108 protein-coding genes and 2 tRNA genes (2 of these 110 running past the window's edge) are annotated in these 114016 nt (G+C 61.8%); 71 read left to right on the forward strand and 39 right to left on the reverse strand.

Annotated elements, in window-relative coordinates; genetic code table 11:
* Positions 1-1273 carry the 5' portion of an aminopeptidase N gene (pepN, locus tag AK829_RS00320; RefSeq protein WP_052206274.1) on the reverse strand. The gene continues 1145 nt to the left of window position 1, outside the view, so only the first 1273 of its 2418 coding nucleotides appear in the window; the start codon lies at positions 1271-1273; its stop codon lies beyond the left edge, outside the window.
* 37 nt (positions 1274-1310) lie between these two features.
* Between pepN and AK829_RS00325 the strand changes: the two genes are divergently transcribed.
* The 4 genes from AK829_RS00325 (at position 1311) to AK829_RS00340 (ending at position 5154) form a co-directional block, all read left to right on the forward strand.
* Positions 1311-1934 carry a mycothiol-dependent nitroreductase Rv2466c family protein gene (locus AK829_RS00325; protein ID WP_052203251.1) on the forward strand — a complete coding sequence of 208 codons (624 nt, stop codon included), beginning with the start codon at positions 1311-1313 and terminating at the stop codon, positions 1932-1934.
* An 86-nt stretch (positions 1935-2020) separates the two neighbouring features.
* Positions 2021-2494, forward strand: a complete 474-nt coding sequence (locus AK829_RS00330) for a ribose-5-phosphate isomerase (RefSeq protein WP_052206275.1) — start codon at positions 2021-2023, stop codon at positions 2492-2494.
* A gap of 206 nt (positions 2495-2700) precedes the next feature.
* Positions 2701-3324 (forward strand): DUF3558 family protein, encoded by a 624-nt coding sequence (locus AK829_RS00335; RefSeq protein WP_052203252.1) that lies wholly within the window; start codon positions 2701-2703, stop codon positions 3322-3324.
* A 339-nt stretch (positions 3325-3663) separates the two neighbouring features.
* Positions 3664-5154 (forward strand): hypothetical protein, encoded by a 1491-nt coding sequence (locus AK829_RS00340; protein WP_157045261.1) that lies wholly within the window; start codon positions 3664-3666, stop codon positions 5152-5154.
* A gap of 13 nt (positions 5155-5167) precedes the next feature.
* On the opposite strand, the gene AK829_RS00345 is transcribed toward AK829_RS00340, so the two are convergent.
* Together AK829_RS00345 and AK829_RS00350 are read right to left on the reverse strand one after the other, a co-directional pair.
* Positions 5168-5830 (reverse strand): DUF1707 SHOCT-like domain-containing protein, encoded by a 663-nt coding sequence (locus AK829_RS00345; RefSeq protein ID WP_052203261.1) that lies wholly within the window; start codon positions 5828-5830, stop codon positions 5168-5170.
* 29 nt (positions 5831-5859) lie between these two features.
* The gene (locus tag AK829_RS00350; RefSeq protein WP_052203263.1) at positions 5860-6651 is read right to left on the reverse strand and encodes a hypothetical protein; all 792 of its coding nucleotides are present in this window, start codon (positions 6649-6651) and stop codon (positions 5860-5862) included.
* 90 nt (positions 6652-6741) lie between these two features.
* On the opposite strand from AK829_RS00350, the gene AK829_RS00355 reads away from it, so the two are divergent.
* From AK829_RS00355 to AK829_RS00375, 5 genes are all read left to right on the forward strand, one after another.
* Positions 6742-6816: transfer RNA gene (locus AK829_RS00355), tRNA-Gly, on the forward strand.
* Positions 6817-6921: 105 nt separating this feature from the next.
* Positions 6922-6995, forward strand: a tRNA-Pro gene (locus AK829_RS00360).
* Positions 6996-7040: 45 nt separating this feature from the next.
* Positions 7041-8396: a trigger factor gene (tig, locus tag AK829_RS00365; RefSeq protein WP_052203267.1), complete on the forward strand. Its 1356-nt coding sequence runs from the start codon at positions 7041-7043 to the stop codon at positions 8394-8396.
* A 489-nt stretch (positions 8397-8885) separates the two neighbouring features.
* Positions 8886-9476 (forward strand): ATP-dependent Clp protease proteolytic subunit, encoded by a 591-nt coding sequence (locus AK829_RS00370; RefSeq protein ID WP_052203269.1) that lies wholly within the window; start codon positions 8886-8888, stop codon positions 9474-9476.
* A 48-nt stretch (positions 9477-9524) separates the two neighbouring features.
* Entirely contained in the window at positions 9525-10145 is a 621-nt protein-coding gene (locus AK829_RS00375; RefSeq protein ID WP_052203270.1) for an ATP-dependent Clp protease proteolytic subunit, read from the forward strand.
* A gap of 76 nt (positions 10146-10221) precedes the next feature.
* Here AK829_RS00375 and AK829_RS00380 read toward each other — a convergent pair whose 3' ends face one another.
* From AK829_RS00380 to AK829_RS00390, 3 genes are read right to left on the reverse strand one after another with little or no spacing between them, the layout of a single operon-like run.
* On the reverse strand, positions 10222-10782 hold the full coding sequence (locus AK829_RS00380) for a hypothetical protein (RefSeq protein WP_052203273.1): 561 nt from the start codon (positions 10780-10782) through the stop codon (positions 10222-10224).
* Positions 10783-10834: 52 nt separating this feature from the next.
* Positions 10835-11611, reverse strand: a complete 777-nt coding sequence (locus tag AK829_RS00385; protein ID WP_052203274.1) for an alpha/beta fold hydrolase — start codon at positions 11609-11611, stop codon at positions 10835-10837.
* Between the two features lie 24 nt (positions 11612-11635).
* Complete coding sequence (locus tag AK829_RS00390) at positions 11636-13051, reverse strand: MFS transporter (RefSeq protein ID WP_052203276.1); 1416 nt, start codon at positions 13049-13051, stop codon at positions 11636-11638.
* A 218-nt stretch (positions 13052-13269) separates the two neighbouring features.
* Between AK829_RS00390 and clpX the strand changes: the two genes are divergently transcribed.
* The 5 genes from clpX to AK829_RS00415 all read left to right on the forward strand — a co-directional run bounded on the left by clpX (position 13270) and on the right by AK829_RS00415 (position 20307).
* Complete coding sequence (gene clpX, locus AK829_RS00395) at positions 13270-14547, forward strand: ATP-dependent Clp protease ATP-binding subunit ClpX (RefSeq protein WP_052203278.1); 1278 nt, start codon at positions 13270-13272, stop codon at positions 14545-14547.
* Positions 14548-14630: 83 nt separating this feature from the next.
* On the forward strand, positions 14631-15626 hold the full coding sequence (locus AK829_RS00400) for a malate dehydrogenase (protein WP_052203280.1): 996 nt from the start codon (positions 14631-14633) through the stop codon (positions 15624-15626).
* A 19-nt stretch (positions 15627-15645) separates the two neighbouring features.
* Positions 15646-18351: a valine--tRNA ligase gene (locus AK829_RS00405; RefSeq protein ID WP_052203282.1), complete on the forward strand. Its 2706-nt coding sequence runs from the start codon at positions 15646-15648 to the stop codon at positions 18349-18351.
* Positions 18344-19867 carry a bifunctional tetrahydrofolate synthase/dihydrofolate synthase gene (gene folC, locus AK829_RS00410; protein WP_052203283.1) on the forward strand — a complete coding sequence of 508 codons (1524 nt, stop codon included), beginning with the start codon at positions 18344-18346 and terminating at the stop codon, positions 19865-19867. Before AK829_RS00405 ends, folC begins: the two co-directional genes overlap by 8 nt.
* The gene (locus AK829_RS00415) at positions 19864-20307 is read left to right on the forward strand and encodes a DUF4233 domain-containing protein (RefSeq protein ID WP_052203285.1); all 444 of its coding nucleotides are present in this window, start codon (positions 19864-19866) and stop codon (positions 20305-20307) included. Before folC ends, AK829_RS00415 begins: the two co-directional genes overlap by 4 nt.
* Here AK829_RS00415 and AK829_RS00420 read toward each other — a convergent pair.
* On the reverse strand, positions 20296-21723 hold the full coding sequence (locus AK829_RS00420; protein ID WP_052206278.1) for an AMP-binding protein: 1428 nt from the start codon (positions 21721-21723) through the stop codon (positions 20296-20298). The two genes, AK829_RS00415 and AK829_RS00420, sit on opposite strands and share 12 nt — an antisense overlap.
* 33 nt (positions 21724-21756) lie before the next feature.
* On the opposite strand from AK829_RS00420, the gene AK829_RS00425 reads away from it, so the two are divergent.
* The 18 genes from AK829_RS00425 (at position 21757) to holA (ending at position 40295) form a co-directional block, all read left to right on the forward strand.
* Positions 21757-22062 carry a hypothetical protein gene (locus AK829_RS00425; protein WP_052203287.1) on the forward strand — a complete coding sequence of 102 codons (306 nt, stop codon included), beginning with the start codon at positions 21757-21759 and terminating at the stop codon, positions 22060-22062.
* Positions 22063-22077: 15 nt separating this feature from the next.
* Positions 22078-22488, forward strand: coding sequence for a nucleoside-diphosphate kinase (gene ndk / locus AK829_RS00430; RefSeq protein ID WP_052203289.1), 411 nt, complete (start codon positions 22078-22080; stop codon positions 22486-22488).
* A gap of 464 nt (positions 22489-22952) precedes the next feature.
* Entirely contained in the window at positions 22953-26138 is a 3186-nt protein-coding gene (locus AK829_RS00435) for a translation initiation factor IF-2 N-terminal domain-containing protein (protein ID WP_052203291.1), read from the forward strand.
* 214 nt (positions 26139-26352) lie between these two features.
* The gene (gene rplU / locus AK829_RS00440) at positions 26353-26655 is read left to right on the forward strand and encodes a 50S ribosomal protein L21 (protein WP_052203292.1); all 303 of its coding nucleotides are present in this window, start codon (positions 26353-26355) and stop codon (positions 26653-26655) included.
* Between the two features lie 32 nt (positions 26656-26687).
* The gene (gene rpmA, locus AK829_RS00445) at positions 26688-27008 is read left to right on the forward strand and encodes a 50S ribosomal protein L27 (RefSeq protein WP_052203294.1); all 321 of its coding nucleotides are present in this window, start codon (positions 26688-26690) and stop codon (positions 27006-27008) included.
* Between the two features lie 174 nt (positions 27009-27182).
* Positions 27183-29021, forward strand: coding sequence for a hypothetical protein (locus AK829_RS00450; protein WP_052203296.1), 1839 nt, complete (start codon positions 27183-27185; stop codon positions 29019-29021).
* A gap of 10 nt (positions 29022-29031) precedes the next feature.
* Positions 29032-30537, forward strand: coding sequence for a GTPase ObgE (obgE, locus tag AK829_RS00455; protein ID WP_052203298.1), 1506 nt, complete (start codon positions 29032-29034; stop codon positions 30535-30537).
* 2 nt (positions 30538-30539) lie between these two features.
* Positions 30540-31655, forward strand: coding sequence for a glutamate 5-kinase (gene proB / locus AK829_RS00460; RefSeq protein WP_232305753.1), 1116 nt, complete (start codon positions 30540-30542; stop codon positions 31653-31655).
* 18 nt (positions 31656-31673) lie between these two features.
* Positions 31674-32582: a D-isomer specific 2-hydroxyacid dehydrogenase family protein gene (locus AK829_RS00465; RefSeq protein WP_052203303.1), complete on the forward strand. Its 909-nt coding sequence runs from the start codon at positions 31674-31676 to the stop codon at positions 32580-32582.
* A gap of 62 nt (positions 32583-32644) precedes the next feature.
* Positions 32645-33910 carry a glutamate-5-semialdehyde dehydrogenase gene (locus tag AK829_RS00470; RefSeq protein WP_052203305.1) on the forward strand — a complete coding sequence of 422 codons (1266 nt, stop codon included), beginning with the start codon at positions 32645-32647 and terminating at the stop codon, positions 33908-33910.
* Between the two features lie 62 nt (positions 33911-33972).
* Positions 33973-34368 carry a hypothetical protein gene (locus AK829_RS00475; protein WP_052203307.1) on the forward strand — a complete coding sequence of 132 codons (396 nt, stop codon included), beginning with the start codon at positions 33973-33975 and terminating at the stop codon, positions 34366-34368.
* 31 nt (positions 34369-34399) lie between these two features.
* Entirely contained in the window at positions 34400-34984 is a 585-nt protein-coding gene (gene nadD, locus AK829_RS00480) for a nicotinate-nucleotide adenylyltransferase (protein ID WP_052206280.1), read from the forward strand.
* 45 nt (positions 34985-35029) lie between these two features.
* On the forward strand, positions 35030-35497 hold the full coding sequence (gene rsfS, locus AK829_RS00485; RefSeq protein WP_052203309.1) for a ribosome silencing factor: 468 nt from the start codon (positions 35030-35032) through the stop codon (positions 35495-35497).
* Between the two features lie 15 nt (positions 35498-35512).
* The gene (locus AK829_RS00490; RefSeq protein WP_083439687.1) at positions 35513-36157 is read left to right on the forward strand and encodes a histidine phosphatase family protein; all 645 of its coding nucleotides are present in this window, start codon (positions 35513-35515) and stop codon (positions 36155-36157) included.
* Positions 36154-36945, forward strand: coding sequence for a DegV family protein (locus tag AK829_RS00495; protein ID WP_052203311.1), 792 nt, complete (start codon positions 36154-36156; stop codon positions 36943-36945). Before AK829_RS00490 ends, AK829_RS00495 begins: the two co-directional genes overlap by 4 nt.
* A 166-nt stretch (positions 36946-37111) precedes the next feature.
* Positions 37112-37729: a ComEA family DNA-binding protein gene (locus AK829_RS00500; RefSeq protein WP_052203313.1), complete on the forward strand. Its 618-nt coding sequence runs from the start codon at positions 37112-37114 to the stop codon at positions 37727-37729.
* On the forward strand, positions 37726-39345 hold the full coding sequence (locus AK829_RS00505; RefSeq protein ID WP_052203316.1) for a ComEC/Rec2 family competence protein: 1620 nt from the start codon (positions 37726-37728) through the stop codon (positions 39343-39345). Before AK829_RS00500 ends, AK829_RS00505 begins: the two co-directional genes overlap by 4 nt.
* Before the next feature lie 23 nt (positions 39346-39368).
* A complete protein-coding gene (gene holA / locus AK829_RS00510) occupies positions 39369-40295 on the forward strand; it encodes a DNA polymerase III subunit delta (RefSeq protein WP_052203318.1) in 927 nt (308 codons plus the stop codon).
* 86 nt (positions 40296-40381) lie between these two features.
* Here holA and rpsT read toward each other — a convergent pair whose 3' ends face one another.
* Together rpsT and AK829_RS00520 are read right to left on the reverse strand one after the other, a co-directional pair.
* Complete coding sequence (gene rpsT, locus AK829_RS00515; RefSeq protein ID WP_052203319.1) at positions 40382-40648, reverse strand: 30S ribosomal protein S20; 267 nt, start codon at positions 40646-40648, stop codon at positions 40382-40384.
* A gap of 131 nt (positions 40649-40779) precedes the next feature.
* Complete coding sequence (locus tag AK829_RS00520) at positions 40780-41274, reverse strand: type II toxin-antitoxin system PemK/MazF family toxin (protein WP_052203324.1); 495 nt, start codon at positions 41272-41274, stop codon at positions 40780-40782.
* A 106-nt stretch (positions 41275-41380) separates the two neighbouring features.
* Here AK829_RS00520 and lepA point away from each other — a divergent pair, with 106 nt between their 5' ends.
* Positions 41381-43243, forward strand: a complete 1863-nt coding sequence (lepA, locus tag AK829_RS00525) for a translation elongation factor 4 (RefSeq protein ID WP_052203325.1) — start codon at positions 41381-41383, stop codon at positions 43241-43243.
* A 45-nt stretch (positions 43244-43288) separates the two neighbouring features.
* On the opposite strand, the gene AK829_RS00530 is transcribed toward lepA, so the two are convergent.
* Complete coding sequence (locus AK829_RS00530) at positions 43289-45259, reverse strand: hypothetical protein (RefSeq protein ID WP_052203326.1); 1971 nt, start codon at positions 45257-45259, stop codon at positions 43289-43291.
* A 16-nt stretch (positions 45260-45275) separates the two neighbouring features.
* Between AK829_RS00530 and AK829_RS00535 the strand changes: the two genes are divergently transcribed.
* Complete coding sequence (locus tag AK829_RS00535; RefSeq protein WP_052203327.1) at positions 45276-46493, forward strand: alpha/beta fold hydrolase; 1218 nt, start codon at positions 45276-45278, stop codon at positions 46491-46493.
* Here the strand turns inward: AK829_RS00535 and AK829_RS00540 are convergent.
* A complete protein-coding gene (locus AK829_RS00540) occupies positions 46473-47327 on the reverse strand; it encodes a CPBP family intramembrane glutamic endopeptidase (RefSeq protein ID WP_052203328.1) in 855 nt (284 codons plus the stop codon). The genes AK829_RS00535 and AK829_RS00540 overlap by 21 nt on opposite strands.
* Positions 47324-47974, reverse strand: coding sequence for an aldose epimerase family protein (locus tag AK829_RS00545; protein WP_052203330.1), 651 nt, complete (start codon positions 47972-47974; stop codon positions 47324-47326). Before AK829_RS00545 ends, AK829_RS00540 begins: the two co-directional genes overlap by 4 nt.
* A gap of 30 nt (positions 47975-48004) precedes the next feature.
* Between AK829_RS00545 and AK829_RS12620 the strand changes: the two genes are divergently transcribed.
* A complete protein-coding gene (locus AK829_RS12620; protein WP_168156353.1) occupies positions 48005-48142 on the forward strand; it encodes a hypothetical protein in 138 nt (45 codons plus the stop codon).
* Here the strand turns inward: AK829_RS12620 and AK829_RS00550 are convergent.
* From AK829_RS00550 to AK829_RS00605, 12 genes are all read right to left on the reverse strand, one after another.
* Positions 48132-49040, reverse strand: coding sequence for a ribokinase (locus AK829_RS00550; protein ID WP_052203331.1), 909 nt, complete (start codon positions 49038-49040; stop codon positions 48132-48134). The two genes, AK829_RS12620 and AK829_RS00550, sit on opposite strands and share 11 nt — an antisense overlap.
* A 32-nt stretch (positions 49041-49072) precedes the next feature.
* The gene (locus AK829_RS00555; protein ID WP_052203332.1) at positions 49073-50410 is read right to left on the reverse strand and encodes an ATP-binding cassette domain-containing protein; all 1338 of its coding nucleotides are present in this window, start codon (positions 50408-50410) and stop codon (positions 49073-49075) included.
* On the reverse strand, positions 50397-51170 hold the full coding sequence (locus AK829_RS00560; RefSeq protein ID WP_052203333.1) for an ABC transporter permease: 774 nt from the start codon (positions 51168-51170) through the stop codon (positions 50397-50399). The genes AK829_RS00555 and AK829_RS00560 overlap by 14 nt, the downstream gene beginning before the upstream one ends.
* Positions 51167-52027 carry an ABC transporter permease gene (locus AK829_RS00565; protein ID WP_052203334.1) on the reverse strand — a complete coding sequence of 287 codons (861 nt, stop codon included), beginning with the start codon at positions 52025-52027 and terminating at the stop codon, positions 51167-51169. Before AK829_RS00565 ends, AK829_RS00560 begins: the two co-directional genes overlap by 4 nt.
* Positions 52028-52092: 65 nt before the next feature.
* Complete coding sequence (locus AK829_RS00570) at positions 52093-53523, reverse strand: ABC transporter substrate-binding protein (RefSeq protein WP_052203335.1); 1431 nt, start codon at positions 53521-53523, stop codon at positions 52093-52095.
* Positions 53523-54308, reverse strand: coding sequence for a GntR family transcriptional regulator (locus AK829_RS00575; protein ID WP_052203337.1), 786 nt, complete (start codon positions 54306-54308; stop codon positions 53523-53525). The genes AK829_RS00570 and AK829_RS00575 overlap by 1 nt, the downstream gene beginning before the upstream one ends.
* 45 nt (positions 54309-54353) lie before the next feature.
* Positions 54354-55337, reverse strand: a complete 984-nt coding sequence (locus tag AK829_RS00580) for an LLM class flavin-dependent oxidoreductase (RefSeq protein WP_052203339.1) — start codon at positions 55335-55337, stop codon at positions 54354-54356.
* A 10-nt stretch (positions 55338-55347) separates the two neighbouring features.
* A complete protein-coding gene (gene brnQ / locus AK829_RS00585; RefSeq protein WP_052203340.1) occupies positions 55348-56727 on the reverse strand; it encodes a branched-chain amino acid transport system II carrier protein in 1380 nt (459 codons plus the stop codon).
* An 82-nt stretch (positions 56728-56809) separates the two neighbouring features.
* Positions 56810-57898: a phosphotransferase gene (locus tag AK829_RS00590; RefSeq protein ID WP_052203342.1), complete on the reverse strand. Its 1089-nt coding sequence runs from the start codon at positions 57896-57898 to the stop codon at positions 56810-56812.
* Positions 57895-59616: a maltose alpha-D-glucosyltransferase gene (treS, locus tag AK829_RS00595; RefSeq protein WP_052203343.1), complete on the reverse strand. Its 1722-nt coding sequence runs from the start codon at positions 59614-59616 to the stop codon at positions 57895-57897. The genes AK829_RS00590 and treS overlap by 4 nt, the downstream gene beginning before the upstream one ends.
* Before the next feature lie 6 nt (positions 59617-59622).
* Positions 59623-60738 carry a MalY/PatB family protein gene (locus AK829_RS00600; RefSeq protein ID WP_052203344.1) on the reverse strand — a complete coding sequence of 372 codons (1116 nt, stop codon included), beginning with the start codon at positions 60736-60738 and terminating at the stop codon, positions 59623-59625.
* A 5-nt stretch (positions 60739-60743) separates the two neighbouring features.
* Entirely contained in the window at positions 60744-62615 is a 1872-nt protein-coding gene (locus AK829_RS00605) for an ABC transporter ATP-binding protein (protein ID WP_052203346.1), read from the reverse strand.
* A gap of 72 nt (positions 62616-62687) precedes the next feature.
* Between AK829_RS00605 and AK829_RS00610 the strand changes: the two genes are divergently transcribed.
* The 3 genes from AK829_RS00610 (at position 62688) to AK829_RS00620 (ending at position 64955) form a co-directional block, all read left to right on the forward strand.
* On the forward strand, positions 62688-63218 hold the full coding sequence (locus AK829_RS00610) for a hypothetical protein (RefSeq protein WP_052203348.1): 531 nt from the start codon (positions 62688-62690) through the stop codon (positions 63216-63218).
* Positions 63218-63763, forward strand: coding sequence for an isopentenyl-diphosphate Delta-isomerase (gene idi / locus AK829_RS00615; RefSeq protein WP_052203350.1), 546 nt, complete (start codon positions 63218-63220; stop codon positions 63761-63763). Before AK829_RS00610 ends, idi begins: the two co-directional genes overlap by 1 nt.
* A 109-nt stretch (positions 63764-63872) precedes the next feature.
* Complete coding sequence (locus AK829_RS00620) at positions 63873-64955, forward strand: HNH endonuclease signature motif containing protein (RefSeq protein ID WP_052203352.1); 1083 nt, start codon at positions 63873-63875, stop codon at positions 64953-64955.
* Here the strand turns inward: AK829_RS00620 and AK829_RS00625 are convergent.
* Entirely contained in the window at positions 64904-66154 is a 1251-nt protein-coding gene (locus tag AK829_RS00625) for an alpha/beta fold hydrolase (RefSeq protein WP_083439877.1), read from the reverse strand. The two genes, AK829_RS00620 and AK829_RS00625, sit on opposite strands and share 52 nt — an antisense overlap.
* Positions 66155-66181: 27 nt before the next feature.
* Here AK829_RS00625 and AK829_RS00630 point away from each other — a divergent pair, with 27 nt between their 5' ends.
* Positions 66182-68158 (forward strand): M3 family metallopeptidase, encoded by a 1977-nt coding sequence (locus AK829_RS00630; protein ID WP_052203356.1) that lies wholly within the window; start codon positions 66182-66184, stop codon positions 68156-68158.
* 10 nt (positions 68159-68168) lie between these two features.
* Positions 68169-68354, forward strand: coding sequence for a hypothetical protein (locus AK829_RS00635; protein WP_052203358.1), 186 nt, complete (start codon positions 68169-68171; stop codon positions 68352-68354).
* Positions 68355-68429: 75 nt separating this feature from the next.
* Here AK829_RS00635 and malQ read toward each other — a convergent pair whose 3' ends face one another.
* Positions 68430-70565 (reverse strand): 4-alpha-glucanotransferase, encoded by a 2136-nt coding sequence (malQ, locus tag AK829_RS00640; RefSeq protein ID WP_052206283.1) that lies wholly within the window; start codon positions 70563-70565, stop codon positions 68430-68432.
* Positions 70566-70608: 43 nt separating this feature from the next.
* Between malQ and AK829_RS00645 the strand changes: the two genes are divergently transcribed.
* The 10 genes from AK829_RS00645 (at position 70609) to pdxY (AK829_RS00690) (ending at position 81084) form a co-directional block, all read left to right on the forward strand.
* Positions 70609-72429 (forward strand): AMP-dependent synthetase/ligase, encoded by a 1821-nt coding sequence (locus tag AK829_RS00645; protein ID WP_052203359.1) that lies wholly within the window; start codon positions 70609-70611, stop codon positions 72427-72429.
* 85 nt (positions 72430-72514) lie between these two features.
* Positions 72515-73183, forward strand: a complete 669-nt coding sequence (locus AK829_RS00650) for a hypothetical protein (protein ID WP_052203360.1) — start codon at positions 72515-72517, stop codon at positions 73181-73183.
* Positions 73184-73315: 132 nt separating this feature from the next.
* A complete protein-coding gene (gene hemW / locus AK829_RS00655; RefSeq protein ID WP_052203363.1) occupies positions 73316-74422 on the forward strand; it encodes a radical SAM family heme chaperone HemW in 1107 nt (368 codons plus the stop codon).
* Between the two features lie 11 nt (positions 74423-74433).
* Complete coding sequence (hrcA, locus tag AK829_RS00660; protein WP_052203368.1) at positions 74434-75450, forward strand: heat-inducible transcriptional repressor HrcA; 1017 nt, start codon at positions 74434-74436, stop codon at positions 75448-75450.
* An 11-nt stretch (positions 75451-75461) separates the two neighbouring features.
* On the forward strand, positions 75462-76598 hold the full coding sequence (gene dnaJ, locus AK829_RS00665; protein WP_052203370.1) for a molecular chaperone DnaJ: 1137 nt from the start codon (positions 75462-75464) through the stop codon (positions 76596-76598).
* A complete protein-coding gene (locus tag AK829_RS00670; protein WP_052203372.1) occupies positions 76598-77290 on the forward strand; it encodes a 16S rRNA (uracil(1498)-N(3))-methyltransferase in 693 nt (230 codons plus the stop codon). The genes dnaJ and AK829_RS00670 overlap by 1 nt, the downstream gene beginning before the upstream one ends.
* A gap of 13 nt (positions 77291-77303) precedes the next feature.
* The gene (locus AK829_RS00675; protein ID WP_052203375.1) at positions 77304-78326 is read left to right on the forward strand and encodes a PhoH family protein; all 1023 of its coding nucleotides are present in this window, start codon (positions 77304-77306) and stop codon (positions 78324-78326) included.
* Complete coding sequence (gene ybeY / locus AK829_RS00680; RefSeq protein ID WP_052203377.1) at positions 78323-78907, forward strand: rRNA maturation RNase YbeY; 585 nt, start codon at positions 78323-78325, stop codon at positions 78905-78907. Before AK829_RS00675 ends, ybeY begins: the two co-directional genes overlap by 4 nt.
* Positions 78908-80236 carry a hemolysin family protein gene (locus AK829_RS00685; protein WP_052203379.1) on the forward strand — a complete coding sequence of 443 codons (1329 nt, stop codon included), beginning with the start codon at positions 78908-78910 and terminating at the stop codon, positions 80234-80236.
* A complete protein-coding gene (gene pdxY / locus AK829_RS00690; RefSeq protein WP_052203380.1) occupies positions 80233-81084 on the forward strand; it encodes a pyridoxal kinase PdxY in 852 nt (283 codons plus the stop codon). Before AK829_RS00685 ends, pdxY (AK829_RS00690) begins: the two co-directional genes overlap by 4 nt.
* Before the next feature lie 3 nt (positions 81085-81087).
* Here pdxY (AK829_RS00690) and fmdA read toward each other — a convergent pair whose 3' ends face one another.
* Together fmdA and AK829_RS12895 are read right to left on the reverse strand one after the other, a co-directional pair.
* Positions 81088-82338, reverse strand: a complete 1251-nt coding sequence (gene fmdA / locus AK829_RS00695) for a formamidase (RefSeq protein ID WP_052203382.1) — start codon at positions 82336-82338, stop codon at positions 81088-81090.
* A gap of 13 nt (positions 82339-82351) precedes the next feature.
* Positions 82352-82582, reverse strand: coding sequence for a zinc ribbon domain-containing protein (locus AK829_RS12895; protein ID WP_371441036.1), 231 nt, complete (start codon positions 82580-82582; stop codon positions 82352-82354).
* 130 nt (positions 82583-82712) lie between these two features.
* Here AK829_RS12895 and pdxY (AK829_RS00700) point away from each other — a divergent pair, with 130 nt between their 5' ends.
* From pdxY (AK829_RS00700) to AK829_RS00715, 4 genes are read left to right on the forward strand one after another with little or no spacing between them, the layout of a single operon-like run.
* Entirely contained in the window at positions 82713-83489 is a 777-nt protein-coding gene (gene pdxY / locus AK829_RS00700) for a pyridoxal kinase (protein WP_052203384.1), read from the forward strand.
* Positions 83490-83494: 5 nt separating this feature from the next.
* The gene (era, locus tag AK829_RS00705) at positions 83495-84415 is read left to right on the forward strand and encodes a GTPase Era (RefSeq protein ID WP_052203387.1); all 921 of its coding nucleotides are present in this window, start codon (positions 83495-83497) and stop codon (positions 84413-84415) included.
* Positions 84416-85138 carry a DNA repair protein RecO gene (gene recO / locus AK829_RS00710; RefSeq protein WP_052203388.1) on the forward strand — a complete coding sequence of 241 codons (723 nt, stop codon included), beginning with the start codon at positions 84416-84418 and terminating at the stop codon, positions 85136-85138.
* Between the two features lie 8 nt (positions 85139-85146).
* Positions 85147-85896, forward strand: a complete 750-nt coding sequence (locus tag AK829_RS00715; protein WP_052203390.1) for an isoprenyl transferase — start codon at positions 85147-85149, stop codon at positions 85894-85896.
* A gap of 60 nt (positions 85897-85956) precedes the next feature.
* On the opposite strand, the gene AK829_RS00720 is transcribed toward AK829_RS00715, so the two are convergent.
* On the reverse strand, positions 85957-86427 hold the full coding sequence (locus AK829_RS00720; RefSeq protein ID WP_052203392.1) for a Fur family transcriptional regulator: 471 nt from the start codon (positions 86425-86427) through the stop codon (positions 85957-85959).
* 22 nt (positions 86428-86449) lie between these two features.
* Complete coding sequence (locus tag AK829_RS00725) at positions 86450-86806, reverse strand: ArsR/SmtB family transcription factor (RefSeq protein ID WP_083439690.1); 357 nt, start codon at positions 86804-86806, stop codon at positions 86450-86452.
* 127 nt (positions 86807-86933) lie between these two features.
* On the opposite strand from AK829_RS00725, the gene AK829_RS00730 reads away from it, so the two are divergent.
* The 3 genes from AK829_RS00730 to AK829_RS00740 are packed head-to-tail and all read left to right on the forward strand — an operon-like array spanning position 86934 to position 89262.
* Positions 86934-88316, forward strand: a complete 1383-nt coding sequence (locus AK829_RS00730; RefSeq protein ID WP_052203394.1) for a glycine--tRNA ligase — start codon at positions 86934-86936, stop codon at positions 88314-88316.
* Complete coding sequence (locus AK829_RS12925; RefSeq protein WP_052203396.1) at positions 88316-88822, forward strand: hypothetical protein; 507 nt, start codon at positions 88316-88318, stop codon at positions 88820-88822. The genes AK829_RS00730 and AK829_RS12925 overlap by 1 nt, the downstream gene beginning before the upstream one ends.
* Complete coding sequence (locus AK829_RS00740; RefSeq protein WP_052203400.1) at positions 88819-89262, forward strand: hypothetical protein; 444 nt, start codon at positions 88819-88821, stop codon at positions 89260-89262. Before AK829_RS12925 ends, AK829_RS00740 begins: the two co-directional genes overlap by 4 nt.
* A 158-nt stretch (positions 89263-89420) precedes the next feature.
* On the opposite strand, the gene AK829_RS00745 is transcribed toward AK829_RS00740, so the two are convergent.
* Complete coding sequence (locus AK829_RS00745; RefSeq protein WP_052203402.1) at positions 89421-90722, reverse strand: HNH endonuclease signature motif containing protein; 1302 nt, start codon at positions 90720-90722, stop codon at positions 89421-89423.
* 130 nt (positions 90723-90852) lie between these two features.
* The gene (locus tag AK829_RS00750) at positions 90853-92859 is read right to left on the reverse strand and encodes a TPM domain-containing protein (protein ID WP_052203404.1); all 2007 of its coding nucleotides are present in this window, start codon (positions 92857-92859) and stop codon (positions 90853-90855) included.
* On the opposite strand from AK829_RS00750, the gene AK829_RS00755 reads away from it, so the two are divergent.
* A complete protein-coding gene (locus tag AK829_RS00755; protein ID WP_052203407.1) occupies positions 92858-94171 on the forward strand; it encodes a deoxyguanosinetriphosphate triphosphohydrolase in 1314 nt (437 codons plus the stop codon). The genes AK829_RS00750 and AK829_RS00755 overlap by 2 nt on opposite strands.
* A 19-nt stretch (positions 94172-94190) precedes the next feature.
* On the opposite strand, the gene AK829_RS00760 is transcribed toward AK829_RS00755, so the two are convergent.
* The 3 genes from AK829_RS00760 to AK829_RS00770 are packed head-to-tail and all read right to left on the reverse strand — an operon-like array spanning position 94191 to position 97082.
* Positions 94191-95138 (reverse strand): ArsA family ATPase, encoded by a 948-nt coding sequence (locus AK829_RS00760; protein WP_052203408.1) that lies wholly within the window; start codon positions 95136-95138, stop codon positions 94191-94193.
* Complete coding sequence (locus AK829_RS00765; RefSeq protein WP_052203409.1) at positions 95129-95386, reverse strand: cory-CC-star protein; 258 nt, start codon at positions 95384-95386, stop codon at positions 95129-95131. Before AK829_RS00765 ends, AK829_RS00760 begins: the two co-directional genes overlap by 10 nt.
* Positions 95370-97082, reverse strand: a complete 1713-nt coding sequence (locus AK829_RS00770) for a carbon starvation CstA family protein (RefSeq protein ID WP_052203410.1) — start codon at positions 97080-97082, stop codon at positions 95370-95372. The genes AK829_RS00765 and AK829_RS00770 overlap by 17 nt, the downstream gene beginning before the upstream one ends.
* Before the next feature lie 171 nt (positions 97083-97253).
* On the opposite strand from AK829_RS00770, the gene AK829_RS00775 reads away from it, so the two are divergent.
* A complete protein-coding gene (locus tag AK829_RS00775; protein WP_052203411.1) occupies positions 97254-97712 on the forward strand; it encodes a prevent-host-death protein in 459 nt (152 codons plus the stop codon).
* 315 nt (positions 97713-98027) lie between these two features.
* Here the strand turns inward: AK829_RS00775 and AK829_RS00785 are convergent, their stop codons facing one another.
* Positions 98028-98282 (reverse strand): hypothetical protein, encoded by a 255-nt coding sequence (locus AK829_RS00785; RefSeq protein WP_052203421.1) that lies wholly within the window; start codon positions 98280-98282, stop codon positions 98028-98030.
* The gene (locus AK829_RS00790; protein ID WP_052203423.1) at positions 98282-98674 is read right to left on the reverse strand and encodes a ribonuclease domain-containing protein; all 393 of its coding nucleotides are present in this window, start codon (positions 98672-98674) and stop codon (positions 98282-98284) included. Before AK829_RS00790 ends, AK829_RS00785 begins: the two co-directional genes overlap by 1 nt.
* Before the next feature lie 34 nt (positions 98675-98708).
* On the opposite strand from AK829_RS00790, the gene dnaG reads away from it, so the two are divergent.
* Positions 98709-100625: a DNA primase gene (gene dnaG / locus AK829_RS00795; RefSeq protein ID WP_052203425.1), complete on the forward strand. Its 1917-nt coding sequence runs from the start codon at positions 98709-98711 to the stop codon at positions 100623-100625.
* A gap of 66 nt (positions 100626-100691) precedes the next feature.
* Here dnaG and AK829_RS00800 read toward each other — a convergent pair whose 3' ends face one another.
* Positions 100692-101339, reverse strand: coding sequence for an 8-oxoguanine DNA glycosylase OGG fold protein (locus AK829_RS00800; protein ID WP_052203427.1), 648 nt, complete (start codon positions 101337-101339; stop codon positions 100692-100694).
* A gap of 19 nt (positions 101340-101358) precedes the next feature.
* Between AK829_RS00800 and AK829_RS00805 the strand changes: the two genes are divergently transcribed.
* Positions 101359-101913 carry a MazG nucleotide pyrophosphohydrolase domain-containing protein gene (locus tag AK829_RS00805; RefSeq protein ID WP_052206285.1) on the forward strand — a complete coding sequence of 185 codons (555 nt, stop codon included), beginning with the start codon at positions 101359-101361 and terminating at the stop codon, positions 101911-101913.
* 9 nt (positions 101914-101922) lie between these two features.
* On the opposite strand, the gene AK829_RS00810 is transcribed toward AK829_RS00805, so the two are convergent.
* A complete protein-coding gene (locus AK829_RS00810; RefSeq protein ID WP_052203429.1) occupies positions 101923-102321 on the reverse strand; it encodes a hypothetical protein in 399 nt (132 codons plus the stop codon).
* A 58-nt stretch (positions 102322-102379) separates the two neighbouring features.
* Between AK829_RS00810 and AK829_RS00815 the strand changes: the two genes are divergently transcribed.
* From AK829_RS00815 to AK829_RS00860, 10 genes are all read left to right on the forward strand, one after another.
* Positions 102380-103189, forward strand: coding sequence for a lytic transglycosylase domain-containing protein (locus AK829_RS00815; protein ID WP_052206287.1), 810 nt, complete (start codon positions 102380-102382; stop codon positions 103187-103189).
* Between the two features lie 107 nt (positions 103190-103296).
* On the forward strand, positions 103297-104571 hold the full coding sequence (eno, locus tag AK829_RS00820) for a phosphopyruvate hydratase (RefSeq protein ID WP_052203431.1): 1275 nt from the start codon (positions 103297-103299) through the stop codon (positions 104569-104571).
* A 140-nt stretch (positions 104572-104711) separates the two neighbouring features.
* Positions 104712-105857: an ImmA/IrrE family metallo-endopeptidase gene (locus tag AK829_RS00825; protein ID WP_052203433.1), complete on the forward strand. Its 1146-nt coding sequence runs from the start codon at positions 104712-104714 to the stop codon at positions 105855-105857.
* A gap of 3 nt (positions 105858-105860) precedes the next feature.
* Positions 105861-106346: a DUF4411 family protein gene (locus AK829_RS00830; protein WP_052203434.1), complete on the forward strand. Its 486-nt coding sequence runs from the start codon at positions 105861-105863 to the stop codon at positions 106344-106346.
* Between the two features lie 77 nt (positions 106347-106423).
* A complete protein-coding gene (locus tag AK829_RS00835; RefSeq protein ID WP_083439691.1) occupies positions 106424-107068 on the forward strand; it encodes a septum formation initiator family protein in 645 nt (214 codons plus the stop codon).
* Between the two features lie 221 nt (positions 107069-107289).
* A complete protein-coding gene (wecB, locus tag AK829_RS00840; RefSeq protein WP_052203436.1) occupies positions 107290-108453 on the forward strand; it encodes a non-hydrolyzing UDP-N-acetylglucosamine 2-epimerase in 1164 nt (387 codons plus the stop codon).
* A 113-nt stretch (positions 108454-108566) separates the two neighbouring features.
* Positions 108567-109832: a UDP-N-acetyl-D-mannosamine dehydrogenase gene (gene wecC, locus AK829_RS00845; RefSeq protein WP_052203437.1), complete on the forward strand. Its 1266-nt coding sequence runs from the start codon at positions 108567-108569 to the stop codon at positions 109830-109832.
* Positions 109833-110006: 174 nt separating this feature from the next.
* Positions 110007-111305, forward strand: a complete 1299-nt coding sequence (locus AK829_RS00850) for a glycosyltransferase family 4 protein (RefSeq protein WP_083439692.1) — start codon at positions 110007-110009, stop codon at positions 111303-111305.
* Complete coding sequence (locus AK829_RS00855; RefSeq protein ID WP_052203440.1) at positions 111286-112719, forward strand: glycosyltransferase; 1434 nt, start codon at positions 111286-111288, stop codon at positions 112717-112719. Before AK829_RS00850 ends, AK829_RS00855 begins: the two co-directional genes overlap by 20 nt.
* Before the next feature lie 46 nt (positions 112720-112765).
* On the forward strand, positions 112766-114016 hold the 5' portion of the coding sequence (locus AK829_RS00860; protein WP_083439693.1) for a glycosyltransferase family protein. It continues 648 nt past the right edge of the window; 1251 of the gene's 1899 nt are visible here — the first part of the coding sequence; its start codon is at positions 112766-112768; the stop codon falls past the right edge of the window.

Consider the following 114016-nt stretch of genomic DNA (forward strand, 5'->3'; position numbering starts at 1 on the left):
CCTGCTCAAGCGCGCCAAGCAGATCATCGAAGGTGGCGTTAGCAAACGCGTGGTTGTCAAAGTGCGTACGCACACCTGCGAAGAACTCCTCGTAGCCCACGTATGCCTGCAGCTGCTTTAACACGGACGCGCCCTTGGCGTAGGTAATGCCGTCGAAGTTCTGCTCCGCGGTCTCAATATCCGGGGCATCGGCGGCGATCGGGTGGGTAGTGGGCAGCTGATCCTGCTGGTACGCCCACGCCTTCTCCACAGCGGCAAACGTGGTCCACGCCTCCGAGTACTCGCCGATGCCCACCTGAGCGGTGGCGGCGGACCAGGTTGCGAAAGACTCATTGAGCCACAGGTCATCCCACCACTGCATAGTCACCAAATCGCCGAACCACATGTGCGCCATCTCGTGCAGGATCGTGTCGTTACGACGCTCAAGGCGGTACGGCGTCGGCTCCGAGGTGAAGATGTACTCATCGCGGTACGTCACAGCACCCACGTGCTCCATGGCGCCCATGTTGTACTCCGGGCAGAAAATCTGGTCGTACTTATCCCCAAACGGGTAGGTGCGGCCGAAATTGGCGTGGTAGAAATCGAAGCCGTCCTTCGTCTGACGGAACAGGCGCTCCGAATCCATGTGCGGGATCAGGCTGGCGCGCGCGTACAGCCCAAGCTCGATCGTGCGCTCCTCACCGTTGTCACCGGTGCACGTGTAGGTGTCCGTGACGCGCTCGTACTCGCCAGCCACAATCGCAATCAGGTAGGTGGACAGCGGGTAATCAATTGCGGTGGTCCACGTCTTGGTGCCGTCGCCGTTGTCGGTGACCTCAACCGCCTCGTTGAGCACCACGGTGTACGCCTCAGGTGCGGTCACCGCAATGTCGTAGGTGGCCTTCAGATCCGGCTGGTCAAAACCGGCGAACACCTTCATCGCCATCGCCGGCTCGAACTGGGTGTACAGGTAGTCCTTGCCATCCACCGGGTCGGTGAACTTGTGCAGGCCCTCACCGGTGCGGTTGTAGGTGATGGTGGCGTTGACGGTGAGCTCGTGCGCGCCGTCTACAAGCACAAGCTCATTACCGTTGGTAGGGGTGCCGTCGAGGGTTGCCTCGAACTCATCCGCCACCAGGTCAAAGTGGGTCTGACCTGCCTTGGAGTCAAACGTGACCACCGTGCGGGAGGTGAACTGCTCCTTGCCGGTCACATCCACGTGGATGTTGTAGTGGACGTTATCAATCAGTGCCTTACGTGTCTGCGCATCATCGCGCGTGAGATTTGTTTTCATAGGCGCCACGCTACTGAACATCGCTACAGTGGGCCGCATGAGCCTTACAAAAGTTACCTTTTATTTCGATGTTTCTTGCCCTTTTGCCTGGCTGACCTCCCGCTGGATGAAGGAAGTGGAAAAGGTCCGCGATGCTGAGGTGGAGTGGGTGCCCATGTCGCTCGCAGTTCTTAACGACGGTCGCGACCACCTCCCCGAAGCCTACAAAGAAGCGATGAAAGCGAACTGGGGTCCCGCGCGTGTCTTTGCCAAGGTGAAGAACGAAAAACCCGAGATGGTTGACGCGCTGTACACGGCGATGGGTACCAAGATTCACGTGGAAGGCCAAGACCACAAGCAGGGCTTCGGCGCCTATGACGAGATCATCCGCGCAGCCCTTGCGGAGGTTGGCCTGCCGGAAGACTTTGCGGAGGCAGCCAACGTTGACGGCGACGATGCCCTGCTGCGCGGCTACCACCAGCAAGCGATGGATGCCGTTGGGGACGACGTGGGCACTCCGGTGCTCCAGCTTGGCGACACCGCCTTCTTCGGCCCCGTCATCACCCGCGTACCCACCGGCGAAGACGCAGGCGAAATGCTCGACCACGCCGTCGGCCTGGCGAAGTTCCCGTACTTCTTTGAAATGAAGCGCTCCCGCACCGAACGGCCGCAGGTGCGCTAGTTTTTGGCCTGGCTAGCGCTAGGTTTGTGCTTGGTTTGCGCTGGATCGGCGCTTGTCCGGCGGGTGTCCGGGGTACGCTTGTGGGCATGCGTATTTACCTTGGAGCAGACCACGCCGGATTCGAGCGAAAGAACCAGATCAAAGCCCACCTTGAGGCCCAGGGCCACGAGGTAACCGACTGCGGCGCCCACGAATACGACGCCGCTGATGACTACCCGGCGTTTTGCATCGCCGCGGCTGAAGCCGTGGTGGCTGACCCGGGTTCCCTGGGCATCGTGCTTGGTGGTTCCGGCAACGGCGAGCAGATCGCCGCGAACAAGGTCAAGGGCGCACGATGCGCTCTGGCGTGGAGCGTGGAGACCGCCAAGCTGGCCCGCGAGCACAACAACGCCCAGCTCATCGGCATCGGCGGCCGCATGCATACCGAGGAAGAAGCGCTGGCTATTGTGGACGCCTTCGTGTCCCAGCCGTGGAGCGAAGAGGAGCGCCACCAGCGCCGCATTGACATCCTTGCCGAGTACGAGAAGACCGGTGTGGCGCCGGAGGTCCCGGGCGCCTAAGCGCTGCGGCGTTTGGCGCCTTGCGGTGGTTCGGCCGTGTTGCACCGCCGCTCGGGCGCCCGAAAACACGTTTGTAGCTACCTACACCCGGCTACCAATGCGAAAATCGGCTACTAGCTGCATGTAAGTAGCTGCAATCTTTGCTGGGGCATCCCTTAGACGGGGTGCGCCGGCGTTATCAAAGAGCGATCGAGGGGGGATTCACGATGCAGATAAAGATGACTGCGGTCAGCATGGCGTTGGCGGGGGCTGTGTTGTTGGTGGGCGGATGCGTTCCGTCCGAGAAGATCGGCAGCGTTGCTGCCTCGCAATCCGCCGCGGAGGAGAGTCCGCGGGCGTTCTACTTCGAATCGGGTGTGCTGGAGTTCGGTGACTTCGACCCCTATTCGCTTGGTAACTCCCTCTTTAACCCCTGCACCGAAATCACCCCCGAAGAATATGCGGCGGCTGGCTTCCTGGAGATCATCGTGAAAGACGAGGGTCGGACATTCCACGGGCTGAACACCTGCCACCTGCCAAGAACCGAGGAACAGCTCGACAAGTCGGTGACGGTCTCATTCGCCAACGGGAACACCACTAGAGAGATGATTGAGTTCCAGGGACTCCTATATCCCGAGTACCGCTCGGACCTCATTCCCGAACTCTTCACGTTCGCGGCGAATGATGCCTCCCCAGGCGTCTGCTATGTCCAGATCGATACTGCGCGCGGGGGTTTCGGCGCTTCAGCTGGTGGTGACCCGAGGGACGTAACCACCGAAGAGATGTGCAACGCCGCGATTGATATTGTTGAGCAACTCTATCGCGCGTTCGGCAGTCCCGATGTCCACTAAAGTGTACACGATTTCTGCTGGCACAATCCGTTTTTGGCTCTAAGATTATGTCCTACAAAAGGACAATCGAAACACAAATATTTCGGGGGATTTTTAATGAGCCAAGTAGTTCGTATAGATACAGAGGGTCTCAAACGGGGGATCTCACTCCTAAAAGAAGAAGCGGCAACAGTCGGGCTTTCCGGACGAGATGGGATCAGGAGCGCACTCGCTACTTTCTCGCAGTTGTCGGGGTTTCGTGAATCCGGGCAACTGCTGGGTGCAGTCTCGGCAGTCAATGCGCCGAAGTCGTCTTTTGCTCTAGCTTCACACCTGAAAGATGCCGCGCGTGTTTCCGAGGTGAATCTGAAGAACATGCAGCGTGCCGATGACTCGTTTTCGGGAGCCTTTTCCGCGATTAGGTTTGGAAATCTTGATTCGCTGGTGGCGGGGTTGGGGCAGATGGAGGCCTCGCTGGGCCTGGCGAATGCGAAGGCCCCAAGTTTCGCGCCTACGACACCCGTAGTCGTGCCGCCCATGAGCCTGCGCGTGCTGGAGCGGCTCCTCGCGGCGTCGAACGTGGCAGCTGTGGAGGCTGAGGCAGCGAACTGGACGATGGCAGCCCGCGCGTTGGATGAGTCCGTGATGGCACTGTTTGAGGTGAAGAACTCGTTTTCCACCTCGATGGAGACAGCGTGGGTCCAGCGTGGCGACGCGCACGTCAACAAAATCCAACGCGCCGGCAACGTCTACGCTCGCCGTGCAGACGCGATGTCCGCGCACACCACGGCGTTGGGGAGTCTGGCATCGGCAGAGACCGTCATGGCGGCGGTGGCCGCCACGGCAGCCATGGCGCTTCCTCCCGCGATGCGCCCGGCGTATGAGGCGCAATACCTCGCCGTCTTCGCACCTAGGGCAACCTCGCAGCTAGCGGCAACGGTGCCGTCGTTCGCCCAGCTGTTGCCAGACTTAGATCAGCTTTCGGGCAACCCCTTCGACATCCGGGAGGTCAACGCGCCGGACGCCCCATCATTCGAGCGCTCCCCGCTGCCAAAGATCATCCAAGAATCATTCAGGGCGCTCGGCCATGCGGACCTCGCCAGGGCGACCACGCCTAACGACGTCATCAACGCATACGGCAAGGTCAACCCAGATGTTGTTGAGGCGATTAAAGCGGGTGCGACGCAGACGCAGGCGGCGTCGTTGGCGGCGCCGTCGATACCCCCATCGTTAACCCCGGGAGCAGGGATGGCTGGTGGCACGCCGGGCAACCTTGCATCGGGTGGTGTTGGTTCAGGTGCTGGCCTGAGCACCATGGCGCCCGGCAGCGTCGGTAGTAGTGCCGCTTCCGCTTCCGCAGCCGGCGGAGGCGCTCCGGCAGGTGGCGTCGCGGGAGGGGCGGGGTCATTCGGCGGGGGCAGCAGCCGCGGGCAACAAAGCAACCGTGGAGCGTTGAGCGCTGGCCGGGCAGGCGGTGCCGCTAGTGGCCTTGCTGCAGGCATCGGCGCCGGTGGAATAGCTGGCGGGCAAGCCGGTGGCATCGGTGCTGGTGGGCTGGGCATGGGTGGCTTTGCTAGCGGCGCGCCACTTGCTGGTCCGGGAATGGGCGCTGGTGCAGGAGCAGCGCCAGGAACACAGGGAACACAGGGAACACAGGGACGTGGAACGGCGTTCGCCGGTGGACCCATGGGCGTAGCTGGCGCAGGTCAAAGCCCGCAAGGCAAGCAGCGTAAGGCCGCGAAGGTGCAAGCAGTGACCAGCGCCGTAGAGCGCGATGGAAACCTCAGGGCACTGCTAGGGGAGGCGCCGTTGGTGCTGCCGAGCGTTATCGGCAACAACGTGCGTGAATGAGGGGTAGCGGCGGTTATTTGGGGTCGGCATTCCGCGCCATACGGACAACCTCCACGCCACCCATCAAGGCAAGGCCGCCAATGGTGAGTGTGGGGGCGTTCGCAGGCAGATCGTGTTGGGAGATGGTGACGCTTTTGTCGTCGTGAATCTCGAAGCCACCCATGAGGGCGAAACCCTCGCTGAGCACGCGGACATCCTCGGGAACAATGATGCGAATCCCGCCCATCAAAGCAAGCGTGTTGATCCTGGTATGTGCCTCGGTGAAACGAGCTTTGAGCAGGTTCAGATCCGTTCCACCCATCAACGCAAGAGAGAAGTGACTTGGCGCAACAAGCCAGTCGCCGGAGCGTCCAACACCACTCATTACGGAAACAGAGATGGCACTACCCCCGGGCTCACCCGTGACCATGGACAACGCACGGCTGGTGTTCGCCTTCGGAGCCAACGGTGCGTAAGGCATGTTCTGGGGAAGCAAGTCGTCGTTGCTGGGAACATCCAAGTCTGCAGTGAGGTGTTCAACCTCGTCGGCATAGGTTGCACCCCACGCTTGCTTAGTACGCAGGTCAAACTCCTCAGTAGTGAGCTGACCGTCGGCATACGCCGCGGCTAGGGCATCGGTCGCTGCCTGGCGGGCAGCACTGGAAAGGCGTTTACGAGGTTCGTTTGCTGTGCTCACGCGCTCTAGCCTAAGTGAAAATGGTGGTTTTAGAAGTCGAAGCCGAAGTCAAAACCGCCGCCATCGAAGCCGCCGCCTTCGAAACCGCCCATGTCGCCCAGACCTTCAGCGCCACCGACGTCGGACATGCCGTCCATGCCACCCATGTCACCGCCCATATCACCGCCGAAGTCGCCGGCCTCAAAGGCCTCTGGCGACGGGGTGCCAGCCATGCCGGCGAACATCGCGGAGTAGAACATCATTGAGGACGCAGCCCACATACCCGTCATCATCGCCGGCGCCCACCACGCGGTGGAGTACCAGCCGGCAGGAACGGGCCGACCAGCGACAGCGCCGCCGGGGTAGTAGTGCGGAGTAGCCGCGGTAGCCACCGGGGAAGCAGTGACCACAGTGCCGTCCTCCTGGCGCACGGTGCGCTCTTCAGTCACGCGACCTGCCTGGCGCTGGCCCTCCAGCTCCGGCAGTGCGGGTCCTGCAGGCATACCCATGATTTCGCGGGCGGCGTTGACGTAATGCAAGCCCTCAAGCGCAGACTCGCGGGCGAGCATGGCCTGCTTCGGCGTGCGGGCATCTGCAAGACCGGCAGATGCTGCGTTAAAGCGCTCGGATGCGTCCGCCATCGCCTGCGTTGATGCTGCGTCAGTGCCGGAAATGTTGAGCACTTGGGATCCCAAACGGTCGGTCCAGCGTTTGGCGTCCGCCAATGCGTCGTCAAGCGAAATCTGCTCCTGCTGCCGCGACTGCAACTGCTTGCCGCCACCTGCAGGAAGCAGCCACACAAGCGCGCCGATGATGAGAACAATGAGCAAAAGGGTGAGCAAGGATCCTCCTAAAATTCGTTGTTGTTTGGTTCAACGGGGGAACCTGCGCTAAAGTTCCGAGCAGCTCGTCTGAGCAGCGTTTTGGCGCATGGGAATGTCGTATAGTGGCTAATACCTCAGCCTTCCAAGCTGAAGACGCGGGTTCGATTCCCGTCATTCCCTCCAAGAAAAAGCCCCTCTGAACGGGGCTTTTTTGTTTTTTCGCCACCCGTTGCTATCTCTTATAAACACGGGTACTACAATGACCCGACGTGAGTTTTTCACGACTCACGGGGCGTGGCGCAGTTTGGTAGCGCACCTGCTTTGGGAGCAGGGGGTCGCAGGTTCAAATCCTGTCGCCCCGACAAGGTTTTTATAACCGTTCAATCGATTTAGTACAGGAGTTATTCGTGAAGACAAACGTCGAGAAGCTCAGCGACACCCGAGTCAAGCTGGACGTCTCCGTCCCCTTCGACGAACTGGGTCGCGAGATTGACCAGGCGTACAAGGCAATTGCACAGCAGGTCAACATCCCGGGCTTCCGTCGTGGCAAGGCTCCTCGCCAGCTTATCGACGCTCGATTTGGCCGCGGCCCAATCCTGGAGCAGGTAGTCAATGACATGCTGCCGTCCCGTTACGACCGTGCGCTGTCCGAGAACGAGCTGAACCCGCTCGGCCAGCCGGACATCGAGATCACCAAGATCGAAGACAACGACGTTGTCGAGTTCACCGCTGAGTTCGACGTGCGCCCGGAAATCGAGGTTCCGGACTTCTCCAAGATCGACGTGACTGTCCCGACCCGCAAGGTTGATGACGAAGCTGTGGACAAGGAGCTCGACGAGCTGCGTGGCCGCTTCGGTGAGCTGAAGGACACCAAGCGCAAGCTGAAGACCGATGACTTCGCTGTGATCGACGTTGAGGCAAGCGTTGACGGCGAGAAGCTGGACGAGGCTTCCGCCGAGGGCCTGACCTACCAGGTTGGCTCCGATGACCTGATCAAGGGTCTTGACACCGCACTGCGCGGAATGAAGACCGGTGAGGACAACGAGTTCACCACCAAGATCGAGTACGGCGAGCACAAGGGCGAAGAGGCCACTGTGAAGGTGACCGTGCAGCAGACCAAGGAGCGTAAGCTGCCGGACCTGGATGACGAGTTTGCACAGCTTGCTTCCGAGTTCGACACCGTTGAAGAGCTGCGCGAATCCACCAAGTCCCAGCTTGAGGAGGGCCTGAAGGCCCAGCAGGCTGCCGACATCCGCGACGAGGTGCTCAAGGCTGCGCTGGAGCAGGTTGAGTTCCCGCTGCCGGAGTCCGTGGTTGATGAGCAGGTGCACAACCAGCTTCACCAGCTCCTGGGTCAGCTGGCACACGACGAGAATGCTCTCGCTCAGCTGCTTGAGGCACAGGGCACCACCCGCGAGGAGTTTGACAAGGACACCCGCAAGCAGGCTGAAGAGTCCGTGCGCACCCAGCTGTTCCTCGATGCTGTCGCAGAGGCTGAGGCCCCGGAGGTTACCCAGGAAGAGATCACCGATCACATCCTGTTCACCGCACAGTCTTACGGCATGGACCCGAACCAGTTCATTGCCACCCTGCAGCAGAACAACCAGATCGGCAACCTGTTTGCTGACGTTCGCCGTGGCAAGGCTCTGGCAGCTGCCATCTCGCGTACGTCTGTGAAGGATGAGGACGGCAACTCCATCGACCCGAACGAGTACTTCGGCGAGATCGAGGACGAGGCTGACGAGGCTTCCGACGACGAGTAGGGCTTTTTAGCGCAAGCGCCCCGTGCACCCGGTGAGGGTGGTGCGGGGCGTTTTTGTTGTTTGTGCGGTGGGGGGGTGGTCGCGGCCCTCCGGTGTTGAGCATGGCGCAGTTTGTAAACGACCCCGGGGCCATTTACAAAACCCCAGGTCGGGTTTGTCACATCCGTAACAAGGCGGCCTCGCTTACAAAAACTCGCGCCTAGAGGGCGGTTGGGGCCCTAGCTGCACCCGCCGGGCTGAAAACAAATGCGAAATCTTTCAGGGCCCTGGGGTTTTGTAGTCACATCCGTAACAAATCGAAATGTTTGCAATGGGGCTAGTGTGTCGAGCGGGACAAAAGAGGGCACAAGTGGGTAAAGGGGCCAAAGGGGTGGGAAGGGGGCGTACGCCGGTAGCGAACGTGGGCGTCGATAGTGAAATGCCCGAGTAAGGTAGTGGCGTTAATAACTAGTGAAAGCAGCGAAAGATTCTAGAAAGGACGCGGCAACAATGACGCAGCCGACTGGCATGAACCTGGGTGACTCGGTCTATGAGCGCCTGCTCCGTGAGCGCATTATTTTCCTGGGCCAGGAGGTGGATGATGAGATTGCGAACAAGCTGTGCGCACAGATTCTCCTTCTGTCCGCTGAGGACCCGACCCGTGACATCAACCTCTACATCAACTCCCCGGGCGGCTCTGTGACCGCGGGTATGGCGATTTATGACACGATGAAGTACTCCCCGTGTGACATCGCCACCTACGGCATGGGCTTGGCTGCTTCGATGGGCCAGTTCCTGCTCTCCGGCGGTACGAAGGGGAAGCGCTACGCGCTGCCGCACGCGCGCATCATGATGCACCAGCCATCTGCAGGCGTTGGCGGTACCGCAGCAGATATTGCGATCCAGGCTGAGCAGTTCGCGCAGACCAAGCGTGAGATGGCGAAGCTGATCGCGGAGCACACGGGCCAGACCTTCGAGCAGATCACGAAGGATTCTGACCGTGACCGTTGGTTTACTGCGCAGGAAGCCAAGGAATACGGCATTGTGGACCACGTTATTGAGCACGCCGCGCAGGCTGGTGTGCACTCCATCGGCGAGTAACTACCCGGCAAGCGACAACGCAAGCAAAATCACAGAGGAGAACTTTTCATGACTTTCCAGATGCCCACCTCGCGTTACGTGCTGCCGCAGTTCCTTGAGGAAACCAGCTTTGGCACGAAGCAGATTGACCCGTACGGCAAGCTGTTTGAAGAGCGCATTGTCTTCCTGGGTACGCAGGTGGATGATACGTCCGCAAACGACATCATGGCGCAGCTTTTGGTATTGGAGTCCCAGGACCCGGACCGTGACATCACGATGTACATCAACTCTCCGGGCGGCTCGTTCACCGCGCTGATGGCTATCTACGACACGATGCAGTACGTCCGCCCGGACGTCCAGACCGTGTGCCTGGGTCAGGCCGCTTCCGCTGCGGCTGTGATCTTGGCTGCAGGTGCTCCGGGTAAGCGTGCGGCTCTGCCGAACTCGCGTGTGCTGATCCACCAGCCGGCAACTGAAGGTACTCGTGGCCAGGTGTCGGACCTTGAGATCCAGGCAAACGAGATTGAGCGTATGCGTCGCTTGATGGAGGAGACGCTGGCGCACCACTCGGGCCGTACCCCGGAGCAGGTTCGCATTGACACGGACCGCGACAAGATCCTCACCGCCGCTGAGGCGAAGGAATACGGGATCATTGACCAGGTCTTTGATTACCGCAAGCTGAACGCGTAGCTAGCAACAACAAAAGCCGCCCGCACCCCCGAAACCGAATCGGAAGGGGAGAGGGCGGCTTTCGCGTTCTTTCGCGCTACTCCGCCGGGGTGCAGTACACTGCGGCGTTGCGGATGGCTTCTGGCGCGCCGGCGAAGTCATCGCGGGCCCAGCAGACGTCCTCACCAACCATGCCGTCTGGGTCGACGCTGGCCCAGCCGTTGCCGCGTGCCTTCCAGAAGTACTGCTGGCCGTCGAGCATCGTGCGGGCCCATTCGCGGTCACAGAAGGTGGAGAACTCGCGGCCGTTGGCCTCGTTTTGGCTTGGCCATGCGCACTCCGCGCCCGGCAGTGGTTCGGGTTCTGGTTCGCGCTCCGGCTCTGGCTCGGCTTGGCGCGAGGAGCTGGAGGTGGAGCTGCGGGTGGACGTCGTTGTGGCCGAAGACTTGCTGGAAGAAGTGGTGGTGGAGCTCGTGGTGGTCTCCTCCGGCTCTTCTTCCTCGGTTGTTTCTTCTGGCTCCGGCAGTTGCGAGGTGCTGGTGTAGGGGAAGTCCAACACTGGCTCGGCCAGGCGCCCCTCGTCACCCTCGCTGCCGCAACCGGCCAGCAGCATCGCTGAAGTGGCGACGATTGCGGCGGCGGTCTTGACACGGTTCACGCGAGTTTTTCCTTTCGGAGCTTTTTGCTTATCGACGTACCAATTTAACCCATCACGCCCCCAAAAATCCCTTCACCACCCGATTGAATGCTTCGGGGTTCTCAACGGCTACTTGATGGGAGCCGTCGATAACTGCGGATTGCACAGGGCCAGAGACCCCGGCGGCGATCTCGGCGAGCTGCTCGGGACCGGTCCCGGCGTCGTCCTTACCAGCAACGGTGAGCACCGGGCACGTGATTTTGCCAAGTTGGTCGGCGAAGTCCCAGCCGGCGAGGGCGTCGCCGTTTTGGGCGTAGCCTTCGGCGTCGATACGCAAGATCATCTCGCGCACCTCGTTGACCTTTTCTGGATGGCTGGCGCGGAAGCCTTCGGTGAACCAGGCCTTAATAAATGCGTCGGCGAGAGCGCCCATGCCTTGTTCGCGGGCGATGGTGGTGCGCTCGGTCCAGCGCTCTTCGCCGCCGAGGAAGGTTGCGGTTGCGCAGAACACTGCCTTTTCCACACGGCCGGAGTAAGCAGCCAGCCACTGCGCCAGCGCGCCGCCCAAAGATAGTCCGACGATGTGGAAGCGGTTGACGCCCACGGAGTCAAGCGCCTGCGTGATGTCCTGGCAGAGATCCTCCACGGTGGTGGAACCGGGGGCTACTGGCGCGGTCTCGGACTGGCCGTGGCCGCGGTGGTCCACGGTCACCACCCGGAAGCGCTTCGCAAGCTCTGGGATGAGCGCGTTCCAGGTTTCGTGCGTGGTGGCAATGGAGCTGAGCAGCACCACTGTTTGATCAGGAGTGCCTTCTGTGGGGCCGTGTTCGGTGACGTGTAGGTGAGTCATGGCCCCATTGTGATGAAGGCTGATCTAGCGGGCAACCGGCACAGGTTCCTTTTCGGGTGCAGCGGCGGGCACAGGGCCTTGATCAAGCACGCGATCAACCGGGGAACGCGGAATCAGCGCGGTGCACAGGGCGCCAACTGCGGCGACTGCGGCAAATTGGTAGAAGGCGGTGCTCGGGGTTGCGCCGGAGCCGATGATCAGCCCGCCGATCGCCGGGCCGAAGATGCCGCCGAGTCGGCCGAAGCCCGCGGTACATGCCACGCCGGCGGCACGCTGGGCGGTGCCGAAGTAGTTGGAGGTAAGGCCATAGACCAGCACCTGGGTGCCCAGCACGCCGATGCCGGCAAGTGCGATTGGCAGGTACATAGGGGCGACAGTGTTGAACTGCGGCAGGATCGCAAGCATGACTGCTGCTAGCAGGAAGGTGCAGGTGATGACGATCTTGGCGCCGATCTTGTCGGCCACCCAGGCGGCGAAGAGGCCGCCAATGACAGCGCCGCCGTTCAGTGCGAGCAGGGAGTACAGCGAATCGTGCGGGGATGCGCCGTTTGCCTGCATGATCTTCGGCAGCCAGGTGTTGAGGCCGTAGGTGGAAAGCAGGCCGATGAAGCTCATCGCGCCGATCAGCAGTGTGCCAATCAGGTAGGAGCGGGAGAAGATACCCGCAAAGCCGGTTTTCTCAATGTCGGACTTCGCCTGAGTGGCGGTTGCTGTGGTGGTGGAGGAAGCCGATGGGTCGAAAAGGAAGCTGTCCTTCGGAAGCCCGTACTTCTCACACACCGCGTTGGCCTGGGCGTGGCGGCCGCGGGTGATCAGCCAACGCGGCGACTCAGGAAGCGCCACGTACGCAAGCGGCAGCAGGAACAGCAGCGGGGAAGCGCCGAACAGGAATAGCCCGCGCCATCCCCAGGCATCTTGGAACCACAGGGCCATTAATGACGCCATAACGCCACCCGCCGGCACGCCCGAGTACACAATCGCGTTGAAGAGGTTTTTGCGGTTTGCCGGGGCGAACTCGGCGATGATGGCGCCGCCGGTGGCAACGATCACGCCGATGCCAAGGCCGGTCAGGAAACGCAGGAGGCCGAACATGACGATGGACTGCGCCATCGAGGTCACCGCCATGCCGATGGAGAACCAGACGATGGCGACCAGGAACACGTTGCGGCGCCCAAGCCTGTCGCCAACCGCGCCGGCGGCAAGCGCGCCGACCATAACGCCCACCATGGCCCAGGAGCCAAGGGTGCCGGCAATCTGTGGGCTCAGCGCGCCGATTTGGGTGGGGTCTTCCAGGAGGTTGGAGAGGACGGCGCCGTAGATGACGAGGTCGTAGCCGTCGAAAAGAATGGCAATTCCGACAACGGCGAGGATGAGATAGACGGACGCGCGATGCTTGGCCGATGCCCAGCCTTCGCGCTGGATTTTTGGTGTTGCTGGCATTTCAACTCCTTTACGTGTGAGGTTTCACACAGTTAATTAGAGTTGTGGCGTGGACTCTACTAGGGGATTCCCTCTAGCTTTCCCAGGGAGTCGGGCCTTGAGGGCCTCCCGCGTTAGAATCGTCGGAGTTTGACTGAGCAAGTATGATCAAGAGATCACCTGTCCGAGACGGACTCATACACCACGCTCACACACCACGCGGGAGTTTTTGAAAGTACATGGCAGTAACGCACGACAGCTCAGACCTGCTGAAATGCTCGTTCTGCGGAAAGACGCAGAAGCAGGTTCGCAAGTTGATCGCCGGGGGCGGCGTTTACATTTGTGACGAGTGCATTGAGCTATGTAACGAGATTATTGAAGAGGAGCTGTCGGGGGCGGGCACGCAGGCGTCGGCAAGCGAAGAGAAGCTCCCTCGCCCCTCGGAGATCACCGCATTCCTTGACCAGTATGTGATTGGCCAGGATGTGGCAAAGCGCACGCTGGCGGTTGCGGTGTACAACCACTACAAGCGCATTAAGGCGGAGCAGAAAGTGCTTGGCGCGCGCCGTCGTGATGAGGAAGTGGAGATTGCGAAATCCAACATCCTGCTGCTTGGTCCGACGGGCTCCGGTAAGACCTACCTTGCGCAGACACTGGCCCGCATGCTGAATGTGCCGTTTGCTATTGCGGACGCGACGAGTCTGACCGAAGCCGGCTACGTGGGCGAGGACGTGGAGAACATCCTGCTCAAGCTGCTGCAGGCGGCGGATTTTGATGTCAACCGTGCGCAGACCGGCATCATCTACGTTGATGAGGTGGACAAGATTTCGCGCAAGAGCGAAAACCCCTCCATCACCCGTGATGTCTCCGGCGAAGGCGTGCAGCAGGCGCTGCTGAAGATCCTGGAGGGCACCGTGGCCTCTGTGCCGCCGCAGGGCGGGCGCAAGCACCCGAACCAGGAGTTCATTCAGCTGGACACCACCAACATCCTGTTCATTGTGGCCGGTGCGTTTGCGGGCCTGGATAAGGTGATTGCGGAGCGTGTGGGGAAGAAGGGCATCGGCTTCGGTGCGGAGATTGATTCCAAGGCGCAGCGCGATGAGTCGGACCTGATGTCCAAGGTGCAGCCGGGGGACCTGGTGAAGTTCGGTCTGATCCCGGAGTTCATTGGCCGTCTGCCGATCCTGGCGCACGTGGAGGACCTGGACCGCGAGTCCATGGTTCGCGTGCTCACGGAGCCGAAGAACTCCCTGGTGAAGCAGTACCAGCGCCTGTTTGCCATGGATGGCGCGGAGCTGACCATTACTGAGGACGCGCTGGGCGAGATCGCCGATAGGGCCGCCGAGCGCAAGACAGGCGCCCGTGGCCTGCGCGCGATTATGGAAGAGCTGCTGGTGCCGGTGATGTATGACCTGCCTGACCGCGAGGACATTGCAGAGGTTGTGATCAACGGTGCAGTGGTGCGCGGTGAGGAAGAGCCGCGCTACGTGGCTGAGAACGAGGAGCAAAGCGCCTAACGCTCAAACGGGGTGTTGTGCCGGCCGCGCCTATACTCGAGGGTGTATCTGACCAGCTTCTGCATGGAAAGGCTTCGAGAGAAATGGCATCTGATTTGGCACAGACGAAACAGCCGGTAAAGGTCACTATCACTGGCGCTGCGGGCAACATCGCATACTCCCTGTTGTGGCGCGTGGCTTCGGGCGACGTGTTCGGACCGGATCAGCCGGTGGACCTGACGTTGCTGGAGATTGAGCCGGCGGCGAAGGCTGCTGAGGGCACTGCGATGGAGTTGTCTGACTCCGCGATGCCGCTGGTGCGTGGGATTACGGTGACCACGGATCAGCGTGCAGGTTTTGAGGGCGCGAACGCCGCCTTCTTGGTTGGCGCGAAGCCGCGTGGCAAGGGCGAGTCCCGCGCTGACATGCTGGCCGCCAACGGCAAGATCTTCATCGAGCAGGGCAAGGCAATCAACGCTGGTGCGGCGGATGACATCCGTGTGCTGGTTGTTGGCAACCCGGCGAACACGAATGCGTACATTGCTGCGAAGGCTGCCGGTGATGTCCCGGCTGATCGTTTCAACGCTTTGATGCGTCTGGACCACAACCGTGCGCTGTCCGTGTTGGGCCAGAAGCTTGATGCGCCGACGGATGCGTTTGAGCGCGTTGTGGTGTGGGGCAACCACGCTGATACGCAGTTCCCAGACCTGACCTACGCGCAGCTTGAAGGCGCTGACGTGATGCCGAAGATTGACCAGGCGTGGTACACCGATGAATTCATCCCGCGTGTGGCTAAGCGCGGCGCGGAGATCATTGAGGTGCGCGGTAAGTCTTCGGCAGCGTCGGCTGCGTCTGCTGCTGTGGATCACATGCGTGACTGGGTGCAGGGCACTGATGGTCGGTGGACCACGGTGGCGTTGCCGTCCACGGGCCAGTACGGCGTGGATGAGGGCCTGGTCTTCGGCTTCCCGGTGGTTGGCGCTAACGGCCAGTGGCAGGTAGTTGAGGGCCTTGAGATCAGCGATTTCCAGCGTCCGCGCATTGATGCGAACGTGGAGGCGCTGCGCTCTGAAGCGGAGGTAGCGGCGCAGCTTTTCTAAGAGACTAAGATGGTTCGTTGTGACTGAAGCGACGAACCTCCCTGCGACGAACCTTCCGAAGTCTTGGGACCCGAAGGAACAAGAAGAGCGACTCTACGAAGGCTGGGTTGAGGCGGGGTATTTCACCGCCGACCCGGCTTCGGAGAAACCGGCGTATTCCATTGTGCTGCCGCCGCCGAATGTGACTGGTCAGCTGCACATGGGGCATGCGCTTGACCACACCTTGATGGATTCCCTGGTGCGCCGTAAGCGCATGCAGGGCTATGAGGTGTTGTGGTTGCCGGGCATGGACCACGCCGGTATTGCCACCCAGACCAAGGTTGAAGCGAAGCTGAAGGCTGAGGAGGGCAAAGACCGTTACGACTATGGTCGTGACGAGTTTGTTGACCGTGTCTGGGAGTGGAAGCACGAGTTCGGCGGCACGATTACCACGCAGATGCGGGCGATCGGCGACTCAGTTGATTGGTCGCGTGAGCGCTTCACGCTTGATAGCGGATTGTCGCGCGCCGTCCAAACCATCTTCAAGCAGCTGTATGACGCTGGCATGATTTACCAGGATTATCGCCTGGTGAACTGGTCCCCGGTGTTAGAGACTGCGGTGTCTGACATTGAGGTGGTGTACAAGGACGTTGAGGGTGAGTTTGTCTCCATCCGCTACGGCTCGCTCAATGATGATGAGCCGCACCTGGTGGTTGCAACCACTCGTGTGGAGACGATGCTGGGTGACGTTGCTATTGCGGTTCACCCGGAGGATGAGCGCTACGCGCACCTAGTTGGCCAGGAGTTTGACCACCCGTTCCGCGATGACCTGAAGCTGAAGGTGATCGCTGATGATTACGTGGACCGTGAGCTGGGTACCGGCGCGGTGAAGATTACGCCTGCGCATGACCCGAATGACTATGAGATGGGTCTGCGCCACGATCTGGACATGCCGATCATCATGGATGAGAAGGGCCGCATTGCCAACACTGGCACCAAGTTTGATGGCATGAGCCGCGAAGAGGCCCGCGTGGCTGTGCGTGAGGCGTTGGCGGAGCAGGGGCGCATTGTGAAGGAAGTGCGCCCGTACGTGCACTCTGTTGGTCACTCGGAGCGCTCCGGTGAGCCGATTGAGCCGCGCCTGAGCTTGCAGTGGTTTGTCAAGGTGTCTGAGCTGGCACGCATGTCCGCTGAGGCTGTGCGTGAGGGCGATACTGAGATCCACCCAACATCCATGGAGAAGCGTTACTTCGACTGGGTGGACAACATGCATGACTGGACCATTTCGCGCCAGCTGTGGTGGGGCCACCGCATCCCGATTTGGTACGGCCCGGAGGATGCTGAGGGCAACCGTGACGTGGTGTGTGTTGGCCCGGATGAGGAGCCGCCGGCAGGCTACGAGCAGGACCCGGACGTGTTGGACACGTGGTTTTCTTCTGCACTGTGGCCGTTTTCCACGATGGGTTGGCCGGACAAGACCCCAGAGTTGGAGAAGTTCTACCCAACCACCGTGCTGGTTACGGCGTACGACATTTTGTTCTTCTGGGTTGCGCGCATGATGATGTTTGGCACTTTTGCCGCAACACAAACCCCGGATGTGCTGGGCCAGGGCAAGGATGGCCGCCCGCAGATCCCGTTCGAGCACCTGTACCTGCATGGCCTGGTGCGCGATGAGAAGGGCCGCAAGATGTCGAAGTCTCTGGGCAACGGCATCAACCCGATGGACTGGGTGGAGCAATACGGCGCGGATGCGCTGCGTTTCGCGCTGGCTCGTGGTGCGAACCCGGGTGTGGATTTGCCGATTGGTGAGGACAACGCCACCTCCGCACGCAACTTCACCACCAAGCTGTTCAACGCCGCGAAGTTCGCGCTGATGAACGGCGCCCGGGTGGATGAACTGCCGGCGCGTGAGGAGCTGACGGACGCTGACCGTTGGATCTTGGACCGCTGCGAAGAGGTCCGCGCCAAGGTGGACGCCTACCTGGATGATTACCAGTTTGCTAAGGCCAATGAGGAGCTCTATCACTTCGCGTGGGATGAACTCTGTGACTGGTACCTGGAGATTGCCAAGACGCAGATTCCGCGGGAGCGAGACATCGCCCAGGGTGAAAACACCCAGGTTGTGCTCGGTCGCGTCCTGGACGTGGTGCTGCGCCTGCTGCACCCGACCATGCCGTTTATCACTGAGGTGCTGTGGAAGGAACTCACCGGCGGCGAGACGGTCACGCTTACGCCGTGGCCGAGCGCGCAGGACACCAACGGTGGCGCCGAGACTGATCTCAACGCGCGCCGTCGTATTGAAGACTCCATCAAGTTGATCACGGAGCTGCGCCGCTTCCGCGCCGACCAGGGGGTCAAGCCCAGCCAGAAGGTGCCGGCGAAGCTGGACTTTGCCGCAGCTGACCTGGTGGCACAGGAGGACATGGTGCGCCAGATTGCCAGGGTGGAGGAGCCGGGTGATGGTTTCGTGGCGTCGGCAAGCATCGAAATGCGCCTGAGCCAGACCACCCTGGATGTGGCCCTGGATACCTCGGGCACGGTGGATGTGGCCGCTGAGCGCAAGCGCCTGGAGAAGGAACTGGCTGCGGCGCAGAAGGAGCTGGACACCACGGCGGCGAAGCTGGGCAATGAGCAGTTCCTGGCTAACGCGCCGGAGCCGGTGGTGGAGAAGATCCGCCAGCGCCAGCGTGTGGCGCAGGAGGAGTTCGCGCGCGTGAGCGCACGTCTTGAGGGGCTCAATGGCTAAGGGGACGCCTAACGGGTTCGGCAGCTTCGAGGTGTCGGAGGACGAGCACGGCCGCTCGATCGACCTGGGCCAGTGGGCTGGAGCCACGCTTGGTAGCGGTGACGCGAACGGCACCGACGCCGAGACCGCCGAGGACGCGCCCATCGAGCGCCCGGTCACGGACGAGGACCTCGCCGCGCTTGCGCAGGTGGAAGAGGAGCTGAACGCGCGCTGGCCGGAGACGGACATTGATCCTTCGCTGGAGCGCATTGAGCTGCTGATGGATCTGCTGGGCCAGCCGCAGAAGTCCTGCAAGGTCATTCACGTGGCGGGGACGAACGGTAAGACGTCCACAGTCAGAATGATTGAGTCGCTGCTAGCGGCGTTTGGCAATCGCGTTGGGCGCACCACCAGCCCGCATCTGCAGCTGATCACGGAGCGCGTAGGTATTGATGGAGCGCCGATCCACCCGGCCGATTTCGTGCGGATTTACCGCGAGATCGAGCCGTACATCCAGATGGTGGATGAGCGCTCGGGTATCCCGATGAGCTACTTCGAGGTCACCGTGGCCATTGCGTTTGCCGCGTTCGCCGATGCCCCGGTGGACGTTGCCGTGGTGGAGGTTGGCATGGGCGGGCGTTGGGACGCCACCAATGTCGTCGACGCCGACGTGGACGTGATCATGCCCGTGGGCCTTGACCACATGGATTATCTGGGGGACACGGTCGCGGAGATCGCCGGTGAGAAGGCCGGCATTATCCGCTCCGCGGACGCAGTGGCGATCATTGCCAACCAGGAGCCGGATGCAATGAATGTGATCCTGCAGCGTTCCGTGGAGGTTGGCGCGACGGTTGCGCGTTTGGGTAGTGAGTTTGATGTGGTGTCGGCAGACGTGGCGCTCGGCGGCCAGATGCTCACGCTGCGCGGGTTGTCTGGCGAGATAGACAACGTGTTCGTGCCGCTGGCTGGTGAGCACCAGGCGAAAAACGCCGCCGTGGCGCTGGCCGCGGTGGAGGCGTTTTTCGGTGCCTCGGCTGAGCGCCCTTTAAACCCGGATACGGTGCGCACCGGCTTTGCTAACGCTGCGTCGCCGGGTCGCCTTGAGCGCGTCCACACCGCTCCGACCACGTTTGTAGACGCCACGCATAACCCGCACGGCGCCCGCGCCCTAGCCGCAGCGCTGAGCCGTGACTTCAACTTCACCCGCCTGATCGGCGTGCTAGGCATTTTGGGTGACAAGGACGCCCGCGGCATTATGGAGGCGCTTGAGCCCGTGTTGACGGAGGTGGTGGTGACGCAGAATACGTCGCCACGCGCGGCCGACGCCTACGACCTGGCTGAAACCGCCCGCGAAATCTTTGGCGATGAGCGCGTCCACGTCGAGCCGAACCTCGCCGGCGCCTACGACCTAGCCGTGGAACTAGCGGAGGAAGAACTCGACGAAGCCGGCGTACAGGCGGGCAACGGTGTGATCATCACCGGCTCTGTTGTCACCGCTGGTGAGGCTCGCGCATTGTTTGGAAAGGACCCTAAGTGAGCTCGAAGCATTCACGCGAAATCCCCGTCGGCCCCCTCGGCCCCGGCCACGCGCCGGTAAAAGACCCGATGGCGGGCCTGCGCCCGGTGATGTCCGGCACCCTGGTGATGGAGGCCATCACGGTCTTTCTGATCCTGCTGGTGGTGCTGAAAGTGGACGGCGGCGCGCTGTGGACCACGTTTAACTGGGTCTACATCACGGTGCTGGGTGCCGCACACCTGATCATGGCGTTTGCGCAGCGCGCGCCGGGGGCCCTGTGGATCAACCTGGCGCTGCAGATCCCGCTGATCTTCGGTTTCTTCGTGCACTGGTCGGTCACGGCCGTGGGCATCATCTTTGGCATTGTGTGGTTCTACATTGTGAAGCTGCGCTCAGAGATGGAGCGTCGCATGCGCGGCGGCTACCTGGTCACGCAGCACTTGGGCACCTCAGAGGGGTAGGTTGCGTCGCAGGATTTTGCCTGCGGCGTTGCGCGGTATTTCATCGATCACGGTGATGCCGCGCAGTTTTTTATATGGGGCAACGCGCTCAGCCATCCAGGCGATCAGAGCCTTTTTGCTTTGCGACGCCCCACGCCACACCACAAACCCCCACGGTACCTCCTCACCGTCATCGGTTTTCCTGCCTGCCACCGCGGCGTCCGCCACCTGCGGGTGGGTGAGCAGGACGGCTTCAAGTTCCGCGGGGGAGATTTGGTAGCCGTGGTATTTGAAGATGTCTTTGACGCGGTCGATGATGTCCACGGTGCCGTTGTCACGCAGCCGCGCCAGGTCACCGGTGTGCAGCCAGTCGCCCGGCCCAAGTGGGGGTTGGTCGCGGTAGCCGCGCATGAGCTGCGGGCCGCGGATGAGCAGCTGGCCGGTTTTGGCGTCTTCACCAGTGTCTAGGTCCACGATCCGAAACTGCGTGTTGGGCACGGCAAAGCCGATGGAGCCCGGGGTTGATTTCCCGGCGATGCCCACGTGTGTGACCGGTGCCGATTCCGTAGTGCCGTAGCCCTGCAGGATCGTGGTGTCCAGTTTGCGCTCCACGCTTCGGGCGAGTTCCTCATCCAGTGAGGCAGCGCCGCACACCATGAAGCGGCTGGCGGCAAACGCGGCTGCGTCGAATTCCTGCTTGGCCAGAAGGCGGGCGATCGGCGGCGCGATAAACGTCAGCTCAATGCCGTGTTTCGCGTGGGTGCTCACCATCTCCTCGAAGGAGAAGCGCCTGGTGGTGTGGATATGGTGCCTTGCGCGTAACGACGCCAACAGCAACGTATTCAACCCATAAATATGCGTAAACGGCAGCGGCGCAAAGGTTCGCGTCTGCGCTTCGATGCCGCTTGCGCGAAGGGCAGTTCCGAACTGCGCGGCGTTCGCCGTGATTGCGGCGTGGGTCAGCTCCACCGCCTTGGGAAGTCCCGTAGTACCGGAGGAAAACGGCACGGCGGCAATGGACTGCGGGTCAATCAGCGGCGGGGTGTATTCGCCGGCGGTGGGTGACTGGATCCCGTGTTGGATTTCATTCAGGGTGAGTTCGCCGGTGGTGTGGGAGAGGCGTTTGAGGGTTGACGCTTCGTCGTCAAGCAATAAGGCCCCGATCAGCGTGACGGTGGAGCCGGCGCGCAGGATGGCCAGCAGGCCGACGGCGAAGTCGATGGAGTTCGGCTGGCGCAGCGCGATGACTTCCCCGGGCGCGATAGTGGCGGCGAGTGCCTCAACGCGGGCGGCGAGCTCGCCGTAAGTAACGGTGCGGCCGGTGTCTACCTCGGTGATCGCGGGCAGGTCCGCGTCATTGCGGAGGTCTCCCAGCACGGAGGTGAACACGTCCGTGTTGGGCAAGGTGATATCCGGCAGCGGGCTACGGTACTGCATGCGCACAGGCTACCTGCGGTATAAACGGGGCTCATGCGCAACCTTGCATTTATCCTCGCCGGCGTCCTGTCTCTGCTTGCCGTGTTCAGCGGGCCACTCGGCTGGCCGCGGTGGGCAGCACTTGCCGCTTTGGGAGTCGCCTTTGTGCTCCTTGCGTGGGGGTTTGCGGACAAAGCCCGCAACATGCAGGCAAAACCCAAAGTTTTGGACCCTGAACAGCGCGCCACCATCGCCCGCATGAAGGCCGAAGGCAACACACCGATGGCCATCTCACAGGTGCAGCTCTGGTTCCGCAACACCACACCCGAGGAGGCAGCGCGCATAGTTAGCCAGGTGTAGGTAGGATTTAGCGTTATGACTGAACGTACTCTGATTCTGATCAAGCCGGACGGCGTGGCAAACGGCCACGTCGGCGAAATCATTGCCCGCATCGAGCGCAAGGGCCTCAAGCTGGTCGAGATGGATCTGCGCACCGCAGACCGCGAGACCGCAGAGAAGCACTACGCCGAGCACAAGGACAAGCCGTTCTTCGGCGAGCTGGTTGACTTCATCACCTCCGCACCGCTGGTTGCCGGCATTGTTGAGGGCGAGTCCGCAATCGCAGCATGGCGCCAGCTGGCCGGCGGCACCCACCCGGTTGAGAAGGCCACCCCGGGCACCATCCGCGGTGACTTCGCACTGACCGTTGGTGAGAACGTGGTGCACGGCTCTGACTCCCCGGAGTCCGCTGAGCGCGAGATCGCCATCTGGTTCCCGAACAAGTAAACGCTTGTTTTCCGCCCCGCCGTTGTGCGGGGCGTTTTTGTTTTTCTTGGGGGTTGTTTTTGGGCGGTTTTGGGCGGTTGTGCTCGGCCGCCGGCCTCAATCGCCTCTCCGGTCTCGGCTCAATCGGCCTCTTCGACTACCGCCACGGAAACAAATATGCAGGGGAAGATATGCAGGTCTGCAGGTCACGGGCCATTTTCATTAACGGGCCCCTTATTGAAAAAACGCTCTGACCATTGCTCCTGCATATCTTCCCCTGCATATTCGTTGAAAACGGCTTCGCTCTTTCAAGCGTGGGCAGCGTGAGGAACGTCTGGATTGCCCGCGGTGTGCAACAATGGGGCCAGACTTTTTACAACCGTACGGTTCCCGTTTGGTGGCAGCACTGTGCGGCGGCGGCGAGAAACATCGCCAGCGCCCGGTGTTGAACGCTTCACGGGCCAACAATAAAAGAGGAGCTTATCGTGGCACGTAGCGACGAATCCGCTGAGCAGAACGAACGCCCAGCAACCAAGCAGGCAGCGAAGAAGACTGCAAAGAAGAGTGCTAAACGCACGGCAAAGAAAACTACTGCTAAGAAGAGCACGCGTAAGCGTGCGACAAAGCCGGAAGTCAAGGCGGCGCCGCAGAACAAGTTTGAGGCGTTTGATCGTTCCCAGCTTGGTGAGAAGACGCGTGTGTTCAACCTGGCCAAGGCGCTGGATGAGCCGTCAAAGGACTTGGTTGTTGCGCTTTCTGAGCTGGGTTTGGTGAAGGTTGCGCAGTCCACGTTGACGCGCGCGGAGGCAGAGCAGCTGCTGACCGCGTTGTCTGCAAAGGCGAACAACGTTGAGCAGTCCGGGCAGTCTGGCGCTGAAGAAAGCGCTGCCGCTGAGGAGGCGGATGAGAAGATCCGCCAGCGTGTGCGCAAGGACGTTGCCAACGAGATCAACCAAATTGAGCGCAAGGTGGAGGCTGAGCTCGCCGAGAGCGCTGAACTCGCTGAGAGTGCTGAGAACGTCGAACCAGCTGAAAACGCCAATGACGCTGAAACCGTTGAGGACTCTGAAGACACAGAAGAATCGGAAGATCTGCTCACGGACGTTGAGCCGGAGATCACCCCGGCGCCGGTAGAGGAAGCGGCTGCGTATGCGCCGGTGTTTAAGGCGCCGGCGCGATCGACGCGTCGTCGCGCAAGCCGCCCGAGCCAGAAGCCGGACCAGGACCAAGACCAGGACCAGGACCAAGACCAGGATCAGGCAAACACTCAGGACACCGCTGAAAACCAGCAGGAATCCAAGCAGGAATCCAAGCGGGAGGGCCAGTCGAGGCGTCGTCGTTCGCGCAGGACTAGCTCTGCACAGGGCCAGCAGGGCCAGCAGAGCCAGCAGAACCACCACGACAAGCAGGACGAACACGACACCCACGACAACCACGATGATGACGTCGAGGTGATCGAGGAGCCGAAGGCGATTAAGGGTTCGGCGCGTTTGGAGGCGCAGCGTCGTCGTCGTAGTGAGAAGCGCGAGGAGGGGCGCAAGCGTTCCAAGATTGTGTCGCAGGCGGAGTTCTTGGCGCGTCGTGAGTCGGTGAAGCGCACGATGGTGGTGCGTGAGCGTGAGCGTCATGACGGTGCGGGCAAGATCACACAGGTCGGCGTGCTTGAAGACGGCCTGTTGGTCGAGCACTTCGTCACCTCGGACGCCCAGGCGTCCATGATCGGCAACATCTACCTGGGTCGTGTGCAGAACGTGCTGCCCAGCATGGAGGCCGCGTTCATTGATATCGGCCAGGGCCGCAACGGTGTGCTCTACGCCGGTGAGGTGGATTGGAAGGCGGCGGGTTTGGGTGGACGCTCGCGTCGTATAGAACATGCCCTGAAGTCCGGTGACCAGGTGCTGGTGCAGGTGACCAAGGACCCGATCGGGCACAAGGGCGCGCGGCTGACTACGCAGATTTCCCTGGCTGGCCGCTACCTGGTGTACGTGCCGGGTGGCCGCAGCGCGGGTATTTCGAGGAAGTTGCCGGCGCCGGAGCGTAAGCGTCTCAAAGAAATTTTGAACAACGTGGTCCCGGGCAAGGGCGGCGCGATCATCCGTACTGCTGCGGAGAACGTGTCGGAGGAGGCCATTGCTGCGGACGTGAACCGTCTGCACACGCAGTGGGAGGCCATCCAGAACCGCGCGGAGAAGGAGAAGAACTCCAAGGGTGCCACCCCGGTCACGTTGTATGAAGAGCCGAACCTGCTGGTCAAGGTTGTGCGTGACCTGTTCAATGAGGACTTCACCGAGCTGGTTGTAGACGGCCGCAAGCCGTGGAACACCGTGCATGCGTATGTGGAGTCGGTGGCGCCGGATCTGTTGGACCGTCTGGTGAAGTTTGACCGCAACAAGCACGACGGCCAGGACGCGTTCGAGGTTTACCGCGTTGATGAACAGATTGAGAAGGCACTGTCGCGCACGGTGTGGCTGCCGTCGGGTGGTTCCTTGATCATTGATCGCACTGAGGCGATGACGGTCATTGACGTCAATACGGGCAAGTTCACCGGCTCTGGCGGTTCGTTGGAGGAGACGGTGACCTCGAATAACCTTGAGGCCGCCGAGGAGATCGTGCGTCAGATTCGCCTGCGTGACATTGGCGGGATCATCATCATTGACTTCATTGACATGATCTTGCCGGAGAACCAGGATTTGGTGCTGCGTCGTTTGAAGGAGGCGCTGGGGCGTGATCGGACGCGTCATCAGGTTTCGGAGGTGACGTCGCTAGGCCTGGTGCAGATGACGCGTAAGCGTTTGGGCACTGGTCTGCTGGAGACGTTCGCGCAGCCGTGTGAGGCGTGTGGCGGCCGCGGGATTATCGTGGGCGATGATCCGGTTGATGGCCACGAGCATCACGAGCGCCACGAACACCGTGACAGCCGTAGGGATCGCAGGGGTCGCCGTCGTCCGAAGGGGGAGCACCCGGTAGCGAAGGCGATGCGTGAAGAAGCCGCGTCGAAGGAAATCGACCCGGCTGTTGAGGCGGAGTTGGATGAGATCGCAGGCTCGATCATCGTCGGAGCGGACACGGACACTGCGGACACTGATCAGCCGCAGGAGAAGCGTCCGCGCCGCCGCGGTCGTCGCGGTGGTTCCCGTGGGCGAGGCAAGGAGCTTCAGCTTGACGACGCCAACGTGAACCCCCCAACCGACTCCGCCACGGACACCGCTACTGGCACCGCCACGGACACAGACGCCCCAACGCAGACGTATGAGGAGGCGGTTGAGGAGTTTGAGTCCTCACCGCGCCGTAAGCGCCGCACGCGTGGGAACTCGCGCTCGGACCACCGTCCGAAGCGTGAGGACTTCGTCCCGGAAGTAGACGCGGACGTGGAAGCAGAGTCCGAGTCGCAGGCGGCGCCGAAGGATTCGCCGCGCGAAGGCGGACGCAGCGACAGCCGCCGCGCTCGCAGCTCGTCTGCTGCGAAGCCGCGTACGCGTGAGCGTCGCAGGGCAACGCGTCGCACCTCAACGTCTGCGACCCGTTCCCAGTCGGGTGCAGGATCTGCCCAGAGCAAGGGTGGCCAGTCTTCGCAGAAGCGCGCTGCTCAAGCGAAGCGCGAGGCGGCACATGTTGAGGTCTCGCAGCGCCGTGGACGTCGTAGGGCGACACGCCGTACGTCTCGCAGATAGCGGCAGGAAAGGCCGGGGTTTGGTAAATCGCGGCCTTCCGGTGTAGTCTTTGACAGTCGCTGTTTTGGGGTGCTCGCACCTCGTTGCCCAAGCATGCGGGCACGGCGGGCCACTGCCACCTAAGAAGGCGGGCCCCGAAACGCTAAATGTTGTTCCATTTCCGTCACCGAGGCATGCCGGGGGCGGGCGAGTAAGAGAGAAGGGGTAACCCTCTATGTACGCGATCGTCAAGACCGGCGGCAAGCAGTACAAGGTTGCCGAGGGCGACCTGGTCAAGGTCGAGAAGCTTGAGGGTGAAGCAGGCGACAAGGTCGAACTCACCCCGATCCTTCTCGTAAATGGCGCAGACGTCACCACCGGCGACAAGCTTGCTTCCAGCAAGGTTGAGGCTGAAATTGTGGAGCAGACCAAGGGCAAGAAGGTCGACATCCTCAAGTACAAGAACAAGACCGGCTACAAGGTCCGTCAGGGCCACCGCCAGCCTTTGACCGTGGTCAAGGTCACCGGCATTAAGTAAGCAAACTTTTCAACGTCAAGGAGATTTGAATAATGGCAACCAAAAAGGGTGCATCCAGCTCCTCGAACGGCCGTGACTCTGAGTCGAAGCGCCTCGGTGTGAAGCGTTTCGGCGGCCAGCAGGTCAAGGCCGGCGAGATCCTCGTTCGCCAGCGTGGCACCAAGTTCCACCCGGGTGACAACGTTGGCCGTGGTGGCGACGACACCTTGTTCGCACTGGCAGCTGGTGCTGTGCAGTTCGGCATCAAGAAGCGTCGTCGTGTTGTGAACATCGTTCCGGCTGACGGCCAGGGCGTCTCCACAGAGGTGCTCGAGGCTGCTGAGGCTGCAGGCGTAGTTGAAGAGACCGCCTAAGCTATAGAAGCGTTTCACTGCCCCAACCCATGCACGGGTTGGGGCAGTTTTGTTTGCCGCCTAACGCCTAAACGCTCTAAACCCCGTGTACAACACCCCGAGTAGACCAAGTTTTGGTGGCGTACTCGGGGTGTTGTACACGGAGTGTAGAAACAGGCCTATTGTGTGAGACTTATGAGCGACAATTCACCGCGCGTTGTAGACCCGTCCGTTGACCTGCAGATGGCGCTTGCCGCCCTTGGCCCGGGGGAGGGGCTCTGGTTGAGCCCGGGGGACTACTTCCTGCGTCGCTCCTTGACGCTGAGCGGGCAATACTTGCAGGGGCCGGGGGCCGACAAGGCACGTATTAACGGGCCGATCACCCTGCGGGATGGGGCGTTGCTGAAAGACGTCACCCTGGCCGGCCCACAAGATACCTACGTGGTGAGCGTGGTTGAGGGCACAGCAGTGATGCAGGACTGTGCGGTTGAGTTCCCTGACGGGCATGAGCGTGCGGCGGTGTCGGTTGAGGATGCGAAGCTGCAGATGGTGTCGTGCACGATTGCGGACAATGACAGTGCCGCGACGGTTGTCTGTGATCGGGGCACGGTTGAACTTGTTGCTTGCAGCGTGGGCTATGTAGGTGGGTTTGAGGGCGCCCAGGTGCTTGTTGCGGGCTCCCGCATTGGCGGGGTGAAGCTTGCAGATAACGCGCACATGCGTCTGGATGCGAGCAGTCTTTTGGCGCCACCTGTGGAGGATCTGGCGCTGCATTTGCAGGCGGGCAGTTCCTTGGTCGCGCCTGTCTTGCGGGTGGATGCGCAAGCGCCGACATTTAAGATTTCCGCAAGTACCCTCCTTGCGCCAACCATTGATTCCGTCAATGGTGAGCAGATCACCCTTGAGGTTGATGCGCAGTCTGAGGTGGACGCGGACCGGTCGGTGTGCGTATTCACTGAGTTGGACCAGGACAGGGAACGCGGCGAGATCCTGTGGCGGGCTCAGGACGGTGACAACTTTGACGAGGTGATTGCGCCCCGGCTCTTTGACGGAGCTGTGATCCGACTCGAAGCCGGCCGCTACACACTGTCGCATGCTCCTCTGGCAACGAACGTGGCCTTCTCCGGACCGGACCAGGATAAAGGGGAGTGCTTGCTGTGGCTTCACGGCGTCAAGGTGGAAAACGGGCAGCGCCTCATGTTCAGTGACCTGACGTTGTTGCAGGATGATGATGCGATGCTTCTTGGAATCGGCGGCGGGGCGGAGGTGCGTCTGCAGGATGTGGTGGTCGTGCCTGCGCATCGTTTGTCTGAGTACGTACCGATTGCGGTTGTTGGCGCAACGCTTGAGTTGGATCATTGCGTGGTGGAGGCAACGCCTGCACGCGCCGAGTTGAATATGCGCCTGTCAAGTGGTGCACGGCTTCGCTCCCGGAACAGTTTCTTGGGCTGGGTGCGTATGGACGATGCTGAGGCCACGTTCGACCAGGACCGTGTCTATTACCTTGCGTTGAACAACTCCAACGCCTCCGGCACCCTGGTTGGGATTGAGAACGCGGCGAGCTTCCGCACGATCGTTGCCGAGAACTCGAAGTGCGAGCTGACAGAGCTGGTTACACACGGCGCTGCGATGGAGTGCTTTGTTGAGGATTCGGTGCTCAGCGTAAAAACCTCGCGCACAAGTGAGGGGGAGCGTGTGCGCGTGGTAACGAAGGGTAACGCCACGGTGCATTTCCCAGGCGCTGAACTGCCGGGGATGAAGAGGGAGGGGGATGCGGTGGGCGTCGATAAGCAAGATGTCCCATCGGCTGACATGGTGGTGATGAGCCTGGCGGCGAGGGGCTACCTCTTTGATGAGGAGGCCCTGCGTGCCGCGGTGGCTGCAAGCGGCTCGGATGCGGCGAAGATTGAGCGGATGCTTGTAGACGCGATTGCGATGCGCCTTTTCCGCACCCACGGCGGCAACCTGTCGCAGGCGACGGCAGAGGAGCGCATGACAATTACCGCCGAAGACCTGAAAACCTTGAACAAGTAGGCTTGTGCCCATGGCGCAATTTGTTGATAGGGCAGTGCTGCACCTGCAAGCTGGCGATGGTGGGCACGGGTGTGTGTCTGTGCACCGCGAAAAGTTCAAGCCGCTGGGTGGGCCCGATGGGGGCAATGGCGGCCACGGCGGCGACATCATTTTTGAGGTGTCGCCGCAGGTACACACGCTCTTGGACTTCCAGTTCCGCCCGCACGTGAAGGCGCAGCGCGGCAACAACGGCGAAGGGGACCACCGCAATGGTGCGCGTGGTGAGGACCTGGTGCTTGAGGTGCCGGTTGGCACGGTGGTGCGAAGCGCTGACGGTGAGATCCTGGCAGACCTGACGGTGCCGGGCACCCGCTTTGTGGCTGCAGAGGGCGGCTACGGCGGCCTGGGCAACGCGGCGCTGGCAACTGCGAAGCGTAAGGCGCCGGGCTTTGCGCTCAAGGGCGAGCCGGGTGAGGCGCACGACTTGATCCTGGAGCTGAAGTCCATGGCCGATGTGGGCCTGGTTGGCTTCCCGTCGGCGGGGAAGTCCTCGCTGATTTCGGTGCTGTCTGCAGCCAAGCCGAAGATTGCGGATTACCCGTTTACCACGCTCGCTCCAAACCTGGGTGTGGTTAATGCTGGCCATGACACCTTTACTATTGCGGATGTGCCGGGGCTGATCCCGGGCGCGAGCGAAGGCAAGGGCCTGGGCTTGGATTTCTTGCGCCACATTGAGCGCACCGCGGTGCTTGCGCACATTGTGGATACCGCGACGATGGAGCCGGGGCGTGATCCCCTCTCTGACATTGAGGCCCTTGAGGCGGAGCTGGATGCCTACGCCGAGGAACTCGACATGGATTCCGGCCTGGGTGATTTGCGTGAGCGTCCCCGCCTTGTGGTGCTGAACAAGATTGACGTGCCGGAGGCTCGTGAGCTGGCGGAGTTTTTGCGCGAGGATATTGAGCAGCGTTTCGGCTGGCCGGTATTTTTGATTTCCACTGCCACGCGCGAGGGCTTGGATGAGCTGAAGTGGGCGATGTGGGAGGTTGTGCAAAAGGCGCGCAAGGCTCGCCCGAAGGCGGTAAAGCCTGCGGAGCCTATCGTGATTCGCCCGAATGAGGTGAAGAGCACCCGTGATAACGGCATCAAGGTGGAGCGCGACCCGCTGTACCCGGAGGGCTGGATTGTCACCGGTGAGAAGGCGGAGCGGTGGATCCGCCAGACGGACTTTGAAAACGATGAGGCCGTGGGCTACCTGTCTGACCGTTTGGAGAAGGCGGGTGTGGAAGACGCGCTGCGCAAGATTGGTGCGCGTGAGGGCGATGTGGTCACGATTGGTGAGGTCTCCTTTGACTGGGAGCCTTCGCGTGGTGGTGACCCGACGCTTGCTGGCCGCGGCCAGGACGCACGTCTGGGCGGTACGGATCGTGCGTCTGCTGCGGAGCGTAAGCGTGCCTCCCAGGCTCGTCGTGGCTTGATTGATGAGTTTGATTACGGTGCTGGCGAGGCCGCTGAGCGCGAGCGTTGGCAGGGGTAGGGGTGTTAGAACTTCGGGAGCAGATTGCGTCCGCGCGGCGCATTGTGGTCAAGCTGGGCACTTCTTCGCTTGTCGACGCTGACGGAAACCTCGACGCACGCAAAATCGACCTGATTGTGGATGCGATTGAAAAGCGCATTGCCCGCGGCACTGATGTGATTGTGGTGTCTTCGGGTGCTATCGCTGCTGGTATGGCGCCGCTTGGGTTGAAGGTGCGCCCGAGGGATTTGGCGACGAAGCAGGCGGCTGCCTCTGTTGGCCAGATTCACTTGGCGCAGGTGTGGGGTGCGTCGTTTGCTCGCTACGGTCGCACGATTGGTCAGGTGCTGCTGACCCAGTCGGATGCGGGTTCGCGTGAGCGCGCCCGTAACGCGCAGCGCACGATTGACCGGCTGCGGCAGATGGGGGCGGTGCCGATTGTCAATGAGAACGACACGGTGGCTACCTCTGAAATGCGCTTTGGTGACAATGACAGGCTCTCGGCGATCGTGGCAACGCTGATCAGCGCGGATGCGCTGGTGTTGTTGTCTGACGTGGATGGGCTCTATGACATGAACCCTTCCGATCCGCGGGCGCGTCTTTTGGATGAGGTGCGAAGCGGCAAGGACCTAGAGGCCGTTAAGGCTGGCGACGGTGGCGTGTTTGGCACCGGCGGCATGGCCGCGAAGGTCTCGGCTGCGCGCCTGGCTGCGCGTGGTGGTGTGCCGGTGCTGTTGACAGCAACGGAGAAGATCACCGAGGCGCTTGGGTCTGCTGAGGTGGGCACCGTGTTCCATACCCGCCCGGGCCGCAAGCTGTCCGCCTGGAAGTTCTGGGCGTTGTATGCCGCCGATGCGGAGGGCGTGCTGCGTTTGGACGCCGGCGCGGTCAGCGCCGTCACCAGCGGCGGAACGAGCCTGTTAGCTGTGGGCATTACCGGCATTGAGGGTGAGTTCCACGCGGGCGACATTGTGGAGATCCTGGGCCCGGATTCCGCCGTGGTTGGCCGTGGCGAGGTTGCCTATGACGCGGTCGAGCTTGCCACCATGCTGGGGCAGCATACGCATGAGCTGCCGGAGCACTTGCGCCGGCCTGTGGTGCATGCGGATTACTTGAGTAACTACGCCTCGCGTCTGTAACCGCTACTGTGGGCGGGCATGAAGTTCACGTATGTGCCTAAGCCGAAAGAACAGCCGATTGCAGACATGGAGGCCGCAGGCCACACTTATGTAGCGCTCGAAGACAACCCGGACATGGTGCTCTTCGGCGGTGGCCCGGATGATTTCCCAGATGAGCTGCCGGAAAGCGTCAAGGTGGTGCAGATTCTTTACGCGGGTGTGGAAAACCTGCAAGACGTTTTTGCCAAGCACGCCGCAAACGGTGTGCGTTTTGCCAACGCGGGTGGTCTGTATGACGACACGGTTGCAGAGTCCACGCTGGCGCTGCTCCTGGCGGTGGAGCACCGCATCAAGGCGGTGAGCAATGAGTGGAACAACACGCAGATCTTCGCGGAGAAGCAGTACCTGTTTGAGGACAGGAAGCTGGCCATCATCGGCGCCGGCGGCATTGGCAAGACCTTGATCCGTTTCCTAGAGCCTTTCGGGATGAGCATTACTGCGGTGAACCGTTCTGGCCGTGAGGTGGAAGGTGCGGATCAGACGGTGACGCTGTCTGATGAGGTGTGGGCGAACCACGATTACTTTGTCATGCTCGCCCCGCTGACGGAGGCCACCCGCCACATGGTCAATGCCGAGACCATTGCGAAGATGCCTGATAATGCCGTGGTGATCAACGTTGGCCGCGGCCCGCTGATTGATACTGAGGCGCTGACCGAAGCGCTGACCAACGGCACCCTGCGCGGCGCCGGGCTGGACGTGACCGAGCCCGAGCCGCTGCCGGCGGACCACCCGCTGTGGAGCCTGGACAACTGCGTGATCACCCCGCACACAGCGAACATTCCCCGCTTCATGACAGGCCGCATCGGCCCCCTTGCCGCGAAGAACTGGGACCTGTTCGAAGCCGGCGAGAAAATGTCCACCGAGGTTGACGTCGAGGTCGGCTACTAGATGGCTACTAGTCGGCTACGAACTTCCGGATAAGCGCAGCGGGCCTCGGCTAAGCTTGCCGCATGACTGATCTCAACACCCCACGCGAAGCCGAGCGCGCCGAGGTTTTGGACAAGGCGCGCCGGGCCAAAGATGTAGCACCTACGCTTGCGACCTTGCCGCAGCCGACAAAGAACCAGGTTCTGCATGCCGCGGCCGATGCGCTGCTGAAGCGTGCAGACGAGATCATTGCGGCCAACCAGCGCGACCTAGATGAGGGCCGCGCCCAGGGTTTGGCTGAATCGCTGCTGGATCGTCTCGCCCTGGACCAGGGCCGCATCGAGGGCATTGCGGGTGGCCTGCGCCAGGTTGCAGGCCTGAAGGACCCGGTGGGGGAGGTGTTGCGCGGCCACGTGATGGATAACGGCATCCAGATGAAGCAGGTCCGCGTGCCGCTTGGTGTGATGGGCATGGTCTATGAGGCGCGTCCGAACGTCACCGTCGACGCGTTTGGTCTTGCGCTGAAGTCCGGCAACGCGGCGCTGCTTCGCGGTTCGAAGACCGCGCGCCACTCTAACGAGAAACTGGTGGAGATTCTCCAGGACACCCTGGCTGCCCACGAGCTGCCGCGTGAGGCCGTGCAGCTTCTGCCGTGTGAAACCCACGATTCGGTCCAGGATCTGATCACCGCCCGCGGGTTGGTTGATGTGGTGATTCCCCGCGGCAGTGCTCGCCTTATTGAGGCCGTGGTCACCGGCGCCACCGTTCCCACCATTGAGACCGGCACTGGTAATTGCCACTTCTACATTGACCGTGATGCGGAGCTAGATTCCGCCATTGCCATGCTGCTCAACGGCAAGACTCGGCGTGTGAGCGTGTGCAACGCCACTGAGACGGTGCTGGTAGACGCCGCATTGCCGGAGGAAGCGAAGCAGCGCATCATCACCGCACTGCGCGGCGCCGGGGTGACTATCCACGGCGATGCGTCCAAGGGTTTCGTGCCCGCCACGGATGAGGATTGGGGCGAGGAGTACCTCAGCATGGACATCGCGTATGCCGAGGTAGGCGGCGTGGACGGCGCGATTGCCCACATTGCTAAATGGTCCAGCGGGCATACGGATGCGATTGCGTCCCAAGGGGCTCTTGCTTTACGACGCTTCGCGGACCACGTCGACTCCGCCGCCGTCGTCCTCAACGCCTCCACTGCCTTTACGGATGGGGAGCAGTACGGCATGGGTGCAGAGATTGGCATCTCTACCCAGAAGCTGCACGCGCGCGGACCGATGGCCTTGCCGGAGCTGACCACCACGAAGTGGATTTTGGAGGGAACGGGACAAACCCGTCCATAAAATACGGACATAAACGCGGTTCTAATGGTTTGCGCAGCGAGAATGGTATACAATTCCGAACCATGAAAACTGCACGTGTGATTGTTTCCCTGGCCACCGCAGTCGCTGTCACGGCTGGCGCTGGCACCGCTGTTGCTGAAACCAGGCCGTCTGATCAGATCGGCTTCGAAAAGAAGGATTGCCCGGTCAATGACAAGGGCGAGATCATCGAGGACCAGTGCAAGACGAAGAAGGAGAATCTTCCTGAGGGTTCCGCGAAGGCGTTCGACACCCTCTGGGCTGGCCTGACCTCCTCGCAGAAGGCGTCCTCCGGTGAGGGTTCCTCCAAGGACGCTGAGGGCAACAAGACTGAGATTCCGGGTTGGGGCATCGCCCTGATCGTGCTGAGCGTCCTGGGTGCCGTCGGCGCGGGCATCTTCAACCTGTTCGTTGAGAGCAGCAACATCCGCTTCGTCTAACCCCTGTACCAAACACATGCGTATTGGGGTGATGGGCGGGACGTTTGACCCGATCCACCACGGCCACCTCGTCGCAGCAAGCGAAGCGGCACACCGTTTCGCGCTGGACGAGGTGGTTTTTGTACCTACGGGACAGCCGTGGCAGAAAGCGGGCAGGCAGATTTCGCCAGCAGAGGACCGCTATTTGATGACGGTGATTGCCACCGCCTCCAACCCACGCTTCACCGTCTCGCGCGTGGACATTGACCGTGAGGGCCCGACCTATACCATTGACACCCTGCGGGATCTGCGCGAGGTCTACCCGGATGCGGAACTGTTCTTCATCACGGGCGCGGATGCGCTGAGCTCAATCATGTCGTGGCATGACTGGGACAAAATGTTTGAGCTGGCAGAGTTTGTTGGCGTGACGCGTCCTGGCTATGAGCTGACGGAGGACATGCTGCCGCAAGACATCCAGGAGCGGGTGCATCTTCTTGACATTCCGGCAATGGCGATCTCGTCCACGGACTGCCGCGAGCGTGCGTCGCAAGGGCGCCCGGTGTGGTACCTCGTCCCGGACGGGGTGGTGCAATATATAGCGAAGCATGGGCTGTATCGCCCGCAGGTGGCACAATAGGGGCTATTAACCGCCGGCTCATAGCAAACGTGAAGGAACGTATTTTTGACTGCAGCGCAAATTTCGATTGAACAAGCCTCCATCGCGGCACGTGCCGCCGATGAGAAACTGGGCGCCAACATTGCCGTGATTGACGTGTCTAACGTCATGGCCATTACGGATATTTTCGTGGTTGTGTCCGCGGAGACGGAGCGCCAGGTGGCGTCGATTGTGGAGGAAGTGGAGACCGAGTTGACGGCGGCTGGGTTGGAGCCGAAGCGTCGTGAAGGAAACCGTGAATTCCGCTGGGTGCTGTTGGATTACGGCAATTTTGTGGTGCACGTGCAGCGTGAGGCGGAGCGTGAGTTCTACGGCCTGGATCGTCTGTACTCGGACTGCCCGGTGATTGCCGTTGAGGGTCTTGAGCCGTACCAGCGCCCGGGCGTGTTTGCGGATGATGCCGCCGTGCGCGAGGTAGAGACCTTTGAGGATCTACCTTTGGCTGGCGAGGGTCCGGACGCTGACGAGTACTAAGCGCGAGTTTTAAGCGTGAAACGTCGACTGATTCTGCTGCGTCACGGGCAGACGGATTACAACGCCACCCGGCGGATGCAGGGCCATTTGGACACCACCTTGTCCGCGCTGGGTGAGGAGCAGGCGCTTCGTGCTGCCAAGGGGCTGCGCGGGTTTGGCATTGGCAAGATTGTCAGCTCGGATTTGTCGCGTGCCCGTCGTACTGCGGAGATTGTGGCTGGGGAGTTGGGGCTTGCCTTTAGCGAGGACGCTCGGTTGCGCGAAACCCACCTCGGCCAATGGCAGGGCAAGACCCACGAGGAAGTTGACGGTGCGGATGCCACGATCCGCGCGCATTGGAGAAACAACGCTGCTTGGGCGCCGCCGGAGGGGGAAAGCCGCTTGGATGTGGCCAAGCGTGCGCGTCCGGTGGTGGATGAGCTGATGGATTCCTACACCGACTGGGACGATGCTGCGGTGCTGCTGGTGGCGCACGGCGGCACGATTTCCGCGCTGACGTCTAGCCTGCTCGGGTTTGCTGAGCAGCAGTACCCCTTGCTGAAGGGGCTGGGCAATACGCACACCTCCCAGCTGGTGGCCATGCCGCGCTACGGTGCGCAAGACCCCGGTGAGGTGCAGTGGTACCTGGAGGCCTGGAACCAGGGGCCGGATGCGTTATGACGGTGCGTGTAGTTGTCGATTCCGCCGCAGGCCTGCCCGCTGAGATCGCCGAGGAGCTCGACATCACGGTTGTGCCGATGCACGTGATGGAAGACGCCGATGGTGAAGGCTCTACGTCGGGGTTGACGGCACTTGAGCTGACCGCGTGTTACGCCCGCCAGCTGGAGCGCGGCGGTGATGAGGGCGTGGTGGCGCTACACCTGACCAAGACCATGTCCTCGACCTGGTCGGCTGCCGTGACCGCCTCGGGTGTGTTCCCGGGCACGGTTCGCGTGGTGGATACCGATACCGCTGGCATGGCCATTGGCGCAGCCGCCATGGCTGCGGCCACGGTTGCCCGTGAGGGCGGCACGCTTGAGCAGTGCGAGGAGATGGCCGTCAACACCCTGAAGCGCGCGGAGACCTGGCTGTACCTGCAACAGGTGGAGGGCCTGCGCAAGTCTGGGCGTTTGTCTACCGGTACCGCGCTGTCTGCAACCCTGCTTGCCACCAAACCGATCCTGCGTATGCACGACGGCAAGTTTGAGCTCGCCGCGAAAACCCGCACGCAGACCAAGGCGTTTGCCAGGCTTGCAGAGCTGGTGCTTGAGCGTGCCGACGGCGAACCCGTCTTCGCTGCTGTCCAGCACGCGGATGCCGCCGACGCCGCTGAGCAGTTCGCGCTCATGCTTGAAGAGGTCCTGCCGCAGCACTCGCAAGTACTTGTAGAGCCGATGGTGGACGTGCTTGCCACCCACACCGGCAAGGGTGCGATCGGTCTGTCGGTGATCTTCGCCGAGCCCGCGTGAGTGCCCTCTCGCGCGCCAAGTGCGTACTGAAAACCGCCCCGTATTTTCAATAACTCGCGCCTTCTTTTCATTAAGAGCGCGTTTCTGTGGATAACTTCGCGCGTTATCCACAGTCGCACCATGCACCACTTCCGTGCCTTGCGCTGCCGGTTTACGGTCTGCAGGCATGAACCTCAAAGACAGAATCAAGGAGCTTTCCCGCCCAACCGGTGAGGAAGATACCCTGCCGGTGGAGTACCCGGAGCCCAGGTTTGCGGTGGGGCGGAGGCAGGCGGTGGCGGTGGCGCTAATAAGCATGGGGCTCGTCGGTGCCTGGGCGTTTACCCGACCGCCCGCGCCGCAACCTACCTGGGAGGAGCCGCCCGAGCCTGCCGAGATCGTGGTGTCCGTGGTGGGGGAGGTCGAACACCCCGGGCTGGTCACTCTCGCACCCGGCGCGCGCGTGGCCGATGCGCTGGCGGCTGCCGTGCCCAAAGAGAGTGCGGACCTGTTGGTGCTCAACCAGGCGCAGGTGCTTGTAGACGCCCAACAGATCCTCGTCCAACCCTCCACCCCGGATGCACCGCCTGAAGTTGCCGGGGTGGAGGCGAGCGGCCTGATCTCTATTAACACGGCGACGGCCGAGCAGCTGACCAGCTTGGACGGGGTGGGGCAGGCAACGGCCAATGCGATTGTGGCGCACCGGGAAGCCAACGGGCCGTTTGCCACCCCGGAGGCGTTGATGGAGGTCAAAGGCATTGGGCCGGCGAAGTTTGCGGCGCTGGAAGGGCAGATCACGTTGTGAGTGAGCTTCGGCTAGTGCCCGCGGCGGGGGCGGTGTGGCTGGCGGCGCTGGTGTGCCTGTGGCAAGGGCCGGTTTGGGCCGCGTGCGTGGTGGCTGCGTTTGTCGTGGCGTGCCTTTTGTGGCGCGAGTTTGGGCAGGCGGTGCTGGTTGGTTCGTTGGGGTTGGCGTCGTTGGTGGTGGCGTTGGTGCGCCACCGCACCGCGCAGGCGTGGCAGTTCGGTGACACAGTGGTGGCGACGGTGTCTGGGCAACCCAGGTTATTGGCTAGCGAGACGTGGCTGACGCGCGTTGTGGTGCCCGGGCATCCCTCGACGTTGACCGTGTTCTCACGTGAGATGCCCGAGGGCGTTGTTTCGGGGACGATGGTTGCGGCACATGGCACGGTGGGGGAGAGCAAGCTTGTCGGGGTCAACCCGTACGTGTTCAACGGCAGCCTTGAGGTGGTGGAAGCGCCCAGCGGGTTCGCGGCGTTTGCGCAGCACGTGCGCGAGACCTTTGCCGCATCAGTTGTGCATACAGTGGGGCCGAGTTCCCAGGGGTTGATTCCGGGGATGGTGCTTGGAGATACCTCCTTGCAAACGCCTACCGAACAACAGGCCTACATAGATACCGGCTTGTCGCATCTGTCTGCGGTCTCCGGCAGCAACGTGGCCATTGTGACTACCGCGGCGATTGTTCTGACCACGCTGTTGGGACTTGGGTTGCACTGGCGTTTGGTCGCCGCGGGTGCCGCGCTGTTGGTGTTTGCAGCACTCGTGGGCCCGGAGCCGAGCGTGCTGCGTGCGTCAGTGACGGGGCTGGTGGGCATGGTCGCGGTGCTGACCTCTACGCGCGCGGAACCCATGCACGTGCTCTGTCTTGCCGTGATCGGCCTGGTGTTTGTGGATACGGACCTTGCGGTGCACTACGGGTTCGCCCTGTCCGTGGCGGCAACCGCCGGCATCGTGGCGCTCTCGCCCCTGTTGTACCGAGCACTTGCGTTTACCCGCTGGCCGGACATTGTGGTGCGCGCGCTGTCCGTGGCCATCGCCGCCGATGTGGTGACCATGCCGATCGTCTCTGTTATGGCCGGCCAAGTGTCGCTGGTGTCCACGGTGGCCAACACCCTTGTCGCACCCGCCACGGCACCTGTGACCATCCTTGGTCTGTGCGCCGCCGTGCTGGCGTTGCTTCCCGGCGGGCTAGAGGTGCCGCTGCTGCTGATTGTGCAGCCGTTTACCTGGTGGGTGAACAAGGTGGCGGTGGTGGGGGCGTCATTACCCCTGGCCACCGCGCCGATTGGCCCTTTGGCGGCGATCGTGGGCTACGGCTGGATCATCTACGGCTTTTTAGCGGGGAGGCCGCGGCTGACGGTGGCGTTGGCCGTCGTCACGCTGTGTGTAAGCAACCTTGCGCCCCCGCGCGCACCGGTTGTGGACCAACACCAGCTTGTCGCACACGTGGTGGACACGCGCGCCGATGTGGAACCCGTCCCACCCGGCACACAGCTGGTTGTGGTGTTGGAAGACGGGCCACCCACCACGCGCGGCACCAAAACCATCGGCGGGATCCCCGTCGTGTTTCCCAACCGCGACGGCCCGGTCACCTTGCGTACCGACGCCTCACGCTCCCCCTAACCACGCCCCCTAGAATAGAGCGCATGCAAAACCCCGTGCACCTGGTTTTAGGCGAAGACGAGTTCCTCGCCCAGCGCGCCACCAAGGAGATCATCGCGGACGCAGGCCCCCAGGCCGAAGTGACCACCCTGCGCGGATCCGACGTCACCGCAAGCGAACTCGCCCAGGCCACAAGCCCCTCCCTGTTTGCCGAGGACCGCGTGCTGGTGGTGGAAAAAACCGAACTCGCCGGCAAAGAACCCGTCGAAGCACTCTTGCGCGCCTGCGTGGACGTGGCGCCCGGGGTGACCATTATCGTGCAGCACACCGGTGGGGGACGCCAGAAGGCCTACGCCTCCAAACTGGCCAAAATCGCGCAAGTGCATAGCGTGGCGCCGCTGCGTGACCGGGACCGCCAAAGCTGGCTCACCAACGAATTCAAACGCCACGGTGTGCGCCCCACCCCAGACGTCGTGGCCGCGCTGCTGGAATCCGTCGGCTCTGACCTGCGCGAGCTTGCCAGTGCTGTGAGCCAACTGATCGCCGATACCGAGGGCGAAATCACCGTCGCTGCCGTGCGCGAGTACTACACGGGTGTCGCGGAAGTCGCCGGCTTCGACATCGCCGAACAAGCACTTGCCGGCCGCGCCGACCGCGCACTGGCATCCACCAGGCGCGCACTCCAACTGGGCACCAGCCCCGTCGCCATCGCAGCAGCACTGGCCTACAAGGTCGGCGACGTTGCCAAGCTCTACGGCGTGCGCGGCAACCCCGAGCAACTTGCACGCCAACTAGGCATGCCGCCCTACGGTGTGAAACGCACCATGCAAACCGCACGCCAGTGGAGCGGGGACGCGATCTCTGAAGCGGTGATCATCGTGGCCGACTTGGACGCCACCGTCAAAGGCCAAGGCGGCGACCCGGAGTTCGCCGTCGAAGACGCCGTGCGCCGCATCGCTGAGCTGGCTTAGCTGAGCTGGCGGCGCGGGGGAGCGTCGCAAAGCAAAACGCCCCTGCGGCCACAAGGACCACGGGGGCGTAAATCAAGCGGAAGTGCTTAGCCTTCCATCTTGTTGAAGGCGCGAGCCATGTTGGACTTCTTGTTCGCAGCGCTGTTGCGGTGGAACACGCCCTTGGTCACAGCCTTGTCCAGCTTGCGGGAAGCCACGCGCAGCTGTGCCTCAGCAGCAGCCTTGTCGCCGGAGGCCACGGCCTCGCGGAACTTGCGGATCTCCGTACGGGTGGCGGAGCGGATGGACTTGTTGCGCACGCGACGCTTCTCGTTGGTCAGCACGCGCTTCTGCTGCTGCTTGATGTTAGCCATGTTTGCACCTCTTGCTAGTGGTATCGATGATGTCGAAAACGCGGACCCAAGGTCCTGCCCGCGTTACACACATTCGCCCTGTTTTGGGCAACCACTCAAAAATAGCAGTATGCCCAGGCGGTTACCAAATGCTAGCTCCAGTCAAAGTGGTCCCGCAGCCGGTTCGCCACCCGCTCAAAGCGCAGCGGGGGCAGGGTGGCGCCCCGACGGTGCACGTCACTTTCCGGCACACACAACGTCTTATCCAGGCGCACCCAGCACGGCTCGCCGGAACTATCCCAGCTGCCACAGCCGATGCCCAGCCAGCGCGAATCCTGCGCGTGGTCCTTCTCCGGCGAGATCAACAGCCCCAGCACATCATGGCGGTCGCGGCCCACAACCAGCATGGAGCGCTCACTCGGCGGCTGGGACGGCACGGTCACCCACACCACCTCGCCCGGTTCGGCGCTGCCGTCCATATCAGGCGCGTAGTAAATGTTGCGGGGGATTTTCGCGGTGGCTTTCACTTGCACACGTGCCGCCAGATCTTTGCCGCGGCGCACGGCGGTGCTGGCCAAGCGCTCATTGAGCAGCGCCAAGCCGCGGTCAAGCGACCCTGCGCGTTTGCGTTTCAACAACCTGCGCATGGCCGCCTCCTTTCTTGAAGGCAACTCTAGGTTCTTTGACAGGTTGGCACAAGCACTTTTTGCCGGTGTTTCTCATTTGCGTGTGCACCGGTAGAATCCTGGGGTTATGGCTGCCTTGAAGAAGAATTATGCGGAAGAGACGTTTACGGACCCGTCGAAAATCCGCAACTTCTGCATCATTGCTCACATTGACCACGGTAAATCCACGCTGGCGGACCGCATTTTGCAACTGTCCAACGTGGTGGATGCGCGCGAGATGCGTGACCAGTACCTGGACAACATGGACATTGAGCGTGAGCGCGGCATCACCATCAAAGCGCAGAACGTCCGTCTGCCTTGGACCACCGCCGATGGTGAAGAGTTCGTGCTGCAGATGATTGACACCCCTGGTCACGTGGACTTCTCCTATGAGGTTTCGCGCTCGCTCGATGCGTGTGAGGGGGCTATCTTGCTTGTGGACGCCGCGCAGGGCATCGAAGCCCAAACCCTAGCCAACCTGTACATGGCTATGGACAATGATCTTGAGATCATCCCGGTGCTCAACAAGATCGACCTGCCGGCGGCGGACCCGGAGAAGTACGCCCTTGAGATCGCCAACATCATCGGCTGCGAAACCGAAGAGGTGCTGCGCGTTTCCGGCAAGACCGGCGAAGGCGTGCCGGAGCTTCTGGATAAGGTGGTGGAGTTGATCCCGCCGCCGTCTTCACGCGGCGAGGACGGCGAAGAGCTTGGTGCAGACGCCCCAGCGCGCGCCCTGATCTTCGACTCGGTTTATGACACCTACCGCGGCGTAGTCACCTACGTGCGCATGATGGACGGCAAACTGCTGCCCAACCAGCAGGTGCAGATGATGAACACCGGCACCAAGCTGGAAATTCTGGAGATCGGCGTGGTTTCGCCCACCATGAAGAAAACCAAGGGTCTCGGCCCTGGCGAGGTGGGCTACCTCATCACCGGTGTGAAGGATGTGCGTGAGACGCGTGTGGGTGACACGGTCACCTGGGCGTCGAAAGGCGCCGAAAAGCCCCTCGAAGGTTTCGAGGAAGTCATGCCGATGGTCTACTCGGGCCTGTTCCCGGTTAGCCAGGAGGACTTCCCGGCATTGCGCGAGAGCCTTGAGAAGCTCCAGCTTAACGACGCCTCGCTGACCTGGGAACCCGAAACCTCCGTCGCCCTCGGCTTTGGTTTTCGCTGCGGCTTTTTGGGCCTGCTCCACATGGAGATCACCCGCGACCGCCTGGAGCGCGAGTTCGACCTGGACCTGATCTCCACAGCACCGTCCGTAACGTATCGCGTGATCCGTGAGGACGGCACTGAGCAAATCGTGCACAACCCCTCCGACTGGCCCGGCGGCAAGATCGACGAGGTCTACGAGCCGATCGTGAACATGACCATCATCGTGCCCCAGGAATTTGTGGGCACCACGATGGAACTGTGCCAGTCCAAGCGCGGCCAGATGAAGAACATGGAATACCTCTCCGAGGACCGCGTGGAGCTGCGCTACATCATGCCGCTGGGTGAGATCATCTTTGACTTCTTCGACATGCTGAAGTCCCGCACCAAGGGGTATGCCTCCCTGAACTATGAGGAAGCCGGCGAGCAGCTCGGCGACCTGGTGAAGGTGGACATCCTGCTGCAGGGCGAGCCGGTGGACGCGTTCAGCGCGATCGTGCACAAGGACTCTGCCCAGTGGTACGGCAACAAGATGACCAAGAAGCTCAAAGAGCTCATCCCACGCCAGCAGTTCGAGGTACCGGTACAGGCCGCGATTGGCTCCAAGATTATCGCGCGTGAAAACATCCGCGCCCTGCGTAAAGACGTGCTGTCGAAGTGCTACGGCGGCGACATCTCCCGTAAGCGCAAGCTGCTGGAGAAGCAGAAGGCCGGTAAGAAGCGCATGAAGTCCATCGGGTCTGTGACCGTGCCGCAGGAAGCATTCGTGGCAGCGCTGTCCACGGACGAGGAGTAAGCGCCAACCTACTTCCTGGCGGCGCCTACTGTGCGCCGCCTGCGCCTACCGCGCGCTGCCGCCGCGCTTCCACGCGAACAGGCGCTGCACCACCCACACCACGGCGAACATCAACACGAAGATGATCGCCGCCATGCCCAGGTTGCCCCACGGCCCAGTCCAGCCGGCGGCGTCCGCCCAGTCCGGGGCACCAATGGCCGCAGCGACAAAGCCAAGCACCAGGTTCATGGCTTCGGCGCGCTTGGATTCTTCGTCTGCAATCGCACCCGAGAGCTGCTCGAACTGGGTGCGGATGACGTTTTGGCGTGACTTGACCTTGGAGTCAAAATCATCACGCAGCTGGTCAAAGTTGGTGGCCTCCTGCAGGCCTTTGAGCACGCGAGTGTCAATGTCGCGCCCAGGTACGGAGCGGAACCACAGCTTGTCGCGGATCTCAATGTGATCTAGCTGCAGCTTCTCCAGGCGTTCAAGGTCCGCGCGCAGCTCGCGGTGGTGCATGTCTTTTTCCGCGGTGCCGCTTTTCGCTGCGCTCTTCTCGCCGACAACCTTCAAGGACTTGCGCAGGTGCGCCTCACCCGCCTGGGCGCGCATCTGCAGCATCACCAGATCCACAAAGCGTGACCCCGCCATGGACCAGTAACGCATTCCCTCGCGGCTGGCGGATTTGGTGCGCACCATGCCCACCCCGTTGTCGGAGGTAAACACGGTCCAAGAGGAGAGTTTGGCTGCCAGGAAGCGTCGTAACGCAGCAGGCGTTTGGGCGGGCACGGACTCGGGGTAGGAGTCCGCGCCGGTGAGGATCTGCCAGGCCCATTGTTCGTGCCAGGCCCAGGTGCTTTCGGTGTCGTCGCGAAGCACAAGGGGCGCTTCGATGTCGTCGGGGACCGAGCCGTTGTTGCCCTCGCCGAGGGTCTTGTTCACCGAGTTGGGGCGCGCCGGGTTGGGGATGGCAAACGCTACGCGTTGGGGCGCCGGCAGCGTAAACGTCTCCTCCCGCAAGCCTACCGGCGCGGTGGTGGGCACCAGGCTGCCGCCGGAACCGATGCGCATGGAACGGTCCCTGCCCAACGCCGCATCAATACGCGCCACCGCCAGGTTGGTGAACTTGGTCAGCGCGTAGAGCTGCGGCGGGCTTTCCTCGTAGAAATCATCGTGCTCGTAGAACTGCGAGGAGTTGCGCGGGGTGTGCAGCGTGGCGGATAAAAACCCAAGCGTTGCATTCGAGATGTTCTCCGCGGCCACGTTCAGGATCAGAAAGTCACTGACCACGTGTGCCGGCTGCGGCTCATCAGGCGCCACATCAGTCAGGTTCAGGTCATGGAACTGCATGACCTCTGCGGACAGCAGCCGCAGCGTGGCGGTGCCGTGGCTGTTTCGCTCGCCGCGGATTTGGTCTTCCCAGGGCCGCTGCTCGTCATAATTAACCAGCTCATAGAACGTTTCGTTGCGCACCGGCTCAAACACGAAATGGTGGGCGCTGATCGCGGGGTCCCACCCGGCATCAGCAATCGCCACCTTACGCACCTTCTCAGGCGTGATGCGCTGCTCGGCGCGCTGTTCGGCGAGTTTTATCGCGTCTTCGTGCCACATCACTTCCTTGCGTTCTGAGTGGCTCCAGTTGGACGCAAGCTCCACGTCCACATCCACCGACGCCGCACCGGTGGCCTTGTCCATCGGGTCCACAAAACGCGTGCGCGCGTCGTTGTAGAAGGGACGTCCGCCTTCAATGATGGGGTCGCCGTAGTAGCCGTAGCGGGGCTCAGGTTTGCGAAACACCCCCAGCTCCGGGTCCCACTGCGGGTTCTCCACGGTGCGCACGCCTTTGTCACGGCCGTAGCGCCAGCCTTCGGCGGTGGCGAAGTCAAACGGCTCGCCATACTCCGCTAGCCCGGCGGCGCGCGGGATGGGCATGATGATGCTGAAAAACGCCAGGCGCCACTCGGGTAGGATCGGGGCCTTAAAGTCTTCCGGCACGTAGAAGTCGTGCCCGATGCCGTTCGACGAGTGCAGTTGCATACCTGGGAGGATACCTTTGAGCTCAACTGTTTATTTTCCTGGCGTACAGCAGCGTGAGCACACCATCACCGTCCCCATTGACCGTGCGAACCCTGCCGTAGGCGTGATCACGGTGTTTGCGCGTGAGTTGTTCACGGACGCGTCGCTGCCGTACTTGATCTACTTCCAAGGCGGCCCCGGCAAGCCCGGCCCGCGCACGGTGATGGGCTGGATCCCGGAGGCGTTGAAGCGGTATCGCATTTTGCTTATCGACGAACGCGGCACCGGCCTGTCCACCAAAATCGACAAAACAACGCCGGAGCGCATTAATGCGCACTTGTTGTCGCATCTTCGCCCGCCGGATGTCGCGGCGGATGCGGAGGCGCTTCGCATCCACCTTGGCATTGAGCAGTGGGACCTGTTGGGCAATTCCTTCGGCGCGGCGTGCGCCGGTGCCTACCTAGCGTATTACCCGCACGGGGTGCGCCGCGCCCATTTGGCGGGTTGCGTACCGGAGCCGGAGATGGATGTGGACGCGTTCCACCGCGCCGAGTTCCGGTTGTTGCGGCAGCGCCAGCACAAGCTTTTTAACGCCGTGCCGTGGATGCAGCAGCGCGTCGAGGAAGTCGCCCGTCACTTAGACACGCATGAGGAGTGTATGCCGACGGGGGAGCGGTTGTCCTCCACACGCATGCGCACTTCGGGTGTGCTGATTGGTGAGGAGGGCGATTTCGCAGCTCTTGCCAACCTGTTTGAGTCCCCGTTTACCACCTATAAGGGGCAGAAGCGGCTGCGTGGGGATTTCCTCGCGCAGCTCGGCAGTATCATCTCACTAGAAACGATGCCGCTGTGGGCCGTGATTCATGAGAGCGTGATGGCACGTCCAGGACACGCGATCAACTGGTCTGGTGAGCGCATTTACCGCGAAGAGTTTGCGGACCTGACGTTTCTGGGCAACCAGTTCTTCACCACGCACTTCAAGGAGGACCCGGCGCTCCGTCCGTTTTATGAAGCAGTGGATGAGGTACACCGCATGGATGACCTGGCCGCGCAATCCGTGGATGTTTCAGGCAACACCGTGCCGGTGGCGGCGATTTTGTACCCCCAGGACATGTACCTGCCGTTTGAGCTGTCGATCAAGTCGGCCGAGAAGGTGGGCAACCTGAAGCTGTGGATTCACGACGAATGGCTTCACGACGGCATCTGGGCCCACGGCGCCGAAGTAGCCAAGGGCCTATTCACCATGCTGGACTAGCGCCAGTTGCGGCGCCAGTTGCGGCGCCGCAACTGGCGCCGAGGCGGCACGTAGCTTCGCGCGGCTGAGCAACGCGATGCCAGCCGTAACTCCCACGGTCAACCCGGCGCTGAGTACGGTCTCGCCCCAGGAGATATCGGTGGTCACCACAAGGTCGGGGCGCAGCGCCTGGGTGATGAACACGAACGTGTTGCTCGCGGCGTGCAGCACCACCGCTTGCTCGATGCCGTTCGATCGCCACGTCAGGTACGCCGCGCAAAGCGCGAAGATGAAGATGTCTACAAGTCCGATCACGTTGTAGAGGTGCAGAAACACAAAGGGCAGCACGCCCGCGCCGTAGGCAACCCACGCTGGGCGCAGCCAGTTGCCCACAATCTGGGGGATGGCGGCGCGAAACACAAACTCCTCAGTGGCTGCTTGGACGGGCACGACCAGCACCATCGCAACAACCAGCGCGAGCGTGGAGGTGGTTACGGTCCACCCGCCGCTTATGCCATCGACCACCAACAGCACCCCATATACCGGCACTGCTACTGCCGCGGCAACGCCCACGTAGCGCCAGCGCACCCGGTTGGCCACCGACACCAGCCCGGCCGGGTTCCTTTGCGCAATCCAGGACGCCACAAACGGCGCGATGATGGAAAGCGCGATGATAAATACGTCGTTCGGCCCGGCGGCGTCCGCATCAGCAAACTCGATAAACAGCTCGGGGTTGATCAGCCCCGCAGCGATCACGATGAGAAACTGCACGCCCACAAACAACGCGATTAAAAGCGCCAGCTCCGCCAGCGCCAGCCAACCGTTTCGCGGCCGGGCGATTAGGTGAAAACTCATACCTGCACCCTAAGGCCGATCTCCACTTCCTGGCCAGGCTGCAGGTCAACGCCGTCACGCTCAGGCCCCAGCAAGGCGGGCTCGACGCAGACGAACTGCCGCCACTCCTCATCGCCAAGCCCTGGCGCTTGCGCGCATTCCATCGGGCCGGGGTTCCACACCACGGCGTGGTCGGTGCCGGTGGGGGTGAGGGTGAGGGTGCGGTGGGCGTCGATAAGCAAAAGCTCCGAGGTGGTGGCAAAAACGTAGTCGACTTCCTGGCCAAAACGCACCTCGCCGCAGAAACGCTTCAGCTGGCCGTCGGTTTTGTCGAAATACTGCGCGCCGTCCACCCCGCGCACCGTGGCACTTGTCGTGTCCACCGCCCAGTACGGGTGCAAGGCAAGCTGCACGCGGCGCACAGTGTCAGACTCGTTGCGGCAGCTCAGACGGAAGGACAAGCCCGAGGCAAAAAACTCAAGCCGCAGCCCGTCGTGGACCAACACCCCGTCATCCCACGGCAACGATTCCGCCCAACCATGCATCTGCTCGCCCAGCGTGGTGGCAAACCACGGCGCAACCACAGGCATCCCGCCGTGCTCCGCACCAACGCGGGAGGAAAACAGCAGGTCACCGGTCGGGTGGGGGAGGTGTCGTACTAAAGCCATGCGGCAATGGTATCGCGATACAATGAGCGCATGCAGACACCGGTTCCCCGCGAGCAAGTGCGGTTAAGCGCCATTGAGCGCCAGGAATTCGACGCCCTTGCTGCCCAGTTTGAGCGGGTGGAAGAGCACGTGCTGGATGCGTCGCTGATGCTCTACGTCAACAGGTAGGCAGCTCGTCCGCCTGCGTGGGGTAGGACGGTTGCGCGCCGGGTTTGGTCACGGCAAACGCGCCGACGCGTGCGGCGAATGCGGCAGCCTCGTCCAACGTGTCGCCCTGGACAAGCCGGTAGCACAGCGCGCCTGCGAAGGCGTCACCTGCGCCGACGGTGTCTACCGCTGTGACGATTGGGGTGGGTACGGGGCGCACACCCTGGGCGTCGGCAACCAGCGCGCCTTGTGCTCCCAACGTTAGTACCACGGAGGCGAAACCGGCCTCCACCAGGCGTTTCGCAAGCTCCTTAGGCTCGCCCTCACCACGCAAGCCCAGTTGCTCCAGGATCAGACCGGCTTCGTGTTCGTTGGCCATCAGCGGGTCCGCCTTAAGCAGGGCCTCGCGCGGCACGGCCACCACCGGCGCCAGGTTCACCGCCACACGCCCGCGCGCCAGCTCCACGGCACGCGCAAACCCGTCCGCGGGGATCTCGCCTTGCAGAAGCACCAGCTCAGCAGCTTCCACGGGGGCCTTATGCTTCTCGACGCCCCGCGCATCCACCCCCACATTCGCCCCCGGCACCACGATGATCGTGTTCTCCCCGTCCTCTGACACCGTGATTACGGCTAGGCCGGTGACCTCGGTGCTGATGGTTTCGACGTGGGTGAGGTCCACGTTGGCCTCGCGAAGCAGCGCGGTCGCAGGATGGGCGTTCGCGTCCGCGCCAACCGCACCCACGAGCGCCACGCGTGCACCGAGGCGCGCCGCCGCCACAGCCTGGTTCGCGCCCTTGCCGCCGGCGGTCACACCACCGCCTGAGCCGAGCAGGGTTTCGCCCGGGTTCGGGTGACGCGCGACGTTAACCGTCAAGTCCGCGTTAATAGAGCCAACAACGGTGATCTGCGGGTGGTTCATAGCCACCGAGAATACGCGTGATTGCCCGCGTTTTACCCGGAGATAACGGAACGGATCAGCTCACGCGTGTATTCATGTTGCGGGTTCGCCCAGATCTCCTCGGTATTACCGTGCTCCACAATCCGGCCCGCCTGCATCACTGCGAGGCGCGGGCAGATTTCACGCACCACGGAAAGGTCGTGGGTGATGAAGATGAGGGTGTTGGTGTTTACGGTGTCGCTAATGAGCGAAAGCACCTGCGCACGCAGCGACACATCCAGCGCGGAAACCGGCTCATCGGCAAGCAACACGTCGGGGTGCGGGGCGGCGGCTCGCGCAATGGAGATGCGCTGGCGCTGACCGCCGGAGAACTCACGCGGCAGGCGATCGCCGGTGCCGGCCAGGTCAACGGCGCCCAGTACCTCCTCGGCGCGCGCGTGGTCCACGCCGGCCTCGCGGATGGAATCGCGCACCTTCATGCGCGGATCCAGCGAGGCGTACGGGTCCTGGAACACCATCTGCATCCGCCCGCTGGTGGTCACGGTCCCCGAATCGGGCTTCAACAGCCCCGCAATCGTGTGGATCAGCGTGGTTTTGCCGGAGCCGGAGCCGCCGACGATGCCAAGGCGTTCGCCGTGGTGAACCGTCAGCGTTACCCCGTCGAGCGCCTGCGTCTTGCCGCGGCGCAGCGATACGTCACGCAGCTCAACCACCGGCTCACCCAGCACAGTGGGTGAGGCGGGCGCGCCGGGTTTCGCCGCAGCCGCCAGCGCCTGCGCATACTCAGAGTCACCCGCGACGATCTCGCCGCCGCGAAACACCAGCTGGCGCGTGGTCATCCGGCGCACCACCGCCAGGTCGTGGGAGATGAAGATCAGGCCCATGTCGCGCTCGCGCACCAGCCGGTCGATCAGGTCCAGGATTTGGGCTTGGGTGGTCGCGTCGAGGGCGGTGGTGGGCTCGTCGCAAATCAAAAAGTCCGGGTTCTGCTTCAGCGCCAGCGCAATCAGTACGCGTTGGCGCTGCCCGCCGGACAGTTGGTGCGGGTAGGCCTCGGGGCGGTCCACGCCAACGTCCACCAGCAGCTCGCGCGGCACTAGTTTGCCTACCTTGGTCAGCGGGTCAAGTGCCGTCATCGGCTCCTGGAAGACCATGCCCACCGTCGCACCGCGAACGCGCCGGCGCACGCGGTCGGGGGTGCCCACCATCTGCGTGGCGTCGATAGTGATGGAGCCTTCAACCGGCAGATCAACTAGCCCCATAATGGCCAGGGCGGTCAGTGACTTACCGGAGCCGGACTCCCCGATGATGCCGAGGCGCTCGCCGCGCGCCAGCTCAAACGAAATTCCATGCAAGATGCCTGCAATGCGCAGATCCTTAACGACGATCACGCGAACCCCCAATCACATTCAATGCCAACACCGTCAGCACAATCGCAAGCCCTGGCCACAACGCCAAATGCCACGCGGTAGCCAGGTAGGGCTGCGAGGCCTGCAGCATCCGACCCCACGAGGCGTACGGGGCCGGCGCACCCAGGCCCAGGAAGGACAAGCCGGCCTCTGCCAGGATGGCAAGGGCCGCAGCCACCGTCGCCTGGGTAATCACCAGGTGGGCGATGTTTGGCAGGACGTGCCGCCACGCAATCACCGGACCAGACACGCGCGCCATGCGGGCGGCCAGGATGTAGTCCTGGCTGAGGACCTGCAGCGTGCCCACGCGCGCCACGCGCACAAAGCCGGGGATGCCGGCGATGCCGATGGCTAGCACCACAATCCAGATCGACGCGCCGAACACGGCGGTAAACACAATCGCCAGAAGCAGCGCGGGGAAGGCGAGCAGCAGATCGCTTGCGCCCATGACCACGCGCCCGGCGCGCCTACGCATGCCCGCCCAGATGCCCAGCGGGATGCCCACGAGCGCGGAGATGCTCACTGCGCCCAGCACGACGGCCATGGTCAGGCGCGCGCCACTCATCACGCGGGATAGCACGTCGCGGCCCAGCTCGTCGGTGCCCATCAGGTGCTGCAAGGTCGAGCCTTGCAGGCGTACCGACGGGTTGGCCTGCAGCGGGTCGTACGGCGTCCACACCAAGGACAACAGTCCGAGCACGATCATCAGGCCGACAATGACAAACCCTACGGTGCGTTTCATCGACGGCTCCTTGGGTCAACGGCGGCATACAGCAAGTCAACAATCAGGTTGACCACCAGCGTGAACGCCACCAGCAGCATCATCACGGTCTGCACTGTGGTCAGGTCACGGTTGCCCACGGAATCCAGCAGCAGCGAGCCCAGACCCGGCACGGCAAAGACACGCTCCACCACCACGGCGCCAACGATCATGGTGGATAGCTGCAGGCCCGTCACGGTGAGCACGGGCAGTGCGGCGTTGCGCAGCACGGAGCGGTAGAGCACTTCGCTTATGGACGCCCCCTGGCTCCTGCCCGTACGCACATAATCCTTGCCCATCTCTTCAACCACGGCGGCGCGCACGTAGCGGGTCAGAATCGCCGATTGGACCAGGGCCAGCGAAAACACCGGAAGCACGGCATGCGCAGGCGTGCCCCAGCCGCCGGCGGGCAGCCAGCCTAAACGCACAGAGAACGCACTGACCGCCAGGATGCCCACGAGGAACGAGGGCACCGCAATGCCCACCTGCGTCAGCCCAGAGAGCACCGCGTTTGGTTTGCGCGCCAGGTGGATACCCAGCGGTATGGCGGTGATGAGCGCCAGCAGCATGGCAAGAATGGTCAGCGTCAGGGATACCCCGGCGCGCTCCCAGATGGTGTCGGTGATCTCGCGGCCTGAGGCCATGGAGATGCCGAAGTTGCCGGTGAGCATGTTTTTGACCCAGTCGAAGTACTGGATAATCAGCGGGCGGTCTGTGCCTAGGCGTGCGGCTAGCTCTTTGACCGCTTCTTCGGTGGCGGTCACGCCAAGCGCGATGCGCGCCGGGTCGCCCGGCACCGCACGCAGCAGCACGAAAATAATCACGCTTGCCGCAACCATCAGTGCGGCGAAGCGGACAATGCCTTGTGTAAAACCTCGTGTAAAACCGTTTCTCAATCCGTCTTTCAATCCGCTACCTCGATGTTTGCCAGGGGCAGGGAATCTGTCACCACGTTCGGATCCACCCCGCTAATGCCGGGGCGGGTGAGCACAATGTTGGGGGCGTTGACCAGGGTCAGGGCTCCTGCGTCGTCCATGATCTGGTCCACGGCCAGGCGCATGCTTTCCACATCACCCGCGGTGATGAGCTCGCGGACGCGCGCGTTGTCGTAGCCCAGGTAGTAGTCCGCGTTGCCAAACAGGTTGGGAATGTCGCGCGGCTCAACGTGCGCGATAATAGACGCCTGATAGTCCGCCCCCTTCAACACCTTGGTCAACCACACCGCCGGGAACTCGACGGTTTCAAGGTGGACGGTAAAGCCGACGTCACGCAGCTGCGAGAAAATCAGCTCCGCCGCTGTCTGCGCATAGGGCAGCGAGGGCACCGTGATCGTGATCTCCGGCGTGCGGCCAGCCAACAACTCGCGGGCTCGGTCCGGGTCGAAGGGGTAGTAGTTGTGGCTGCTAAACCACGGGTCCGTCGGCGGGACCGGCGCGCCACCCGTGTCGGTGGCCATGCCGTTGTACACCACCTGGTTGAGCGCATCGCGGTCAATGGCATAGGCCACGGCGCGGCGCACATCCGGGTCATCAAAGGGTGCAGCGTTGTTGTTCATGCTCAGCAACACTTCACCGTTGGTGGTGCCTACCTGTACGCCGATCTCATCCGGCAGCGCATCTAGAAGCTGCGGCGCCTGCATCGCCCACACCACGTCCACATCACCGGCGCGCAGCGCGTTGACGGCGCTCGCCGCGTCCGCGAAGTAGCGGATCTGCGCGTCGTTGCGCCCTTCATCACGCGCCTTGAACGTAATCGCCGTGCCCTCATCAAAGCGCGCCACCGTGTACGGGCCCGTGCCCAACGGATCCGTGGCCAGGCGAGGAATCGAGGCCTCACACATCATCGCGCCAGTCAGCGTGGCCATGGACCACAGCCAGCGTTCGCTGGGGGAGGAGAGGGTGACTTGCAACGTGGCGCTATCAAGAGCAAGCGCCTCGGCAACGGGATCCATCTGGGCTTTCAGTCCGTTGGTCCACTCGTTTTTCACATAGTTGATGGAAAACACCGCATCATGCGCCGTAAACGGTGAACCGTCCGAAAAAGTCACGCCCTCTTTCAAATGGAACGTGTACACCGTGCCGTCATCACTCACGTCCCAGGAGGTGGCTAGGTTCGGTTGGGGGGTACCCGTAGCGTCGATACGCACGAGCGTTTCATACACATTGCCAACCAACGCCTGCGGAGCCGCAGCACCGCCAACGGTAGTGAAATCCAAACTTGCCGGCGGGGCGGAAGCCGCCACAGTCAACATGTTGCTTACCTGCGTGGACGCCCCACACCCAGCAAGCAACACACCAACCGCAGCCAACGCGCCGGCAATCCGCGCGCGCCTCATTAGCCGATCTGCTCTGGCTCTAGCTCAATCCACAACGGTGAGGAATGACCGCGCACGATGTTCAACCCGAAGGTCAACTGCTCCGTGCTGTAGCGCTGCACCGAGTACTCCACTGGGGCACCCGTGTGCGTAAACGCACGCAACTCAATCTCAAGCAACGGCGCGCCGACCGGCAGCTGCAGTGCCTCAGCCTGCTCCTTGGTGGCAAGAACAACACGAGCCGTGCGCGAAATGTTGTTGTAGTTCACGCCATTGCGCATCAACTCACGGTGGAAGGACTCTGCATTCGGATCCACGCCCAGCACCGTCGAGGAAATAGACGGCGAGAAGTAGATCTCCTCCACCACAACCGGTTCATCATTCGCGGTGCGTACGCGACGCAGCGTTACCACCGTCTTCGTGTCATTGAGCCACAGCGCTTCTGCAATATGGTCATTTGCCTGGTGCAGGCCAAACTCCTGCAGAATCTGGCCCGGGATCTTGCCCATCTGCGCCACCCGGCTGGCGGTACACAGCACTTCCTCAAAGGATTCCGTGCGCGTGTTAGATAAGACAATTGAACGGCGTCCGCGGCCCGAGGAAATCAAACCCTCACTACGCAATGTGGCCACTGCCTGACGCACAGGCCCACGCGACGTAGCAAACTGCGCGCACAGCTCAGCCTCCGACGGCAGCGACTCACCAACCGGAATGTGGCCCGCGAAAATCTCGTCGCGGAGGTAACCGGCAATCTCCTGGTGCTGCTGAGGGCGCCTTAAGGGGGTATTAGGTACGGATTCAGTCACGCCTTACTTCTTTCCGAGTAAAAACCGTTTGGTGTGTGAAGAATACTATTGCATTGATCTTGCAATAATGCCCATAGTGTGGACAGTTTCTTCAAACGTAGGTGCCTGAGGAGAAATCATCAGCTCATCTGCCTTCGCGTGGTCCTTAAACCATTGCAGGTATTCCCGCACTTCGGTGCCTGTACCTTTTGCGGTGTAGCGCAACATATCAATGATTTGGCGCCCTTGATAGGAATGAATAATTTGTTCCAGTTGATCATCCGAAAGGGGGGTGCCGCGCCGACTTACAAAGGAGCGAACCCGTTCTTTATGAACAAGTTTCTCTTGCCTGTCCGCATCCTCCACACTGTCGGAGGCAATCACGTTGACCGCCGCGATGCAGTAGGGCTCCGGGTAGCGCTCTGAAGGCTCGTAGTTTTCCCGGTAGTACGTGGTTGCCTGCTCGAGGTGCTGCGGCGCGAAGTGGGAGGCAAAGGAATACGGCAGGCCCAGCTTTGCTGCCAACGAGGCGCCGAACATAGAGGAGCCGAGGATGTAGACCGGCACGTTCGTGTTTGCGCCCGGCATAGCCACAACTCCGGGCAGCGGCGACTGGTTGGACATCCACGCCTGCAGTTCAAGCACATCTTGGGGGAAGTTCTCGGCGGCGCGCGGGTCGCGTCGTAACGCCTGGCCCAGCGTCTGCTGGTCCGTACCCGGCGCGCGGCCCACGCCGAGATCAATACGGTCCGGATACATCTCAGCCAGCATGCCGAACTGCTCTGCAATCACGTACGGCGCGTGGTTGGGCAGCATCACCCCACCTGCGCCGAGGCGAATCTTTTCTGTCTTTGCCCCAACGTGTGCGATCAACACGGCGGGAGCAGAGGAGATAATCCGCGTCATGTTGTGGTGCTCGGAGTACCAGATACGCGAAAACCCCAGCGCTTCCGCTTCTTGGGCGAAGGTGACAGATCGCTCTATCGCCTTGCCCACGGACTCGCCGGGGTATCGGGTACAAAAATCAATCAACGAAAGGGGCGTATGCATGCCCCCGAGGCTACGCCGTAACTACCTCGCCGTCGACGGCCTCGTTGGTGCCAACCACCATCGGCGGCTTCGGCTTGGCAAAGTCAATGATCAGGCCGATGACAAACGCCACCACAACCGGAAGTACCCAGCCCAGGCCGTCTGCAGCCAGTGGCGCCCAGTTCACCAGCGGGGTCAGGGCGTCAACGGCCCAGCCCTGTGCGATGAACGTCTCGATTGCGGACCAGATCACAGCAACCCAGATCGGCAGGAACATCGCCCAGGTGAACCGGGTGCGGCTGCGGAATGCAGGCTCAATCAGGGTGACAAAGATCAGCGCGATTGCTGGCGGGTAGAGGAAGCCAATCACCGGGGCGGCAACGCCCATGATGAAGTTCAGGCCCTGGGTGGCAAACACGATGGACCAAATGGTGAAGAAGATGGCCCACGCCTTGTAGCTGCCGGGGAACTGCTCAGAGAAGTACTCACCGGTAGCGGTGATTAGGCCAACCGCAGTGGTCAGGCAGGCAAGGAGCACGACCAGGGAGAAGATGATCTGGCCGGCGGTGCCCATGGTCAGGTTCGCGGCGTCTGCCAACAGGCCCGCGCCGTTGTCGTACTGGCCGCCGGACGGGATAACGCGGCCGATGCTGCCCAGGCCCAGGTAGACCAGCGCCAGCATGAGGCCAGCGCCAAGGCCGGCGATGATGGTGCTGTTGACAATCTCCTTGCCCTCAGCGAAGCCCTTCATGCGCAGGGTGGAGATGATCACGATGGAAAACGCCAAAGCGGCAATGGAGTCCATGGTGAGGTAGCCCTCGAGCAGGCCAGCGGTGAACGCGCCGTCGGCGTACTGCTCGCCGGGGGTGCGCGGCTGGGCGTCCCAACGGAACAGGGATCCAACGATCATCACGATCAACAGGATCACCAGGGAGGGCACCAGGAACTTGCCCAGCTTGTCCATGATGGTCGACGGGTTCCACGCCAGTGCCAGTGCGGCGCCGAAGAACAGCAGGTTGAATACTGCGGAAGCGCCAATGCCCTCAACACCAAACAGGGGGGTGATTGCGGTCTCCATGGACACGGCGCCGGTACGCGGCAGCGCGTAGAACGCGCCGATGGACAGGTAGGCCAAGATGGGGAACATCACGCCGAAGACGGTGCCGGCGCGCTGGGACAGGTCGCGCACGGAAGCGCCGGAGAGCGCAATGGCAATCACAGCGAGCACCGGAAGCAGGGCGCCGGTGCCGAGGAAGCCCAAGATTGCGGGCCAGAAGTTGTCGCCCGCCTGAACGGCAAGCATCGGCGGGAAGATCAGGTTGCCCGCGCCAAAGAACATGGAAAAGAGCGCGAGCGAGGTGATCGCGATGGTCTTTCCAGACCCGCTCCGCTTGACTGCGGTTGAGCCCATAATTGCCTCCTAGGAGTTAGCTGTGATGCATATGATGCAGTTGACAGTACACTCCAAGGTGCAATTTGGGAAACGGATTCCACTAGATGGACAGCAATTGCCTGATTGCAGTCAGCGGAATGTCCACCCAATCCGGCCGGTTATTGGCCTCATAGACCACCTCGTAGGCGGCCTTATCCGCCACATACGCAGCCAGCAGCGCCTCATCCAACGTCCCATCCAACTCTCCATAGCCGGCCAGCAAAGCATCACGCATCTCAGATTCCCACGATTGCGAAAGCTCACCCACGGCACGCGCGTAGCCAAACGAGCGCACCATGCCGGCAACATCGCGCAACGCCACGTCTTTGCGTCGACGCTCCGCCAAGGGGCGCGCAGGTTCTCCTTCGAAGTCGATGAGGTGCCACAACGGGGCGTCGAAAAGCGTCTGGCCCAAATGCAGATCCCCATGCACGCGCTGCACGTCCACATCCTGGGTGTCTAGCGCGGCATACAACGCCCGCAGGCCCGGCTCGAACTCACGCAACACCGACGCGCGCTCCAGATACGCATCCAGGTTGGCATCCAGCTGGGCGCGAATCGCTGAGCCCGCGCGCTGTTCCACACCAAACTCCGACGCCAAGGACGCATGCACGCTGGCAATCGCCTCACCCAACGCACGCGCATCCGCCACCCCCAACTCGCCTGCGGTAGCCAGCACAAAACCATCCGTGCCGCCCACCAGCTCCTGCTGCATCGCAAGCGTGCGGCCATCCAACGTGACATACCCCGTCACCTTGGCCACATGCTTGTTCTCAATGCGGCTTAAGAGCTCTACGTCCGGATTCAGGCCGTCTTCAAGCTTGCGAAAGACCTTCACAATCGTGTCGCCAACAATCAGATTCGTGTTGGACTGCTCCGCACCCATCGGACGCACCTCACCGCCGCGCAGCTGCCCATGCACCTGCCCAAGCTGCGCCATATGCTCCACATACGTCTGCGCGCCGGAGGTGGTGGCAAGGATGTCACGTGTGCCGTCGTGAAGAATCTGATAGCTCTCGCGGTGCGTGCCCAGATCCAGGGTCACAATCTCCCAGGTATAGGGGCCGAGGGCTTTTTGCTTATCGACGCCCCCGCCAACCACCCTCCCCGCCTTCGACCCAAAAAACCGCTCCTTGGTGATATCGATCATGCTGAAATATCGAACCAGAAGAAACCGTGCGGCGCGAGTGTGACAAGCCACGGCAGCTCACCAATCGCCGGGAATTCCACGCTGCCAGAGAGCTCACGCGGCACAATGCCGTTGTATTGCGCCAGCTCCATCTCCACAGGCGCCGGGCGCGAAGACATGTTGTGCACGCACAAGATGCGCTCCGTGCGGCCCGTCTCATCTGTGTACTCACGGATAAACGCCAACACCTGCTCATTGCCGTGCTCCACTTCGATGTAGGAGCCGCGGCCGAACGCCTTGTACTGCTTGCGCACATGCACCAACGTGCGCACCCAATGCAGCAGGGAATTCTCCTTATTCATCTGGCTTTCCACGTTCACAATGTGGTAGCCGTACTGGTCATTGCGCACCGGCGGAAGATAGAGACGCTCCGGGTCCGCGGAGGAGAAACCACCGTTGCGGTCGTTCGACCACTGCATCGGGGTACGCACACCATCACGGTCATAGAGCCAGATGTTGTCGCCCATGCCAATCTCATCGCCGTAGTACATAAACGGCGAACCCGGCAGCGACAGCAGCAACGCGTGCGCTAACTGCAAACGATCACGATGCCCACCCAAAAGCGGCGCCAAGCGACGACGAATACCCACATTCGCGCGCATCCGCGGATCAAACGCGTAGTGCTTGTACATGTACTCGCGCTCTTCCTCCGTGACCATCTCAAGCGTCAGCTCATCGTGGTTGCGCAGGAAAATGCCCCACTGCGCAGACTCCGGGATCGCCGGGGTCTCGCGCAAAATGTCAATGATCGGCTGCGCGCTTTCCATATGCAGGCCCATGAAAATGCGCGGCATGACAGGGAAGTGGAACGCCATCTGGCACTCATCGCCCTTGCCGTCCGTGCCCTCACCGAAGTACTCCACCACCTCATGCGGCAGCTGATTCGCCTCCGCCAGCAGGAAGCGGCCCGGGTACTCCTCATCAAACATGGTGCGCACGCGTTTGATGAACTGGTGGGTCTCCGGCAGGTTCTCGCTGGAGGTGCCCTCGCGCTCAAACAGGTACGGAATGGCATCCAAGCGGATACCGTCCATGCCTAGGTCCAGCCAGAACCGGATCACGTCCAGGATTTCCTCCTGTACACGCGGATTGTCGTAGTTCAGATCCGGCTGGTGCGAGAAGAAACGGTGCCAGAAGTACTGCTTGCGCACCGGGTCCCACGTCCAGTTGGATTCCTCCGTGTCAATGAAGATGATGCGCGTGCCCGCGTACTGCTCCGGGTCATCCGTCCACACGTAGTAATCGCCGTACTCCCCATCCGGGTCCTGACGCGACGCCTGGAACCAGGCGTGCGAATCGGAGGTGTGGTTGATGGGGAAGTCCGTGATGATGCGGATGCCGCGTTTATGTGCAGCGTCGATAAGCGAAACAAAGTCCTCAACCGTGCCAAACTCCGGCAGCACCTTGCGGAAATCACGGATGTCATAGCCGCCGTCTCGAAGAGGCGAATCATAAAACGGCGGGATCCACAGACAATCCACACCCAGCCACTGCAGGTAATCCAGCTTCTCCTCCAGGCCCTTCAGCGTGCCGGACCCCGTACCATCCGGGTCGTAGAAGGCGCGTACCAGCACCTCGTAGAACACCGAATCCTTGTACCACTCCGGATCCGGGCGCTGCCACGGCTGCTCAGCAGGGGCGGGCGTGAGAAAATCAGTTGCCTGTGGGGTTTGCTCCATAGCCAGTTAGCGTAGCCGTACGGCCTGGGCGATGCGCTCGACGGCCTGCTGCAAAATCTCTGGGCTGGTAGCAAAGTTCATCCGCGCCTTGTGCTCACCGCCAGGGCCGAAGTCAACGCCCTCATTCATGGCCACCTTCGCGTGCTTGAGCAGCCAGGCGGCTGGGCGCGGGTCGTCGAGTTTGGTGTCGCTGAAATCCAGGAACATCAAGTATGTCGCGGCCGGGACCTCGAACTTGATCCCCGGCACGGCGTCCGGCAGGTGGGTGACAAGCCAATCGCGGTTGGCCTTAAGCTGCGCAACCTCCTCATCCAGGAACTCGCGCCCAAGGTCGTAGCAGGCCTCTGCCGCAGTAATGCCAAGCGTGCCCACGCCGTCTTTCGCCACTGGGTTGATGCGCTCCCAGGTGGCCACGTCCTCATCGTTGGAGAAAATCATCTGCGCGCACTTGAGGCCCGCGACGTTCCACGCCTTCGAGGTTGCCGTCACCGTAATACACACATCCGGGTTGTTTGCTGCCGCGCAGACGTGTTGGCCGTCGAAAACCAGTGGGGCGTGGATCTCGTCCACAATCACGCGCCCGCCGTATTTGCGTGCCACCTCGCACACCGCATCCAACTCGGCCTCGCTGAACACCCAGCCGCCTGGGTTGTACGGGTTGGTCACAATGATGCTGCCTGCGCCCTGCTTGAACGCCTGCTCGATTTCCTCAAGGTTGAGGGTATTCGCAACGTCGATACGCTCGCGCCCAGCCGCATCCGCAATGTTCAAAAACGGGAAATACGCTGGCACCGGCACAATCACCGGGCCTTGCGTGAAGTGCTGGATGGCCAGCAGCACGCCGCGCACTACGTCCGCCACCGGGAATACGCGCGCAGGCTCCGGGCGCCAGCCGTAGCGCGCGGCGTAGAAATCCGACACCGCCTCACCCAAACGGTGCGCGTGCGGCGCAGGCGTGTAGCCAAACATCTCGCGCTCACAGGCTTGAACAATCGCGTCTTTGACCGCAGGTGCGGTGGGGAAGTCGCTTTCCGCGATGAACATGGGGATAACGTCATCGCCGTAGACAGTCCATTTGCGTGTGCCGCGGGTCCTTAAAGTATCGATGTCCGGAAACTGCATGCGCCCTACGCTAGCGCGCCCCACTCATCCTCGTCTTCATCCTCATCGGGGCTCATGCTTTCCGACGCAAACCCAAACGCCCTCAACCTCCTACGATCCTCCGCCGAGGACGACGCAGTCAGCTTCAACAGCTCCGAATAAATACCGCCCGAGACCGCCAACTCGGCGGGCGAGCCGATTTCGTCGATACGGCCGTCGCGAAGCGTGATGATTGTGTCCACACCCGCAATCGTGGACAGGCGGTGCGCGATCATGATGGTGGTGCGGCCTTCCATCAACTCGTCCAACCCGGCCTGCACGGCGCGCTCCGCCTTGGTGTCTAGGTCGGAGGTCGCCTCGTCCAAAATCAGAATCGGCGCGTCCTTCAACATGGCGCGCGCCACCGCCACGCGCTGGCGCTGCCCACCCGAAAGGCGCAACCCGCGCTCACCAATGACCGTGTCGTAGCCGTCGGTGAACTTCATAATGAAGTCGTGTGCGTTGGCGCGCTTCGCCACCGCCACAACCTCCTCCAACGTGGCATCCGGCTTGCCGTAGGCAATGTTTTCAAACACAGAACCCGAAAACAGCGCCGCCTCCTGGAACACCACACCCGTGGTTGCGCGCAGTTTCTCCACGTCCAACTCGCCCAGCTCCTCGCCGCACACCTCAAGGCGTCCCTGCGTTACTGGGTACAAGCCCAAAAGCAGGTTCACAATCGTGGACTTGCCCCCACCAGATTCGCCAACAAGGGCGATTTTTTCGCCTTTGCGGGCGGAAAACGTGACGTCGTAAAGCACAGGCTCCCCAGGCGTGTAAGCGAAAGTGACCTGATCGAACGCAACCACCGGTTCGCGCACCGGCAGTGGGGTCTGCTGGGTCAGTGTCACCTCCGGCATGTCGGAGGCCTTAGTGGCGGCGACCAGCTGACGGTTCGCGGTCGGCTCCACCGGCTCATCCATCACCTTGAAGTAATCGCGTGACCCCGCGATCGCGCGCTGCGCCGAATCCACAATCCAACTCATCATGGTCACCGGCTGGCGCGCCATAGTCACCATCTGAATCAGCATCACCATCTCACCAATCGTGAAATGCCCGCCGAGCGTGCGCGTAAACACAATCAGATAAATGCCCAGGAAAATCAGGTTCATTGCAACGCCGCGCGCGGTGTCCATCGAATGCCACCAGCGCGACTGCGGGCGCGTAATCTCCACCGTATTGGTGTAGTGACGCCCGAATTTCTCCAGCTCACGCACCTCTGCGCCGTATGACTTGGTCACCTTCACCTGGCCCACAACCTCGGCGAAACGGCCATTGCCCTCATCAATGTTGGCGTTCTTCTCCTGCTCAAACACCTGCCAGCGTTTCGACGTGAGCGCTGTCAGCCACGTATACAACGGAAACAGCAACGCCAGCAGCACCGTCAGCGGCCAGTAGTAGTACGCCGTGATGCCCAAGATGGCCACGACCTGGATCAGCATTGGCAAGAAGTTATTAGTAAAGGACTGGATGAACTGCGTGACGTTCGCAATCGAACGATCCAGCCGAGCAATGATCGTGCCCGTCACCTGGCCATCAAAATAGGACTGCGGCAGCGCCAGCAGCTTTGCAAAATATCGCGTGGACAGCACCTGGCGGATACGTGCCACCATCACATCCCCGATGTAGCCGGAGACGTTGCGCAGCAGCGTCGCGCCGGCCTCCGCCGCGAATAGCCCCACCGCCAGCCATACGACGGTGCGGATCGCGCCGCCGTCCACAATCGTGTCCGTGGCCTCACGGATCAGAAACGGGCTGAGCAAACTTAGCCCCGCGACGGCGGAAGAAACCACCACCACCGCAAGATAGAACGGCCAAAGAGTTGAGGCGCTGCGCAGAACGCGGATGATCGGCTGCATGATGGTCCACACTAGCCCGGGCTGTAGGATTGCCTGCAAACTCACAACGATGGATTTTGGAGCGTCGCCTACATGTCCCACCGCCTGAAACTTGCGGTTTTAAGCCTGCTGCTGCCGGTTACCGCCTGCGCCGCGCCCGGAGAAAACGACATTGACCCGGAGGCCGTTACCCCCACCAGCACGATCGGCCGGCCTGCGGAGACCTTCGCAACCTCCGAGGTTGAGCCCGTGCCAAGCACGGAGATCAACGGCGAGCGCGTCAAGGACCCCGCCATGGACCTGTCGTACAAGTGGCAGGGGTCCAGCTACGCGCCGGGCGGCGGCACCGTGGTTGTCGTTGCGGTGACCAACGAGTCGGATGCACCGCTGCCTGTGGACGCCTTGAAGCCCACACTGAAGTACAACGCCGGCGGCGGCGAGATGCGCACCGCCGAAGCGCTGACCGCGGATGCGGCTGGCGTAGACATTATTGGCCTTGACCTGCCGCTTGGTCCAGGTGCGACGGTGAACGCCAAGTACGCGTTCAACGTGTCCACGGGCAACCTGTGGGACGCGCAGTTCACCATCGGCAACATCACGTTCCAGGGGAATCTGAACAATTAATGCGTGAAGAAGTAATCCTGCTTAATAACGACGGATCCCCGATCGGGACCGCGGACAAAGCCGTGATCCACACCGGTGACACCCCGCTGCACCTGGCGTTTTCCTGCTGGCTGTTCAACGAAGACGGCCAGTTGCTGCTCACCCGTCGTGCGCTGGGCAAGAAGACGTGGCCCGGGGTGTGGACGAACTCCTTTTGCGGGCATCCCGCCCCCGGCGAGACCCCGGAGGAGGCCGTGTACCGCCGCGCCGCTTTTGAGTTAGGGCTGCAGCGCGAGGCATTTGCGTCGCTTGAGCTGGTCCTGCCGAACTTCCAGTACCGCGCCGTGGATGCATCCGGCGTGGTAGAAAATGAAATCTGCCCCGTGTTCGTGGCACGCTTGACCGCGGATGCGCAGATTCAACCCAACCCCGACGAGGTATGTGAGAGCGCCTGGATTACCCCCGGGGGGTTGTCTGCGGCGATTGAGGCTGCGCCGTTCGTTTTTTCGCCGTGGCTTATTGAAGAAGCGTCGCATGAGCCGCTACGCGCCCACCTGCGCAGATAGGGCTTATTGAAAACGGATCAATGAAGCCTGTGGATAACCTGTTTTAGTTATCCACAGGCGCTGTGCGTACCCCTTGGCAAAGGCTTGATTTTGTCTTAGCGTTTTGCGCATGAATCCATTTGAACAATTTTTGCAAACAGCAAACATCGACGTCCTTGAACACTTCAATAAGCAACAAGCATTAGATGCGGGCATTCCGCCCAATAAAGTACGCGAGTGGCAATTAGCACACGAGGTTTATTACGGTGCGGCCACTTCCGCCGCCAAGCAGCGCCAAGCGTTAGATAAGGCGCGCCGCTCGGGCCTTTCCTTAGACCAACTGTGCATGATCGAGCGTGAGCTGCGACGCATCAAGAGCCTCCGCACCCGCAACAAACTACGCCTAGTGCTGCTTGGCTTGCGCGGCCACTACAAGGCGGTGATGGCGTTGGTGAAACAGCGCATTCCGAAGCTAGAGAAGCCGCGCCAAGATGGCGTTCGATTTAGTAAATCCAAAGACCGCAAGCGCACCATGACGCTCACACACGATGAGGAGCTGATTGCAGACGTTGAACACGCCCTGACCCACGACCTTGACCTGGAAAAACCTGCGATGGGTCAGATGTTGGAACGACTCCTGGCCATTTTCCGGGGCAAATCCTCAGGCGTGTCTCGGGCTGTGCGTCGGCCAATCGTCCTGATCCCCGTTGATGAGCACCTGAAGCTGCTCAAAGGCGACGCCGACGAAACCACCTTCGGCCTCACCGACGGCACCACCATCACCGGCGCCGAACTGCTCAAGCAGGGCTACGGCGAGGTCCTTGAGGTGGCAACGTTCCATCCGCAGGAGGGGCCCGTGAACCTGTACCGCACGAAGCGCTACGCCAACACGAAGCAGCGTGACTTGGCGCGCATGGCCAACCCGGTGTGCACGGTGCCTGATTGCCGCCACGTTTCGGACAACTGCCAGCTGCACCACATCACCGCGTGGTCGCGTGGTGGTGAGACGAACATGGATAACTTGGCGGTGCTGTGTCGCTATCACAACCAGGTCAATGATGATGATCCTTCGCAGCCCATTCGTGGCCGTACGGAGAGCATCAACGGCCGTACCTGTTGGGTGTCACCGAGTGGGGTGCCGGTGGAGAACCGCCATCATCCTTATTCGGCGATGTCGCTGCTGTTTGGGTCTTCGAATATGTCGCGCAGGTAGCCAAGGGGATCGTGTACCACGGTTGGGGCTTCTGCTTCACGACGCCTCACCGCACCCCTCCCCGACACCCCATACTCCGGCCAACCAACATCACCGGTGCGCAGGAACGTCAACAACCATGGGTCCGGCGCGAACACACCGCTGAGGTCTTCGGCGTGGGCGTAACCTACGTGCTCCGCAAGCCATACGGGGCCAGGTGCGTGCTCGGCGACCGCGTCTACGTGGCGTCGCACCAGGGAGTCTGAGAGCAACTGACCCGCGGTGTAGCCCTTGCCCGTGCCTGTACCCGTGCCTTTACCTGCGCCTTTGCTGGCACGCTTGCGCAGGCCCATCGTGCGTCCGGCGACACGCACAAAGACACGGCCCAGCGCAGGCACGCGGTCCAGCTTCGCGCCTGAGTGGTGGAATTCCTTGTCCGTGCAGGTGAGCACGACGGGAACATTCGCCATCTCTTGAGGTTCCAGCGGGTAGGGGCCAAGCGCCATGTCCGTTGGGAAGTGCAGGCGGAAGCGCTGGTAGGCGTGGTTGAGTTTGGTTGGGGAGAGACGGTTGAGCGCCACGCGTGCAATTGGCGTGCCCAAAGCGCCACGCGCGGCCCATTTGCGTTGCGGGAAACCGCGGCGGGGAAACGCTGGTGACATGGCAAGCACGCGTCGGAATTCGCCTTTGTAGTGGTCGCGTCTGCACAGCCACAGTGCGATCGCGGCACCCGCGGAGTGGCCCATGACAGTCACGTTTGTCGGGTCACCCCCAAATGCTTCGATGTTGTGCTGAATCCAGGTCAGGGCTGTGGAGACGTCGGCGACGGCGCGGTAGTGCGCGGCGGTGTCATCAGGAAACTGCACAAATCCCGGGAACTTCAGCCGGTAGCCCACGCGCACGTGCACCACACCTTCGCGCGCGAACCCGTCGGGGTTGGAAAACGTCTCCGTGTGGTCGCCTTCCTCAAACCGGCCGCCGTGAATCCACACCATGACGGGCAGATCTTCGTGCGCCGTGGCCGCTGGGGCGGTGATCGAGAGGTGGGGTGCGTTGGGGTGGGGGCGTGTGGCGTCGATAAGCAAACCAAGCTCTGCTGGCCTGGGGTTATCAAACAATCCTGAAGCCTGCACCACCGGGATGGAATGGAAACGGCGCAGGCCATCATCCATGACGCCGAGGACCGTTCCAGCCGGACACGTGACTTCAGTGGTGTTCACCCGCGCCATCATAGCTATTGTGTGGGCATGACAAATCCGTTGCTTACCCCATCGAATCTGCCCTACGGTCTGCCGGACTTCGCCGCCATCACGCTCGATGACGTGCAGCCCGCGTTCGCTGAGGCGTTACGGCGCCACGCTGAAGAAATCACCGCCATCACCACCGAAGCCGCCCCGACGTGGGAAAACACCGTCGAGGCGCTGGAGCGTTCCGGCCGTGAACTTGAGCGCGTCACCGCCTGGTTCTTCAACCTGCAAGGCACCGACGGCAATGAGGCATTCGACGCGGTTGCAGACGACATTGTGCCGAAGCTGTCCGCCCACCTGGATTCCATCTACCAAAACGAGGAGCTTTACCGCCGCCTGGAGGCCGTTGAGGTGCCGGCTGATGAGGAGTCGCAGCGCCTGCACGACCTGTTGATGCGCCGCTTCCAGCGCCGCGGTGCCACGCTTGATGCACAGGGCAAGACCCGCCTGCAGGAGATCAACCAGCGCCTGGCGGAGTTGTCGGAGCGTTTCGGGCGCAACCTGCTCGCTGACACGAAGCGCCTTGCCGTGGAGTTCAGCGCGGAGGAGCTGGCCGGCCTGAGCGAGTCGCAGCGCGAGGCCTACCGCGACGGCGACCGTTACGTGGTGCCCATCGAGCTGCCCACCACCCAGTCCCTGCAGGCTGACCTGGAGCTTCCTGCTTCTCGACGCCATCTGTTCACCGCCTCTCGCCAACGCGGCGCGGAAACCAACCCGGCGATCATCGCCGAGACCGTGCAGCTGCGCCTGGAGCGCGCGAACCTGCTCGGTTTTGCCAGCCACGCTGATTACGTGATTGCGGAGGAAACCGCCGAAACCGCTCAGGCTGCCCGCGCGCTGGTTGCGGACCTGGCCCCGGCGGCTGCGGCGAATGCGGAAGCTGAGCGCAAACTCGCCTCCGAGCTCGCCGGTTTTGAGGTGGATGGGGCGGATTGGCCGTACTATCAGGCGCGCCGCAGGGAAGAGGAGCTTGACGTTGATGACGCCGAGCTGCGCAAGTACTTCCCGCTTGAGCAGGTGCTTGTAGACGGCGCGTTTCACGCCGCCAACCTCCTCTACGGCATCACCGTGACCAAGCGCGAGGACCTGCGCGGCTACCGCGATGACGTGGACGTGTGGGAAGTCACCGACGCGGACGGCACCGGCATCGGCCTGCTGTTGACGGACTACTTCGCCCGCGAAACCAAGCGCGGCGGCGCCTGGATGAGCTCCTTTGTGGAACAGTCCACGCTGCTGGACACGAATCCGGTGGTGGTCAACGTCATGAGCATCACCGACAACCTGCTTAGCGTGGACGAGGTCACCACCGTCTTCCACGAGTTTGGCCACGCGCTGCACGGGCTGCTGTCCAACGTGCGCTACCCAACGCTCAGCGGCACGAATGTGCCGCGTGACTGGGTGGAGTTCCCCTCCCAGATCAATGAAAACTACGCCTTTGCCCCAGAGATCGTGCGCAACTACGCACGCCACGTGGACACTGGCGAGGTCATCCCCGACGAGCTGCTCGAAGCGGTGCGTGCTTCCCGACAGTTCGGCCAAGGCTTCGCCACCGCCGAATACTTGGCGGCCGCAGCCATTGACTTGGCGTGGCACTCCCTGGAAACCCCGCCGGCAGACGACGTGGACATCGCCGAGTTCGAAACCCAGGCGCTTCGTCAGGTCGGCCTGGACATCGAAGGCCTCGAACCGCGCTACCGCTCCACTTGGTTTAACCACGTCTTCGCCGGTGGGTATTCGGCGGGCTACTACTCCTACCTGTGGGCTGAGGCGCTGGATGCTGATGGCTACCAGCTGGTTGAAGAGCGCGGCATCAACCGCGAAACCGGCCAGGCGTTCCGCGACACCATCCTGTCGCGCGGTGCCGCCCGCGACTACACGGAGGCATACCGTGCTTTCCGAGGCCGCGACAAAGACGTCCGCCCCCTGCTGACCCGCCGCGGGCTTGCGGGTTCCGACGTCCACGGCCAAGGGGAGTAGCGTAACTGCCATGCCAGACCCCTTGAACACACAGCACACGCAGCACACACAGCACCCGCACAACACCCCGGCTGAAACTCCGGCAAGCACGGAGAAGCGGACCACGAAGCGGCGCTTCCCCAAGTCGCGCGTCACCCAGGTGATGTGGTTTCTGATCGCGATGTGCGTTGTCGCCGCCGCGATCAGCGCGCTCTAGCGCCGCAAGCACACAGGGGCGCACGGGGGGGCAATGCCAGCACCCCCGCACCGCAGGCGCTGCAAGCGCTGGCGTTTAGCGCCCGCGCTGCGAGGCTTCGGCGACGCGCTTGAAAAGCTCCAGGGTGGGGAGGTCTTCGATGGTGAGGGGGTTGCGTTGGGCGTCGCAAAGCGGGATGCACCAGTTGGAGTACTGCTCGTGGTTGGTGCCGGGCTGGTTTTGGATGCGGACGTCTCCAACCATATCCACCAGGTTCGTGCAGGTCATGGCGGATGGGGTGGAGGCGACAAAGCGCGTGAGCCCCACCAGTAGGGAATCGACGTCGCCGTACTGGCCCAAATCCTTGTCTAGGAAGTTGACCTTGGCAAGCGGGGTGCCGTCGAATGCGCCTTCGGCCTGCACGGTGGCGAGCACCTGGGAGATCCACACGGCATCGTTGGCGTTGAGCTCCTCCAGCGTCTCGTGCACGAGGCCGAGTTTGTGGCGCAGCTCGTTGTGTGCGCCCTGGATGTAGCCGGCGGTTGGCGGCAGGTCGTGCGTGCCCACCGCGGTCAGCGACAGGTTGCGGTACTGATCCGAGGGCAGCGGCGCGCCGTTCCACGGGGTGGACTCGAACCACAACACGGTGGTGCCGAGGATGCCCTTGTCACGCAGCACGTCTTGGACCCACGGTTCGAAGGTTCCCAGGTCTTCGCCCACAACAACAGCACCGGCGCGCTGTGCTTCGAGCGCGAGGATGCCCACCATGGCTTCGTAGTCGTAGTTCATGTAGGCGCCGTCGGCGGGGGTGTCCATGCGGGGGATCCAGAACAGGCGGAATAGGCCAAGCACGTGGTCGACGCGGATGCCGCCGGAGTGGCGCAGCACGGTGCGCAGCAGGTCGCGCCAAGGTTCGTAACCGGCTTCGGCGAGCGCCTGGGGGTTCCACGGCGGCTGGGACCAGTCTTGGCCGAGTTGTGAGTATTGGTCTGGTGGGGCGCCGACGGAGGCGTCGGCAACCAGCACATCCGCAAGGGTGTGGGCGTCGGCGCCGTCGGGGTGGATGCCCACGGCCAGGTCGGTCATGATGCCAAGGCGCATGCCGGCGGCGATGGCGCGCTCTTGCGCGATGCGGCGTTGCTCATCCGCAATGAACTGCAGCCACATGTAGAAGCGGGTGGTTTCGCCGAGGTATTCCGCGCCGTCGTGGCGTGCGTTGGCGGTGGTGACGGCCTGTTGCGCGCACCAGTGGGCGAATTCGGCGAGCCCTTCGCCTTCATCAAGCATGAACAGTTCGAAATCGTGGGTGCGTTTCGGGTCCTGCTCAGCCATGTAGAACAGTTCGCGCAGCACTTGCAGTTTGGTGCCGAAAACCTCGTTGCGTTGCAGCGGTTCGGCTGAGCGGTTCATGGCTTTGAGCGGTTGGGCCATCTTGCTTATCGACGCCAACGTTTCCCCATCCAACCGCCCATACTCCGGCACAGCCTCCACGGAGATATAGATGGGGTTGACAAAGCGCCGTGAGGTAGGCAGGTACGGCGAGTCCTCCACCGGCGGCACGGGTTGTGCGGCGTGGACGGGGTTGATCAGCAGGTAGTCCGCGCCTTCGGCGGCGACGACCTCAGCTAGGCGTGCGAGGTCTTCGAAGTCGCCCACGCCCCAGGACTGCTCGGAGCGTACGGAGTAGAGCTGCGCCATGACACCCCACACGGGGTCCTGGATGCAGGATTCGTTGGTGGACAGCGTGCGTGGGGTGATGATCAGCGTGCAGCTGTCGGTGAAGTTGTCGGATTCCAGGTGCAGTTCGTGCCAGCCCACGGGCAGGTCGCCGGGGATGTGGAAGGTGGCTTCGCCCCACACGATGCCGTCGGCGCCGGTGACAGGTTGAGACCAGTTTTCGTCCTGGTAGGCGTCGCGCGAGGTGCCGTCTTCGAGCCGGATCCAGCAGTGCGCCGGATGCCCGTCGTGCACGTGCACGTTGAAGTGGCGTTCCTCGCCTTCCGGTGCCACCACGGTTGGCGGCAGGGGGCGTGTCGCCAGCTCAAGGTGGCGTGCATCCAGGTGGAGTTGGAGTTGTTCGTTCGTCGGATCGTCGTCAAGCGGGAGCCCCAAAGCGCGCAACAGCTTGATAAAAGACTGCCTCGGGGGTGTGGTCACCTCCCCGTTGGAGTCGCGGTAGGTGGTGCCGAAGCCGTAGGCCGCGGCGAGTTCGAGCAGCAAATCCCCGTTCATCACAAACAGTAATTCTGCCACAGCACACGCTAAAGTGGCCCCCATGCCGTCGAACACGTACACAACAGAGCTTGGATTCCACCTGGACGAGAAGGAAACGTGCATCCGCCGTCTGGCAACGATGTGCACGGAGCAGCCGCATGTGGTGCTGTTTTCCCGTCCTCGTAATTATGAGTGGGTGTCGGTGACCGCCGCGGACTTCTGGGAAGAGGTCTATGACGTGGCGAAGGGCCTGATCGCGGCTGGTATTGAGCCGGGGGATCGTGTGGCTATCTTGTCGTCGACGCGCTACGAGTGGGCGCTGTTGGATTTTGCGATTTGGGCGGCGGGTGCGGCGTCTGTGCCGATTTACCCGACGAGTTCCACGCCGCAGATTCAGTGGATTTTGGAGAACTCGGGGGCGCGGATCGCGTTTTGTGAGACGCGTGATCACACCGAGCTGATGACCCCGTTTTTGCCGGATGGTGTGTACAAGGACTCCAAGTTGGAGCGTTTGTATGAGTTCAACTCCGCAGGTGTGGAGACCATCAAGTTTGAGGGCCGTACGGTGGACACCTCGCTTGTAGACGCGCGCTGGCAAGCCCTGACCCACGATGACCTGGCGTCCATCGTGTACACCTCGGGCACCACGGGACGCCCGAAAGGTGTGGCGATTACGCACGGCAACTGGGCGCACCAGTGCTGGGCGCTTTTGGAAAATGAGATTGGCAAGGTGTCGTACCCGGGCCAGCGCATGGTGACGTTTTTGCCGCTGGCGCACGTGTTGGCGCGTGCGGTGTCTACTGCGTGGACAATTTCGGGGGCGACGCAGACGCACTGGTCTGACACCTCGACGTTGACGGTGGAGCTGCAGCGCGTGCGCCCGAACCTGGTGGTGGGTGTGCCGCGCGTGTTTGAGAAGGTGCGTGAGGGTGCCTACAACAAGGCCGCCGATGGTTCGGCGGTGGGCAAGCGCATCTTCCTAGAGGCGGAGAAGGCGGCGATTGAATACTCGAAGGCGTTGGATACGCCGGAGGGGCCGTCGCGAATGCAAAAGGCCAAGGCCAAGGTGTACGAGAAGCTGGTGTACGGCAAGATCAAGGAAGCCATGGGTGGCTCGGTCTGGTACGCCATTACGGGGGGTTCGGCGATGAGCGCGGATCTGTCGCACTTCTTCCGCGGCATGGGCGTGCCTATTTATGAGGGCTACGGGCTGACCGAGACGTGTGCGGCGTGCTGCGTGAACAATGCGGATGCGAACAAGATCGGCACCGTGGGCCGGCCGGTCAATGGGTATTCGGTGCGCATCAATGATGATGGTGAGATCGAGTTCCAGGGCCCCGGCGTGTTCTCCTACTACTGGCAGAACCCGGAGGCCACCGAAGAGGCGATTACGGACGGCTGGTTCAACACCGGGGATCTGGGTGAGGTTGATGAGGACGGGTTTGTCTCCATCACGGGCCGCAAGAAAGACCTGATTGTTACCGCCGGCGGCAAGAACGTTTCGCCGGCGCCGCTGGAGGAGATCATCCGCCAGCACCCGCTGATTTCCAACGCGCTGTTGGTGGGCGACGGCAAGCCGTTCATCGGCGTCCTTGTCACCCTGGATGAGGAGGAGCTGAAGCGCTGGAAGGCGAATCGCAACATTCCGGCGAACCGGAAGTTGTCGGATTTGGCGCAGGACCCGGCGTTGCGCGCTGAGGTGCAGGATGCGATCAACATGGCCAATGCGACGGTGTCGCGGGCTGAGGCGGTGAAGAAGTTCCGCATCCTGGACCGTGACCTGTCGGAGCAGAACGATGAGATGACGCCGACGATGAAGGTGAAGCGCAACGTGGTGTTCCAGCGTTTCCAGGAGGATATTGACAAGCTGTATCAGCGTTAGCGGCGCGCCTTAACGCGGCGGCGTGTGAAGTGGAATAGCATCGCTGACTGTTACTGTCACTTGGTTGTTTCCTGGGAGGCTTGCGATGCACAAATCGGCCGCTGTGCTGCGCCATCGTGAGTTGACTCAGGAGATTTACAACATTGGCGATGAGGTTGCTGAGTACGCTGAGCACATCGCCGAGGCTATTGCGGACTATGACGGTGAGCTGGCCGATGACTGCCTGGCGGAGTTCTGCGAGATTGTGGACGATGCCCGCCAGGATGCCCGCCGCATCGTTGGCGAGCTGATCGGGCTGCGCCAGGCGCTGACGTCCGGGATGCGCGCCGGGCACCTGTCTGCCAGTGCGGAGCCGGAGGAGCGGATCCCGGAGCCTGAGCTTCTCGACGCTGCGGGCCTGGACGACCTCTTCCCACTCGAGGTGCCGTATTCGGTGCAGATGATGCAGGACGCCTTGACGGGTCGCACTGATTTGGTGGTGCAGCACCTTGAAGAGGTTGTGGCGTTTGTGCTTGAGCAGACGGACATGGTGGCGCGTGAGTTGGGTGCGGTGAGCTTGCCGCATCTGTATGCGCGTGCTGGTGCGCTGGTGGAGGCAGCCGTGGACGGCTGGATTGAGACCGTGTTTGAGGATCACCCGGCGTTTGCCCGCACGATGCGGGGCCTGAATCCGCCGGAGTTTTTGGAAGAGCGCGCGCGTATCGACGCCATCGTGGCCCGCGTCGCCGCCAAACGCCGCCGCCGCGGCGCTTAAAGATTGATCGGGTACTTCAGGTACGCTTACGCCTCATGCCCTGGCGCGTGAAGGCATGGATTGGCGGATCCGTGCGCTTCGCCGCCGGGGCGTTTTGTGTGTGTTTCGGGGTTAGGTAGCAGAATGTCTCGCATGGATGCTTTTGGCGTGTATGTGCATGTCCCGTTTTGTGAGAGTCGTTGCGGGTATTGCGATTTCAATACGTATACCCCGAGCGAGGTGGAGACTTCGCACGCAACGTATTTGGATGCGTTGGAGCGTGAGCTGGAGTTAGCGGCGGCGCAGGTGCAGCGATCCGCGGATACGGTGTTCATTGGCGGTGGCACGCCGAGTGTCCTCGGCGCAGATGGCTTGGGTCGCATCCTCAATGCAGTCCGTAACACCTTTGGCATTAGCGAAGGCGCGGAGATCACCACGGAGTCTAACCCGGAGTCCACAAACCCGCAGTATTTCGAGGGGCTGCTGGGCCACGGTTTTACGCGCGTGTCGTTGGGGATGCAGTCGGCGTCCACGCCGGTGCTGAAGGTGCTGGATCGCCGACACACGCCGGGGCGTGCGGTCGCCGCCGCCAAAGAGGCCCACAACGCAGGCTTCCAGCACATCAACCTGGACATGATCTACGGCACCCCGACGGAGACGGACGACGATGTGCGCGCAACCCTCGACGCCATTTTGGAAACCCCGGTGGACCACGTCAGCGCCTACTCCCTGATTGTGGAGGATGGTACGGCGATGCATCGCAAAGTCCGCCGCGGCGAGCTGCCGGAGCCGCAGGAGGATGTCTACGCGCGCAGGTACGAGATGATCGCCGGGACCCTCGAAGCCCAGGGTTTTGATTGGTACGAGGTCTCCAACTGGGCCAAGCCAGGCGGCCAGTGCCGCCACAACCTGCTCTATTGGCGCGGCGGCGCGTGGTGGGGTGCGGGCCCGGGCGCGCATTCCACGATCTACCCGCGCCGCTTTTATAACGTGAAGCGGCCCGAGCGCTACGCCGACATCCTCGCCGCAGGCCAGCTGCCGATTGCTGAAGAAGAACAGCTCACCGAAGAGATCCGCCGTTTTGAGGCCGTCATGTTGGGGTTGCGCCTGAAGGAGGGGATTGACGCTGGGTTGGTTGACGTGGGCGTCGATAAGCATGAAAAGCTCGGGCTGCTCACGGTGGGCGAGCGCATTGCGGTCACGGACAAGGGCAGGCTGCTTGTGGACGGCATCGTGACAGACCTCCTCGCCCACGAGTAACATCGACGGCTATGAGTGCGGCGGATGTGAGACGGCGGGCGGTGCTGCGGGCAATCGTCGCTGATTACATCGCCAGCCAGGAACCTGTGGGGTCGAAGGCGCTTGTAGAGCGCCACGGGCTGGGGGTGAGCTCGGCGACGATCCGCAACGACATGAGTGTGCTGGAGTCCCAGGGCTTCATCGAGCAAACACACGCGTCGTCCGGGCGGATCCCCACGGAGGCGGGCTACCGGGCGTTTGTGGACGCGTTGCACGACGTCAAGCCGCTGTCCGTCGCCGAGCGGCACGCGATTATGCAGTTTCTTGATGGCGGTGTGGACTTAGAAGACGTCCTGCGCCGCTCAGTGACGCTGCTTGCACAACTGACCAACCAGGCGGCCGTGGTGCAGCTGCCCACGCTGACGGTCTCACGCGTGAAGCACTGCGAGGTGGTGGCGCTTGCGCCGATGCGGCTTCTGCTTGTGCTGATCACGGACACGGGACGTGTGGACCAGCGCAACGTGGAGCTGGAACACCCGATTGATGATGACGCGGTGCGGTTGCTGCGCGAACACCTCAACACCGTGCTGGTGGGCAAAACCCTGCGCGAAGCCGCCGACGCCATCGCCGATCTGCCAAACGCGGCGCCGATGCACCTGCAGCCGGCGGCGCGCCGGGCTACCGAGGTGCTCATAGACACGCTGGTAGACACCACGCCGGACCGCCTGCTGATCGCTGGCGCCGGCAACCTCACCCTGCACGGGCCGGGGGATCTGCGCAGCGTGATCGCCGCCTTGGAGGAGCAGGTGGTGGTGCTGAAGCTGTTGGCGAGCGCTCAGGAACTGGAGCACGTGTCTGTGCGCATCGGACGCGAGAACGAGGACGTGGAATTATCCCGCGCCAGTGTTGTTACAACTGCATATGGGGCTGGCCATGAGGCACTTGGTGGTTTAGGGGTTGTCGGTCCCACGCACATGGACTACCCCGGTACCATTCAGAAGGTTGCAACGGTGGCCAGCTATATCAGCCGCATCCTGCGCGGCGAATAGAAAGGAACGTTTTGGCTCGGGATTACTACGGCATCCTCGGCGTGGACCGGGAAGCCACCGAACAGGAAATTAAAAAGGCGTATCGCAAACTTGCGCGTAAGTACCACCCGGATGTGAATCCGTCGGATGAGGCGCAGGAGAAGTTTGCGGAGATCTCGCTTGCGCAAGAGGTGCTGCTGGATCCGCAGAAGCGCTCCATTGTGGATCGTGGTGGGGATCCGATGGAAGCAGGCGGCGGCATGGGCGGCGGCGCCGGTTTTGGTGGCGGCCTGGGCGATATTTTTGAGGCGTTTTTCGGCGGCGGCGCCGGTGGGGCGCGCCAGCCGCGTTCGCGTGTGCAGCCGGGTGCGGATGCCTTGCTGCGGACCTCCATTACCTTGCAGGAGGCCTACACAGGTGTGAAGCAGGAGGTCAGCGTGGATACGGCCGTGGTGTGCGACAAGTGCCACGGTACGGGCTCGGAATCCCAGTCGAAGCCGGTCACGTGTGATCACTGCCATGGCATGGGCGCGGTCCAGGAGGTGCAGCAGTCCTTCCTGGGCAATGTGATGACTACGCGTGATTGCCCGAAGTGCCGCGGCTACGGCGAGATTATCAAGGACCCGTGCGGCCAGTGCGCCGGCGATGGCCGCGTGCGCGCAACCCGTGATCTGACGGTGAACATCCCGGCGGGCATTGCAAACGGCATGCGTATCCGCATGGCAAGCCAGGGTGAGGTCGGCCACGGCGGCGGGCCCGCAGGTGATCTGTATGTAGAGGTGCACACGGAGCCGCACCCGTACTTTGTTCGGGACGGCAACGATCTGCTGCTGCAGCTCAACGTGCCCATGGTGGATGCGGCGCTTGGCACGGAGATCACGGTGGACAACCTGGCCGGCGGCCAGACTGTCATCGAGGTGCCTGCGGGCACACAGCCGGGCGAGACTGTGCGCCTGGACGGTGAGGGCATGCCGCTGCTTCGCACCGACCGCTTCGGTGACCTGGTCGCGCACGTGCAGGTCGTCGTGCCTACGGACTTGTCGTCCGCGGAGCGTGAGGCGCTGACCAAGCTGCGGGACGCTCGCAGTGACAGTGCCGAAGTCCACACCGAGTCCGACACCGCCCATGAGGGGTTCTTCGGCCGGATGCGTGATAGGTTCCGCCGCTAGTGTCGCTGCCATTTTTCGTCTGTGATGACCCGCGCGCGGGCGTGCTCGTTGGCCCGGAGGCCCAGCATGCCCACGTGAAGCGCATTGCGGTTGGGGAGCAGATCATGCTTACCGACGGCAACGGCCTGACCACCACCGTCACCGTCACCCACACCGCCAAAAACGAGCTACGCGGCGACGTGGTGGCCCAACACGTGGTGGAAGCGCCGTCGCCGCGGGTGACGGTGGTGCAGGCGATCCCGAAGTCGGAGCGCTCCGAGCTGGCCGTTGACCTGGCTGTGCAGGCGGGCGCGGATGCGATCATCCCGTGGATCAGCCACCGCACGATCGCCCGCTGGCCGGAAAACAAGCAGGCGAAGATGGTGGAGAAGTGGCAAAACCAGGCCCTGGCCAGCGCCAAACAGGCGCGTCGGGCGTGGGTGCCGCAGGTGGCTGCGCCGGTGTCGTCGGGGTGGCTGGGTGGCGTCGATAAGCAAAAGCTCATTCTGCATGAGGATGCGACCACGTCGATCAGGGATGTGGAGCTTGCCGATGACATCTACCTGGTTGTCGGGCCCGAGGGCGGCATCGGGGCAGATGAGCTGGAGCTGATCGGCGGCACGCCCGTGAAACTAGGGCCCGAGGTGCTTCGGACGGCAAGTGCGGCGTTTGCGGGGCTCTGTGCGATCGGAACCTTGACAAAGCGCTGGTAGTCTGAAGCGCATTATGGAAGAACTGCTCACCCGAAAAATCGAGCTGGATTCCGCCTACGCGCAATCCGTCCTTGGGGTCAACGATGAAAACGTCCGCGTACTCAGCCAACACTTGGGCGTGGACGTGCACGCGCGTGGCACGACGGTGACGCTGCGCGGCGAGGCACACCGCGTCGGCCACGCCCTGCGCGCGCTGGATGAGCTGGAGTCGATGGCGCGCCGCGGAGTACCCGTGACTGCCGATACCGTGGTGCACGCCGTGCGGATCATGGAAAATGAGGCGCCGGAGTCCGTCGCCGAGATCCTGGGCGCGGAGATTGTGGCGCGCAAGGGCAAGGTGATTCGTCCGAAGACGGCGGGGCAGCGTCGTTACGTGGATGCGATTGACGCGAACACGATCACGTTCGGCATCGGCCCGGCCGGTTCCGGCAAGACGTACCTGGCGGTGGCGAAAGCCGTGCAGGCGCTGCAGAACAAAGAGGTCAAACGCATCATCCTGACCCGCCCAGCCGTGGAAGCAGGCGAGAAGCTGGGCTTTTTGCCCGGCACGCTCAGCGACAAGATCGACCCGTACCTGCGGCCCTTGTATGACGCGCTGCGCGACATGCTGGACCCGGAGATGATTCCGAAGCTGATTGAGGCCGGCATCATCGAAGTCGCCCCGCTTGCCTACATGCGAGGCCGCACGCTTTCAGACGCCTTTGTGATCCTGGATGAGGCCCAAAACACCACCGGCGCGCAGATGAAAATGTTCCTGACGCGCCTTGGGTTCGGCTCGAAAATGGTGGTTACTGGCGACGTATCCCAGGTGGATCTGCCGCGCGGCACCGTCTCTGGCCTGCGCGTGGCGCGTCGCATCCTGGGCGACATTGAAGGCATCGAATTTATGGAGCTGCGCGCCGAAGACGTGGTGCGCCACCACCTGATCTCGCGCATTGTTGCGGCCTATGACCGCCATGATGCGCAAAACGCGGCGCGCTACGAAAAGCGCCAGCGAGAAATTGAGCGCGAACGTGAGCTGGAGGCAGGCCAATGAGTATTGAGGTGCTAAACGAGTCGGGTGAAGCCGACGTTAACGAGGAAATGCTGGTGGACGTCTGCTCGTTCGCGCTGCGTGCGATGGACGTCCACCCCGATACCGAGGCGACGATCACGCTTGTAGACGAAGCGACCATGGCCGACCTCCACGTCCGCTGGATGGATCTCGAAGGCCCCACCGACGTGATGAGTTTCCCCATGGATGAGTTGACGCCGGGCGGTGGGCGCCCAGACGCATCGCCGTTTGGTGCGGCCATGCTTGGAGACATCATCTTGTGCCCCGCTTTCGACCGCAAACAAGCCGACATGGCCGGCCACGACCTAGCGCACGAGCTGGCGCTGCTCACCGTCCACGGGGTGCTGCACCTGCTTGGATACGATCACGTCGCCCCGGACGACGAGCACGAGATGTTCGCGCTGCAAAACGAGATCCTGTCGGACTGGTACGACTCGCTGCATTCGCGCGGCGTGGCCTACCAGGACAAGCCGACGGGTCCGCACGCGTTTCCGTCGGCGGCGGACCGCGAGGAGCTGGATCGCCGCATGCGCGCGGCCGGCGAGCAGGCGGGGGAGCGTTAAGTGCCACTCACACTTGCATATGCGGTGACGACGCTGATCGCACTGCTGCTCTCCGGCCTGCTTGGTTCAGTAGAGTCGGCGCTGGCGCCGATTTCGCGTGCCCGCGTTGAGGGCATGGTCAAAGACGAGGTGCGTGGCGCCGGCGCGTTGCTGCGCGTGGTGGATAACCGCGCAAGCCACGTTAATGCGTTGGTGATGCTGCGCACCGTGTTGGATGTGGTGGCGGCGGTGTTTGCCGCGATGCTTGCCATGGACCTGATTGCTTCCGACGTGTGGGCGATCACCGCGGCGGTGGCCGCTGTGACGTTGCTGCAGTTCGGCATCATCGGCGTGTTCGCGCGCACGGCGGGCAAACGCAACCCGTATTCCATCAGCTTGCGCGCCGCGCAGTGGCTGGTGGCGTTCCACACCATCCTCGGCCCGCTGTCGGGGTTGCTGATCAAGCTGGGCAACGTGTTCCACCCGGGTGAGGATTTCCGCGACGGCCCGTACTCCACCGAGGTGGAGCTGCGCGAGATGGTGGATATTGCCCAGGAGCAGGGCGTGGTGGAAACCACCGAGGGCCGCATGATTCAGAATATTTTTGACCTCGCCTCCACCCACGCCCGCCAGGTGATGGTGCCGCGCCCGGAGATGATCTGGATCGAGGAGGACAAGACAGCCGCCCAGGCCACGCGCCTGATGGTGCGTTCCGGCCACTCGCGCGTGCCCGTGATCGGCGAGGACGTCGACGACATCGTCGGCGTTGCCTACCTCAAGGACATGTTTGGTGATGACGGCCGCCCCATCGACCGCGACACCGCAATCACCAACGTGGTGCGCGAGCCGCTGTTCGTCCCCGACTCCAAGCCGTTGGACGTGTTGCTGAAGCAGATGCAGCAGCAAAACACGCACATCGCGATTGTTGTGGACGAGTACGGCGGTGTGGCCGGCCTGCTCACCATGGAGGACCTGTTGGAGGAGATCGTCGGCGAGATCACCGACGAGTACGACGAAGACGAGGCCGCCCCCATCGAGCACCTCGACATGGATACGGACACCCGCCTGCTTCGCGTCCAGGCCCGCCTGCCGCTGGATGACCTCATCGACCACCTCGCCGACCACCTGGACTATGAGCTCACGTACGACGACGAGGTGCTCGATTCCGTCGATACCGTTGCCGGGTTGTTGTCCTATGAGTTGGGGCGTGTGCCGTTGCCGGGGTCGTCGATAAGCATGGATGGCCTGACGTACACCGCGGAAGGCGGCCGTGACCGCCGGGGTCGCATCAAGACCCGTACTGTTTTAGTAAGTGTTCCCGCGCCTGCGGGGGAGGAGTTTTCCAAATGAATATTTTGTCGATCCAGTCGGCGGTGGCCTACGGGCACGTGGGTAATTCGGCGGCGGTGTTCCCGCTGCAGCGCATCGGGCATGAGGTGTGGCCGGTGCATACGGTCAACTTCTCCAACCACACCGGCTACGGCGCCTGGAAGGGCCCGGTGTTGCCGGCGGACGATGTCGCAGCGGTGATTGCGGGTGTTGAGGAGCGTGGGGCTTTCCCGCTTGTCGACGCCATCCTGACCGGCTACCAAGGCGCCCCCACCATCGCGGACGTGATCATCGATACCGTGGCCCGCGTCAAGGAAGCTAATCCGAAGGCGATCTATGCGTGCGACCCGGTCATGGGCAACGCGAAGTCCGGCTGCCACGTGGCGGATGAGATCCCGCCGATGCTGCGTTCCAAGGTGGTGCCGGTTGCGGACATCATCTTCCCGAACCAGTTCGAGCTGGGCTACCTCACGGAGCGCGACGTGACGGATCTGGACTCCACGCTTGCCGCTGTGGAGGCGGCTCGCGACATGGGCCCGGAGACGGTTGTGGTGACGTCGGTGGAGCGCCCCGAGACCGCCGAGCTGGACGTGATGGAGATGCTGGTGGCTAACAGCGAGGGCACGTGGATGGTGCAGACCCCGCGCCTGCCCATGAAACGCAACGGCTCCGGCGACGTCACCGCCGCCCTGTTTACCGGCCACCTGCTGAACTCGGCTGATCCGGCGGACGCGCTGGCAAAAACCGCCTCGTCGGTCTACGACATGTTGCGTCTGACCTTCGAGGCGGATTCCCGCGAGCTCAAACTGGTTGAGTCGCAGGAGTTTTTTGCGCATCCGGCGATGCAGTTTGGCGTCGAAAAGCTGTAGCTCTTAGAACGCCGAACGTGGTGCGCCGATGCCCGGGTCGATGCGCGGTGGGTCGCCGGCGCCGGGGCGGATGTCGATGTCGAAAATCTCCGTAGGCAAGTAGACCGTGGCGCACGAGTTCGGGATGTCCACCACGCCGGAGAAACGACCCTCGATCGGCGCGGCGCCCAAAAGCAGGTAAGCCTGCTCCGGCGACCAGCCGAACGTGGTCAGGTAGTCGATGGCGTGCAGGCAGGCGCGCTGATACGCAAGCTGCGAATCCAGGTAGCGCTGCTCACCCTCAAGCGTCACCGACGTGCCGGAGAACGCCAGCCACTGGCTGTAGCGCGGCTCCACGTTGCCGGGCATGAAGATGGCGTTCTCGCTGACGTTGTACTTGGCCATGCCGTCTTTGATGATGTCAACGTGCAGGTCAATGAAGCCGCCCATCTCGATGCCGCCGCAGAACGTGATCTCGCCGTCGCCCTGGGAGAAGTGCAGGTCGCCGACGGAGAAGTTCGCGCCGTCCACATACACGGGGTAGAACACGCGGGTGCCCTTGGACAGGTTCTTGATGTCCTGGTTGCCGCCGTTTTCGCGCGGCGGAGCGGTACGTGCGCCTTCGGCGGCGACGCGGTCGAACTCAGCGCCTTCCAGCGAACCCAGCACGGCGCCGTTCGGCTCCGGCGGCAGCGCCAACGGCGGCACGCGCTCCGGGTCGGTGGCAATGAGCGCGGCTTCGCGCTGGTTCCACTTGCCCAGAAGCTCGTGCGACGGCGCGGTGCCCATCAGCCCCGGGTGGATGATGCCGGTGAAGCTCACGCCCGGGATGTGGCGCGAGGTTGCGGTTTGGCCCTTGAAGTCCCAGACGGCCTTGTAGGCGTCTGGGAACTGGTCGGTGAGGAAGCTGCCGCCGTTCTTCTTGGCAAAGATGCCGGTGTAGCCCCAGCCCTGGCCGGCCAGCGGGCCTTCCTCCTGCGGGATCGGGCCGACGTCCAGGATGTCCACCACCAGCAGGTCGCCGGGCTTGGCGCCTTCGATGCGGAATGGGCCGGAGAGGGTGTGGACGGTGTTGAGTGGGGCGTCTCGAATATCGTCGGCGCTGTCGTCGTTTTTGATGAAGCCGTCGAACCATTCGCGGCAGTCAACGCGGAATGAGTCGCCGGGCTTTACCGTGACCGCCGGCGGGATGTCTGGGTGCCAGCGGTTGTGGCCGAGTGTTTCTTGCTCGGTGAATGGCTTGGTTGAGTCGAGGGGAAACAGGTTGGTTGGCATGGGGTGATCCTCCTCAGGGTTTGGGTAGTTTTGCGTGTTGGGGGTTGCGCGTGACGGGCGTTGCGCGTTTGTTGCCTGCGCTTGGCAGGCTGTTGACTACGGCTGGCTCGTATGCGCTCTTCTGTGTTGCTTCGACGGCGCGTGCTTTGGCTCCGTCGACACGTCGTACGGAAACGGCGCTGATCATCCGGTTGGCTACGTCGCCGCAGTTGGGGCATTCGCGGGTGCGTTGCTCGCTGGACATGGGTAGCTGCTGCTCGGATATGTGACCAGCGCCGCATTTGAATTCGTAGATGGGCAATGCCTCTCCCTTCGCATTTTGTGGTTGCAATCACAGAAGTACCCCCACTCTAGCGATTGTTAGGATTTTCGCCGTGAATATCGTTTCCTTGCAGTCTCACGTGGCCTACGGGCATGTGGGAAATTCGGCGGCTACCTTTGCTATGCAGCGCTTAGGCCATGAGGTCTGGCCGGTGTACACGGTGAATTTTTCCAACCATACGGAGTACCCCGATTGGGGTGGGCCGGTGATGGACCCGGCTCAGGTCAAAGATGTGCTGGACGGGTTTAGTTTTGCGTTTGACCAGGTTGATCTGGTGGTCACTGGCTACCTGGGTTCGCCGGAGCTTGCGGAGGTGGTGCGCGAGACCGTGACGCGTATCAAGGCGGCGAATCCGCAGGCGCGCTACATCTGTGATCCGGTGATTGGTAATGAGGAGGTTGGTTCTTTTGTCAGCCCGGAGATGCCGGATGTGTTTCGTGAGGTGCTGATTCCGCTGGCTGATGCGATTACCCCGAATGAGTGGGAGCTGAATCTGCTGGGGGTGGATCTGCCGTCGCGCGCGTTGATTACCTCGGTGGGCTCGGATCCTTTGCGCATGATCGATGTGTCGCCCGAGGGCACTTTTTGCTTATCGACGCCACGTTTAGGCGGCAACGTCGTCGGCGCCGGAGACCTCGCCACCGCGCTCTACGCGGCAATGTTTGACGAGCCAGCCCGCGACAGGCTGGGTCATTTGGGGGCGACGATGTTTGATTTTGTCAACGAGGTCCGCACGCGCAATCTGCCGGAACTGCCGCTGATTGAGTGCCAGGAGCTGCTCGTCCGGCCGCGCTCCTCCTTTGATGTGGTGGAGGTTGAGTACCCTTAGGCGTTATGCATGATTTCACTTCCGCACCTGAGGGCTTCCGCTCTGGTTTTGTTGCTTTCGTGGGCCGTCCGAATACGGGTAAGTCCACGCTGACCAATGCGTTGGTGGGGGAGAAGATTGCGATTATGGCGGATCAGCCGGAGACAACGCGTCACCCGATCCGCGGCATTGTCAATCGCGATGACGCCCAGGTGATCGTGGTGGACACCCCGGGTATTCACCGCCCGCGCACGCTTTTGGGTGAGCGTTTGAATGACGTGGTGCGCGACACGTACGCGGACGTGGACGTGATCGGCTTTACGGTGCCGGCGGATGAGAAGCTCGGACCCGGCGACCGCTTCATTTATGAGCAGATCCGTGAGATCAGTCCGAAGGCGCCGGTGGTTGGCATTGTGACCAAGCTGGACAAGACGTCCAAGGACGCGGTGGGCGAGCGCCTCATTGAGCTGCATGAGATGCTGGGGCCGGATTCGGAGGTTGTGCCGGTGTCCGCCACCGAGCAGGTGCAGCTGGATGTGCTTTTGAACGTCCTGGTCTCTCAACTCCCCGAAGGCCCCCGCTTCTACCCCCAGGACCACGTGACCGATGAGGACATGGAAACGCGCATCGCGGAGCTGATCCGTGAAGAGGCGCTCAAGGGTCTTCGCGAGGAACTGCCGCACTCCGTTGCCGTACAAGTAGATGAGATGGTGCCGGACCCGGACAACCCGGAGCGCACCATGATCTACGCCGTGGTCTACCTAGAGCGCCCCGGCCAGAAGCGCATCCTGGAGGGCCCGGACGGGCGCCGCCTGTCCGGTATTACGCACCGCGCGCGACGCCAGATCATGGACCTGACCGGCACCAACGTCTACCTGGACCTGCGTATGAAGGTGCTGAAGAACTGGCAGTCGGACCCGAAGGCCCTCGGACGGCTGGGCTTTTAGGTGGCTTTTAACTCCTGGCGCGATCGCGCCTACATCATCCGCACCTACGACTTCGGCGAGGCGGACCGCGTCATCGTCCTGCTCACCGAACACCACGGCCTGGTGCGTGGCGTGGCCAAGGGGGTGCGCAAGTCCAAGTCCCGCTTCGGCTCGCGCCTGCAGCCGTTTGTGGAGGTAGACGTGCAGGTCTACCCCGGACGCAAAACCAATGCGCTTGCCACCATCACCGGCGCGGACACCGTGACCTACTACGGCCACCAAATCACCGACAACTTTGACCGCTACACCGCCGCCTGCGCGATCATGGAAACCGCAGAAAAGCTGGCTTATGAGGAGGCGGATCCGGGGTTGTTTGGGTTGGTGGGGGCTGCGTTGGGGCGTCTACAAGCAAACGAAGCTCCGACAATGGTGTTAGATGCCTTCATCCTCCAAGCCACAGACCATGCCGGCTGGGGAGTCACCCTGTTCAACTGCGCCAACTGCCAGGCGCCCGGCCCGCACCGCGCGTTCAACCCCGCAGTAGGCGGCGCCGTGTGCACCAACTGCCGCCCGTCCGGATCCGCCGACGTGGACCCGGAAGTCCTCCACACCATGTGGCTGCTGCAACACAACCACCCCGCCGGCCCCGAGCACGCCGCCGCCGCGCACCGCCTGACTGCCGCGCACCTGAACTATCACCTTGAAACCGGGCTGAAGTCACTGCGCGTGATGGAGCAGGCATAATCAAACGCATGACACCGCAACCTCCCGCGATTGACCCCAAGTTCATCCCACGCCACATTGCGCTGGTCATGGACGGCAACGGCCGCTGGGCCCAAGAACGTGGCCTGCCGCGCACGGAGGGACACAGGCGCGGGGAGGCGGTGCTTATGGACTGTGTGGATGCCTGCATCGCCATGGGCGTCGACTGGCTGTCCGCCTACGCCTTTTCGACGGAGAATTGGCGGCGCTCCGCCTCCGAAGTACGTTTTCTGATGGGTTTTTCGCGCGACGTGCTGCGTCGCCAACGTGATGAGCTGCATGAGAAAAACGTGCGCATCGTGTGGGCGGGCCGGCGGCCGCGGCTGTGGCGTTCGGTGCTGCGTGAGCTGGAGGAAGCCGAAGCGCTGACGAAGGACAACACCGGGCTCACGCTCGCCATGTGTATTAATTACGGCGGCAGGGCCGAGATTATCGACGCCACACGTAACCTCATCCAAGCCGCCAACGAAGGCAACATCCGCCCCGGCGACATCAACGAGGACACGCTGTCCCAATACCTGTACCGCCCCGACATGCCGGACGTGGACCTGTTTCTGCGCCCGAGTGGGGAGAAGCGCACGTCGAACTTCCTTTTGTGGCAGTCGGCGTACGCGGAGATAGTCTACCAGGACACGCTGTTTCCGGACTTTACGCCGCAGCACATGTACGACGCAGTGTTGGAGTACGCCAAGCGCGACCGCCGCTTCGGCGGCGCGGTAGATAAGTTCGCGAAACCCTAGCGAAATCCCAGCGCGCCGGGCGCGGTTTGGCGCCGCTACGGGCCAGCAGTTTTGGCGCCGCTACTGCCTCCCCGGCTCGGCCTGTGCCTCTTGCTCAGCTTGCGCTTCTTGTTCGGCTCGCGCGGCTTGGCAGGCGCGGCAGATGCCGTACACCTCGGCGTCGTGAGCCACAAGCTCGTAGCCGTAGCGCGACGCAACCGCCTCCGCCCAACGCTCCACCGGCCCGCCCTCAACTTCCTCACTGCGCCCGCACTTGGTGCACACGAGATGGTGATGGTGGTGCGGACTCACGCAGTGGCGGTACAGCGTTTCGCCCTCGGGGGTCTGCAACACGTCCACAATGTCCATCTCCGCCAACGACTGCAGCGTGCGATACACGGTGGTCAGGCCGACTTGTTCGCCGCGCTCTTCAAGCATCCCGTGGATTGTCCTGGCAGAGGAGAAGCGTTCAACCTCGCGCAGCATCTCCACGATGGCGGTGCGCTGTCGCGTCGAGCGGGGACCGATCTTGGGAATGGGCTGTTTGGCCATACCTACCACTATTAGCCCACCGCTAAGCTTTTTGCGGCCTCGGGGTTGACGGGGTGAGCCCCGGGGCCGCGATTGCCGCCACACCAACCCCACCCGAATGCCCCCGCCCCGCAAGCCAGTGGATTGCGTCAACTACCCCCGGATGCGTCAACGAATAGACCACCTCACGCCCTTCACGACGCGACGCCACCACCCCCGCCGCCCTCAAAATCCGCAAATGCTGCGAAATCAAAGGCTGCGATTTACCCAAGGAGGTGACGAGGGTGTTGACGGCGCGGTCGCCGTCGGCAAGCAAAAGCACCAACTGCAACCGTAACCGCGAATCAAGCGCGCTGAGCAGCACAACAGTGCGCTCAAGCTCCCGCGGTGTCAGTTCCATGCCGGAATATTTTACTGCAAATGGACCAGTAAATGTTGCACATTTCCCCACACCATGCAGAGTTTGCTGGTCGCTTCGCTAGACTGTTGCCGAAAGTGTTCAGACGCAAAGAGGAGGCTCGGACCAAGTGCCCGCCAATACAATCGATACCGTAGTTAACCTGTGCAAGCGCCGCGGCCTTGTATACCCGGCCGGTGAAATCTACGGCGGCACCCGCTCTGCCTGGGACTACGGCCCGCTTGGCGTTGAGCTGAAGGAAAACATCAAGCGCCAGTGGTGGCGCCACATGGTGCAGTCCCGCCGCGACACGGTTGGCGTTGACACCTCCATCATCCTGCCGCGCCAGGTGTGGGTCGCATCCGGCCACGTTGAGGTGTTCACGGACCCGCTGGTGGAGTCGCTCTACACCAACAAGCGCTACCGCGCCGACCACCTCATTGAGGCCTACGAAGAGAAGCACGGCCACCCGCCAGCAAACGGCCTGGCAGACATCAATGACCCGGAGACCGGCCAGCCCGGCAACTGGACCGAGCCGCGCGAATTCTCCGGCCTGATGAAGACGTACCTCGGCCCCGTCGACGACGAAGAGGGTCTGCACTACATGCGCCCCGAGACGGCTCAGGGTATTTTTGTGAACTTTAAGAACGTGATGACGTCGTCACGCATGAAGCCCCCGTTCGGCATCGCCAACATTGGTAAGTCCTTCCGCAACGAGATCACCCCGGGCAACTTCATCTTCCGAACCCGCGAGTTTGAGCAGATGGAGATGGAATTCTTTGTCAAGCCGGGTGAGGACGAGCAGTGGCACCAGTACTGGATTGATAACCGCCACCAGTGGTACATCGACCTGGGCATCAACCCGGACAACCTGCGCCTGTACGAGCACCCGCAGGAGAAGCTGTCGCACTACTCCAAGCGCACCGTGGATATTGAATACGCGTACGGTTTCACCGGCTCCAAGTGGGGCGAGCTGGAGGGCATTGCCAACCGCACGGATTATGACCTGAAGACCCACTCCGAGGCCTCCGGTGAGGACCTGTCCTACTTCGACCAGGAGTCCGGCGAGCGTTGGATCCCGTACTGCATCGAGCCGGCGGCAGGCTTGGGTCGCGCCATGATGGCATTTCTTATCGACGCCTACGATGAAGAAGAAGCCCCCAACACCAAGGGAGGCACCGACACTCGTGTTGTGCTGCGCCTTGACCGTCGCCTCGCGCCGGTGAAGGTGGCCGTGCTGCCGCTGTCGAAGAAGCCGGAGCTTGCCGGCCCGGCGGGCGAGCTGGCGGACAAACTGCGTCAGTTCTGGAACGTGGAGTACGACACCTCCGGTGCGATCGGCCGCCGCTACCGCCGCCAGGACGAGATTGGTACGCCGTTCTGCGTGACCTATGACTTCGAGTCGCTGGAGGACAACGCCGTGACCGTGCGCGAGCGCGACACCATGGAGCAGGAGCGCGTGCCGCTGGCAGAGCTCGAGGCATACCTGGCTGCGCGACTGATCGGCTGCTAATGCATTACGTCAGTTGGGATCGTACGGACCGGGACGCGCCGAAGCTGCTTGTAGAGGACGGACCCGAGGTACTCGGCGTGTTTCGTGGTACGCACGCGGATGTTGGCGGCGAAGTCTGGGAGCTGACCGTTGCACCTGAGGCCGGGGCCAGCGCGGTGCGCGACGGTGTGGAAATCGTGCGTGCCGCCGACCCGCTGAAGCGCGGCGAAACCATCCGCGCCGAGGTTGAGGGGCGCGGCTACACGCTGGTCAGCGAGACCTCATCGAACTGGATCATCGACAACGCCGCCGGCGAGAAAGTCGCGCAGTTCACGCGCGCCAACTCGGGTGTGCGCAAGGCGATCCTGGAGTTCGAGGGCGAAACCGACCTGCCTGCCACGGATGTCGTGGCGCTCGCGTGGCTGTCGCGCGAGGTGATGGAGTCGCGCCAGAACGTCTCCGCAAACGCGCTGATTGCCACGCTGGTGCTGCTGTCGGTGGTTGCGGTGCTGGTGTACGTGCTATGACCGTGCCGCACACGGTCACGATTGCGGGCGTGTCCATGGTGGTCAAATCCACCAAGGCCACGCACGTGCGCGCCACTACTATCGACGGCCACCCGTACACCCTCCGCAAACGCTCCATCACCGTGAGCAAATACGTGGCTGACTGTGACGGGCGCACCTACACCGTGCGCCGCCGCGGCAGCTCGCCGCTGCATAAGCGCCGCGAGATCACGGACGCGGACGGCCGTTTGGTCGGCACCACGGAGTCCACCCCTGACGGCAACATCGAACTCACCGTGATTGATACCCCCGCCGCCATTTCCGGCGCCGACCGTGCTTCCTCGGCTGACCGTGCTTCCGCCGCTGACCCCGCCAACCGGCAGCTTGACGTGGACCTCGGCTTCATCGCCTGGGCGCTGTCGTTTATCGACGCCCCAATCACCAACCTCCGCCTCTCCTAACCCCGCCCATTACCCCCGCGCACGGTGTACCCGCACCCGCGCGAACCCCACACCCGCACGCACCCGAGCACGCACGGCGTACCCGTACCCGAGCTAACCCCGCGCACCCGCGCTAACCCCGCGCACCGCACCTTCGCGCACCCGCGCACGCAACGCGGCTACCGTTTGATGGCGCCGAACAGCAGCCGCATTGCGCCCGGAGGCCCGGCGGTGTTCTCGATAGGCGGGCCCCATTCGGGCTGCCACGCGGGGCGGCCGCGGATGAGCGTGATGTGGCCGGCGCGGCGGCGTCGTTTAGCAAGGCCCCCTGTAACGCCGGGATCGTCGTCGTTGACACGGTTGTGGTAGCTGCACAGCATGGTCAGGTTGTCCATGTTGGTGTTGCCGCCGTGCTTCCAGGGCGTGACGTGGTGCGCTTCGCAGTGCTCGGCGGCCGTTTTGCAATCAGGCCAGGCGCAGGTGGGGGAGACCAGCTTGGCCAGGAGCCGCTGTTTCGCATTTGCGTACCTGCGCCCCCTGTACGCATCAACCGCGCCCTCCACCGGATGAAACAACGCCACTTCCAGTTCGGCGCCGTGGTGGAGCGCGAGGTATTCGGCGCCGGTGATGGTGGTGCCGTCGCTGAGCCCGAGCAGCACATCCTCCGCGCTCGCACCGTTGCTGGCACTGCCGGCACTGCCGCTGTGACCGCTACCCGCGCCGCCGCTAGCACCTGCGCTGGGGTTTGGAACCGTGCGGCCAAGCAGCTTGACGTGCTCGGGCAGCGGCACGAGGACGACGGGCCGCGGCGCAGCAGCAGCCACCCGCACGCCGGCACCCGCGCCCGCGCCTGCGTTTGCGTCGCCCGTGCCGGCACCCGCGTCCGCGCCTGTACTTGCAGCAGCGCCGGTGCCGCTGGTGCTTGCGTCGCCCGTGCCGGCACCCGCGCCTGTACCGTCTGTGCCGTCGCGGTTGAGCAGGCGCGCGAAGTTCGCCGCCATTTGGGGGCCGGCGGGGCGCGACGGGTCGATGTCGCGACGCAGATGGTGTTCGAGGTCGGCCATCAACCGTTCGTCCAACGCAACGCGCAGGGAACGGGTGCGGCACCGCGACCGCGAAAACGACGCGGTCTGTTCGTACGGCTTCTCCTCGCGCGGGATCAGCTCCCGAATCGCCGCCTTCAGGCCTCGCGGGCTGCGTGGTTGCGCCAGCAGGTGGAGGCGGGCGGTGGGGTGGTTGGACGGGTCGTCGATACGCAAAAGTGCTTTTTCGATGGTGATGAGCTGCTCAAGCGGCACCTGGTTGGCCCGCGCAAACACGAGGGCTTCGCGGTCGGCGCGCGTGCCAAAGTAGGCCTTGTGCACCATTTCCCAGTCCGCGATGAGTGTGGACGACAGGCGTGCGGCAAGGGCGGTGTCGCGGTCGAAGTCCGCAAGGGCATCGACGCTTTGCGACGCAATCAAGCCAGCAAACGAAGTCATACCCCGCACGCTAAACACCCCCGCCGCATGAGGAAAGCGCGCCGAGCAAAAGCCTGTGGATAAAGAAAACCGGGCGCTGTGGAATTTCACACAACGCCCAGTTCGGCTCGGCTACGTCTTGTGGGGGTGGCTAGAAGGTACCCCCGCGGCCGATGGGTCCGCCGCCGGAGAATCCGCCGCCCCCGCCGCCTCCGCCAAAGCTGCCGCCGCCCCCGCCGCCGCCGAAGCCGCCGCTCATAATGGAGCCCCACAGCACGGCTTGCGCCATGTTGTTCGCGGTGCGTCGGTTTTGGGCGGCGCGGTAGCGGTTGAGGTCGTCGTTGGCGGCTTTCGCGGCGCGTCGGGCGGTGTTGGTGGCGGTGCGTGCGTAGTCGATGGCGGCGCGGGTGTCCTGCACGCGCAGTTGGTGCGCTTGGGCGTATTCGCGTTTCGCCTGCGCGAGCAGGGTGCGGGCGTGGGAGCCGATGATGCGTCCGCGGGAGCGGATGAGGTCTTCGGCGCCTTGGATTTGCGCGGTGGCTACTTGCATTTGCTGGTCGAAGAGTTGCAGCGCGCGGTGTTGGTCGCCGGCCGCGCCTTGGGCGATGGCTAGTTGTTCGTCGATTCGCGCGTCCACGTCGCTCAGCTCGGTGTACAGCGAAAGCGGGTCATGGGCAGCTCGCTTGTCGACGTCCACGAGCACCCTCCGCGCCGCCTCCGCCACTTCGTCCAGCGCGGCCACATCGATCTGCGCACCCTGCGCACGTGCCGCCTTGACCTCTTCGATTTGGCGCAGTTCGTCTTCGATTTCGCGCTGCAGCGCCGGCAGATTCGCCTGGGCGTTGCGCAGGGTTTCTTCGGCGTGTTCGATGGCGGTGAGGTTGGTGTCGGAAAGGTCGACGGCGCGGGTGGCGGCGCTGAGAACGTCGATTAGTGAGGCCTGCCTACCCGCACCCTGGCGCGCCAGCTCGGATGCTTCGTCGAGGTGTTTTTCGGCCTCGGTGAGCGAATCGCGCGCGATGTCGACGTTGTCTGCGATGGACTGCAGCATTTCTTCGGTGTGGCGTGCGCGCAGCTCATCCAACGTGCGCTGTGCGGGTTCCAGGCGCGCGCGGATATCAATCGTGCGTGCGCGCACCTTGTCCACTTCTTCCGGCGCGCGCATGAGTACGCCGCGCATCTCGTTGAACTCGGCGGTTTTGTCGCGCAGCGCTTGTTCCGCCTTGCCTGAGGACGACACGATATCCACCAGCATCGCCCTCTTTTCGGGTTCGGTTTCGGGGATTGCGTCGTAAAGCTTCTGGTGCGTGTTGAAAGCGCGCTGCAGCGTGGAGGTTGCGGTGTTCATCGCGGAGGTAAACGGGCGGACGCGATCCGCGCCGAACTCGGCGGTGGCCAGGCGCAGTTCCTCTTTGCCTTGTGTGATGGATTCGTCGGCGGAGACGAGTGCGTCGCGCGCGACTTGTTCCAGGGTGTGCGTTGGCAGGCGCCCCAGGGCATCGGTGTCGCCGGGATCCAAGGCGCGGGCGGATTCGAGCTGTTTCGCGGTGGTTTTCTTCGTGTTGCGCCGAGACGCCGCGTACAACCCGCCGCCAGCCAGCGCCGCAATGCCCGCACCGCCGGCAAGCCAGCCCGCGCCGCCGCCGTCACCAGAACCGGAACCGGAGCCAGAACCCGAGCCCGCACTGATCACCGCATCCGCCGCATCGACCGCGGCACCCGCCCAGTCTTCCTGCGCCAGGCGCGGGTACGCGGCGGCGTCCATGGCGTCGATTTCGCGCTGCGTCCACTGGTTGCCGCCTTCGATGGCATAGGCGCGCTCGGATGGGGAGACCGCAAGCACCGCCGTGTTCGGCCCGTTTGCGTCAACGGCCTGGGACGCCCACGTGTTCGGCGCCACACCATCAAAAGACGAGACGAATACCACGCGCAAAGACTTGCCCTTTTCCGCGCTGACCTGCTGCACAGCACTCTCAACGCGCGAGAGATCGCCGGCGGAGAGCACCCCGGCTTCGTCGGTCACCGGCGCGGTTAGAAGGCGTGGGCCGGTGATGGTGGATTGGGCGTGGGCTAATGGGGCGTCGATAAGCATGGCGATCGGTGCGACGCTCAAGCCGAACCCGGCGGCGACAAGGACAGGGATGTGGCGAAGTTTCATGGCACCCAAGGGTAGTCCGATTACGCAAAAGATAGGCTTAAGAACTGTGAGCCGATACCGTTACACCCTGGAAGATGCCGAGCGACGCGTCAGCGAGGCGCCCAAGGGTTCCCAGATTGCGCCGGATGCGGATACGCGCGGCGCGTTTGCCCGTGATCGTGCCCGCGTGCTGCATTCGGCGGCGTTGCGGCGCCTTGCCGATAAAACCCAGGTGGTCGGCCCGCAGGATGGTGACACGCCGCGTACGCGCCTGACACACTCGCTGGAGGTTGCGCAGATCGCGCGCGGTATCGGCGCGGGCCTGGGCCTGGACCCGGACCTGTGTGAGCTGGCGGGCCTGTCGCACGACATCGGGCACCCGCCGTACGGGCACAACGGCGAGCGTGCGCTGGATGAGGTGTCCGCCTGCGGCTTCGAGGGCAACGCGCAGACGCTGCGGATTCTCGCGCGCCTGGAGCCGAAGGTGCTCGACGGCGCCGATTCTTACGGCCTGAACCTGACGCGTGCGGCGCTGGATTCCGCGTGCAAGTACCCGCGCACCCGCACGAACGCGGACGGCACGGTGAATAAGAAGTACAGCGCCTATGACGAGGATGCGGCGATTCTCGCGTGGGCTCGCCAGGGGCATACGGATGATCGCCCGCCGATTGAGGCGCAGGTGATGGATTTCGCCGATGACATTGCCTATTCGGTGCACGATGTTGAAGACGGGATCATTTCCGGGCGCATCTCGCTGAAGGTCCTGTGGGATTTCGTTGAGCTCGCCGCCTTGGCGGAGAAAGGTTCCCTGGCTTTCGGCGGTAGTGCTTCTTTGCTTATCGACGCCGCGTCGCACCTCCAATCCCTCCCCTCCATCTCACGCGCCGCGGACTTTAACTACACGCTCGCCGCGTGGACGGAACTGAAGCAGTTAACGAGTGAGCTGGTGGGGCGCTACGTGGGAGCGGTGACACAGGCGACGCTAGACGCGCACGATGGCCAGGCGCTCGGACGCACCCACGGTGATCTGATCATCCCGCCGAATATTGAGGCCGAGGTCAAGCTGTTAAAAACGATCGCGGTGCTCTACGTGATGGATGTGCCGGCGCACACGGCCCGCCAGGACCGGCAGCGCGAAAGCATCTTCCGCGTCTACGACTACTTGAAGGCCGGCGCGCCGGGCACCCTGGACACGATGTTCCAGCAGTGGTGGCTGACAGCGGAGACGGAGATGGAGCGTGAGCGGGTGATTGTGGACCAGATCGCGTCGATGACCGAGTCCCGCTTAGAGCGCGCCGCGAAGAAAGCCGCCGCGTTCGACGGCTTCTTCTAGCGCTTTTACGACAGCGCCGCTACGACAGCGCCGCGGCGATCTGGCCGAGCGCCTCACGCGTGCCTATCTCTCCGGCTAGCCACGGCAACTCCACCCGCGGCACCGTGGGCAAAAGCGTGGATAGCAACGCGAGCGCCTCGTCTTCAACGCCGCGGCGCGTCGCCATGAACTGACCGTCACCTGCGGGGCTGCGGCGGTTGATCACCAGCGAGCCCACGCGGATGCCGTGGTGCGTGAGCTCCTCGTGCAGCTCCGCGCTTTCCAGCACGGGTAGACGCTCGGCGGTCAGCACGATGTGGAAGACACACCGCGCAGGATCCGTCAGCACCTCACGCAAACGCTCGAACTTCCGGCGCCTGCGCAACAACGCCGCGCGGATCTCGGAATTCCGACGCTCCACTGGATCACTACTGTCCACCACCTTGCCGCTTAAACCCCGCATGGCGCGGGAAAAGGTGTCGGACTGCTCGCGGCGCTCCATAAGCCCACCGGTGTACGCGCTCATCAGCTCCGGCAGCGCAAGCAGGCGGGCGGTGTGCCCGGAGGGGGCGGTGTCGAAGATGACGTGGTCGTAGGCGTCGGTAAGCGAAAGCTCCGCAACCGCCTCCAGCATCGCGGCCTCGTGCATGCCGGGGGAGTTGCGCGACAGATCCAGGTGACGGCGGATTTCCGAATGCATCCGCTCCGGCATCATCGCGCGCATGGAGCGCTCGACTTCCGCCAGGTGGCGTTCAGTGGTCGCCGCCGGGTCCAGCTCCACCACATCCAGCCCCGGCTCCAACTGACGCGGCGTATCAGTTAACCGAGTGGACCAAATGTGCCCGAGATTGTGGGCGGGGTCGGTGGAGATGAGCAGCACGCGCCGCTGTGAAGCAGCCAAGCTCACCGCCGTCGCCGCAGAGACCGTGGTTTTTCCTACGCCACCTTTGCCGCCGAAGAACATCACGGGCGCGGTTTCTAGCAGCATCGGACTCCATCCAGCGGCGAGCGTTCCATGCCCATGCGGGTGTGCCAGGCGTGGAAATCTTCATACATCAGTGGCATAAGTTCCAGCGTGTAGTAGGTCGCCGGGTTCGGGATGCCCAGCAGCTCGGAGGCGACCAAAAGCGTAAACAGGTCGTCTTCCTCGCGCGCGGCACGTGCGAACTCGCGGCGGTACGGCGCCTTGTAGAACTCGTCTAACCCGGCGCCGATTGCTTTAAGACGTTCGAACATCCGCCAATTCACCCGGCATCGTTTCGTCATCACGCCACACAACTGCTGGCTCGCGGCGGGCCTTAGACACCGCAGTGAACGCTTCCACAATGACCCAGATTGCGCAGCAGATGATGATCACGTCCAGGACCAGCAGCAGCCAGTTGCCGGAGTTGTAGAACGTGCGAACCTGCAGGATTGCCGCCCACAGGGACATGGCGGTGACAAAAATCAGCGGCAGCAGGATCGGCAGCGTCGGGCGGCGCAGCTGCGTGAGGATCACGGCGACGATGGACAGCGTCAGACCAGCCATGAGCTGGTTGGTGGTGCCGAACAGCGGCCAGATCAGCATGCCGCCGGAGCCGTCGGTGCCCATGGAGAAGGTCAGACCCATCGCGCAGCCGACGGCGATGATGGTGGCAACCAGGCCGGAGACCTTGAATCCCATCAGCTCGCCGATCTCGCCGACAACCAGGCGCTGCAGGCGCACGCCGGAGTCCATGGTGGTGGCAGCAAACAGCACGGCCATGGTGGCCAGGATTGTGGCGGACAGGGAGGCTGGGATGCCCAGGCCCTCGTTCATCAGCGCGCCGCCGCCCTGGATAAACGCATTCACGCCGCCGGCGTTCCACTCGTTGTAGATGTTCTCCCAGTCGGCGAGCGTCTTGAAACCACTGGTGGTGGCAACGATCGTGCCAAGCGCCAGCAGGCCTTCGCCCACGGCGCCGAAGTAGCCGACGAAGCGCGCGTCCGTTTCCTTATCCAGCTGCTTGGACGACGTACCGGAGGCCACAACGCCGTGGAAGCCGGAGATCGCGCCACACGCGATGGTGACAAACAGCAACGGGAAGATGCCGGGGGTGCCGTCCGGGACGGTCTCGCGAAGTGCGGGTGCCGCAACTTCCGGGCGAACCACCAGGAAGGAGCCGTAGAGGATGATCAGGCCAACGAAGAGCTGCAGGCCGTTGATGTAGTCGCGAGGCTGCAGCAGTACCCACACGGGCAGAAGCGAGGCGACGAATGCGTAGGTGAACAGGAAGATGATCCACCAGCCGCGAGCCGGGATACCCAGCATTTCCTCCGGCAGGGCGAGCGGCACGCGGTCACCCAGGATCATCAGGCCGTAGAGCGCGGCAACGCCCACGATGGACACCAAAGGCAGGTTCCAGTTGAGGCGGTAGATGGCCTGGCCGATTAACAGTGCCACTAGGATCGCACCCCAGGTGGGGATAACGGCGGATGGGGTGGAGATCAGCAGGTTCGAAATCACCACGGCGAACGCGGTATTCACCATGAGCAGCAGCAGGAAGATGACAACCAAGAACAGGTTGCGGCCGCGTGCACCGATGTAGCGGCCGGACAGGGTGCCGATGGATTGGCCGCGGTGGCGTTGGGAGGCCCACAGCGCCCCCAAATCATGCATCCCCGCAAAGAACACCGTGCCAAGGGTTACCCACAGAAAGGCCGGTACCCAGCCCCAAATCACGGCAACGGCCGGGCCGATGATCGGCGCGGCTCCCGCGACGGAGGTGAAGTGGTGGCCCCACAGCACGTATTTGTTGGTGGGAACGAAGTCCACGCCGTCTTCCATGGTGTGGGCGGGCGTCTTGTATGCGTCTGAAAGCTGGTAGACCTTGCGGCCGAGGAACTTGGAATACAGCAGGTATCCGGCGGCCATCATGGCCAGGCCGACGAATACGAGCAGAAGTGAGCTCATGCGCTTCTCCAGTCGTGGGTAGAAACCTTGGTACTTACCCGCAAAAGTATGACAGAAACCACACGTATTTTGTAGGGGTTCTCACAGACATTTAGCAGCCGCGTGTGAACCGCGGCATGGAATTCGCGAAGAGCCATGGACTTCCGAATACGTTCCGAATAGGATGCTCGTATGACCACTGTTGCGCATAGCCCGAATTACACTCGGCGCTCCTCTGATTTGAGTAAGCACTCCGCCGAGGTTTTTGCGTTGGCTGAAGATCATCCCGTGACTGTTACGCGCCGCGATGGGGAAGCGTTGATTCTCATGTCTCAGCGGGAGGCTGAGAGTAGGGCTCAGTTGCTTTCACTCGCTGCGAAGATTGTCACGGCAGCTACTAGTGAAGAGGGAGCGCTGGCGGAGCGTATGTGTCGCGTGTTCCCTTGGATGTTTGCGCTTTCTGAGCAGGACAGGCAGACCTGTGCACAAGACCTACTGGATGCTGCGCGCGCGTCCTTTGCCACTGGGCAATATCAGCTTGCTCTTTCAGAGCTAACTTCGTGGGAGGAGACTGCCTCTGCAATTGCCGCTGGTTTGAACTGTGTGGATCTTGTTTGGATTACTCCTGAAGAACCAGTGGGGCGCCCTTAACCATGGCGGCGGTTAAGAAGGGGGATCCGTTTTGCAACATCGAATGCTGCCAAGGGGTGGCGGGACCTGGTGGCTACGTCCAGAAATGTCATGGCTGACGCGTGGGATTTTCTGACAAGGACGCCGTTGCAAATTACTCCGACTAATTATCGGCTGAAGGGGGAGCTAGGAACTGTCCAACGGGGTGGGAAGTCTTTTGAGCGTTGGCAGCATAAGCCGACGTTGAAAGGTTCTGCTCGGATTTGGTTCTTTGTAGATGGTCGCACGGTTTACTTGGAACAGGTGCACACGAATCATCCGAATCAGACTAAGTAGCTACCGCACGAGCTGCACGCCTGCATCTTCAAACACATTGAGCATGTTGCTTGCCAAAGCCCCCGTCAACCCCCAATCCGCCACCACCACCTTGGAGTAGCGCGGCGAAATTTCGCGCAACACGTCCGCCAGCGCGTCCAGGTTGCGGGCGACGGGTCGTTCGGCGGCGGATTTCGGCCCGTAGGCGGCGACGTTGATGGCGGCGCCGAGGTCGGCCACGCTTCGCACGGGGCGGGTTACCCAAACAGTCAGCATTACTTGCCCTCCACTTCACTGGCCGAAATCTCACAGAACGTTTCGTAGTGGTCGTCGGTGTAGAACCATTCGTCCACAACCCCGTCGCCACCCCCGCCGGTGACTATGCGGCGCGCGCCGCGGTGGTTCACCCCCGGCGTATCCACGGTGTACTCGCGGTAGTAATCCCGCGCCTGGCTAGGTAGGTGGCCTTCGTAGTTGCCGAAGCGTTTGTCGTCGTTAACCGGGTAGGGGTAGGGCCCGCCGTCGTTGATTAAGGAGATGGTGTCCCGGGCTTGTGCGGGGAGGCGTCCACAAGCAGGAAGCCCCGACGGCCCCACACCCGTGCCTACCCCCGGTGTGGTGCACGCGCTGAGTACGCAGCAGGCGGCGAGTGCAATGAGGCGTTTCATAGGTGTCTATCGTGCCACGCGCTACCATGTGCCCATGGCTAAGGGGAGAATTCCGGATAGTGATATTGAGGCTATCCGTGAGCGCGCGCCGATTGAAGAAATTGTCGGTGAGTATGTGCAGCTCAAACCCGCAGGCCACGATTCGCTGAAGGGCTTAAGCCCGTTTAAGGACGAAAAAACGCCGTCCTTTCACGTCCGCCCCGCCCGCGGTTACTATCACTGCTTTTCCACCGGCAAGGGTGGGGACGTGTTTAGTTTCCTGATGGAAATGGAGCAGCTGACCTTCCCGGAGGCGGTGGAGGCGGTTGCGGATCATATTGGGTACCGCATTAATTACCAGGGCGGGTCCACGGGCGCGCGTGATGTGAAGCCGGGTACTCGTCAGCGTCTGCTGGCGGTGAATAAGGCGGCGCATGAGTTTTATCGTGAGCAGTTGGAGACGCCGCAGGCGCAGGTGGGCCGCGAGTTTCTGCTGAATCGCGGGTTTTCGCGCGAGCACATCTATCAGTTCGAGTGCGGCTACGCCCCGGACGGCTGGGACCTACTAACCAAGCATCTGCTGCGCAAGGGGTTTGACGTCCAGGAGCTCATCGCCGCCGGCGTGACCAGCCAGGGCAAGCGCGGCCCGATTGATAAATTCCGTCGCCGCCTGCTGTGGCCTATTAAGGATGCCGCCGGCAATGTCATCGGTTTTGGGGCTAGGAAGCTTTTCGACGATGACCCCATGGGCAAATACATGAACACCCAGGACACGCTTTTGTATCACAAGTCGAAGGTCTTGTTTGGCCTTGATCTTGCGAAAAAGCACATCGCCTCGGGCCACCAGGCGGTGATTGTGGAGGGCTATACGGACGTGATGGCCATGCACGCCGCTGGCGTGGAAACCGCCGTGGCCGCCTGTGGCACCGCGTTTGGCCGTGATCACCTGCAGACCATCCGCCGGCTCATGTTGGATGACAATTTCTTCCGCGGTGAGCTGATCTACACCTTCGACGGTGATGAGGCCGGGCAGAAGGCGGCGATGCGCGCCTTTGATGTGGATCAGGATTTCGTTGGGCAGTCGTTTGTGGCGGTTGCCCCGGACGGGATGGATCCGTGCGATTTGCGCCTTGAGCGTGGCGATTCCGCCGTTCGCGACCTCGTCGCCCGACGCATCCCCATGATCGAGTTCGTGCTGGAATCCATGCTTGCGGATTTCTCGCTGGACCACGCCGAAGGCCGCGTCCAGGCACTCAACCGCACCGTGGGCGTGGTTGCGGAGATCAAGGACCCAGTTCTGCGCACCGAATACGCGCGCAGGCTCGCCGGTTGGGTGGGGTGGCCAAACCCCGATGAGGTGCTGGCCAAGGTGCGTGAGGCGGCGAAGGCCCCGAAACGTGAGTTGCGGCGCAGACAAGAAACCCCCGCAAGCAGCACCGGGGCCACCATGTCTGCCGACCCGTCCGCACCGCGCTTCTTAGCCCCCAACCCGGCGGACCCGATCCTGTGGCCGCAGCGCGAGTCACTGAAGGCTGCGCTGCAGTACCCGGAGAAGGCCGGCAGCTACTTCGACGGCATCAACCCGGACGCGTTTACCAACCCGGCGTACCGGGAGGTGCGCGAAGCCATCGGCACCGTCGGCGGCGCAGCAAGCGCTAGTGGCAACTCCAACTGGATCGCCGCCGTGGCAGGGGAGATGCGCGAGGCCAACGGCCGCAACTTCGTCGCGGAGCTTGCCGTGGAGGAGATCAACGCCGACAACATCGACGTCTACATCGACTCCGTCCTTTCCCGCCTGCAGGAAACACGCGTGGGCGACCAGATCGCCCAGCTCAAGGCGCAACTGCAGCGCATGCGCCCGTCTGATGACGAAACCGCCTACAACGCACTCTTTTCCGACCTGCTCGCGCTCGAGCAGGCGCGCCGGGAGCTCAACGCCCGGGCGCTGCGCTCCACCCCACCCGGAATGTAAAGCGACCGAGTGCTTAGCGCAACGGGAAGCTAGGCGTCCCTCTCGGTCGTGAACCAATCCTAGTGGCTACTTGTCCGTGTCGGCCAGTGCGGCTTCGCGGGCAGCCAGCTCCACCGCATCCAACGCCTGGTCGCCGCTGCGTGCAGCGCGAAGGGCATCCAGGTACTGGCCGTATTCTTCGGCGCTCCAGTCGGCGTCCTTAGTTAGACCCGCAACGCGTGCGCGGTTGGAACAGATAATGGCGGGCTTGTTTTCCTCGCCATCTTCCTGCTCACCGGCAAGGAAGTAGGCGATGCCAGAGGCGAACTTCGGCGGCAGACCAGTGCCCACCAGCAGCTCGTAGGCCTCAACCGGCTCGATGCCGTCCTGCAGCTTACGCACGGCATTCAGAAGCTTCGCGGCGTTGCCCTTGTTGCGCAGGAAGGACTGCAGCTGCATGACCTGGTTGGACTTGCCAGCCATGTAAGCGAAGCAGGCGCCCAGGAAGTCGATGATGTACTCGCGCGCAAACCCGGACTCTTTGACTACGGATGCAAAGTCGAAGACTTCGCTGCGGGTGATGGTCGCTGTAGCGTCGTCACGAAAGGGCGGGACGCGGCGCAAGTGGTGGGGCCAGCCGGTTTTCCAGCGGATGGGGGAGAAGCTGACGGTGTGTTCCATCACGTCGCCGTGGGTGGGCGCGTGGTTTGCAAGTGCCTGCGAAAGATCAGTCATGGGTTCTATCATCGCATGCATGCCTACGCTTGTGCTTGACCCCCGCTGGCCTGACATGGTTCCGCTAACAATCGCCCAGCACATTACGGGCCCGGTTGAGTACACCCCCGAGGTCCCCGAGCATGCGCGCGCGTGGCCGCACAGTCAAGGCGCGGAGTGGATTGTCACCACCGAAGACCGCGAGGGCATCCGCGTCCCCTCACTCGAAGACCCCGTCTACCAGGCCGTACAGACCATGCACGCGGCGCGTACGCGCGGGGAGTGGGAGCAGGCGATGACGCACGAGGCGCTGATTCCCTACCTGCTGGAGGAATCCCAGGAGCTCGCCGAGGAGATCACAAACCCCACCTCGGAGGCGAATTTGCGCAAGGAACTTTCAGACGTCCTGTTGCAGGTCCTGTTCCACGCCGAGATCGCCGCAGAGCGCGGCGCCTTCACATTCGACGATGTGGCCGAAGCCTTTGTCACCAAAATGCGCCAGCGCGCGCCCTATCTTTTCGACGGCTCAACGGGCACCATCCCCACCGCCGAACAGGATCGCCTGTGGGAAGAAGGCAAACGCCGGGAGCAATAAACCCAAAAGTTACGGCAGCAGGTTACGCAGCTCCGGCAGGCCGGCGCGCGAGGACAGCTGCGAGACAAACTCAATTGCCTGGGACTGCGGGGTGACCGGGTCCGGCTTGACCACGCCGCACTGCAGCGCGCGGTCACCCAGCTTGTTCACGGTCGGCGCGGTGACCAGACGCAGGGAGGAGTCGTCGCCAATCGCGCCGTTGACTTTGCGAACCAGTTGGGAGCGGGTGGTGTCTGCGTCCACAAGGCCGGCGACGCGCAGTGCCGCGCCGAGGGTGTTGCAGTCTGCGGTTTCAACTTCGCCGTTGACTACGCGGATGAGTTGGACAAGGGAGTTGTCGGCAGCGGCGGCGGGCGCAAGGGCGACGGCGGCGGCTACCAGGCATGTTGCAATACGAGTTTTGTGCATAAAAGCACTATAGCTGTTACTGAAGTGACGCGTGTGACTCATGCTAGACTTTTTCGCCATGACTACCCGGCGTGCCTCCCGCGCGGCGAAGGGCTGCGGCTGCGCGGGCCTGATCGCCGTGGTGTTGACCATTGTGTTGGTCGCCGCAGTTGTGGCCTGGCTCGCCTCACTCACCAACACCCCGGTGCTGCCCACGCAGCGCGAGCCGGTCCCCACCCACATGCCGCCGGATGCAGCACAAGCACCTCCGCTTATCGACGTCCACGCGCCCGGCCGCACCGCCAACCACCTCGGGGAGTGGGCGCAGCCGATTGCGGACGAAACCCGCATTGACCCCCAGGCGGTTCGCGCTTACGGCAATGCCGCCTTGATTGCCGCGGAAGCCTGGCCGGCGTGCAACCTGCAGTGGAACACCCTTGCCGGCATCGGCTGGGTGGAAACCCGCCACGGCACCTACACGGGCCGCAGTTTTGACCCAGCGAGGTTGACCGCGGACGGAACGCCGGACCCGCAGATCATCGGCCCAGCCCTGGACGGCACGGGCAACTTCGCACTGATCACGGACACTGACGGTGGTGTGCTGGACGGGGATACGGAGTTTGACCGTGCGGTTGGCCCCATGCAGTTCATCCCAGAGTCCTGGGCGCGCTTTGGCCGCGACGCAGACGGCGACGGCTACCCAAACCCCCAGCAGATTGATGACGCCGCACTGGGCGCCGCCAACCTCCTGTGCGCCAACGGCCGTGACCTATCTACTGAAGAAGGCTGGCGCCAAGCCATCTATGCCTACAACCACTCCAATGATTACGTGGCAAAGGTGCGCGACGCGGCCGCCAACTACGCGCTGAATCAGCCAGCGCACCGCTAGCCCCGCCCGCGTAAAAACAATTGGTGTTCTCAATGCATGCGGGGTGAAAACGTGCAACAATTGGACACGTACTAGTACTTGTTTCACCACCAAGGAGTTGAACCGGCATGTCCGACATCATCCACGTATTTGCTCGCGAGATTCTTGATTCCCGCGGCAACCCCACCGTTGAGGCAGAGGTCTTTTTGGATGACGGTTCCCACGGCATCGCCGCGGTACCGTCTGGCGCGTCCACGGGTGAGCACGAGGCGCATGAGCTGCGTGATGAGGACGAGCGTTACCAGGGCAAGGGCGTACAGAAGGCCGTTCACAACGTCAACGAGAAGATTGCAGATGAGCTGGTTGGCGTTGAGGCTGATGACCAGCGTGTGATTGACCAGATCATGATTGAGCTGGACGGCTCGGACAACAAGAAGAACCTGGGCGCAAACGCGATCCTGGGCGTGTCCATGGCGGCTGCCAAGGCTGCGGCTGATTCCGCGAACCTGCCGTTGTACCGCTACATCGGTGGCCCGAACGCGCACGTGTTGCCGGTGCCGATGATGAACATTCTCAACGGTGGCGCTCACGCTGACTCTGGCGTGGATGTCCAGGAGTTCATGATCGCTCCGATTGGTGCAGAGACCTTCTCTGAGGCGCTGCGCGTTGGCACTGAGGTGTACCACGAGCTGAAGGCTGTTATTAAGAGCAAGGGCCTGTCCACTGGTCTTGGTGATGAGGGCGGCTTCGCCCCGTCTGTTGGCTCCACCAGGGAAGCACTTGACCTGATTGCAGAGGCTGTGGAGAAGGCAGGCTACAAGCTTGGGGACGATGTCGCGCTCGCCCTCGACGTCGCCTCCTCCGAGTTCTTTGACAACGGCGTATACAACTTCGAGGGTGGAAGCCACTCCGCTGAGGACATGGCGAAGGTTTACGCTGACCTGATCAATGAGTACCCGATCGTCTCCATCGAGGACCCGCTGGATGAGAACGACTGGGAGGGCTACGTCAAGCTCACCGCTGAGATTGGTGACAAGGTCCAGATTGTCGGCGACGACTTCTTTGTCACCAACCCCACCCGCCTCCAGCGCGGCATCAACGAGAATGCAGCCAATGCGCTGCTGGTGAAGGTCAACCAGATCGGCACGCTAACCGAGACCTTCGATGCCGTCGACCTAGCCCACCGCAACGGCTACCGCACGATGATGTCCCACCGCTCCGGTGAGACCGAGGACACCACGATTGCAGACCTTGCTGTGGCCCTTGGCTGCGGCCAGATCAAGACTGGTGCACCGGCACGTTCCGAGCGTGTGGCTAAGTACAACCGCCTGCTGCGCATCGAGCAGGAGCTTGGCCCAGCAGCTGTCTACGCAGGCTGCAACGCCTTCCCGCGTTTCAAGTAAGCACATATAGCGCCAAGTCGGCCCCGTCCTTGCAGTCCATGCAGGGCGGGGCTTTCGCCTTTTGCTTTTCGACGTCACGTGTTCGTTTAAAGTAGCGTCCAAAGCAGACAAACAGTGTTTCAACGGAAAGGGTGGTCGATATGGCAGCAGTTGAAGTCACTATCGCCCCCGCCGTGTTGGAATGGGCTATTCGCCGCACAGGGCTGAGTGATGACGACCTGAGTGCGCAGTTCCCAAAACTGGACCAGTGGGTTTCTCGCGAAGCGAAACCGACGTTAGCGCAGGCACGCAAGTTAGCGGACAAAGCGCATGTCCCGTTTGCGTTTCTGCTGTTGGAGGCTCCCGTAGCCGATAACTCCGGGGTTGCGGATTTCCGGACAGTGCGAAGCGCGGCCATTGCTGAACTCAGCCCGGAACTTCAAGACGTACTTACCGCTGCGGAGAGCCGACTTGCGTGGTACGCAGACCACTCCGAAGCGAGCGGAGTTGAGCCTCCGGCTATCTTCGCGTCAGTGCCTGGCGGAGTCAGTGTCCGTGAAGCGGCACAAGAGACCCGTGCGGTGCTTGGGCTACCACCGGAAGTCCCACTCAAGGGATCTGAAAAAGTCTTGTCGCTAGCGCGCTCAATGGAGGATGCTGGTCTGCTGGTTTCGCGCAATTCGATCGTTGGAAATTCTACGAAGCGCAGTCTTAATGTTGAGGAGTTCCGGGGCTTCACCATCGAAGACAGCGGATTCGTCCTCGTATTTGTTAATACGAATGACGCGAAAACGGCGCAGCTTTTCAGCCTTGCGCACGAGTTGGGGCATGTTGTCCGTGGCAAGCCAGGGTTGTCTGACCACAGCGACAGGCAAGAGCTGGAGCAGTGGTGCAACGAGTTCGCCGCTGAGTTCTTGGCCCCTGGAGAAGCTGTTCGCCAGGGTTACAAATCCGGCGAAGTGCTGGATGAGGTGGATGCGGTGTCACGGCGTTTTGGACTTAGCCGCGAAGCTTCGTTGCTGCGCCTTCAAAAGCTGAATCTGATCACTAAGGCGGATGCCGCAGAGGCATACCCCGTGTTGATGGGAGCCAAACCAAACGAGGGTGAAAGCCGGACTGGCGCGCCACAGTTCCCAGTGCTTGTCCGGGCACGGGTGGGCGAGCGGTTCTTTGACACGCTCACCCAAGCCGCGGTGGATGGTCAGGTATCTGACATGGAGGCCGCGAGGTACCTAGGTGCGCGTAGCTTCGACAACTTCCAGAACCTGGTTGCTAAGCGGCGCCCCATCGGAATGCAAGGGGCGTAGCGAGTGTACCTAGTTGATACGAACTTCCTTGGCCATCTTGAGTATTACTATCCAGGCACTGTCTTTCCGTCACTCTGGGTGCAACTGGAGCAGAAGCTTTTCACACCCCAAGTCTGCTTCCACCAGGAGGTGGATAAGGAATTACAGCGGTGGTCTCACCCCCGGTTTGGCTGGTATAACACCCACATCCAGAAGAACCAGATTTTATACCCTGACCAGTTAGAAATTAACCGCTATGGGGAGGTAGCGAACTGGGTTCAGAAGGATAGGCAGCCTAGCTATAAGCCATTCGCGGTAACCGATTTCTTTACGGCGGCTGATTCGTGGCTGGTTGCCTCCGCATACCGCCACGGCGCAATCATCGTCACCGCTGAGGTTGGTGCTCCCAACGGCGTGAAGAAAGTGAAAATCCCCGACGTTGCACAACACTTCAACGTGCCGGTGATTACTCCACTCGATTTTCTCCACGCCTTGCAGATATCGGTCTAGGCTCTTCGCTCTTTTGCCTATCGACGCCACGTCAAAACCCCAAACGCCCCCACCCCCGACTAAGCTCAACAATCACTATGACCCCAGATGCACCAAAGCCGCGCAGGAAGCGCCGCGCGCCGAAGACGGTTCCTGTTGCTTCCCGGGACCGCGCGCAGCGCGAGCAGGCAGAGGCCCGCAAGAAACAGGGTCGCGCCAAGCCTTTGATCCTGCAGCAGGATCTCGCATCCACTGGCATCCTGATCGCCGTGATTCTCACCGTGTTGATCGCGATTGCGGTGCCGCTGCGCAATTACTACGAGGGCCGCAGCGAAATCGCGCGCGCCCAGGCGTCTATCGAGGCACTCCAGCAGCGTAAAGACGAGCTGGAGGCGGATATCGCCCGCTACGAAGACCCGGTCTACGTGGAGCAGGAAGCCCGCCGACGCCTCGGCGTGCTCGCAGAAGGGGAGACGGCCTGGCGCATCATCGACCCGCGCATGACGCAAAACCCCGCGATCACTAGCGAGGAAGCACCTGACGACCGCGAGTGGCATCAATTCCTTTGGGACAGCCTCCGCGAAATCCCGGAAGCCGAAGCGCCGGAAGAAGCTCCTGCTGAGGCGCCGGCTCCCGAGGAGGGGCTTGCGCCCGAGGAGGAACCGGCACCTGAGGAATTGCCTGTGTCGGAGGGGGATCCAGCTCATGAGGACGCCCCGGCTTCTGAATCAGCGGAGCACTGAACCGATACCCCGGAAATGGCTCAGGCGATCTAACTCTGGTGATAGGGCTTCCAACTGGCTTACGCGACGAATAAATACCGTATCGCCCGGACAAAATGTGGGTACAAGGGTGAGTTTCAGAGGAATACGAGAGGGAGCATTTAGCCTCCACCCCCATTGCCCACGTTGCTCCACTAAGATATGGCGAGTACTCCTGTGTTGAACAACCCTGTAAGGAAACCATGTCGGTTAAGCCGAAAATCATGACCGTCTACGGCACGCGCCCAGAGGCGATCAAGGTTGCGCCAGTTGTGAGCGCACTTCAGAACGACGACCGCTTTGACTCTGTGGTGGTGTCTACTGGTCAGCATAAAGAGATGCTGGAGCAGGTAAATAAGCGCTTCGGTATCACCCCGGATCACGATATGGCGTTGATGAAGCCAGGGCAGACCCTCAATGAGTTGGTTTCTAGGGCGATCCAGGGGCTTGATCCCATTATCGAGGCCGAAAAGCCTGACGTCATCATTTCCCAAGGTGACACCTCGACAGCCATGGTGGCAGCGTTGGCTGGTTTCCATCGAGGCGTGAAGATTGTTCACCTTGAAGCTGGCTTGCGTACCGGCAACATTTTCTCGCCATTTCCTGAGGAAGCGAATCGAAAGATTATCGGTCAGGTTGCTTCTCTCCATCTGGCCCCCACGAGTGAATCGCGCGAGAATCTTCGTCGGGAGAACTTCCGTTCAAAGGACATTGTCGTCACCGGTAATACCGTCATTGATGCACTATTGGCCGCGTCTGAATGGGACGTTGAGTTTGATGATTCGCGTTTGGAGGAGCTTCGGAATTCCGACGAGAAGCTCGTCCTTGTTACCACCCACCGCCGCGAGAATCTAGACGCGATGAAAGAAATTGGCGGTGCAGTCCAGGATCTTGCGAAGTCCTACCCGGACCACATTTTCGCACTGCCTTTGCACCTTAACCCTAAGGTGCGAGATGCGGTTCTCCCGGAGGTTGAGAATCTCCCGAATGTCATCATCACGGACCCGCTGCCTTACGATCAGTTCACGGCGTTGATGAGCCGTGCATACCTCGTCCTCACGGATTCGGGTGGAGTGCAAGAAGAGGCGCCTTCACTTGGTAAGCCCGTTCTCGTGATGCGTGAGAACACTGAGCGCCCTGAAGCTGTTGTTGCTGGAACGGTAAAACTGGTTGGTACTGACCGAAATCGAATAGTCGCGGAGGCGAGGAATCTTCTCGATCAGGATGCAGCGTACGAAGCTATGGCGAACGCAGTCAACCCCTACGGGGACGGCCAGGCCGCTGAACGGGCGGTCGCTGCTATTGCAGAGTTGGTAGGCGTTGGGGAGCGTATTGACGAGTTTGAACCGGAGATTGTCAGCAAATAGGAAGTAACCGGGACTGAACACACGGGCCTAGTAGGCAACGGTACGCTTTAGGAGGAAAATCTGAGCCGCATAGTTAACGGGTGAAAGATTAACCCTTACGAAAGGAAAAGAAAGTGGCAAACACCGCGGTGCACAATACGTTTGAAGACGTCTGCGTCGTTGGCCTTGGATATATCGGTCTTCCGACGGCGGCGTTCATCGCATCCAAGGGAGTAAAGGTAACCGGTGTTGATGTAAATCCAGTCTTCGTTGACTCCATCAACAAGGGCGAAGTGCCGTTTGTTGAGCCGGGATTTGACGAATTGCTCAAGGACGTCGTGGAACGCGGTTTTCTTACCGCGCGTTTCGACCAGGTGGAGGCGGACGCCTATATCGTCTGCGTGCCTACCCCGTTCAAGGGCGACAATCACGAGGTAGATACCAAATACATCAATGCAGCGGTCGATGCGATGGCGCCACATTTGTGCCGAGGTGCGCTCGTGGTTCTGGAGTCAACTTCCCCTCCTGGAACGACTCGCAAAATGGCTGAGTACATCATCGAGAAGCGGCCTGATCTCTCGCTTGATGAGGAAGATGAGAATGCAATCTTCATCGCGCATTGCCCGGAGCGCGTCCTTCCGGGACAAATCATGGAGGAAATGGAGAATAACGACCGCGTTATTGGCGGCTTGACTCCTAAGGGCACTGAACTTGCGCGTGATTTGTACGCGACTTTTTGTACAGCAGAGCTACTGACGACGGATGCGACGACGGCAGAGATGGCAAAACTCACCGAGAATTCTTTCCGTGATGTGAATATCGCATTTGCGAATGAGCTTTCTCTCATTTGCGACCGGCTTGGAATCGACGTCTGGGAACTGATAGAGCTTGCTAACCACCACCCGCGTGTGAATATCCTCAAACCCGGACCCGGTGTCGGGGGACACTGTATCGCAGTAGACCCTTGGTTCATCGTTTCTGCAGTCCCAGAGGAAGCTAAGATCGTCCGCCAGGCACGCGAGATCAATGATGGGAAGCCGTCCTTCGTCCTGGACAAGGTAGAAAAGGCACTAAGCGAGTCAGAAAATAAGAGGGTTGCAGCGCTCGGTATCGCTTTCAAGGCAGATATCGACGATCTTCGAGAGTCTCCGTCGTTGAGTATCGTAGAGACACTGGCGGAGCGAAATCCTGAAGCCACGGTTTCGGTAGTTGAGCCAAACATTGAAACCCTGCCTGACCGTCTCGCGGCCTATAAGAACATCGAGTTGGCCGATTTGGTTACCGCCGTTACAACCGCGGACGTTGTAGCTCTTTTAGTTGATCACCGAGAGTTTGTTGGTGTTGACCAGAATTTGCTTAACGGAAAGACGGTGATTGATACCAGGGGAATTTGGCGCTAACTTACTCGTGCTTTACCTTTAAGAGTTGAGGGTTCAAGAATGACTGTCCCAGGGCGGCTCAAAGGGGTCTAGCTCCTTCGGCTAGAACTGCGGTTTCATATCTGCTGCTCGCCGGTTTGAGCTCCCTTGGCTCCGCATTTATTCAGTTTGTAGTTAATCGGAGGTGGCTAGGGCATGCGCATCCTTCTCGTCACCCAGTATTGGCACCCAGAAAACGGAGTTCCGCAAAGGCGTTGGTCTTGGCTAACGAAAGTGCTTATCGATGCGGGGCACGAAGTTTGCGTAATTGCGCCGCCACCGAGGGGCAGTCGGTCGAATAAGATCAACTCTCATAGTGGAGAGGCACGGAGGCGTCGGACCGAAGGGCCGGTCGGCGAGAGTATTTTTCGCAGTTCCGCGTATCGCGTAGGGAACTCGATTACATCGAAAGCAGTCAGCCAGGTAATGATTGCTTGCTCCCAAGTTTGGACGCTCCTGAAGAACCGGAAGGAAATTCAAGCTGACGTTGTAATCGGGACTGTCCCCGCTCTACCGACCGCTGCTGTAACTTGGATAGCTTCGAAGTTTCTTGAACGCCCGTACATTATCGACCTCCGAGATGCCTGGCCAGATCTCATGGCTGAAGCTTCGACTTGGAACGCCGCGATCGGCGCTCCGTCGATCCGGGAGAAACTTGCCAAGAACGGTCTTTTACAGATCGTGACACGTTTGTCCACAAGAGTCCTAAATTATTTACTCCGTGGCGCGGAGGCGATTCTGGTCACCTCGAGCACCTTGCAAGCCTCCCTGGAATCTCGTCCTGAGCTGACGAGGCAAGGTCGCAGCCCAGACGTTACAGTTATTCGAAATGTTTTTCCAGCAGCTAGTCAGCCGACGAATGAGCGAGGAAAGAACCATAATAAAGATCATTTAAACGTGTTGTACGCGGGCACGATTGGTCGAGCTCAGAACCTCCAGAACGCATTGCAAGCGGCTAGCTTGGCTCAGCAACAAGGCTTGCAAATACACATGATTTTTGTTGGCGCTGGTGCGGCGCGCGAGCAGCTTGAAGAGAAAGCTAGGAAATTAGGCGTCGATGCGCGCTTCATTCGTCTAAAACCAGCTGAGCGCTTGAATACGTACTACGACTGGGCTGACACCGCTTTGGTTCATTTGGCTGAATGGGAGCCCCTGCAGCGGACGGTGCCTTCGAAGACTTATGAACTACTATTCAACCAGATTCATATATCAGGGGTGGTAGAGGGAGAAGCCGCTGATCTGATTAGAGATCTGGACGGCGGAGACGTTGTCTCGCCGCAGGATCCGGCGGCCCTTGCGAAGCTTTGGGTTGCCCTTGGCAGAAATCCGAGTCGTCTGAAAGTCGGAGCCACTGGTCGTGACTGGGTAATTCGTGAACGTCAAGAAACTACGCCAGTTCGATTGCTAAAGCTTTTACAGCAGATAGAGGTTAGGCATGGCGGTGCGTCCGGCTAAGCATTACCGGTTATTCTTTTCTACGATGCTGGCGGACTTCTTGTCAGGGCCGAAGCTGTTTCTCCAGAAAGTCATTGTGAAGATTGGCCGAAGAGCCCAAGCGGGCGGCCTTAAACCTCCAGCTTTGCTTAAGTCTATCGAACGCGCGGGCGTTCCAGACAACACGTCGGAGCGAGATTTTCGGGATCCTATCATTCCCTCCGCTGAGCCAAAACACGCCAGCGAAGCACGGGTTTTGTATCTAGTTAATAGTGCGCAACCGTACACGGTGAGTGGATACACTGTGCGTACTCAGAAGTTGCTTCTTGAGTTAAAGCGAGAAGGAGCAGCTGTCTTTCCAGTTACACGGCTAGGGTATCCGGCTACAATCGGCGAAGTTCCTGAGCAGGATGTTATCGACGCCGGTGGCATAACTTACTTTCTCTTGTTGCCCACTCGAATGTCCTTGAGGAGAAATAAGAACCGCCAACAAGCGATCAATCTTCTCGTAAAACTAGCGCGTCAACTTGATGTCACCCTGCTTCATACGACGACAGATTTCAGAAACGCAAGTCTAATTAGCGAGGCCGCACGAATCCTGGGAGTTCCATGGGTCTACGAAGTCCGCGGGGAACGTGATAGAACGTTGGCGATCAAGGGCGCCGCTTCCAGAAATGGCGACTTTCTCGAACAGTTTAGGCAACGAGAAACCTTAGCTATGCGGGCAGCTTCTGCGGTATTCGTACTCAGTGAAGTATCAAGGCGTCGCGTCCAAAATCGAGGAATTCCCAAGGACAGAATCTTTGTCGTTCCGAATGGATTCGACTGGGATGAAGCTAGCAGCGTTCCAGACAAGAAAAGCGCTCGGGAGAGACTCGGACTTCCATCTAAAACTAAACTCATCGGGACGATTACTTCGGTTGAAGACTATGAAGGAATTGATGCGCTTATCCTGGCTTTGGAGTTCCTTGATAACGACATTAAAGCTCTGGTCGTTGGTAGTGGCTCGGCTCTTCCTGCTCTTCAACAGTTGGCGGCTCAGAGGGGACTAGGAGATCGGGTTATTTTTGCGGGGAAACAAGACCCACAAGCAGTTCCTTTGTGGTGTGCTGCGCTGGATGCGTTTGTTTTGCCGCGACGGGACCTCGAAGTATGCAGAGCCGTCACCCCGCTAAAGCCGATGCTCGCGATGGGGATGAAGATCCCAGTGGTAGCTTCCGACCTTCCGGCGGTTAGAGAAGCAACGGGCGAATTAGCTCTGTATATTCCACCGGACGATCCAGAATCGTTAAGTGAAGCTCTGCGAAAGGTTCTAGCGGATCCAGAATCCTTTTATGGACATAGTTTGGATACTTTTTTGGAAACGAGAACATGGCGAAGCAGTGCTCAAATCATGCTTCAAGCCTATGAAGAAATCGTTACACACGGCGTTTAGTTCTGCATGAGACGGATCAACAGTATTATGCAAAGGAGTAGCAGCCATGGTTAGTTTTCGTGAACACGCTCGCTCACTAGGAAGCGATTTCTCGCGTTTCATCTCGGTGTTGCAAAGGCAAGGAGCGAGGAAGGCAGCTGAAAAGGCAGCTTTCGCTCTGTCACGTCGTATTGCACCGAGGCCCGCCGGTGGGTGGTCGGACATTGAAGAGATTATCCCGGCGCTTAACTCGAGAAAGCCTTTTCGAAAAATAAAAGTCGCATCAATCTTGGACGAGTTTTCCGAACAAGCTTGGGGATATGAGTTCGATTTACAGCCGGTGAGTCCGGGAGAGTCATTTGTAGCCGATCGTAAGAGCAGTAAGCGGCCCTTCGAGCTTCTTCTTGTGGAATCCGCATGGAATGGCAACGGAGGAAAGTGGCGATATCAGCTGACGGGAGAGAACGCGCCTTCGCCAGAACTGAGAAAGCTGGTGGATTGGTGCAAATCTAGCGGAATTCCGACCGTGTTTTGGAATAAAGAGGATCCGGCTCACTTCGATGACTTCATCAAGACGGCGGAGCTTTTCGATTTTGTTTTCACCACAGACGCAAATCTTGTTCCGCGCTACAAGGATCTTGTGCCTAGTGCGAGAGTAGGAGTCCTTCCTTTCGCTGCGCAACCTGTTCTTCATAATCCGATTTTGAAAGCGGGGGAGGAACGTCGGGGTGATATCGCCTTCGCCGGGACATACTTTGCACATAAATTTGAATCCCGTCAAGAACAAATCGCCCTTGTTTTGGGTGCTGCGTTGCGAGCCTCTCAGAGCCTCAAGGAGGGGTTGGTCATTTTCTCGCGTTTTGCAGGAAAAGAAGCCAAATACCAGTTTCCTTCAGAGTACGAGCGCTATGTAGAAGGAGCGCTGCCGTACAACAAGATGTTGTCAGCGTTCAAGAGGTTCAAGGTCGTTCTTAACGTCAATACCATTACACAAAGCCCCACGATGTGCAGTCGCCGCGTCTTTGAAGCTAGTGCGTCTGGCGCAGTAGTAGTCTCAACCGACAGCGTCGCGCTACGTGGGATGTTTAGCGAGGATGAAATACCAATCATCCGCGATGCGGAGAGTGGAAGTTACTTGCTTCGACGCATCGTTAATTCCCCAGAAGTGAGAGACCGAATCAGCCATAGAGCGCAACGCAAGATCTGGGAGAATCACACCTATACGGACCGTGCTTTCGCTCTTCTTAGTGCGATTGGATTAGTGGAGGAGCAAAGCGTTGTACGGCCAAAGGTTTCGATTCTTGCTTCAACTAACCGC

Source organism: Corynebacterium riegelii (genome assembly GCF_001263755.1).
GTDB lineage: Bacteria > Actinomycetota > Actinomycetes > Mycobacteriales > Mycobacteriaceae > Corynebacterium > Corynebacterium riegelii.

What these genes read in the sequence shown, in the direction of transcription:
- AK829_RS00325 (WP_052203251.1), top strand. Translation starts at nt 1,311, where the DNA reads ATGAGCCTTACAAAAGTTACCTTTTATTTCGATGTTTCTTGCCCTTTT.
- AK829_RS00330 (WP_052206275.1), top strand. Translation starts at nt 2,021, where the DNA reads ATGCGTATTTACCTTGGAGCAGACCACGCCGGATTCGAGCGAAAGAAC.
- AK829_RS00335 (WP_052203252.1), top strand. Translation starts at nt 2,701, where the DNA reads ATGCAGATAAAGATGACTGCGGTCAGCATGGCGTTGGCGGGGGCTGTG.
- AK829_RS00370 (WP_052203269.1), top strand. Translation starts at nt 8,886, where the DNA reads ATGACGCAGCCGACTGGCATGAACCTGGGTGACTCGGTCTATGAGCGC.
- AK829_RS00375 (WP_052203270.1), top strand. Translation starts at nt 9,525, where the DNA reads ATGACTTTCCAGATGCCCACCTCGCGTTACGTGCTGCCGCAGTTCCTT.
- AK829_RS00385 (WP_052203274.1), bottom strand. Translation starts at nt 11,611, where the DNA reads ATGACTCACCTACACGTCACCGAACACGGCCCCACAGAAGGCACTCCT.
- AK829_RS00390 (WP_052203276.1), bottom strand. Translation starts at nt 13,051, where the DNA reads ATGCCAGCAACACCAAAAATCCAGCGCGAAGGCTGGGCATCGGCCAAG.
- clpX (WP_052203278.1), top strand. Translation starts at nt 13,270, where the DNA reads ATGGCAGTAACGCACGACAGCTCAGACCTGCTGAAATGCTCGTTCTGC.
- AK829_RS00400 (WP_052203280.1), top strand. Translation starts at nt 14,631, where the DNA reads ATGGCATCTGATTTGGCACAGACGAAACAGCCGGTAAAGGTCACTATC.
- folC (WP_052203283.1), top strand. Translation starts at nt 18,344, where the DNA reads ATGGCTAAGGGGACGCCTAACGGGTTCGGCAGCTTCGAGGTGTCGGAG.
- AK829_RS00420 (WP_052206278.1), bottom strand. Translation starts at nt 21,723, where the DNA reads ATGCAGTACCGTAGCCCGCTGCCGGATATCACCTTGCCCAACACGGAC.
- AK829_RS00425 (WP_052203287.1), top strand. Translation starts at nt 21,757, where the DNA reads ATGCGCAACCTTGCATTTATCCTCGCCGGCGTCCTGTCTCTGCTTGCC.
- ndk (WP_052203289.1), top strand. Translation starts at nt 22,078, where the DNA reads ATGACTGAACGTACTCTGATTCTGATCAAGCCGGACGGCGTGGCAAAC.
- rplU (WP_052203292.1), top strand. Translation starts at nt 26,353, where the DNA reads ATGTACGCGATCGTCAAGACCGGCGGCAAGCAGTACAAGGTTGCCGAG.
- rpmA (WP_052203294.1), top strand. Translation starts at nt 26,688, where the DNA reads ATGGCAACCAAAAAGGGTGCATCCAGCTCCTCGAACGGCCGTGACTCT.
- AK829_RS00450 (WP_052203296.1), top strand. Translation starts at nt 27,183, where the DNA reads ATGAGCGACAATTCACCGCGCGTTGTAGACCCGTCCGTTGACCTGCAG.
- obgE (WP_052203298.1), top strand. Translation starts at nt 29,032, where the DNA reads ATGGCGCAATTTGTTGATAGGGCAGTGCTGCACCTGCAAGCTGGCGAT.
- AK829_RS00465 (WP_052203303.1), top strand. Translation starts at nt 31,674, where the DNA reads ATGAAGTTCACGTATGTGCCTAAGCCGAAAGAACAGCCGATTGCAGAC.
- AK829_RS00470 (WP_052203305.1), top strand. Translation starts at nt 32,645, where the DNA reads ATGACTGATCTCAACACCCCACGCGAAGCCGAGCGCGCCGAGGTTTTG.
- AK829_RS00475 (WP_052203307.1), top strand. Translation starts at nt 33,973, where the DNA reads ATGAAAACTGCACGTGTGATTGTTTCCCTGGCCACCGCAGTCGCTGTC.
- nadD (WP_052206280.1), top strand. Translation starts at nt 34,400, where the DNA reads ATGGGCGGGACGTTTGACCCGATCCACCACGGCCACCTCGTCGCAGCA.
- AK829_RS00495 (WP_052203311.1), top strand. Translation starts at nt 36,154, where the DNA reads ATGACGGTGCGTGTAGTTGTCGATTCCGCCGCAGGCCTGCCCGCTGAG.
- AK829_RS00500 (WP_052203313.1), top strand. Translation starts at nt 37,112, where the DNA reads ATGAACCTCAAAGACAGAATCAAGGAGCTTTCCCGCCCAACCGGTGAG.
- holA (WP_052203318.1), top strand. Translation starts at nt 39,369, where the DNA reads ATGCAAAACCCCGTGCACCTGGTTTTAGGCGAAGACGAGTTCCTCGCC.
- rpsT (WP_052203319.1), bottom strand. Translation starts at nt 40,648, where the DNA reads ATGGCTAACATCAAGCAGCAGCAGAAGCGCGTGCTGACCAACGAGAAG.
- AK829_RS00520 (WP_052203324.1), bottom strand. Translation starts at nt 41,274, where the DNA reads ATGCGCAGGTTGTTGAAACGCAAACGCGCAGGGTCGCTTGACCGCGGC.
- lepA (WP_052203325.1), top strand. Translation starts at nt 41,381, where the DNA reads ATGGCTGCCTTGAAGAAGAATTATGCGGAAGAGACGTTTACGGACCCG.
- AK829_RS00530 (WP_052203326.1), bottom strand. Translation starts at nt 45,259, where the DNA reads ATGCAACTGCACTCGTCGAACGGCATCGGGCACGACTTCTACGTGCCG.
- AK829_RS00540 (WP_052203328.1), bottom strand. Translation starts at nt 47,327, where the DNA reads ATGAGTTTTCACCTAATCGCCCGGCCGCGAAACGGTTGGCTGGCGCTG.
- AK829_RS00545 (WP_052203330.1), bottom strand. Translation starts at nt 47,974, where the DNA reads ATGGCTTTAGTACGACACCTCCCCCACCCGACCGGTGACCTGCTGTTT.
- AK829_RS12620 (WP_168156353.1), top strand. Translation starts at nt 48,005, where the DNA reads ATGCAGACACCGGTTCCCCGCGAGCAAGTGCGGTTAAGCGCCATTGAG.
- AK829_RS00550 (WP_052203331.1), bottom strand. Translation starts at nt 49,040, where the DNA reads ATGAACCACCCGCAGATCACCGTTGTTGGCTCTATTAACGCGGACTTG.
- AK829_RS00560 (WP_052203333.1), bottom strand. Translation starts at nt 51,170, where the DNA reads ATGAAACGCACCGTAGGGTTTGTCATTGTCGGCCTGATGATCGTGCTC.
- AK829_RS00565 (WP_052203334.1), bottom strand. Translation starts at nt 52,027, where the DNA reads ATGGTTGCGGCAAGCGTGATTATTTTCGTGCTGCTGCGTGCGGTGCCG.
- AK829_RS00570 (WP_052203335.1), bottom strand. Translation starts at nt 53,523, where the DNA reads ATGAGGCGCGCGCGGATTGCCGGCGCGTTGGCTGCGGTTGGTGTGTTG.
- AK829_RS00580 (WP_052203339.1), bottom strand. Translation starts at nt 55,337, where the DNA reads ATGCATACGCCCCTTTCGTTGATTGATTTTTGTACCCGATACCCCGGC.
- brnQ (WP_052203340.1), bottom strand. Translation starts at nt 56,727, where the DNA reads ATGGGCTCAACCGCAGTCAAGCGGAGCGGGTCTGGAAAGACCATCGCG.
- AK829_RS00590 (WP_052203342.1), bottom strand. Translation starts at nt 57,898, where the DNA reads ATGATCGATATCACCAAGGAGCGGTTTTTTGGGTCGAAGGCGGGGAGG.
- treS (WP_052203343.1), bottom strand. Translation starts at nt 59,616, where the DNA reads ATGGAGCAAACCCCACAGGCAACTGATTTTCTCACGCCCGCCCCTGCT.
- AK829_RS00600 (WP_052203344.1), bottom strand. Translation starts at nt 60,738, where the DNA reads ATGCAGTTTCCGGACATCGATACTTTAAGGACCCGCGGCACACGCAAA.
- AK829_RS00605 (WP_052203346.1), bottom strand. Translation starts at nt 62,615, where the DNA reads ATGCAGCCGATCATCCGCGTTCTGCGCAGCGCCTCAACTCTTTGGCCG.
- AK829_RS00610 (WP_052203348.1), top strand. Translation starts at nt 62,688, where the DNA reads ATGTCCCACCGCCTGAAACTTGCGGTTTTAAGCCTGCTGCTGCCGGTT.
- idi (WP_052203350.1), top strand. Translation starts at nt 63,218, where the DNA reads ATGCGTGAAGAAGTAATCCTGCTTAATAACGACGGATCCCCGATCGGG.
- AK829_RS00620 (WP_052203352.1), top strand. Translation starts at nt 63,873, where the DNA reads ATGAATCCATTTGAACAATTTTTGCAAACAGCAAACATCGACGTCCTT.
- AK829_RS00630 (WP_052203356.1), top strand. Translation starts at nt 66,182, where the DNA reads ATGACAAATCCGTTGCTTACCCCATCGAATCTGCCCTACGGTCTGCCG.
- AK829_RS00635 (WP_052203358.1), top strand. Translation starts at nt 68,169, where the DNA reads ATGCCAGACCCCTTGAACACACAGCACACGCAGCACACACAGCACCCG.
- malQ (WP_052206283.1), bottom strand. Translation starts at nt 70,565, where the DNA reads ATGAACGGGGATTTGCTGCTCGAACTCGCCGCGGCCTACGGCTTCGGC.
- AK829_RS00645 (WP_052203359.1), top strand. Translation starts at nt 70,609, where the DNA reads ATGCCGTCGAACACGTACACAACAGAGCTTGGATTCCACCTGGACGAG.
- AK829_RS00650 (WP_052203360.1), top strand. Translation starts at nt 72,515, where the DNA reads ATGCACAAATCGGCCGCTGTGCTGCGCCATCGTGAGTTGACTCAGGAG.
- hemW (WP_052203363.1), top strand. Translation starts at nt 73,316, where the DNA reads ATGGATGCTTTTGGCGTGTATGTGCATGTCCCGTTTTGTGAGAGTCGT.
- hrcA (WP_052203368.1), top strand. Translation starts at nt 74,434, where the DNA reads ATGAGTGCGGCGGATGTGAGACGGCGGGCGGTGCTGCGGGCAATCGTC.
- AK829_RS00675 (WP_052203375.1), top strand. Translation starts at nt 77,304, where the DNA reads ATGGAAGAACTGCTCACCCGAAAAATCGAGCTGGATTCCGCCTACGCG.
- ybeY (WP_052203377.1), top strand. Translation starts at nt 78,323, where the DNA reads ATGAGTATTGAGGTGCTAAACGAGTCGGGTGAAGCCGACGTTAACGAG.
- pdxY (WP_052203380.1), top strand. Translation starts at nt 80,233, where the DNA reads ATGAATATTTTGTCGATCCAGTCGGCGGTGGCCTACGGGCACGTGGGT.
- fmdA (WP_052203382.1), bottom strand. Translation starts at nt 82,338, where the DNA reads ATGCCAACCAACCTGTTTCCCCTCGACTCAACCAAGCCATTCACCGAG.
- AK829_RS12895 (WP_371441036.1), bottom strand. Translation starts at nt 82,582, where the DNA reads ATGTCCAGCGAGCAACGCACCCGCGAATGCCCCAACTGCGGCGACGTA.
- era (WP_052203387.1), top strand. Translation starts at nt 83,495, where the DNA reads ATGCATGATTTCACTTCCGCACCTGAGGGCTTCCGCTCTGGTTTTGTT.
- AK829_RS00715 (WP_052203390.1), top strand. Translation starts at nt 85,147, where the DNA reads ATGACACCGCAACCTCCCGCGATTGACCCCAAGTTCATCCCACGCCAC.
- AK829_RS00720 (WP_052203392.1), bottom strand. Translation starts at nt 86,427, where the DNA reads ATGGCCAAACAGCCCATTCCCAAGATCGGTCCCCGCTCGACGCGACAG.
- AK829_RS00725 (WP_083439690.1), bottom strand. Translation starts at nt 86,806, where the DNA reads ATGGAACTGACACCGCGGGAGCTTGAGCGCACTGTTGTGCTGCTCAGC.
- AK829_RS12925 (WP_052203396.1), top strand. Translation starts at nt 88,316, where the DNA reads ATGCATTACGTCAGTTGGGATCGTACGGACCGGGACGCGCCGAAGCTG.
- AK829_RS00740 (WP_052203400.1), top strand. Translation starts at nt 88,819, where the DNA reads ATGACCGTGCCGCACACGGTCACGATTGCGGGCGTGTCCATGGTGGTC.
- AK829_RS00745 (WP_052203402.1), bottom strand. Translation starts at nt 90,722, where the DNA reads ATGACTTCGTTTGCTGGCTTGATTGCGTCGCAAAGCGTCGATGCCCTT.
- AK829_RS00755 (WP_052203407.1), top strand. Translation starts at nt 92,858, where the DNA reads ATGGCACCCAAGGGTAGTCCGATTACGCAAAAGATAGGCTTAAGAACT.
- AK829_RS00750 (WP_052203404.1), bottom strand. Translation starts at nt 92,859, where the DNA reads ATGAAACTTCGCCACATCCCTGTCCTTGTCGCCGCCGGGTTCGGCTTG.
- AK829_RS00760 (WP_052203408.1), bottom strand. Translation starts at nt 95,138, where the DNA reads ATGCTGCTAGAAACCGCGCCCGTGATGTTCTTCGGCGGCAAAGGTGGC.
- AK829_RS00765 (WP_052203409.1), bottom strand. Translation starts at nt 95,386, where the DNA reads ATGTTCGAACGTCTTAAAGCAATCGGCGCCGGGTTAGACGAGTTCTAC.
- AK829_RS00770 (WP_052203410.1), bottom strand. Translation starts at nt 97,082, where the DNA reads ATGAGCTCACTTCTGCTCGTATTCGTCGGCCTGGCCATGATGGCCGCC.
- AK829_RS00775 (WP_052203411.1), top strand. Translation starts at nt 97,254, where the DNA reads ATGACCACTGTTGCGCATAGCCCGAATTACACTCGGCGCTCCTCTGAT.
- AK829_RS00785 (WP_052203421.1), bottom strand. Translation starts at nt 98,282, where the DNA reads ATGCTGACTGTTTGGGTAACCCGCCCCGTGCGAAGCGTGGCCGACCTC.
- AK829_RS00790 (WP_052203423.1), bottom strand. Translation starts at nt 98,674, where the DNA reads ATGAAACGCCTCATTGCACTCGCCGCCTGCTGCGTACTCAGCGCGTGC.
- dnaG (WP_052203425.1), top strand. Translation starts at nt 98,709, where the DNA reads ATGGCTAAGGGGAGAATTCCGGATAGTGATATTGAGGCTATCCGTGAG.
- AK829_RS00800 (WP_052203427.1), bottom strand. Translation starts at nt 101,339, where the DNA reads ATGACTGATCTTTCGCAGGCACTTGCAAACCACGCGCCCACCCACGGC.
- AK829_RS00805 (WP_052206285.1), top strand. Translation starts at nt 101,359, where the DNA reads ATGCCTACGCTTGTGCTTGACCCCCGCTGGCCTGACATGGTTCCGCTA.
- AK829_RS00810 (WP_052203429.1), bottom strand. Translation starts at nt 102,321, where the DNA reads ATGCACAAAACTCGTATTGCAACATGCCTGGTAGCCGCCGCCGTCGCC.
- AK829_RS00815 (WP_052206287.1), top strand. Translation starts at nt 102,380, where the DNA reads ATGACTACCCGGCGTGCCTCCCGCGCGGCGAAGGGCTGCGGCTGCGCG.
- eno (WP_052203431.1), top strand. Translation starts at nt 103,297, where the DNA reads ATGTCCGACATCATCCACGTATTTGCTCGCGAGATTCTTGATTCCCGC.
- AK829_RS00825 (WP_052203433.1), top strand. Translation starts at nt 104,712, where the DNA reads ATGGCAGCAGTTGAAGTCACTATCGCCCCCGCCGTGTTGGAATGGGCT.
- AK829_RS00835 (WP_083439691.1), top strand. Translation starts at nt 106,424, where the DNA reads ATGACCCCAGATGCACCAAAGCCGCGCAGGAAGCGCCGCGCGCCGAAG.
- wecB (WP_052203436.1), top strand. Translation starts at nt 107,290, where the DNA reads ATGTCGGTTAAGCCGAAAATCATGACCGTCTACGGCACGCGCCCAGAG.
- AK829_RS00850 (WP_083439692.1), top strand. Translation starts at nt 110,007, where the DNA reads ATGCGCATCCTTCTCGTCACCCAGTATTGGCACCCAGAAAACGGAGTT.
- AK829_RS00855 (WP_052203440.1), top strand. Translation starts at nt 111,286, where the DNA reads ATGGCGGTGCGTCCGGCTAAGCATTACCGGTTATTCTTTTCTACGATG.